This window comes from Enterobacteriaceae bacterium Kacie_13 (assembly GCA_013457415.1).
In the GTDB taxonomy this organism is placed as follows: Bacteria; Pseudomonadota; Gammaproteobacteria; order Enterobacterales; family Enterobacteriaceae; genus Rahnella.
Genome location: CP045665.1, coordinates 173,015 through 288,357, shown reverse-complemented (window position 1 = coordinate 288,357; position 115,343 = coordinate 173,015). Strand labels below are relative to the sequence as shown.

Sequence of the window (115,343 nt, the reverse complement as noted above, 5' to 3'; positions counted from 1 at the left end):
GGGCCGAGCTCCAGAATACGCGCTGCTTCTTCGACGCGGGCGAGGATCTGCGCTTTGCCGAAGCCGCGGATTTTCAGTCCATAGGCCATGTTGTCGAACACAGTCATATGCGGATATAGCGCATAGTTCTGGAATACCATCGCGATGCCGCGATCTTTCGGTTCCAGCTCGGTGACGCGCTGGTCGTTGATGTAGATATCGCCGGAGGTGGTGCGTTCCAGCCCTGCAACCATGCGCAGCAGCGTGGATTTTCCACAGCCGGAAGGCCCGACCATCACGATAAATTCACCGTCAGCGACGTCCAGATCGATACTCTGGATAATCTGGTTTTTGCCGTCGTAAGACTTGGTCACTGCCTGTAATTTCAAATTTGCCATTTCGGTTTACTTCTCACTGTCTACCAGACCGCGCACAAACCAGCGCTGCATCAGGAGCACCACCGCCAGCGGTGGCAATAATGTCAGGATCATGGCCGCCATCACCTGATTCCATTGGGTCGAGCCGTCACCTGAGGAGATCATGCTTTTAATCCCCGCCACCGCCGTGCCCATCGAGGCATCGCTGGTGATCAGAATCGGCCACAGATACTGGTTCCAGCCGTAAATAAAGGTGATGACGAACAGCGCCGCGAGATTAGTTTTCGACAGCGGCAGAACGATGTCCCAGAAAAAGCGCATCGCGCCCGCCCCGTCAATGCGCGCCGCTTCCAGCAGTTCATCCGGCAGGGTCATGAAGAACTGACGAAACAGAAACGTCGCGGTCGCCGAAGCCATCAGCGGCAGCGTCAGGCCGGTGTAGCTGTCGAGCATATGCAGATTAGCGATCACCTGAACGGTCGGGAAAATACGCACTTCCACCGGTAACATTAGCGTCATAAAAATAAGCCAGAAGAACAGGTTACGTAACGGAAAGCGGAAATAGACGATCGCGAATGCCGAGAGCATCGAGACCGAAATTTTGCCGACGGTGATGACGATCGCCATGATGAAGCTGTTGATCAGCAGGCGTCCGAACGCGGGGCTGTTATTACCCACACCCTGTGCCCAGATGGCGCTGATGTTTTCCCATAAATGCGCGCCGGGAATGAGCGTCATCGGCACCTCAAAAATCTGTTTGTTATCCAGAGAGGCAGCGACAAACGCGACGTACAGCGGGAAGAGGATCACCAGCACGCCGAGCAGCAGCATGATGTGGCTGAAAATATCCAGCCCTCTGCGGTTTTCAATCATTGGTAACGCACCTTACGCTCGACGAAGCGGAACTGAATGAACGTCAGGCCAATCACCAGCATCATCAGAATGACGGACTGCGCGGCGGAGCTGGAAAGATCCAGGCCGGAGAAACCTTCGCGGTACACTTTGTAGATAAGCGTAGTCGTCGCCTGTACCGGACCGCCGCCGGTCGCGGCGTCGATCACCGGGAAAGTATCGAAGAAGGCGTACACCAGATTCACGACCAGCAGGAAGAAACTGACCGGCGAAATCAGCGGCAACACCAGATTGAAGAAACGCCGGACCGGGCCTGCACCGTCGATAGCTGCGGCTTCCACCAGAGATTTGGGTATGGACTGCAAGGCCGCAAGAAAGAACAGAAAGTTGTAGCTGATCTGCTTCCAGACCGATGCCAGCACGACCAGAAACATCGCCTGTCCGCTATTTTGCGCGTGGTTCCAGTTGTAGCCGATTGAGGCCAGGAAATGAGAAATCAGGCCGAGGCCGGGGCTGAACAGAAACATCCATAAGACGGCGGCCACGGCGGGTGCGACGGCGTAAGGAAGGATCATCAGCGTCTGATAAATACGGCTGCCACGAATGACGTGATCGACCAGCGCGGCGAAAAACAGCGACACCGCCAGCCCGATAAACGCCACCATAAAGCTGAATTTTAGCGTGGTATAGAAAGACTCAAGGTAGTACGGATCCTGAAACAGCTGCGTAAAATTGCTCATCCCCGCAAACGTACTGGATAACCCGAACGGATCCAGCGTCTGCACCGAATACCACAGCGCCTGACCGGCAGGCCACAGGAAAAATATCGCGGTGATCAGCAACTGCGGCAACACCAGTGCGTAAGGCAACCAGCTGCAACCAAAACCGGGACGGTGTGAACTCATAATAGTTTACTCGTTGATGCGATGACAAAAGGCAGGCTACGCCAGAAGAGGCGTAGCGAGCGAAGCCAGACTGGGTGCGGACAGCGCACAGCTCCCGGAGTGGACACAAAGTCCATGAGGAGAGCGAGCACTGCCCAAACCCAGTCTGGCAAAGCGCAGTAGCCGACTTACTTAGTAGAAGCTTCGAAGCGGCGCAGCAGGACATCCCCGCGCTGTACCGCAGTATCCAGAGCTTCTTTGGCAGACTTCTTGCCGCTCCATACGCTTTCCAGCTCTTCATCCACGATGGTGCGGATCTGTGGCATATTGCCCAGACGCAGGCCTTTGGTGAACGCTAACGGTGGCTTGTTCAGCATCTGGCGCGTTGCGACGTCAGAACCTGGGTTCTTCTCGTAGAAGCCTTCTTTTTTGGTCAGCTCATACGCGGCGGTCGTTACAGGCAGATAGCCCGTTTTCTGGTGCCATTCGGCAGCGATTTCCGGAGTGGTCAGGTATTGCAGGAATTCGGCGACGCCTTTATACGTGTCTTTGTCTTTACCGTTCATCACCCACAGGCTCGCACCGCCGATGATGGCGTTTTGCGGCGCGCCCTTCACATCCGCGTCATAAGGCATCATGCCCACGCCGTAGTTGAATTTGGAATACTGACGGATATCCGCCAGAGAACCGGAAGACGCGGTGGTCATCGCGCAGTCGCCGTTATAGAACTTGGCGGTGGACTCGTCTTTACGACCAAAATAGGTGAAGTCACCTTTCTTGTTCATGTCTTCGAGCATCTGAATATGTTTGATTTGCTCAGGTTTGTTGAATTCCAGAACCGCATCAGTACCGTCGAAACCATTGTTTTTGGTGGCGATCGGCAAAGCGTGCCAGGCGCTGAAGTTCTCAATCTGGATCCAGCCTTGCCAGCCGCTGGCGTAACCACACTTCATCCCCGCTTCACGCAGTTTCTCGGTGTACGCGGCCATGTCCTGCCAGGTTTTTGGTGGCTGATCCGGGTTCAGACCGGCTTTTTTGAAGGCATCTTTGTTGTAATACAATACCGGCGTGGAGCTGTTGAAAGGCTGGGACAGCAGACGGCCTTTGGAATCTGAGTAGTAACCAGACACTGTCGGCACAAACTGAGACACGTCCTGCTTCAGACCCGCATCGCTGAACACTTCGTAGACCGGCTTGATGGCTTTGCTCGCCATCATAGTCGCCGTGCCTACTTCATAAACCTGCAGGATGGCAGGTGCGTTACCGGTGCGGTACGCGGCGATACCCGCGGCCAGACTTTCGTCATATTTACCTTTGTAGACCGGCACGATTTTGACATCAGGGTGTGTCTGGTTAAAACGGTCGGCCAGCGAGTTCACTTCTTTACCTAACTCGCCGTCCATTGAATGCCAGAAAGGAATTTCTGTAACCGCCATCGCCTGGGTGCTGAACGCGAATGCCAGTGCGATGCAAAGTGTCGTTTTTGTAACAGCGTGCTTAAGCATGCTTGTCTCCTGAAGAGGGCTGGTGTGATGTCAGTTGATGTAAGGATTTTCTGATTCGGGAGCTAACATGACACGGCTAAATGACAGAAAAATAACCGTTAAATGACACTGATGTGACAGAGGTATTAACTGGAAGTGACGGATAGATGGCAAAAAAAAGCGCACCGGATAAGCGGTGCGCTTCAGAGAAGGGAATGCGGAGGATTACAGCGCGCGTTTCAGGCGGGCAACGGCTTCGTGCATTTGTTCTTCGGTCGCGGTGGCGAATGACAGACGGAAGGTAGAATGATCCGGGTTATCGGCATAGAAGAATTCGCCCGGCACAAATACCACGCCCTGCTCTAACGTCTTTTTCATCCACTCGGCGCAGTTACGCGGTTCGCGGAAACGTGCCCACAGGAACATCCCGCCTTTCGGATATTCAAAGGTCAGTACATCACCCAGTTCGCGTTCGAGAAGTTCAGCCATCACTTCACATTTCTTTTTGTACGCGGCGCGGATGGTTTCAATTTGCGCAGGCAGACGCCCCCGACCGAGATAACATTCGGCAATCGACTGAGACAGCGCGCTGGCGTGCAAATCCGCCGCCTGTTTGATGATCGCCACTTTATGCAGCAGCCAGTCAGGCATGATCACCCAGCCAAGACGAAGGCCCGGTGCGAGAATTTTGGAGAACGTCGAGGTATAGACGATGTTGTCAGCGTTGCCGAACAGCGCTTTGGACAGCTCAAACAGCGTCGGCTGGCGCTCATCGGTGAAACGCAATTCGCCATACGGATCATCTTCCACAATCAGGAATTCGTATTTTTTCGCCAGTTGTACCAGCTGTTCCCGACGCGCACGGCTGAGAGTCACGCCACTCGGGTTGCCAAACGTCGGCACCAGATACACGCCTTTGATTTTGCGGGTTTTTAGCAGCTCAGCCAGTTCATCGACAATCATGCCGTCGCCGTCAGACCCGACGGAGAGGATTTGCGCTTCGGCCAGTTCCAGCGTCTGCAACGCCGCCAGATAGGTTGGACGTTCCACCACGAAAATATCATTTGGGTTCACGACGGCGCGCATCACCAGATCCAGCGCCTGCTGGGAACCGGCGGTAACCACGATATCGTCCGCACTGGCCATCACGCCGCGCTCTGCACAAAGCTCAGCAATACGCTCACGCAGCGTATGGCTGCCTTCGGTCAGGCCGTACTGGAACGCGTGCTCAGGCTGTTCGGTGATCGCCATCTGCGTCGCTTCACGCAGTCCGTCAAAATCGAAGAGCGCTGAAGAAGGAATACCACCCGCCAGTGAAATAACGCCTTCCATTTTGCTGTGTTTCAGCAGCTCCCGGATGGCCGAACTTTTAAGCCTGACCATACGGGCGGCGAGTAAACCTTCTGTGTTCATGAATTGTTCCTGATGATTTGCCAAGTTATAAGAATGTAAGAGTTGTTAATTTATCGACAAAATAAAAACCGCCAAGCGCCAGCCGTGCGGTTTTGTGATATTACAGCAAATATTTGCGATTTCCGCCGCCGTTACGCGCCAGGATGCGCAAAAAGTACCGCTTCGTTCGCCCGCACCAGATGCAAAGTGTCGTTTTTGTCACAGTCTCCTGCCGAGGGGGGTGTAGTATCGCTGTTGCAAATTTTTTCTGATTCAAAAGCCAAAATGACATGTATAAATGACAAGAAAAAATTCTTATGAACCGGAATGTAGCAGTAAGGTTAAAGACGAAGATTCAAAAACCTGCTTAATTTTTATCTGTTGGCATCCCCTCTGGTTACTTAAATTGAAATCCGCATAGAACCATTAGCCTTAACATATTGACAGGGTTGATGTTGAAAATGGATGTATTTTTTAAAATGATGGAACAAAAAGGAATGTATCGTTATGCAAGATAAGATATGGACCCTTGAAAAATTTAAAGAGGAATCGAATTTAGGATTATTCTACAGAAGGAGCAACCCGTATTTAATAGAGATAGATCGTTTATTGAAGGAGTACGAGGCAATACCAAAAAAGTTAGTGGAAACAGAAGTCAACGCATTACTACTCATTTGCAATGCCTGTAGAATATATATAGACCGAAGACCGGCGAGTCACCGTGGCGGGGCTGTTTTGGCACTTTATACTCAGACCATTCGCCGCGCAAATTTACTCACCACTCAACATATCATCGGCCACAGTCTTGGGCAGGGGTTACAGGGATGGGCAAGAGCCAGAGCGGTAGTGAAGCCTTTGCTTCAGGGTGTGGCAGGTTCAAATGGCAAAGCCCATTATATGTTGGATGAAAATTACTGGCCGGAAATTGCAATAGAAAACCACTTTCCATTATCACGCCCGACATTTTATGGCCCGTCGCCTATGGCATTATGGAAGAATTCCGACACTCACCTGAACTTCATTGACTGGCTGCGTGAATACTATATTCCGCATTTGATTAATCAGGGAAAGGGAGAATTATTATGGGAGAGGCTGAGCCAGGGTGTTTCTTATCTCGACAGCATACAGCGCGCAGATAAATTAATATATATCAGAGACGGCATAGTTTATAACTCTCGCCACGAAAAATTTCACACTGGAAATATGCAAACCAATACCATGGATAAGGGCTGGGCTATATTTGTCATGGCACCCGATAACAAAATTTACGCAAATACTCATAAAATAGATGTTTTTCATCACTCCAGTTTTTTAAGCGGCGGGGCGGTACAGGCCGCAGGTGAAATAGCGGTAGATAATGGCCACGTTGTCGGGATAACGAATAAAAGCGGACATTACAAACCTAATAAAGCCAGTATTGTGCGAATATTATATTGGCTAAAACAACATGGGGTCAGCCTGTCAGGTATTGCAGCCAGCCCCGGGCCGTCGGGCCTCATCCCCCTTTTTTACGATGCACAAGAGGTCTGGTCAAATGGCGGCGTTAACGGAACGCAATGGATGCCGATACCCCATATTTCACCAACAATAAATTAACCCAATACCAAAGCCACCCGGAGGCCACCGGGTGGCTTGATTCAGTGACGTCACGCCCCTAAATAGGCCGCACGCACCGCTTCGTTCGCCAGCAACGCCGCACCGGTGTCTTCCAGCACCACATGACCGTTCTCCAGTACATAACCGCGATCGGCGAGTTTTAGCGCCTGATTGGCATTTTGCTCGACTAGGAAGATAGTCATCCCCTCTTCGCGCAGCTGCTGGATAGTGTCGAAAATCTGCTGGATGATGATTGGCGCAAGCCCAAGAGAAGGTTCATCAAGCAGCAGCAGACGCGGCTGGCTCATCAGTGCACGGCCAATCGCCAGCATCTGTTGCTCGCCGCCGGACATGGTGCCGGAACGCTGTACACGACGCTCTTTCAGGCGCGGAAACAGCTGGAATACACGCTCCAGGCGCGAATGGAACTGATCGCGGGTGGCGAAGAAGCCGCCCATCGCCAGATTTTCTTCCACCGTCATGCGAGAGAACACGCGACGGCCTTCCGGCACAATCGCGATATCGCCGCGCATGATTTTGGCAGTCTGCCACTGCGTGATGTCCTGCCCTTCGAATATTATCGAGCCGTGCGACGCGCGCGGTTCGCCACATAAACTGCCGAGCAGCGTGGTTTTCCCCGCGCCGTTCGCACCGATCAGCGTGACGATTTCGCCTTTATTAATGCTCAGGCTGACTTCATGCAGCGCCTGAATTTTGCCGTAATGGGCGGATACCTGATTGAATGACAACATCGTGTTCTGCCCCTTACCCTTCGCCAAGATACGCACGGATCACATCCGGATTATTACGAATTTCAGCCGGTGTGCCCTGCGCCAGCGGCGTTCCCTGATTCACCACGTAGATGCGGTCGGAAATGCCCATCACCAGTTTCATATCATGCTCAATCAGCAACACCGACACGCTGTGCTGGTTACGCAGTTCGGCGATCAGCTGGTTCAGCTCTTCAGTTTCGCGCGGGTTCAGACCTGCCGCGGGTTCGTCGAGCATCAGGATCTCCGGACGCGTCACCATACAGCGGACGATCTCCAGACGGCGCTGCTGACCGTACGCCAGGTTACCTGCCTGACGGTTCGCCAGCTCGAGTAAACCGACGCGCTCCAGCCAGTCGGCGGCGCGATCCAGAGCGTCAGCTTCTGCACGGCGAAAGCCCGGCGTCTTAAACAGACCTGCCAGCACGCCGCTTTTCAGATGCTGATGCTGGGCGACCAGCAGGTTTTCGATCACTGTCATTTCGCGGAACAGGCGCACATGCTGGAACGTACGCACTACGCCCATCCGGGCAATTTTCTGCCCTGGCAATCCTTCAAGATGCTGTTCACGCAGCCTTATGGTGCCGCCGCTCGGTTTGTAGAAACCGGTCAGGCAGTTGAACACCGTGGTTTTACCGGCACCGTTCGGGCCGATCAGTGAAACGATTTCGCCCTGATTAAGGTTCAGCGCCACGTTATTGACCGCCAGCAGGCCGCCAAAACGCATCGTCAGACCTTCAACGGCTAACAGAGGTTGCGTGCTCATGCCTGTTCCCCCTGATCGGCGATTTGTTTTTTAGACAGTTTCAGTTTCAGCTGCGGGCGCTTCATCGGCAGTAAGCCTTGCGGACGCCAGATCATCATCAGCACCATCAGGGCACCGAGCAGTAACATGCTGTATTCGTTGAGATCACGCATCAACTCCCGGGATACCACCAGCAAGATTGCTGCCAGAATCACCGCAAACTGTGACCCCATCCCGCCGAGCACCACGATAGCCAGCACAAAAGCGGATTCCGCAAAAGTGAAGGATTCCGGGCTGACGAAACCCTGACGCGCAGCGAACAGCGTACCGGCGAAACCGGCAAAGGCGGCGCTGATGGTGAACGCAGTCAGTTTGATACGCGTTGGATTCAGACCCAGCGAACGGCAGGCGATTTCATCTTCACGCAACGCTTCCCACGCGCGCCCCAACGGCATCCGCAGTAAACGGTTGATGATGAACAGCGTGGCGACCACCAACAGCAGGGCGACCATGTACAGGAAGATAATACGGTCGCTCGGGTCATAGGCGACGCCAAAGAAGTTGCTGAACGTATCCCAGCCACCGTCGCGCGGTGTCCGGCTGAATTCCAGACCGAACAGCGTCGGTTTGGGTATCTGGCTTATACCGTTCGGCCCGCCGGTCAGCTCGGTGTTATTGAGCAGCAGAATACGCACGATTTCACCGAAGCCGAGCGTCACGATTGCCAGATAATCACCCCGCAACCGTAGCACCGGGAATCCGAGCAGGAAACCAAACGCCGCTGAAACCAGCCCGGCCAGCGGTAACGCCTCCCAGAAACCGATGCCGTAATAGTGATTGAGCAGCGCGTAGGTGTAAGCGCCGATGGCATAAAAGCCGCCGTAGCCCAGCACCAGAAGACCGGACAGGCCAACGACGACGTTCAGGCCAAGACCCAGCATGATGTAGATGAGCGTCAGCGTGGCGATATCTACCGTGCCGCGCGAGACGATAAATGGCCATGCAACGGCGGCGATGATGAGAACCAGCGCCAGCAGTTTTTGTTTTGGCGTCGAGCCGTCAAAACTCGGCAAAACCCAGCCCGGACCGGAGACTTTTTTCAGGCCGCTGCTGACCATCGGGCGGAAAAGCTGGAAGACGAAGACGATGGCGCAACCAATGGCGATCCACATCCAGCGCACTTCACCCGCGCCGTTGACTACCAGCTTTGTGCCGTCGAGGCTCAGCTGCAATCCCATGATGAACGCAGCCAGTACCAGCAGGACAAACGCGGAGACCAGCGCATTTAACAAATTCAGGCGCTTCATACTTTCTCCACCTCCGGACGTCCGAGAATACCGGTCGGCAGCACCAGCAACACGACGATCAGCAGCGCGAAGGAGACCACGTCTTTGTATTCAGTACTCAGATAGGCGGAAGTCAGCGCTTCGGCCACGCCCAGGATCAGGCCGCCGATCATTGCGCCCGGAATGCTGCCGATACCGCCAAGCACCGCCGCGGTGAAGGCCTTCATCCCGGCCATAAAACCAATATACGGGTTAATCACGCCATAGAACTGACCGAGCAGCACGCCCGCCACCGCCGCCATCAGTGCGCCGATAACAAATGTCAGAGAGATAACACGGTCGGTGCTTATCCCAAGAAGGCTCGCCATTTTGAGGTCTTCAGCACAAGCGCGGCAGGCACGGCCCATGCGCGAATAGCGAATGAACAGCGTCAGTGCCAGCATGGCGATAAAGGTCACGACCCAGATGATCAGTTGCATGGTGCTGATGGTCGCCGCGAAGCCATTGGTTTCGCCGATTGTCCACTGGCCGGTGACCAGGCTCGGTAAGGCGAGATCGCGCGAGCCCTGCGTCAGGCTGACGTAGTTTTGTAAGAATATGGACATCCCGATGGCGGAAATCAGTGCTATCAGACGTTTGGAGTTACGCACCGGCTTATAGGCCACGCGTTCAATACTCCAGCCGTAGGCACTGGAAATCACAATCGCCGCGATAAATCCGGCACCGATCAGCAACCAGCTGGCATCGATACCCATCATCATCAGGGCGGCAATCACGATAAAGGAGACATAGCTGCCGATCATATACACCTCGCCGTGGGCGAAGTTGATCATGCCGATAATGCCGTAAACCATGGTGTAACCAATGGCGATCAGCGCGTAAGTACTGCCCAACGTCACGCCGTTGAACATCTGCTGAGTAAAATAGAGGAACTGCTCTGACATACCCTATCCTTATGAATCAAGGGTTTGATAACTTGTGCTGAGACTGCAACCCGGCGCCGTTTATAACACCAGACGCCGGGCAGAGTAATGCGCTGTTCTGAAACATAATGCCCAAAATCATTCGTGTTGCATCAAGGCGGCAACTGAATGAATCCCCGGGAGCTTACACAGGTAAGTGACCGGGGTGAATGAAGGCGGCCAACGCAGAGGCGGTGCGAAGGATGCCGGGCATTTATTTGATAGGGGTAGACGTGCCGTCTTTATGCCATTCGAAAATACCGAATTCGAATCCTTTCAGATCGCCCTTCTCATCCCAGCTCAGTGGTCCCATGACGGTATCTACTGAGGCTGATTTCAGGTTTTTAGCAATATCCGCCGGTTCCATGCTGCCGCTGCGTTCCATACCGGTGGTCAGCGCCTGCAATGCGGCGTAAGTCGTCCAGACGAACGGACCGGTTGGATCCAGTTTCTTAGCCTTCAGGGAATCGACGATTGGCTGGTTAGCCGGTACCTGATCGTAGCGTTTTGGCAGAGTCACCAGCATCCCTTCAGACGCATCACCGGCGATGTTAGACAGGGAGGAGTTGCCCACGCCTTCCGGCCCCATGAATTTAGCGTTCAGACCAGCCTGTTTGGACTGGCGCAGGATCTGCCCCATTTCCGGGTAATAGCCGCCGAAGTACACGAAGTCAACGTTCTCTTTCTTCAGACGTGCCACCAGGGTGGAGAAATCTTTGTCGCCTGCGGTGACGCCTTCAAACAGCACCACGTTGCCGCCGCCTTTTTTCAGCGCGTCCTGAACGGAGCGTGCCAGGCCTTCGCCGTACTGTTGTTTGTCATGCACAACCGCAATGCGTTTTGGCTTGATAGTGTCGAGGATGTATTTCGCCGCCGTCGGGCCCTGATCGGAATCCAGACCGGTGGTACGCATCACCATTTTGTAACCACGGGTAGTCAGGTCAGCGTTGGTCGCCGCCGGGGTGATCATCAGCACGCCTTCATCTTCATAGATATCGGAAGCAGGCTGAGTAGAAGAAGAACACAGATGGCCGATCACGTAACGGATACCGTCGTTGATCACTTTGTTGGCCACGGCGACTGCTTGTTTCGGGTCACACGCATCGTCGTATTCGACGCCAACCAGTTTGTCGCCTTTCACGCCGCCTTTGGCGTTGATGTCAGCAATCGCCTGTTTCGCGCCCGTGAATTCCATATCGCCATACTGGGCAACCGGCCCGGACATGGCGCCGACGATAGCCACTTTAATATCTTTAGCAAACGCCGCCTGACTCATTGCCAATGCGATACACCCTGCCAGCCAGATCTTACCCTTTGTTACTTTCATCCGATTACCCCGTTGATGTGTGTTGTGGTTTGCTCTTACTTTGCCTGTTCAAAACATCATCACTTAAGAAATTTAGTATAAGTAATAACGAGTTACCGGCTTATTTCGTCTTAATTTCAAATAAGACTTTATAATTCATATCATTAAACAGGAATTTTCTTCTGCAAATCAAATAGCACAATCAGAAATATGAGGTGTAAACAGAATTTTATCTGGGCGAAAAGGCGGTTCTTTTTCAAACAATCAGTGGTTAACGCTGGCATTATTGATTAAAGCCAACATTTATCGCTTATACAGGGATCTGAAAAAAAGTTTTCGACTTGATACTGTACAAAAAAAGTTACGCACCGTTTTTAGTGGATTCCGCTACACTGGTTTTCCCATTTTCTGACCTGTCCGCCTCATGAAATTAACGATCCAAAGACTCACTTCACTTAGCGCACAAGACCTGATTGATCTGGCAAAAATCTGGCCTGAGCAAACCGAAAGCGACTGGCAAACCTGTCTGACGGCTGACCGCGCGTTATTCGCCGCCATATTTAACGAGCGTATTCTGGGCGCGGTGAAAATCCGGTTAGCCGGTACTCACGCTGAACTCAGCGGTCTGCTTGTACGTGAAGTAACACGTCGGCGCGGCGTCGGGTTGTATCTGATAGAAGATGTGCAGGCACAACTGCCTCAGATCAAAAGCTGGGAGATGAAGGCGGAACCGGAAACGGTACTCGATGCATTTATGCGATCGTGTGGGTTTGTCCGTGAAGGGAATGTCTGGAGGAAATAACTTCCCGATTTCAGGTATAAAAAAAGCGACCCGAAGGTCGCTTTTTTAGGTCAGAAACGTGCTTATCAGGCTTCGATCGCCACGCGCAGTTTCTTCATCGCGTTCTTTTCCAGCTGACGAACACGTTCTGCAGAAACGCCGTACTTGTCAGCCAGCTCCTGCAAGGTAGATTTGTTATCGTCATCCAGCCAGCGTGCACGAATGATGTCCTGGCTTCGCTCATCCAGACCTTCCATCGCGGAAGAGAGTTTGTCTGTCGCGTCACGATCCCAGTTATCTTCTTCAATGCTTTCTGCGAAGTCAGAACTCTTGTCTTGCAGATACAGCATCGGCGCCATCGCCGCGCCATCGCGTGGTTCATCATCCGGCGTTGGGTCGAACGTCATGTCCTGCGCGGCCATGCGCGATTCCATTTCCAGCACATCTTTGCTGGTCACACCCAATTCGCGGGCAACATGCTCCACTTCGTCGTGGCTGAACCAGCCCAGACGCTGTTTGTTTTTACGCAGGTTAAAGAACAGCTTACGCTGTGCTTTAGTGGTCGCGACTTTCACAATGCGCCAGTTACGCAGCACATATTCGTGAATTTCTGCTTTGATCCAGTGCACCGCGAAGGACACCAGACGCACACCGACTTCCGGATTAAAACGGCGAACCGCTTTCATCAGGCCGATGTTACCTTCCTGGATAAGGTCTGCCTGCGGCAAACCGTAACCCGAATAGTTGCGGGCAATGTGAGCAACAAAGCGCAGGTGAGACAGGATCAGGTGTTTAGCCGCTTCCAGGTCACCGTCGTAATGCAGCCGTTCAGCCAGCGCCCGTTCTTCCTCTGCGGTGAGCATAGGATAGGCATTGGCCGCCCGAACATAGGCTTCCAGGCTACCTTGGGGTACTAATGCTAAAGCGCGCATTTCTTTGGTCATTCAAGCCTCTCATGTATGACGTAATGCAGGTTTTATACCACGTTGCTGCGGGATGATACCGCCTCGTTGGTGGTCTGCTTTTTATGAAAAAGTGACCACAACAAGCAACGCCGAGCCCTTCATATTCGCTGCTCTTCGACCACGAATTTTACATAAAGTTCAGGTACGGTTTCAACAGTCTGAAGACTCTAAGTGACAGACTGACTATTGGATAGTGAATTTGTGCCATTGCGGGGAAAGCAGGAAAAGATGATGCGAAATGATGTGAAGCAGCTCTCCCCCTGTGACACGATTCTTGAGCAGCAGGGGGAGATTATAGCAAAAAATCGCTACTGTGGTGTAAATCGCCGTAAATGTTGCACCGTCGCCAGCCAGGCTGCGATCCAGCCAATCATTGCTGAAACCAGCAACAGCAGCAGGCTTTCGTCCCAGCCCAGTCCGTGCAGATCAAATGTCGTGCCGAAGACCTGCGCGACCTGTGTCACCACGCTCTCAAGGCGCAGCACCAGTACTTCGGAGAGTACCAACGACAGCAATGCACCGGTGAACCCGAGCATCGCGCCTCCATTGAGGAATGGCCGCAAAATGAAGCCGTCGGTCGCGCCTATCAGCTTCATGACGTTGATAGTGTCGCGGCGGCTGAAGATACTCAGACGCACACTGTTACCAATTACAAGGAATACAGCGATCACCATCAGGATGCCGATCATCGCAGCTATCTGCCCCACCAGACCGGTTAGCGCCGCCAGACGGGCAAACCAGCTATCGTCCATACGCACCTCGTCCACGCCCTGCACAGCCGCCACGCGGTCACGCAGGGTGTTAAGTGTGGCAGAGTCCTGAAAATTCATTTTCGGCGTGATGATAGCCACCGCAGGCAACGGATTTTGCTCAAGCATATCCATCGCGCCGCCAAAGCCAGACCAGTTGCGGAACTCGCCCATTGCTTCCTCACGGGAGAGATAGTTGACTTTATCCACGCCCGCTTCAGTTTTGAGGGTTTTCACCACATTTTCAGCAGCGTTATCATCCAGCGCCTTGTCGAGATACACCGTAAGCTGTGGCGTCGGATACCACTGTTCGGCCGCCGTACTGACGTTTTTCCACACCAGATAACACACGCTCGGCAGGGTCAGGGAAATCGCAATCACCATCACCGTAAGCAGCGTCGCCAGCGGCTGACGCAGCATGTCCGCCAGCGCGTTCATCCACGCATAGCGCCACTGTTCACGCCAGCCACCCTGCAACGCTTTGCTTTTCGCAGCGCGGGCGCTTTTTGCGGTTTTCGCCGGGTTTGGACTGTTCGCCATTAGTACACTCCTCCCGACATCCGCCCCTGACTCAGCGTCAGCGTGCGGTAATTACGACGGGCAATCAGCCCCACGTCATGCGTCGCCATCAGTACAGTGACGCCAACCCGATTAAATTCTTCGAACAAACGCAAGATGCCTTCCGACAGTTCGCCGTCGAGGTTACCGGTCGGTTCATCCGCCAGTAGCACCGCAGGCTTGTTAACCACCGCACGGGCAATGCCTACACGTTGTTGCTCACCACCGGACAGCTGGATCGGCAGATTTTTGGCTTTATCCAATAATCCGACTTTATCCAGCGCGGCCGACACGCGACGACGGATATCTTCCGTGCTCGCACCGGCGATAATCAGCGGCATCGCCACGTTGTCATAGACAGTGCGATCCATCAGCAGATGGTGATCCTGAAAGATCATACCGATCTGACGGCGCAAGAACGGCACTTCACTGGATTTCAGGCGGCTAATGTCATGGCCGCCAAACAAAATCTGCCCGGCGCTCGGACGTTCGATGCCGCAAATCAACTTCAGCAGGGTACTTTTACCCGCACCAGAGTGTCCGGTCAGAAATGCCATTTCCGCTTGCTGGATGTGAAAATTGACGCCCTGAAGCGCCTGTCGTCCGCCCAGATAAGCTTTACTGACCTGTTCAAAGCGAATCATCCGTATTAATCCTCTCGGGCAAAAAGTGCCTCAATAAAATCGTCTGCCTTAAACGGCCTTAAATCTTCGATACCTTCGCCGACCCCGATATAACGAATCGGAATGCTGAATTGATCGGCGATGGCGAATATCACGCCGCCTTTTGCGGTGCCGTCCAGTTTAGTCAACGTTATGCCGGTTAGCCCGACCGCTTCGTTAAACAATTTGGCCTGACTGACCGCATTCTGGCCAGTGCTGGCGTCGAGCGTCAGCATAACCTCATGCGGGGCGTCTTCGTCGAGTTTCTTCATCACGCGGACGATCTTCTTCAGCTCTTCCATCAGATGCGCTTTATTTTGCAGGCGTCCCGCTGTATCGGCGATCAACACGTCGATATTGCGGGCTTTAGCCGCCTGAATCGCATCGAAAATCACGGAAGCCGAATCTGCGCCAGTATGCTGAGCAATTACTGGGATCTTATTGCGCTGACCCCAGACCTGCAATTGTTCCACCGCCGCTGCACGGAACGTATCGCCCGCCGCCAGCATCACCGATTTGCCTTGCGCTTCAAACTGACGCGCCATTTTACCGATGGTGGTGGTTTTACCGACGCCGTTCACACCGACCATCAGAATGACATACGGGGTTTTTCCGCTGACATCCAGTGGCTGTTCGACTTTTGACAGAATTTCGGACATTTCTTCCTTCAGCTTACCGTAAAGCGCATCCGCGTCTTTCAGTTGCTTGCGGGAAGCATGTTCGGTGAGGGAAGTGATGATTTTGCGCGTCGTATCGACGCCAACGTCGGCGATCAGCAGCTGTTCTTCCAGCTCTTCAAACAGATCATCATCAATTTTCTTACCGCGGAACAGGCCGACAAAACCGGAGCCCAGATTCTGTCTGGTTTTCACCAGACTGCGTTTCAAACGGGCAAAAAAACCTTCTTTAGTCGGGCGTTCCTGTTCGGTCTCACCGGCTGGCAGCACAACGATAGGATCCAGCGCAACCGGCAGCGGTTCATCTTCAGCGGTTATGCTGTCATCAATAGCATCAAGAGAATCTTCGCGGGCATCTTCGGCAATTTCAGCGGCGGACTCCACGAATTCGTCTTCTACGATCTGCTCTTCCAGAACCATCGGTTCATCAACGACAGGCGCATCAACAATAATGGGCTCTTCGATTTCCGCTTCAATGACAACAGGTTCTGCCATTGCAGACTCTTCAATTACCTGCTGCGCTGACACCTGTTCGGTGATGTGAACAATTTCTTCTGCCAGTTCCTCAGCGGCCTCTAAACGTGCGGGCTCCTGAACGACTGGTTCTGTAAGAGGTTGAGGCTGGATAACCGGCTCAGGTTTGGTGACCGGTTCCGGCTCAACGGGAACGCCGGGTTCTTCGACAACCGGCAGTTCTTCGCGCGTTTCTTCTTTCTGCTGCTCTTCTTCCTGACGGCCACGGCCGAACCAGGAAAAGAAACCGCGTTTTTTATCTTTGGCCATTTTACAACTTCACTCCTCGCCGCTAATGATTGGCGAACGGATTATTAATAGGGTTATAGTCGGGCAGTCTATCACTTTCCCTTTGCGGCAACACGCCCGCGTGTTGAATTCCGCTGGTTTTTCAATCGCCCATGTTAAACATTTGCCCATTGCCCGCACACCGGTAGAATAGCCCTTCAAACGATATGCAACGAAGCCCGACGGCTTCGGATTACACAAGCGAACTATGGCAAAGAAACCCAACACTCCCGCCGCAGGCCAAATCCGAATTATTGGCGGACTCTGGCGCGGACGCAAACTTCCGGTTCCACACAGTCCGGGACTGCGCCCGACCACCGATCGCGTGCGCGAAACATTGTTTAACTGGCTCGCGCCAGTTTTACAGGGCGCACACTGTCTGGACTGTTTTGCAGGCAGCGGCGCGCTGGGTCTGGAAGCGTTATCACGCTATGCCGCCAGTGCCACTCTGCTGGAGTTTGAACGCCAGGTTGCGCAACAGTTAGAGAAAAACCTGGCCCTGCTAAACGCCAAAGATGCGAAAGTATTTAACGTCAATACATTGAACTGGCTGGCAAAAGCCGGAAGTGCCTTTGACGTGGTTTTCCTCGATCCGCCTTTCCGCAAAGGTATTCTGCAAGACACACTGAATTTGCTGGAGCAAAATCAGTGGCTGGCCGATGAGGCCTGGATTTACGTCGAAACAGAAGCCGAACACGACACACTTGACGTGCCCGCCAGCTGGCGGTTACACCGTGAGAAAGTCGCCGGACAAGTTGCTTATCGTCTTTATCATCGCGATGTGACGCCTGAAACCGGCGCACCTGAACAGGAGCAGTAGGATGTTGATCAATATTGGTCGGTTGTTGATGTTGTGTATTTGGGGGTTTCTGGCGTTTAACCTGATTCATCCATTCCCTAAACCGATCAAGTACTTTCTGGATGTGGCGATTGTGTTCATGTTCTTTATGCACGGTTTGCAGGTGATGTTGCTTAAAGCCACGCAGGGAAAAGAAAAAGATACGATTGGCCCGTGGCTGCAAACGCGCATTTTTCTGTTTGGCGTGTTTGAACTGATGGCATGGCAGAAGAAACAACCGCCGTTGCCCACCAAAAAGTAATCTCTGTTTTTACGGCGCGTCCTGCGCCGTAAAAGCCACAAAACGGCTGCCCTTCACGCTCAACGCCCCCTTTTGGCCTTTCGCCAGCTGGTGATACGTCGCTTCATCCAGCATGAGTTTCAGCTCCGCACCGCCGTTTTGCGGTTTGAAATAGCCTTCATACTTTTTATCTTCGACCGGGATCTGCTCCCGCTGGCGTGAACGTCGGTTGGGCGACAGATACTCACGCTTGGCCACCACTTCCACCTGCATTGTGCGAAGCGGCGCGGCGTCGTTATCGGCCTGAGTGCGTCGTTGCTGGAAATACTGACGAGTGGCGAAAATCGCGATGACCACGATAAACGCAATAAAAATCATCGGAGGTTTAGTCATTGTTTGTTTATGTTCACTGAAGATGAAGGCGGTAATGAATCAGCCTAATTTAACATGTGGGAATTCGCCACACAGCCTGAAACAGGGATTTCTGATTGTCGCAGGCAGCGCCAGTCTCCTACACTGAGATCAAATACGGGAAAACAGGATGCATTTTCCTGCAGGCAGCCTCTAGTACTGGTTTGATATTTTGTTTTGAAATATAAAAGGATAAACAATGAGTTGGCCATTCCTCGCTGTATTTTTCTCCGGCTGGTTGTTCGTTGATGCCAGCTACCGCGGCCTGCGCTGGCAGCGCTGGGTCTTCAAACCTGTCACCCTTTTGCTGCTGCTGTTACTCGCGTGGCAGGCACCGACGCTGAACGTATATAGCTATCTGATCCTGCTGGGTCTGGCGGCGACGCTGGTGGCCGATGGCCTTCTGCTGTTGCCGGAAGAGCGGTTTATGTACGCCCTCGGCGCGTTTTTCCTTTCGCATCTGCTGTATACACTCAGTTTCGCCAGCCAGATGACGATCACCTTTTTCTGGCCGCTGCCGTTGGCGCTACTGGTCATTGGTGCGCTGCTGCTGGCAGTAATCTGGTCAAGGCTGGCCGAGCTGAAATGGGCAGTGACCACTTACATCGCCATGACGCTGCTGATGGTCTGGCTGGCGGGTGAACAGTACTTCGCGCGCAGTACCGACATGGCGTTTTCGCTGTTCTGCGGTGCAGTACTGCTTCTGCTGGGCAATATTATCTGGCTGCTCAGCCGCTATCGCTTTAAATTCCGCGTCGCCGACGGACTGATCGCTGCCTGCTATTTCGGCGGTCATTTCCTGATTGTGCGTTCGCTTTATTTGTAACCGGTATTAAAATCCCTGCGGCGGAACCTTCCGGCTCCGCCCTCTCAAAAATCGCTTGACCTTAGAGTCTACTCCAACGTTTAAACTGCCTGTAATCTCATTCGGTTTCGACCCGGAGGCAGTATGATTCAACTTCAAAAAAATACCGGCTGTACCTGCGGCGGTTGTCAGGGCAAACGTGCGCCCGGACTGCACATCAATAAAATCAGCGCCGTTGCGTCAGCTGGCGCACAGCCTGTCCGCTGTTGCAGTGACAAAGCAACGGCGGTGGCTTCAGCGTGCATCACGACAGACAGCTGCTGCGCGCCTAAAGCAGGTGAGCACTCACACTCTCCAACAGACGGCACATCAGAAGGCTCGCCGGGTGAAGATGATCCCAGCGCGCCGCTTTCCGGCAACCAGCAATACAGCTGGCGTGTCGAAGGGATGGATTGCCCGGCTTGTGCCCGTAAAATCGAAAATGCCGTATCCGGCCTGAGCGGCGTCAGCCGCGCCAAAGTGCTGTTTGCCACCGAAAAGCTGGTAATTGACGCCAGCCACGATATTTCTCAGAACGTCCTGCACGCCGTCACCAGCGCAGGTTTTGCCCTGCAATCCCTCGATAAAACCCAGAATTCCCCGACGCAGGAAGTGTCCCTGCTGAAAGAATATTTGCCGCTGATGGTTCTTTCGGCGCTGATGTTACTGAGCTGGATCCTTGATGTTTTCAATCCGCAGGCCGGTGAAATCGCGTTTATCGCCACCACGCTGGTCGGTCTGTGGCCGGTACTACTGCAGGCCATCCGCCAGACACGTTCCGGTTCGCCTTTCGCCATTGAAACGCTGATGAGCATCGCCGCACTGGGCGCGCTGTTTATCGGCGCCACCGCCGAGGCCGCAATGGTATTGCTGCTGTTTATGGTCGGCGAACGCCTCGAATCCTTTGCCGCCAGCCGCGCGCGCAGCGGCGTGAAAGCGCTGATGGCGCTGATCCCCGACACTGCCGTACGGGTTATTGATGGCAAAACCGAATCCGTACCGGTCGCCAGCCTGCGTCCCGGCGATATTATTGAAATCGCCGCAGGCGGACGTCTGCCTGCTGACGCGATTTTACACAGCGCCGCCAGTTTTGATGAAAGCGCGCTAACCGGCGAATCGGTGCCCGTTGAGCGACAGCCTGGCGAAAAAGTCCCGGCGGGCAGCTTGTGCGTCGATCGTCTGGCACGACTGGAAGTCGCCTCCGCACCCGGCAACAGCGCCATAGACCGTATCCTGCAACTGATCGAAGAAGCCGACGAGCGCCGTGCGCCGATCGAGCGTTTTCTTGATACCTTCAGCCGTTATTACACGCCGATCATCATGCTGCTCTCGCTTCTGGTGATTATCATTCCGCCGCTGGCGATGGGGCTTTCGTGGGAAACGTGGATTTATCGTGGCCTGACGTTACTGCTGATCGGCTGCCCATGCGCGCTGGTGATTTCGACGCCTGCGGCAATCACCTCCGGACTGGCAGCAGCCACACGGCAGGGTGCCTTGATCAAAGGCGGCGCAGCGCTGGAACAGCTTGCGCTGATCGAAACCGTGGCGCTGGATAAAACCGGCACGCTGACCGAAGGTAAACCGGAAGTCACTGATGTATTGGTGCTAAACGGTGCCAGCGAAGGCGAAGTATTAAGCCTCGCGGCTGCGGTCGAAGAAGGTTCACATCACCCGCTGGCGCAGGCGATTTTAGCCCGTGCGAAAGCACATAATCCGTTGCCAATCACCGCACAGGAACGTCGTGCGCTTGCCGGTTCCGGCGTGGAAGGAATTGTCTCTGGCAGAAAGATTCAGGTACTGGCACCGAAGCGCGTGGAAGAAAGTGCGCTGAAGGCGGACGCCTCGGCACAAATTGCCGGGTGGGAATCCACCGGTAAAACCGTGGTCGTCGTCATGCAGGACGCGCAGGCCATCGGTCTGGTGGCGATGCAAGATCGCCTGCGGGATGATGCCGTTGAGGCGTTGCGCAGTCTGAAAGCGCTCGGCGTTTCTGCAGTGATGCTGACCGGCGACAATCCGCGTGCGGCCCAAACCATTGCTGACCGGCTGGGTATCGATTTTCGCGCCGGTTTACTGCCCGCGGATAAAGTGTCTGCCGTCACTGAAATGAACGCCATAAAACCGGTGGCGATGGTCGGCGACGGTATCAACGATGCGCCTGCCATGAAAGCGGCAACGATTGGGATTGCGATGGGCAGCGGCACCGACGTGGCGCTGGAAACCGCCGATGCGGCACTGACGCACAACCGCCTGAGCGGATTGGCGCAGATGATCAGCCTGTCGCGCGCGACGCGGGCGAATATCCGTCAGAACATCACCATCGCGCTTGGGCTGAAAGCTATTTTCCTGGTCACCACCATTATGGGGCTGACCGGCCTGTGGCTCGCGGTGCTGGCGGATTCGGGCGCAACGGCGTTAGTCACCGCCAACGCCCTGAGGTTGTTGCGCAAAAGATCGCGTTGAGAGTTACGGGTGGGTCTCGCTGACCCGCCCTTTACACAGTAGATAACGGTACGGCAGGCTTTCGGTATCAGACGCTAGCAGCGTGTGTTCCATAAAGCGGCAGAAACCTGGAATATCTCGCGTCGTTGCCGGATCATCGGCGATGATCAGCAGTGTTTCGCCATCTTTCATAGTGCGTACCGCTTTGCGAACCATCATTACAGGCTCCGGGCAACGCAGGCCCAGCGCATCAAGGTGATGGTCCGGGTTGATAAAGGGATCGGTCATTTCGTTTCTCAACATCTTAACGCGGCAATGCGCGATGGTACGGTAATGAGCAACAGTTTAACCCGCTGGTTTTCTCACGCAACCAGCGCAAACCGTTGCGCTATAATTAACCACCGGATTTGTTGCGCAAACGGTGCGCAACAGATACTATGCGCGCCGCACCGCAAATACCGGTGTGAAAGAAAAGACACTCTTGGGTTCCCTCACCCCAATTCACTAAAAAGGTCACATCATGTATTCCTTTACTGCTCAACAGCGGTTTTCCGCGTTGATATGGCTTTCGCTTTTCCACATCGCCATCATTACCTCCAGTAACTATCTGGTTCAGCTGCCCGTCTCCATTTTCGGTTTTCACACCACCTGGGGCGCGTTCACGTTTCCATTTATTTTTCTGGCCACCGATCTGACCGTGCGGATTTTTGGCGCACCGCTGGCACGACGGATTATTCTTTCCGTGATGATCCCTGCGCTGGCCATTTCCTACGTGATTTCCGCCCTGTTCTTTGAAGCGCAGTGGCAGGGCGTCAGTGCACTCAGCAGCCTGAACATCATGGTAGCGCGCATCGCCATCGCCAGCTTTATGGCGTATGTGCTGGGGCAAATTCTCGACGTTCACGTCTTCAACCGCCTGCGCCGGAACCGCCGCTGGTGGATAGCACCGGTCGCCTCAATGTTCCTTGGGAATATCAGCGATACGCTGTCGTTCTTCTTCATCGCGTTCTACAAAAGCACCGATGCCTTTATGGCCGAACACTGGGTGGAAATCGCGCTGGTGGATTACACGTTCAAAGTGCTGATCTGTCTGGTGTTCTTCCTGCCGATGTACGGCGTGCTGCTAAACATGCTGCTCAAACGTCTGTCCGCTCAGGGAAATCACACACCGTCAGCCATGCGTGCCCACTAGCCACTAACGAGGGGCTTTTGCCCCTTATCAGATCCGCCTTCACCAAAACACAAATCGCGCCATAATCTGACTTGCATTTGCGGCGTGAATAGGTTGCCATAAGGCCGTTAAGTCAACATCTAAGCCTGATACACAGGCCACTTAAGGAAGACCGATGCGTAACTTCGCTAAAATGATGGGAATGGCAGTACTGGTCGCCGGTCTGGCGGCGTGTGACGGTAAAACGACCGATGCACCGGCTGCGGATAAAGCAGCCGCTGCGGCGACTACCACTGCGCCAGTCAGCCTGCTGGATGGAAAAGTCACCTTCTCGCTGCCTCAGGGAATGAGTGACCAGAGCGGTAAGCTGGGCACTCAGGCAAACAATATGCACGTGTACGCCGACAGCACCGGTCAGAAAGCGGTGATTGTGATCCTCGGGGATAACACCACCGAATCGCTGGAAACGCTGACGGCACGTTTGCAGGATCAGCAAAAAGCCCGCGATACCAATCTGCAGGTCGTGACTAATAAATCGATTCAGGTTAACGGCCAGACGATGCAACAGTACGATAGCGTAATCACCTCTGCCGGTCAGAAAGCGTATTCATCTATCGTGCTGGGTAAAGTGGACAGCCATCTGCTGACGCTGCAAATCACCCTGCCGGCTGACAATCAGCAACAGGCGCAGGCGGATGCCGAAGCTATTATCAATACCCTGAAAGTTCAGTAATTTTTGCTTTCAGCGGCATCCTCAGGCGGAGCTTCGGCTCCGCTTTTTTGTTTGTGATCTATAGGGCTTTACGCTTCATAGTGTTGTCCACAGAGTTGAAATGGATTTTTTCGCTCACATTCGAAGGGAAACGCGCGCGATCACGTTAACTGCCTTGATCACCCGCAGTAGTGTGATCTGCCCTGACATTCCGGCCTCCCACGGTTTCACTTTGTTACTCAATATCGCAAAATCCGCCTCCTCAGTCATAAAACTGTAACAATTATGTCATCTATCACAGTTCATCGCCGCGCTGCCCGTTAGCATGATGTTCGTTTTAGAACATAACGGCACTGCCCTTTGTCAGTGGCTCATGATGAGTCAGACCTGATTTATGCCATCGGAGGCATGTATGCTCAGTATCTTTAAACCCGCGCCACACAAAGCGCCCGTGGATGAAAGCCACGTCGACCCTCTCTACCGCCGTCTCCGCTGGCAAATCTTCATGGGGATTTTCTTCGGCTACGCGGCCTATTATCTTGTGCGCAAAAACTTTGCATTGGCAATGCCCTATCTCATTGATCAGGGATTCTCACGCGGCGACCTGGGCTTTGCGCTGTCCGGTATTTCTATCGCTTACGGTATCTCGAAATTCATTATGGGTTCGGTCTCAGACCGTTCTAATCCGCGCGTCTTTCTGCCTGCGGGCCTGATCCTCGCCGCAGCCGTCATGTTATTTATGGGCTTTGTGCCATGGGCGACATCCAGCATCGCTATCATGTTCGTATTGCTGTTCCTTTGCGGATGGTTTCAGGGCATGGGCTGGCCGCCGTGCGGACGCACCATGGTTCACTGGTGGTCGCAGAAGGAGCGTGGCGGAATTGTATCGGTGTGGAACTGCGCGCATAACGTCGGTGGTGGTATTCCTCCGTTGCTGTTCCTGCTCGGGATGGCGTGGTTTAACGACTGGCATGCGGCACTCTATATGCCAGCTTTCGGTGCGATCCTGCTGGCAGTATTTGCCTTTATGACCATGCGCGACACCCCGCAGTCCTGCGGTCTGCCACCGATCGAAGAATACAAAAATGATTATCCGCCTGACTACGTGAAGGAGTCCGCCGAACAGGAGCTGACGGCGAAGCAGATCTTCATGCAGTACATTCTGCCGAACAAACTGCTGTGGTACATCGCGCAGGCCAACGTGTTTGTTTACCTGTTGCGCTACGGCATTCTCGACTGGTCGCCGACCTACCTCAAAGAAGTGAAACACTTCGCACTGGATAAATCCTCGTGGGCGTATTTCCTGTATGAATATGCGGGCATACCCGGCACGCTGCTGTGCGGCTGGATGTCAGACAAAGTGTTCAAAGGCAACCGCGGCGCAACCGGCGTGTTCTTCATGGTGCTGGTGACTATCGCCACGGTGATTTACTGGCTGAATCCGGTGGGTAATCCGGGCATTGATATGGCCTGTATGATCACCATCGGCTTCCTGATCTACGGCCCGGTGATGCTGATTGGCTTACACGCGCTGGAACTGGCACCGAAGAAGGCGGCGGGTACGGCGGCAGGCTTTACCGGATTATTCGGTTATCTGGGCGGCTCGGTTGCAGCAAGTGCAATCGTTGGTTACACCGTGGATTACTTCGGCTGGGACGGCGGCTTTATTGTGATGATTGCCGGGTGTGTGCTGGCGGTTCTGCTGCTGGTATTAACCATGCTGAGTGAAAATAAACATAAGGCGCAGCTGGCGAAAAATGACTGATTCCAACTGGCATGACGTATAGCAAAAAGGCACCGAACGGTGCCTTTTTCATTTACTGATCAGCAGGTTGTACAGCCAGAATTATTCAGACAGATACATTTTACGCAGGTAATGCGGCACCGCATCGTCGGCGTTAGAACCGATGATTTCCGCATCCGGCATCGCTGCTTTCAGGCGCGGCAGGGAACCGCTCATCAGGCAGCCTTTTCCAGCCATGCTCAGCATTTCGAGGTCATTCAGACCATCGCCAAAGGCGATACAGTCTTTCAGCGTGTAACCCATCAGTTTCGAGACGTATTCCAGCGCGTGGCCTTTCGATACGCCGCCCGCCATGACTTCCAGACAAACCGGCAGCGAGAAGCTGACGTTAACACGATCGCCCCAGCGCGCGTTGATCGCTTCTTCCAGCGGCAGCAGTTTTTCGTGATCTTCGCAGGTAAAATAGACTTTGCAGATGCCGTCCGTTTCCAGCAGGCCCGGTTCATACAGTTTGTATTTGAACACAGATTCGCGGAAGAAGTCGTCCTGATCGGCACGGTCGCGGTTCATGTACCAGTCGTCATTACGGTACACATTGGTCAGAATATCCGGGTTGTTGTGCATGATACCGAACAGATCCCGGGCGATGTCTTCGTCCAGATTGTGGGAGAAAATCAGCTCACCGTCGGTGTTGTGCACGCGCGCACCATTCGAGGTGATCATGTAGGCGCTGATTTCCAGATTGTCACGCATCTGCGCGACATCGATATGGTGACGCCCGGTGGCGAACACGAAATGCACATCGCGCTGCGTGAGCAGCTTGAGCGTCTCTTTCGCGAACGGGCTCAGGGTATGGTCAGGTGATAGCAGTGTGCCATCTAAATCGGAAGCAACAACATGGTACATAGCGTAGGTTCTAACCTCTGATGGAGTTGTGCGCGGCGTACCGCGGATTAATGCTGTCGCGCATAAAAGCGCATGATAGCGTCCAGCGCCTGTGCCCGAAGGTCGTCCCGCTCGAACAGGATCTCATGGCGCGCGCCTTCAATGACCAGCGGTTTATCCCCTTCACAAGGGTGACCCGCAACGGCCATGGCCTGACAAAAAGCAAGATGAGACCGGTTGTCGACCACACGGTCTTCGCTTGCCTGCAATAAAATAACGGGCGTAGTGATTTTCCCGGCTTCTTTCAGGATATGCATCCCGGCGTCGATACCTTCACGTACCCAGTGATACGTTGGCCCGCCGACTTGCAGCTCGGGATAATCGGCGTAGTAGCGCAGATTGCGGCGATAACGTTCGCGGCTGTGGGTCAGACGATTCACCACAAACGGCAGAGGCCGCCAGTGGCCGGTGCCGAGCGCATAACCGTCACGACGTAGCGGACGGTTTTCCGCCCAGTTGAGGATCCGGCGGGATATCCAGCCCGGCATCGGCAAATAAATGCCGGTCATCGGAGCCAGTAATGCTGCCGCGTCAAAACTTTGCGGATTCTTGGCCAGATACAGTGCCAGGATCGCCCCGCCCATAGAGTGTGCCAGCGCGAACTTTTTCGCGTAATGACGGGGCGCAATTTCCAGCTGATAGAAGCGCTCAAAGTCTTCTACATAATCATCAAAGTGCTGGACGTGACCGCAGTGTGGATCATCAAGCATCCTGCCGGAACGTCCCTGCCCGCGATGATCAACGATCATCACATCGTAACCACAGTGGAATAAATCGTAGGCTACTTCAGGGTATTTTACGTAACTTTCAATACGGCCCGGTGACACCATGATGACTTTATCATGATTGGGGGAACAGAACCGGACGTAGCGGATCGGGACATCGTCAACGCCGTTAAATTCACCTTCCTCACGCGAGCGCCAGAAATCAAGCAAAGGCCCGGTCGCAAAGGCGGAAAACTCCTTCTCACGTGTTAACCAGCTTGCGTAATTCGCAGACATTCAATTGATCCAAATTTGTTAGTCGCAGAGGAGAAAAGTGTTATTTGTGAGCTATAGCACAACTATAGACAATGGCGTATTGTGCCATAAAACAACATAAAACGTATTCAGGGAGTCTCGCAATGACACTGGACTGGTGGTTAACCTACCTGCTCACTACTTCTATCTTAAGTCTGTCCCCCGGTTCCGGCGCAATCAATACGATGAGCACTGGTATCAGTCACGGCTATCGCGGCGCGGTGGCATCGATTGCCGGGCTCCAACTGGGATTATCGATCCACATCGTGCTGGTCGGTATCGGTCTGGGTGCACTGATTTCGCAATCGCTGCTGGCGTTTGAGATGCTGAAATGGCTGGGCGCGGCGTATCTAATCTGGCTGGGTATTTGCCAGTGGCGCTCTGCCGGGGCGATTGACCTGAGCGCACTGGCCAGCAGCATGCCGCGCCGTCGTCTGTTCAAACGCGCAATTCTGGTGAATCTCACCAATCCAAAAAGCATCGTCTTTCTGGCGGCGCTGTTCCCACAGTTTATCATTCCTCACCAGCCGCAGGCTGCACAATACGTGGTGTTGGGCGTGACGACGGTGGTGGTCGATATCATCGTGATGATCGGTTACGCCACGCTGGCAACGCGCATCGCGGGCTGGGTGAAAGCGCCGAAACAAATGCAACTGCTGAACCGGATTTTTGGCTCGCTGTTTATGCTGGTCGGGGTATTGCTGGCGAGTGCCAGAAAGATTTAACGACGCAGAATGCAAAAAGGGTTCGGCATATACCGAGCCCTTTTATCTGCCAGGTGAGTGGATTAACGATTCATAATAAGTGCAATACCAAAGCCTGCAAATACCACACCCGCCACGCCATCAATCCATTTGGCTAAACGCTGATATCCGCGACGCATCTTCGGCAGAGCAAAAACCATAGCGACTAAAGAGAACCAGGCCAGGGTTTCGATAACGATCAGCAGAAAGATGGCTGAACGCTCGCCGCCGCTGACGCTGTCGCCCACGAACATCGAGAACACGCTGCCGAAGTAGACGACCGCTTTCGGGTTAGAAAGATTGGTCAGCAGGCCGCGCATAAATGTGCGGCCACGAGCGGGTAATGCAACGGCGACGTCTGGTTCACCTGAACCGGACTGCTTTTTAGAGCGGGCGGATTTCAGCAACTGCCAGCCCATCCAGCAAAGGTACAGGCCACCGCCGACGGTGATGATCTGATGTAACCATGCCATTTTTTGCAGGATCAGATGCAGCCCCATCAGCGCCACGGCGGCCCAGACGGCGACGCCTAGCGTAATACCAATGACACCCATCATCGCTTCTTTGCGCGAGCGGCTGGCCGCCGTTTGCGAAACAAAGAAGAAGTCCGGACCGGGACTCGCCAGTGCGATCATATGCACCATCGCAACCATCAGAAACAGCGTCAGCATGATTAACTCTCTGTGTTATGTGTAGGTATTTGAATCTGTTAGTCGTCGCCGTTATCGATATGATCGCGGATCATCGCCATAAACGGTCGCCCGAATTTCTCCAGCTTACGCTGGCCGACGCCAGTGATATCCAGCAAATCGCTTGGGCTTATCGGCAGATGTTCGGCCATTTCCAGCAGCGTTGTGTCGTTAAAGACCACGTACGGCGGTACGTTATTGTCATCGGCCAGCGACTTACGCAGCTTGCGCAGTTTGGCAAACAGCTTGTGATCGTAATTGCCGCCGTAAGTTTTCTGGCGGGACGAGCTTTTAATCTTCAGCGTCTGAATACGGGGTACCGCCAGCTGCAAAGGAATTTCTCCGCGCAGTACCGGACGCGCCGCTTCGGTCAGCTGTAATGCCGAATGCATGGCAATATTTTGCATAATCAGCCCGAGATGGATCAGCTGGCGTACCACGCTGGTCCAGTGTTCGTTGCTATGTTCTTTACCGATGCCGTAGACGGTCAGTTTGTCATGCCCATATTCGCGTATACGCTGATTATTCGAGCCGCGCAGCACTTCGACCACGTAACCTAAACCAAAGCGTTGTCCGACACGTGCGACCACCGACAGCGCTTTCTGCGCGTCCAGCAGGCCATCGTAGCGTTTTGGCGGATCAAGACAAACGTCGCAGTTACCGCAGGCGTTCTGTTTGCCTTCGCCGAAGTAGTTCAGTAGCACCAGACGGCGACAGGTTTGTGCTTCCGCAAAGGCATTCATTGCGTTCAGTTTGTGACGTTCGACATCCTGTTGCGCGCCTGCTGGCTTTTCTTCCAGACAGCGGCGCAGCCATGCCATATCGGCCGGATCGTACAACAGCACCGCTTCGGCAGGCAGACCATCACGCCCGGCGCGGCCCGTTTCCTGATAGTAGGACTCGATGGTGCGCGGAATATCAAAGTGAACCACGAAACGCACGTTGGGCTTGTTGATGCCCATGCCGAACGCCACGGTGGCGACCACAATTTGCAAATCATCACGCTGGAAACCTTCCTGCACGCGGGCGCGGGTGTCGTTGTCCAGACCGGCGTGATAAGCCCCGACGCTCAGACCACGGCTTTGCAGGCGCGCGGCGGTGTCTTCGACTTTCGCGCGGCTGTTGCAGTAGATGATGCCGCTTTTACCGCGCTGGTCCTGCACGAAGCGAATCAGCTGGTCGAGCGGTTTAAACTTCTCCACCAGCGTGTAACGGATATTGGGACGATCGAAACTGCTGACCTGAATCAGCGGATCGTTAAGCTCGAGCAAACGGACGATGTCGTTGCGGGTGGCTTCGTCGGCGGTCGCGGTCAGCGCGATCACCGGCAGTTGCGGATAACGCAGTTTGAGCTGGCCGAGCGCACGGTATTCCGGTCGGAAATCGTGGCCCCATTGGGAAATACAGTGGGCTTCATCAACGGCAAGCATCACCGGATTCCACTGTTGCAGTTGCTCGAGAAAATCGCCCAACATCAGGCGTTCCGGCGCAATATACAACATTTTGATGCGGCCGGTACGGCAGCCTGCCATCACTTCCTGTTGTTGCTCACGGGTTTGAGTCGAATTCAGGCAACCGGCTTCAACCCCCGCCGCCATCAGTTGATCGACCTGATCTTTCATCAGTGAGATGAGCGGTGAAACCACCAGCGTCAGGCCATCCATCACCAGCGCAGGGATTTGATAGCACAGCGACTTACCGCCGCCGGTCGGCATCACCACCAGACAATCCCGGCCAGAAATGGCGGTATTGATGATTGTTTGCTGACCCGGTCTGAATTGCTGATAGCCGAAGGTATCGCGTAATACCTGATGAGCCAGCTCTTCTCTGTTTATCACTGCCGCCGTAGACACTCAATTCCCCAACTGTTCAAACCACCCGGCTAAGCCCTAAAGCCGCCGGGGCTGCACTGCAACCTGAAGTATGACGGGTATTACATCATATCGTTAAGCATGATACCCACACCGACGCGAGTTTGCTTGTGGTTGTAGTCAATCAATGACTCACCATAGCCACTGAACACCTGCGTGTAGAAGCGTACATGTCTGGAAATCGGGTAGCTCCAGCCAGTGGTCGCGCCGCCGTAGCCGGTGTTCCAGTTGTAACGGCTTTCCACACTGAACACGCTGTCGCCCCACGCATAACCGACTTTCAGACGGTAATAACCCATGTATTTGGTGATGTCGCCGTTATCATCATTTTCATCACTTTCAGGAATGCGATACCACGGTTTGAGATCTACCTGCCAGTTGCCGTGCTGTGCCATAAAACGCGCGTAGACGCGGTTCCAGCTGCGCGACGTCGGGTCTGAACGACCATTGGACTGGTGGTTGACCCCGTATTCCGCTTCGCGAAGCGTCCAGCCCAGGAAATCATAATCCGTTGCCCAGGCCAGGAACAGCTGCGGTTCGTAGTTAGTTTCTCGGAAAGGTGAAGACTGGCCGCTGTTGGAAAGCTGCCAGAAGGATTTCTGCGTATAAGATGCACCCAGCACCGAGTTATCACCGGCAATACCGCGCCACAGCGGGAAGGCCAGGCTCAACTGGAAGGCGACTTCGTCATGGCGCGCTTTATCCGCCCAGTCATAAGACTGGATAGCTTTCTTGTTGATATTGCTGGTATCGGTATAAAGCAGGTAGTTTGATTCATAAGGATAAAGCGTAAACGGGTTATCGTGATCCTGCAACATGCTGGCAACGATGCTGCCCCGCACTGCCGGCTTATCATGCACTTCCTGTACTGTTGCTTCTTCTGCATGTCCTAGCAATGGCAACGCCAACATGGTGGCCCCGACAGCCCAAGTTTTACGCATTTTTCCGCACCCTATAGTGTTAAATGTATTTTTAGAATTGATGGTTTGAAATAGCCAACTTCCGGCCAGCATTCAGAAACAAAGCAGAGCATTTTACACACATATACATTCGCGCAAGAGTAATGAATGCATTTATCATACGCGAGGTAGAATTCACCGCCCTTGGCACATAAAATCAACATTTCGTTAACCAATTGGGCGACTATAACGCTCAGTCGTTTGGATCAGGAAACCTTTCATGTCCGCGTCATCCCTCAGCCACGAGGCTGCCCTGCAGCTGATTGGCAATATTTTCGTTTATGACATGCCTTTTAACCGCGAACTCGGTCTGGAACTTAAACGCCTCGACTGCGACTACGCGGAGCTGAAATTCGCTAATCAAACCAAACTGGTTGGCAACGCAGCACAAAAAATCTTACACGGTGGCGTGATCGCCGCAGTGCTGGACGTCGCTGCCGGACTGGTGTGCGTCACCAGTTCGTTAATCCGCCGCGACAAACCCGATCACCCGTTGCTCGAAGCGGAAATGCGCCAGCGCCTGTCAAAAATGGGCACTGTCGATTTACGGGTCGATTATCTGCGCCCCGGCCGTGGCGAGTATTTTATCGCGTCAGCCAGCCTGATCCGCGCCGGAAACAAAGTCTCCGTCGCCCGCGTCGATCTGCACAATGACACCGGCGTTCATATTGCGACAACGACCGCAACCTACATGGTTGGCTGAGACGTCGAAAAAGAAATCAGGCGACGTAAATCAGTTACACTCGCGACCTTTCATTCTTATTTACTTCAGGTACCCACATGGATGCACAACGTACCCGGCAAGGCGTCATTTTTGCCTTTATCGCCTATTTGATTTGGGGGATCGCTCCGGCGTATTTCAAGCTCATCAAAGAAGTGCCTGCCGATGAAATCCTTACCCATCGGGTCATCTGGTCGTTCTTCTTTATGTTAGTGCTTTTATCCGTCAGTCGCAGCTGGGGTGACGTTCGGCGGGTACTCGCACAACCAAAAAAAGTCGGCATGTTACTCATCACCGCACTGTTTATCGGTGGGAACTGGCTGATTTTTATCTGGGCGATCAACAATAATCACATTCTGGAAGCCAGTCTGGGCTACTTTATCAGCCCGCTGGTGAATGTCGTGCTCGGCATGCTGTTTTTGCGCGAAAGGTTCCGTAGTTTGCAGTGGCTGGCCGTGGTACTGGCGTTCGCCGGTGTACTGATTCAGGTCTGGATGTTTGGTTCAGTGCCAATCATCGGGCTGGGGCTGTCGCTTACGTTTGCCTTTTACGGCCTGCTGCGTAAAAAAATTGGCGTAGATTCCCAGACCGGTATGCTCATCGAAACCCTATGGTTGCTGCCGCTGGCGGGCGTGTATCTGTTCTTTATCGCCAACAGCCCGACCAGCAATCTGTCAGCAAATCCTTGGTCACTGGATTTACTGCTGATGGCCGCGGGGATAATCACCACCATTCCGCTGCTGTTCTTTACCGCAGCGGCGGCGCGGCTGAAGCTCTCGACGCTGGGCTTTTTCCAGTATCTCGGCCCGACACTGATGTTCCTGCTGGCGGTCGTATTCTACGGCGAAACGGTAAATACCTCGCAGCTCATCACCTTCGGCTTTATCTGGGCTGGCCTGCTGTGCTTTATCACCGACGCGCTCTATACGCAGGGCCGTCTGCGTCGCACCAGCATGCCGAACGTCTAAGAGAAGCAAAAAGCCCCGCTCCGGCAAATTCCGGTACGGGGCTTTTTATTGTGTCGGTAAAGCGATTACAGCCAGTTTTTACGTTTGAAATACAGGTATGGTGCCAGCCCGGCGATGATCATCAGACCAATCGCGCCCGGATAACCAAATGCCCATTTCAGCTCAGGCATGAATTCGAAGTTCATCCCGTAGCTCGATGCCACCAGCGTCGGCGGCAGGAACACCACGGAAACGACCGAGAAGATCTTGATGATGCGGTTCTGCTCGATATTGATAAAGCCCATCGCCGCCTGCATCAGGAAGTTCACTTTCTGGAACAGGGATTCATTGTGCGGCAGCAGGGACTCGATATCGCGTAACACTTCGCGCGCCTGCTCCAGCTGGCCTGCCGGTAAGCGGGCTTTGCGTACCAGGAAGTTCAGCGCACGCTGGGTATCCATCAGACACAAACGCACTTTCCAGCCGATATCTTCCAGCTCCGCCAGCGTAGACAGCGCGGCGTCATATTCGTCGCCCTGATGCCCTTCCATGATCACGCGGCTGAGTTTTTCCAGATCGCTGTAGATATTTTCGATTTCATCCGCCAGCTGTTCGATTTTGGTTTCAAACAAATCCAGCAGCAGCTCGTAAGCGTTGCCATCGACCAGCGTCTGGTTTCTGGCGCGCATACGATAAAGACGAAACGCCGGTAACTCCCGCTCGCGCAGGGTGTACAGACGGCCTTCACGCACGGTAAATGCCACGGTGCTGTTACCCGCGTGGTCTTCGGCATCTTCATAATAAAAGAAGGAGTGAATGTGCAGGCCGTCTTCGTCTTCGAAGAAACGCGCAGAGGCTTCGATGTCATCCAGTTCAGGACGCGTCGCCAGGCTTTGCCCTAATTCATGTTGAACGCGCTCGCGCTCTTGCTCATCAGGCTCGACCAAATCAACCCACAATGAGGTTTTGAGATCGTCTGCCTCGTCCAGCTCTAAACGGGATAAGCGGCTGTTTTCTAATTTAAAAGCACTCAGCATGTGCCCGTTCTCCCAAGAATGACAGAAAGTGGACAACGCGTTGAAGCACAGAAAATCACGGGGCGAAAAGAGTCACCGGCGAAATTCAGACCAAATTCAGATCCGACTCACAGCGACAGAACGGGAGTCGCTGACAACCACTAAGGCCATCAGCAAAGAGGAGGGCCTTAGAAGTGGTACCTAACGAACAGGTTATTGAGCCAGTATCTACTGGGTGTGTCCAAGGCGCAGTTCCTCATTGATAATAGTGCGCGCATGTTACGCCGAGAAGAAAAAGACTGTCAACCGCGAACAAATCTATTCCCGCAACATTTATGCATAAAATACAGGCGATGTTGGCAACCTTTGCCCGCTTATGTCCGAACCCTTTTTTGGCTACACTCTGAGGCCTGATCCCTTTTCCAGTTCTGAAGCCAAATATGATTAAGCAGATTACTCAAGACACGCTGTGCGACCTGATCACTCAGGCCGCGCATTCACCGCGACTACGCCAGAATCTGAACATCCACCCGGCACCGGAAGATGACGTACAGCGTCTGGCGATCGCCATGGAGCCGGGCACTTACGTGCGCATTCACCGTCACCCGCACACGTGGGAAATGCTGACCGCGCTGCGTGGCCGTTTTCTTGTACTGACCTACGATGAAAGCGGCAAGGTCACCGAACGTCTGTGGCTCGGCGCAGAAACTAAACTGCTGGAAATCCCTGCCAACACCTGGCATAGCGTATTATCGCTCGATGAAGGTGGCGTGATTTTTGAAGTGAAACACGGCGCTTATCAGCCCGTTCAGGAACAAGATTACCTGCACGGCACACCGCCTGAAGGTGACGAACGCGTGAAAGCCACGCTGGAATGGTATGCGAAAGCGGAAGTGGGCGAAGTTTTTGCCCTTTAATACACCGTTGTGCAAGCGTCAGCGGCACAGCGAGGTTGAGCCCGGCCAGCGCGGACACACCGGAATGGACACGTAGTCCATGAGGATGTCGAGCACTGCCCGGGCTCAAAATCGCAAGTAAGCTAGCTTGCTGCTTCTAACCTTGCGTAGGCGGCGACCAGCCATTTAATCCCTTCTCCAGGGAACGCCACCTGAAGGCGGCTATGCTCGCCGCTGCCTTCCATGTTGACGATGGTGCCTTCGCCAAACTTAGGATGTACAACGCGCTGGCCGAGTTTGAAGCCGGTATCGCTGACGCTGGTCGGCGTACCGACGCTACGGTTGCTCATCGGGCGTGAAACATTGGCGCGCATTCGTACTTCTTCCACGCAGTCTTCCGGCAATTCACCGACGAAACGCGACGGCTTGTGCGAGACTTCTTTGCCATAAAGGCGACGGGTTTCGGCAAAGGTCAGCGTCAGTTTTTGCATCGCCCGCGTCACGCCAACATAGGCCAGACGGCGCTCCTCCTCCAGACGCCCGCTTTCTTCCAGCGACATCTGGCTCGGGAACATGCCCTCTTCCATCCCGACGATAAACACCTGCGGGAATTCCAGGCCTTTGGCCGAGTGCAGCGTCATCAGCTGCGCGGCGTCCTGATTGGCGTCGGCCTGACCTTCGCCCGCTTCCAGCGCGGCATGCGACAGGAATGCCTGGAGCGGCATCAGATCTTCGTCTTCATCCTGATAGCTGAACTGGCGCGTGGCCGTCACCAGTTCCTCTAAGTTTTCGATTCGCGCCTGACCTTTTTCACCTTTTTCCTGCTCATACATGATGAACAGGCCTGAATCTTTGATGACGCGGTCGGTCTGAACGTGCAGCGGCATATCGGCAGTTTCATGCGCCAGCGCATCCACCAGTTCAGTAAAGCGTTGCAACGAAGAGGCCGCGCGCCCCGCCAGCACTTTGTCCTGCAACAGCGCGCGCGTCGCCTGCCACATAGTCAGCTGACGGTCACGGGCCGTGTGACGAACAACGTCCAGCGTGCGGTCACCGATGCCGCGCGTTGGCGTATTCACCACGCGTTCGAAGGCGGCATCGTCATTGCGGTTAGCCATCAAACGCAGATACGCCAGCGCATCTTTAATTTCCTGACGATCGAAGAACCGCTGTCCGCCGTAAATGCGGTAAGGCATCGCCATCTGCAATAACGCTTCTTCCAGCACACGTGACTGGGCGTTGCTGCGGTAAAGAATGGCGCAATCTTTTAGCGCACCGCCGTTGTCCTGCCACGTCTTGATACGGTTCACCACAAAGCGCGATTCATCGAGTTCGTTAAAGGCGCAGTACAGGGAAATTTTTTCGCCCTCACCGTCTTCGGTCCACAGGTTTTTCCCCATACGACCACTGTTGTTCTCGATAAGCGAGTTGGCGGCTTTCAGAATGGTGCTGGTGGAGCGGTAGTTTTGCTCTAAGCGGATGGTTTCCGCGTTCGGGAAATCTTTCAGGAAGCGCTGGATATTCTCGACCTGAGCGCCACGCCAGCCATAGATAGACTGGTCATCGTCGCCGACGATCATCACATTATTATTATCACCCGCCAGCAGGCGGATCCAGGCGTACTGAATGCTGTTGGTATCCTGGAACTCGTCGACCATCAGGTTGGTAAAACGCTCGCGGTAATGTTGCAGGATATGCGGCTTGTTCAGCCACAGCTCGTGCGCACGCAGTAACAGCTCGGCGAAGTCCACCAAACCAGCGCGGTCGCAGGCTTCCTGATACGCCTGATAGATGCGCAGCCACGTGGCTTCAATCGGGTTGTTGTAAGTTTCAACGTGATGCGGGCGAAGACCTTCGTCTTTTTTGCCGTTGATGTACCACATCGCCTGACGCGGCGGCCACTGCTTATCGTCGATGTTCAGCGCTTTGAGCAGACGCTTAATTAAGCGCAGCTGATCGTCGCTGTCGAGGATCTGAAAATCCTGCGGCAGTTTGGCGTCCAGATGGTGCGCACGCAGTAAACGGTGCGCAAGCCCGTGGAAGGTGCCGATCCACATGCCACCCTGACTGGTGCCAATCAGCTGTTCGATACGGTGACGCATTTCCGCCGCCGCTTTGTTGGTAAAGGTCACCGCCATAATGGAATACGGCGAGCAGTTTTCTACCGACAGCAACCAGGCGATGCGATGCACCAGCACGCGGGTTTTGCCACTGCCTGCCCCGGCCAGCACCAACAGATTGCTGCGCGGCGCGGCCACGGCTTCACGTTGTTTTTCATTCAGGCTGTCGAGCAGGTCAGAAACGTCCATAGGCACCGTTTGTCAGGATGAGAAAAGCACTCCGGCGATGAATGCCGCCATGAACGCTTTTCTACTGTGAATTTATACAGAGTAATTGATGAGGGGATTATAGCAATGCTGTCAGCGATGCCAACTGCGAAATCTCAATATGCGGTAACAGGCGGGCATCACGGATGTGCATCAGGTTACCTTCACGCAGGTTTATCCAGCACGCCTGCATCCCGCAGGCTACGGAACCCGCGACGTCAGTAGTGAGATCGTCACCCACGTGCAGGATGTTTTCCAGCGGTATGCCGAGTTTGTTCGACGCCTTTTTATACATGTCGGCATATGGCTTTGCCCGGCCATGATCGCCAGCACGCAAAGTGAACTGGAAATATTGCGCCAGACCACAGGCATGCGGATCAGCATTGCCGTTGGTGACGGCCACCAGCGGCCAGCGTTCGGCGAGGGCGGCCAGCGCATTATGATTTTCTTCCGGCACATAAATCTTACTGCGCCAGTAGACGAAGGTTTCCATAGCGGCCTTCGTGCCCTGCTTTGCATCACTCTCACTCAGCCCGGCGCGGGTCATGGCCAGCAATACTGCCTGACGCCGCCACTCGGTCACGTCGTGATAAATTTCCGCATCTTCTGCCAGCAATTCGGCGCGCATCAGGCGGATGGCATCCGGTGACATCTCCGCCAGCGCCGGGTGGAAACCCTGAATAAACTTCAGCGTTTCGGAATCGGTACGGCGGATGACGTCATAATTGTCATACAGCGTGTCATCTAAATCGAAAGTGATCGCTTCAATGCGTTTCAGCGGACGATAGAACTTCATCAGGATTTGCCTCGTTTTGCGCGGGGATGGGCGGCATCGTACACCGTCGCCAAATGTTGAAAGTCGAGGTGGGTATAGATTTGGGTGGTGGACAAATTGGCGTGACCCAGCAACTCCTGAACCGCGCGCAGATCGCCACTCGACTCCAGAACGTGTGTCGCAAAGGAGTGCCGCAATTTATGTGGATTGATATGGCTGTTCACACCCTGTTTTACGCCCCACTCGGCAAAGCGTTTTTGTACGTTGCGCGCGGAAATGCGCTTGCCCTGACTGGATAAAAACATCGCATCGTCCTGCGGGCCAAACAGCGGTCGTCGCTCCAGCCAGTGTTCCAGCCAGGTCACTGCGGTGCGGCCAATCGGCACCTGACGCTCTTTGCTGCCTTTACCCATGACGCGGACTTCGCCAGAAGCCATATCGACATGTTTACAATCGATACCGACCAGTTCAGATAAACGAATGCCAGCGCCGTACATCACTTCCAGCATCGCACGATCGCGCACAGAAAGCGGATCGTCGAGATTGATTTCCAGCAGTTTATTCACTTCATCGACGTCAAGATTCTTTGGTAAATGCTTCGGCGAACGCGGCGTGGATATGCCTTTGGCAGGATTGGCGCTCAGGACGCCCTGACGCACCAGCCAGTCGAGGAAACTGCGCAGTGAAGACATGCGCAGCGCCAGACTCGCCGGACCTAAGCCCGCGCGTTTGCTGCGCGCAAGAAGCATGCGGACTTTCGGCGCATCGAGCTGTTGCCAGTGGGAAATACCGATTTCAGCGGCCATCGCAATCAGTGCGTCAAGCTGGCGACTGTAGTTGGTCGAAGTCAGCGGACTGAGCTGACGCTCGACGTGCAGATAACGCAGAAACGCCTCGACTGCGGGATACAGGGGCGATTCAGTATGCGTCATACCCGTTCTATCCAGCGTTCCAGTAAACCGGGTAGCATTTTTGCCAGCTGATCGAGTAACACGGTACCCATTCCAGACTGATAGTGCTGCGGGTCGCGGCTGCTGAAAATTAACACGCCCAGTTCACCCTGCTCACCCATAAGCGATAGCGCGACAGAACCGACGGCTTTCGCCTGCGGCAATAGCAGCAGTAATTCAGGGCCGTTCAGGCTGCCCAGATAATGCGGGGTTTCGCCCAAACGCTGAATACGCATGGCTTCAAACGCGCTGCGGCTGACCGCCAGATGGGTGAAATCCGACGGCGCGCCGATGCGCCAGCTTTCACTGAACAGGCGCACATTCGCCCCTGCCAGACCAAGGCTGCGCGCCCAGCGTTGCAGGCGATTGAGCATATCCTGCAAACCACTGGCGGCAGCGAGCGTCGCCTGAAGTTCGATCATGCGTCCAAACAGGGATTCGTTAATCGACGCCTGTTCCATCAGCAGCGTAATTTCTTCTTCAAGCTGAGCAATCTGATGACGCTGACGCCCGAGTTGCCATTCAACCAGCGAAGTGCTGCCTTTCACCGGATGCGGTACGTGCAGTTGCTCGACGCTGCGGGCATTGCGAATAAAGAAATCCGGATTTTGTAGCAGATACTGCATCACGCTGTCGTCGTCGAGTGCTATCACCGGGTCAATCTGGTCATCAAGATTGTTCATAGATGAATAAATCCGTCATAAACATGAGTGGCGGGTCCGGTCATAAACAGCGGATGACCTGGCCCTTGCCAGCGAATTTCGAGGCTGCCTCCCGGCAGTTCCACCTGTACTTCTTCTGCGAGTAAACCTTGCTGAATGCCAATCGCCACCGCCGCACACGCGCCGCTTCCGCACGCCTGTGTTTCGCCTGCACCACGCTCATAAACGCGTAACTTGACGCTATCTGGGCTGACTATCTGCATAAACCCGACGTTCACCCGCTCCGGGAAACGTTCATGGCTTTCGAGAATCGGTCCGAGAATGTCAACTTCGGCAGTCAGCACGTCTTCAACCTGCAACACGCAATGCGGATTGCCCATTGAGACCACACCGCAAAATACTGTGCGCTCTTCGGCGCGCAGAATATAGGTCTTTTCCGGTTTCGCGGCACGGAAAGGCACCTGCTGCGGTTCAAAGACCGGCTCGCCCATATTCACCTGTACATCTTCATCTTCGGTGACCGTCAGCGTCATGCGGCCTGTCTGCGTGCTGACGCGGATATCGCGTTTGTTCGTCAGCCCTTTGATACGGACAAAACGGGCGAAACAGCGCGCGCCGTTGCCGCACTGCGCCACTTCACTGCCGTCGGCGTTGAAGATGCGGTAATGAAAGTCTAACTCAGGATCGTAAGGTGGCTCTACCACCAGCAGCTGGTCAAAACCCACGCCACGATGGCGATCGGACAAACGGCGGATCAATTCAGGAGAGAAATAGACATTTTGAGTAACGGCGTCAACAACCATAAAGTCGTTGCCCAGACCGTGCATTTTGGAGAACTGCATAACTGACTCCGTTTACCGCTGGTCAAATCCAGTCGCGATGATCCCTCAATGATACGGACCCGGCAAAACCCTCCTGCCGGAACCTCAGCCCGGGGGCTGATTAATCTCTGGAATTCGTCGAGAGATCTTCTGGTGATATACCTTTTTGCTGCGATGAACCGTCGTTAGTTGTGCCCGGCACCTGACTGGTTTTCTGCGTGGAAGATTTGTCCGCAGGCGGGAAATACAACGGCCCTTTCAGTCCGCAACCGGAGAGAGAAAATAATATCGTCGCGGCCAAAGACCAGCGTAAAGCGTTTTTCATTTTATGAATGCCTGTAATTCATGCGACCAAGCTCTCTATAATCGCAGGTGGATCATGAAAAGCAACAGGAATCGATAAAACCCGCAGGCACATTTTCAGGAGTGAAAGGGAAGGAAAGCCAGATAATCTGCCGCGCGAAGGCGATGCAGAACCTTTTTCTAATGGAGCTGGAATTGCTGTTTCAGCCGGGAAGGTTCGATCTCGCTTTCGGGTAGCGTGGCGCAGACGGCAGATAACGCATTGCTGCGAAAAGGGATCACCTGAATACGATCATCAAGCGATACAATCTGGTAGAACTGCGGCAGGTTGAAGTTGATGAAGCTTGAGCCGTAGGTGAAGCGGTCATGCGAGGAAGAATAGAAGCGGCTGACGTCGCGCACCAGATCCTCTTTACTGCCTTCGCAATGGTGGTACACCTCAACGCGGTTCGACTCATCGAGAATATAGATGTTAAAACCGATTTCATCCGCGCTGTCTTCAAAGAAGAACTGAATAATCCCTTCGCTGGCGTAGCCGTCAATCACCGCAGGCAGGTGCGCCTGATCGGTCTGCAATTTCACCGACAAACCGTGCAGTTTATTATTGGAAATTGCGCCGTAGAATTCGATAGCATTTTCCAGCTTTTGCACCGATACGCTCAGGCGTTCGAAGAACAGACCCCAGGTTTGTCCGGCAACGCGCACTGCTTTGAAACGACCCGGTTCGAGACGTTTACTCGACAGACGCAGCTCGATGCACTCCGTCACCAGCTGCTGAATACGCGTGCGGATAAGGCCGCGCAAATGCTGGCTGTAACAGAATACCTCCACCGACTCCGGCGGCGCGGCGTCCTGATGCATTTTACCCAGAATGGTTTTCAGTGCTTCCAGCACCGCCTGCTCACCGCTGAAATGCAGCGTACGCACTTCGTTCCACGAGTTGCGATATAGCAGATCGATACTGCCGACCATGCATTCCTGATTCTGCCCGAAGCTGAACACATCCAGCTTACGGAAATCAAAATGCACCACCTGATTACGGAAGGCGGCGGTCGGATCATGTTCGAGGTTGACGATAATCGCCAGATGACGGATCTCACACGGGCTATACAATGCTTTCGGCGTCGGCGCGGCTAAACGCAGCGGGAAGTTGTGCGAGACATCCGCGACCAGTTCGCGCAGTTTGGCGATATCGCACAGGCCGCCACTTTTAATGTGCAGGCGCGTGGTGGAGGTCAGCAAACCGTTGAAATACGCCCACGCCACCAGTTTATTGAGGTAGCGGTTATATTCCAGTGGCTGATGGCTGACGATCGATTCCATCGACGGTGACTGATTATACAAATACCAGCCGGTGCGGTTGGCACGACCAATCGGCACATGAATAAAGGTTAAGTCGTTCTCTGACAGATCAGGCGAGATCTGCGGGTTCACGAGTGTGACTTTGCCCGGCAGCGCTTCAAAAGCGGCGTACAACTTACGGGTCAGCACGCCGATATCCTGCGGGCTGGCGCTGACACTTAAATTGTTGCGACGGGCAAAGCGGATCAGGTTGCGATAGCTTTGCATCATGGCATCGAGCAGTTCGTTATGCGCTTCGCGCACGCGCTCAATTTTCCAGTTTGCACGGTTATCAAGCATCACCAGACGCTCTTCGTCCCAGCCCCATTCGGCTACCAGCTGACTAAGAATTTCACGACGCCAGCCGACTGAGGCACGGGCGCGGGAGAGTTTTTCGCAGACTTTGAGGTAGAAACAGCGGCGGACTAAATCAAGGCGGGTGGTATCTTCAATTTGGGTCAGGTAGCGGGTCACGCGGTCGAGCATCATACAATAGGAGTCCAGACCGAAGTTAACGATCTCGCCCTGATGCAAACGCTGTTTAATGTCCATCGCCAGTAACTGCGTTTTTGGATATTCCCATGAATAGGCTTCCAGCAGCAGTGTTTTGAGCACTGCTTTATATGGCGAGTCGATACTTTTATACAACTGCCACAGGCTGGCGCCGAAATACTCTTCCGCCGACAGCGTACTAAGCCCGCCGAGATCGAGCCATTCGTTTGGCGTCAGCGCGCCCTGGGCATACAAAGAAAGCACATATTCGTCGTAATGCGCTTCTTCTTCGCCCGGCACCATATTCCACAGAATACGCTTGCCGCCCATACGCACGGCTGTACGGTAGAATTCGTCGAGCAATAAGATGTACTGCGTGGATCCGCAATCTTCTCCGCCCAGACTGCCACTTTCGTTGTGACGGAAACGGTTTTCGTCGATGAGGAAGAAGCTGACCTCCACGCCCAGCGAGGCGGCCCATTTTTCCAACAGACTACATTTTTGCTGCAGGCGATTGCGCTCTTCATTATCAAGCCAGGATTGATGACATACCCAGATATCCAGATCCGAACTCTGGCTTTGGCCGATTGACGAAGTGCTGCCCATCGAATAGACGCCGGTGATCGGCAATTCGCCTTTAGCCGTTGGCTCAAGTGCGCTGCCCCATTTGTCTTCGAGGTCGGTCAGATAGGTTTTTTGCGATTCATCAGGCGTGAAGAGGCAGATACCATGCGGAACCTTACCTTCAAGGTATCCCGGTATCAGAGGGTGATGATGATGTAAAAAGACGGGAAGCAACGTGTAGACCTGTTGAAACGCAGGACCCATTGCCGCCAGTGCACGATCGACTCGTAACTGGTTGATCGCATCCAATCTTTGCTTCAGTGTCTCGATGTAGAGGTACAAGACGTTTCGCCTGATTATACAGTGTCTGGAAAGAACCCCGTTCCAAATCCGCCATTTATCGTGATGCTTATGCTTTGAACAACCGCGATTGTGCAAATAGTTGACGAATTATTGCTGGAAACGTGATCAATTTAACACCTTGCTGATTGACCGTAAAGAAAGTAACGCACCACAATTACTCTTCCGCTTCTCTCGATTTTACCGTTTGCTGTCAAACAGAACAAATCTCCTTTACGCCCGTAACCCTTCTTTTGCGAATGGCTTCTTACGCTGACAGCTTTCTATTGTCAGTGGTAGGATGGTCGCAGAGACAGATAAACGGTAACAAACATGTTAGACAAAATCATTCGAATTGCCACCCGCCAGAGCCCGCTGGCTCTGTGGCAGGCACAATATGTTCAAAGCCAGTTAATGGCTTGTCACCCCGGTTTGCAGGTCCAACTGGTTCCGATGGTCACCAAGGGCGATATCATTTTAGATACCCCGCTGGCCAAAGTCGGTGGCAAAGGGTTATTTGTGAAAGAACTTGAGCTGGCGATGCTTGATGGTCGCGCGGATATCGCCGTGCATTCTATGAAAGATGTGCCGGTCGAATTCCCGGAAGGTTTGGGTCTGGTGACGATTTGTGAGCGCGAAGACCCGCGCGACGCGTTCGTCTCCAATCGTTACGCCTCTCTGGCCGAACTACCGCACGGCAGTGTGGTGGGTACATCCAGCCTGCGCCGCCAGTGCCAGTTGCGTCAGCAACGACCTGATCTGCAAATCCGCGATCTGCGCGGCAACGTCGGCACGCGTTTATCCAAACTGGATAACGGTGACTACGATGCAATTATTCTGGCGGTCGCTGGCCTGAAACGTCTGGGGCTCGACAGCCGCATCCGTGCAGCGCTAACCCCGGAAGAGTGCCTGCCCGCGGTCGGGCAAGGTGCCGTCGGCATCGAATGTCGTCTCGACGATCATCACACCCGCGAATTACTCGCCCCGCTGGCGCACCGTGAAACCACACTGCGCGTTAAGGCGGAACGGGCCATGAACATGCGCCTCGAAGGCGGATGTCAGGTGCCAATAGGTAGTTACGCTGAACTTGAAGGCGACCAGCTGTGGCTGCGTGCGCTGGTTGGCGCACCGGACGGCAGTCAGATGGTGTGCGGTGAACGCCGTGGTCCTGCGGCCAGTGCTGAAAGCATGGGCATCAGTCTGGCTGATGAGTTACTGGCAAACGGTGCGCGTGAAATTCTGCAAGAGGTCTATCAGGGGAACGCACCAAAATGACCATTCTGGTTACCCGTCCTTCTCCGGCAGGAGAAACGCTGGTCAGCCGGCTGCGCGCTCTGGGTCGGGTTGCCTTCCATTCCCCGCTGATTGAATTTGCACCGGGGAACCAACTCGCTATGCTGCCGAACCTGCTATCCTCTTTAGATCAGCAGGATCTGGTGTTCATGCTGTCACAACATGCTGTGAACTACGCCGATCGCGCATTACGTCAGTCCGCCACACGCTGGCCAGGCAACGTGAATTATTACGCGATTGGCCGCACCACCGGCCTGTTGTTTCATCGTGCAAGCAGTCTGCCGGTTCTCTATCCACAGGATGGCGAAACCAGCGAGATGTTGCTGAATCTTCCGTCTTTGCTGCGTATTCAGGGCAAGAAAGCACTTATTTTACGCGGCAACGGCGGACGCGAAAAGCTGGCGGAAACGCTGACTGAACGCGGCGTCGAAGTGTCTTACTGCGAATGTTATCAGCGCAGCCCGATCCATTACGACGCCAGCGAGCAAAGTGCCGTATGGCAACGTGCCGGTGTGGATACGCTGGTCGTGACCAGCGGTGAAATGCTACAACAGTTGTATACGTTAGTTCCTGATTACTACCGACATTCATGGTTACTGCGCTGTAGCCTGGTGGTGGTCAGCGAACGTTTGGCAACCCTCGCCCGCCAGCTTGGCTGGAGCGCTATTCGGGTTGCCGAGAATGCAGACAATGATGCGCTGATTCGCGCATTACAATTACCTGACTAAGGGAAGTGCCAAAATGACGGAACAAAAAAATCCTTCCGCTCCGGATGATGAAATTGTTATCGCCCCGGCGGTTGAGAGCCCCCAGCCAGATGCTTTTGAACGGGATCAGGAGCTGAAAACGCTGCGTAAAAAACAGCGCACCGCGCCCGTCTTAGGCGCTATCGCCATTGTGTTAGTGATCGCGCTCGGCGCGGGTCTTTACTATCACGGTCACCAGCAGGCGCTGGCTCAGGCCGCCTCCGATGAATCGCTTTCTGAACAACTCGACAGCCTGCAAAAAAGTCAGCAACAGGATAAACAGCAAATCGCTACCCTGTTGGCTCAGCAGGAGAAAACCCAGCAGGCTGCCGATCGCCAGCAGGCATCGTTTGGGCGTCAGCTCAACGAACTGCAGGATAAAGTTGCCAGTATTTCCGGCAGCGATGCCAAAACGTGGTTACTGGCTCAGGCCGATTATCTGGTGAAACTGGCTGGTCGCAAACTGTGGAGCGATCAGGATGTGACCACCGCTGCGGCACTGCTGAAAAGCGCCGATGCAAGTCTGGCGGACATGAATGATCCAAGCCTGATCGAAGTGCGACGCGCGCTCAATGAAGACGTGAGCAGTCTGTCTGCAGTAACGCAGGTCGATTTCGACGGTATCATTCTCAAGCTGAATCAGCTGTCAAATCAGGTGGATAACCTGCGCCTGGCCGATAACGATACCGACGACTCACCGATGGACAGCGACAGCACCAGCCTGTCTGGCTCACTGACCGAATGGCGGCAGAACCTGACTAAAAGCTGGCATAACTTTATGGATGATTTCATCACCATCCGCCGCCGTGATTCGACAGCAGAACCGCTGCTTGCACCGAATCAGGATGTTTATCTGCGCGAGAATATCCGCTCCCGACTGCTGATCGCCGCGCAGGCCGTTCCGCGTCATCAGGATGAAGTGTACAAACAATCGCTGGAAAGCGTATCCACCTGGGTTCGTGCCTACTTCGATACGACCGATCCCTCGACCAAAGCGTTCCTGGAAGAACTGGATAATCTCAGCCAGCAATCCATTTCGATGGACGTGCCGGATCAGCTGAAAAGCCAGCCGATGCTGGAAAAACTGATGCAAACCCGCGTGCGTAATCTGCTTCAGCAGCCCGCCGCCGCAACGCAGGGGGAATAACACATGTTACGAGTTTTCGTGGTATTCCTGATTGTGTTTGCCGGGATTATCGTCGGCCCGATGCTGGCCGGCCATCAGGGCTATGTTCTGATTCAAACCGACAACTACAACATCGAGACCAGCGTGACCGGCTTAGCGATTATGCTGATCGTGCTGATTCTGGTGCTGTTTTTCATCGAATGGATCCTGCGCCGCGTTCTGCGTACCGGCGCGCGTACCCGTGGCTGGTTTGCCGGGCGTAAAAGCTCCAAAGCACGTAAGCAGACCAAAGAGGCGATGCTAAAGCTGGCAGAAGGCGATCATCGTAAGATGGAAAAACTGCTGGCGCGCAACGCCGACCACGCCGATCAGCCGGTGGTGAACTACCTGCTGGCAGCGGAAGCGGCTCAGCAACGTGGCGACACCATCCGTACCAATCAGTATCTGGAGCGCGCGGCTGAAATCGCCGATACCGACCAGATGCCGGTGGATATCACCCGCGTACGCATCCAGCTGGCGCAGGGCGAAATACACGCCGCCCGTCACGGCGTAGATCGTTTACTCGGCCAGTCGCCGCGTCATCCGGAAATTCTACGTCTGGCAGAGCAGGCTTATCTGCGCACCGGCGCGTACGGCTCACTGCTGGAAATTCTGCCGTCCATGGCGAAAGCAGACATCCATACTGATGATGAAATCCGCGTTCTGCAGGAACAGGCTTACATTGGCATGATGAATCAGCTGATGGCAGAAGAAGGCAGCGATGGGCTGAAACGCTGGTGGAAAGATCAGAATCGTAAAACCCGCCATGAAGTGGCATTGCAGGTAGCGATGGCCACGCATCTGATTGAATGTAACGATCAGGATCTGGCTCAGGAAGTGATCCTCGACGGGCTGAAACGCCAGTACGATGATCGTCTGGTCGCATTGATGCCAAAGCTGCGTTCAGGGGATCCCGAACAGCTGGAAAAAACGCTGCGTCAGCTGATCAAGCAAAACGGCACAACGCCGCTGCTGAGTAGTACGCTCGGTCAGTTGCTGATGAAGCACGGCGAATGGATGCAGGCAAGTGAAGCCTTCCGTGAAGCGCTTAAACAGCGTCCTGACGCGTATGACTATGCGTGGCTGGCTGATGCGTTAGATAAACTGCACAAACCGGCAGAAGCGGCGGAAATGCGCCGTGAAGGGCTGATGTTAACGCTGAACAACTCGCAGCAGCCGTAAAGGCAGCAACGCGCTATCAGAAAGGCTCCTTCGGGAGCCTTTTTTACGTCCTCGAAACTTATACGCCAAATCATTTGAGTCGCAGGAAGGCGGCAAACCCAGAAATCCCGATGAGCTGACATGAGTCAGTGATTCGGGTGACTCAGCGCAGCCAACACATTTGCGGCTCAAAGGATGACGGGTATGGGCAAAAAAAAACACCTGCACAATGTCAGGTGTCTAAAACAATCAGGTCTAGGACAACAGTCAGTGCCTCACTCAACGTTTTGCCATCTGCATGATAGCGCCGGAGCGTTATCGGTCAGGGTGACAATAGGCACTATAAATTGGCTCTGCATCATTCCCAGGTTTATGAAGCCGGAGCAAACATAATGGGTGGAATGAGCATCTACGGCGGGAATATTGCAGGACGCGTGCCACTCTGGCAATACCTGACATCAAATATTTTATCTTAATGATAATAAAGACTTTTATTATTCAGCGCTGACATGAGCATTTTTCAGCCCCCCGCGGATCCCCTGCCAAAGCCAAAGTTCTGTCTCCTGAGAGCGACAGTAGAGCGAGGAGTTGAATTATTAGATATATATCAAAAAGATAAGTGTCTCAAGACAGAGACACTGTTAAGTGCGAATGTCGTGATAAGGAAACAATCCCTTCGGCAAAACTCGAAGGGAATTGAGGAAATTGCGCCATAAACGACAGGCGAAAAAAAACCTGCTTTAAAAAAAGCAGGTTTTTTCGAATTGGTCGGCGAGAGAGGATTACTGGCATCTTCGATGCCCGCCCTGCGGGCCGTTGCTAAAGCAACGTTGTCTCGCTTCGCTCGGCTCAAACCTCCTTCGGAGGTTCTCATCCTCATAAACGACAGGCGAAAAAAAACCTGCTTTAAAAAAGCAGGTTTTTTCGAATTGGTCGGCGAGAGAGGATTCGAACCTCCGACCCACTGGTCCCAAACCAGTTGCGCTACCAAGCTGCGCTACTCGCCGATGTCGTGCATCTTACTACTTCTTGACGCTAACTGCATCATTTAAATGCTTTTTGTGTGTGGTGCGAAGGGAGGGACTCGAACCCTCACATCCAAAGGACACTAACACCTGAAGCTAGCGCGTCTACCAATTCCGCCACCATCGCATGTCACAATCACAAAATCATTTAAAAAATTTGGGGTGGCTAATGGGGCTCGAACCCACGACAACTGGAATCACAATCCAGGGCTCTACCAACTGAGCTATAGCCACCATTTCAAACTCTTCTACATCGTGGACTGTTCAACTTCAAAAAGACCACCGCAACTCTAGCGCAAACTTAATGGTGCGCCCGACAGGATTCGAACCTGAGACCTCTGCCTCCGGAGGGCAGCGCTCTATCCAGCTGAGCTACGGGCGCTTAGCGCCGTTGCGGGTGGGGATACTACGGTTTTAACGACTAGCTGTCTAGTGCTTTTTATCAGAAATATTGCGTTTGATTACGCTTTGTCCAATACGCACTAAAAGTAAGCGCCTTACCTTCCCCACCCATGACTTACGACGTTATTTTGCCTTTTCCGCCGTCAGCGCAGCACGCTTATGCATGCCAAGTCCGAAGTATATCAGGGACACTCCCGCGATGAAAATACCCCCTACCAGCAGAGAAACGCGCGTATCAGGGTTAATTGCCATACCCACCAGCACGCAGGCGAGGAAAATCAGCGTCAGGTAGTTGGTATAAGGGAACAGAATTGATTTGAACGGATGGTTTTTCAGTTTCTCTTTATGCGCTTCACGAAAACGCAGCTGGCTGATGAGCACCACAAACCACGGTACCATGCCCGGCAGAACGCTGGCGCTGTAAACATAAACGAAGACTTTCTCGGGATTCGGGATCAGGTAGTTCAGACATGAACCGACCAGCAGGCACAAAATGGTGATCGCAATGCCATACACCGGTACACCACTTTTTGAGACATTGCTCAAAAATGCGGGTAACTGGCGATTCTTAGACAACGCGTAGAGCATGCGCCCGCAGCTGTACATGCCGCTGTTACAACCGGAAAGCGCCGCCGTCAGCACCACAAAGTTGATGATGCCGGCCGCCGAGGCGATGCCAATCTTCGCAAACGTCAGCACGAACGGGCTGCCGTGCGTCCCCATTTCATTCCACGGGAAGATCGTGATGATGACAAAAATCGCGCCCACGTAAAAAATCAGGATACGCCACAGGATATTATTGATGGCACGCTTGAGTGTCACCTGTGGGTTTTTCGCTTCACCGGCGGTGATGCCCACCAGTTCGACGCCCTGATAAGACGCAACGACGATACACAGCGCAAACAGGAACCCTTTCCAGCCACCGGCGAAGAAACCGCCGTGTGCGGTCAGATTAGCAAAGCCGACCGGTTCACCGTGATTACCAAAACCAAAGAAGATAACGGCCAGGCCAACCACAATCATCACAATGATGGTGGTGATTTTGATTAGCGCAAACCAGAACTCCATCTCACCGTAAAGTTTCACGGCGGCCAGATTGGCGGCAGCGACAATCGCCACGGCCATCAGCGCCGGGATCCACTGTGGTAATTCAGGGAACCAGTACTGCGCGTATACTCCGATGGCGGTGATTTCTGAGATCCCCACCGCTATCCACATAAACCAGTAGCTCCACGCCGTCAGATAGCCATAGTACGGCCCGAGGTATTTGTGCGCATAAACCGCAAATGAACCGGCCACCGGCTCCAGATGCAACATCTCGCCCATCGAGCGCATAATAAAGAAGACGAAAATCCCCGCCAGAATATACGCCAGCAGCACCGAAGGTCCCGCCCACTTCAGCGTACTCGCCGCGCCCATAAATAGCCCGACACCAATAGTGCCGCCCAGCGCGATAAGCTCAATATGCCGGGCTTCCAGCCCGCGGTGTAGCCCACCTTTCTCTTCTTGATTCGCCATAGATCCTCAATTTCTCAGTGTTGGTGTTTGCCTTCCGGAATGACCGGAATGTTATTTTTATTGTGAGATCCCCCGCAGACGGCGGAAAAACGGCGTAATGGTTTCGTATTTTCAAACCAGTTGCAAACCACAATTGAGAAAGATACGCATTGATAGGCAAGACAGACTGCAAATTGCACTGAGGAGAAGAGAGAAATGAGAGGTAACGCGCCGCCCTGAGGGGTAAGCAGGGCAGCGAAGGGAATTACAGACGGCCAGTGTAGTAATAGCGGACGAATTTGAGCAGCTTCAGCTGACGCCGCAGACGGCTCGGTTGCGAAATCAGGCGGTACAACCACTCCAGCCCCATCTTCTGCCAGATTTTTGGGGCGCGTTTCACATGCCCGGTGAAGACGTCGTAAGTGCCACCGATGCCCATATACAATGCATCCGGATGAAAAATACGGCAGTCGCGCATCAGGATTTCCTGCTTCGGTGACCCCATCGCAACGGTCACGATCGTCGCGCCGCTGGCTTTCACCCGCTCAAATAACGCATCGCGCTGATCCGGCGTGAAGTATCCGTTCTGGCTGCCCACAATGTTGACGTTCCACTGGGCGCGCAGCTTATCTTCGGTTTGTTGCAGAATCTCAGGTTTACCGCCAATCAGAAACACCGGCGCGCCTTCTTCGCCTGCTCGCTGCATCAGGCATTCCCACAAATCCGCGCCGGCAATGCGTGACACTTTCGCCTGCGGATATTTTTTGCGGATGGCGCGCACAATGCTAATCCCGTCAGCGTATTTATATTCTGCCTGCCCAATCAGCGCGCTGAGTTCCGGGTTACTTTCGACGGTCAGTACTTTCTCAGCATTCATCGCCACCAGCGCACCGGTTTTCACCTGATGACCGGCAAACAAATAATCGAGAAAATGCGTCATATCGCGAAAGCCCCAGAGGCTTATTCCGCGTATGTCGTAGTGTGGAATGTTATTTTTTTCAGAGTTCATTGGCTTTCCTGACAGCTACCTTCCCGATGAGGTTTTCATTGCGCGGCATTTTGGCACGGATCAGTCCCGCAGCGTCCAGCATCCAGTACAACAATTTGGCCACGACCAGACAGGCACCGAACACGACACAGAAAAACACCACCCGCGAGAAGAAGGAGTCCACGCCTTCACGGGCCAGCACGATGATATTGAAGACTGCGCCGAAGCAGAAACTTTGTAGAATCGCTGCTTTATACTTATTCGCATCAGCTTTGCCTTTCTCATACAGCCAGTCAAACCACTTGATGATCATGCCCACGGCGACGGCACCGAGAGGAATAAACCACACGCCGCCCATCACCACCAGAGAGCCAATCAGCGTCGGGGAGATAGCCAGGCCGGAATGGTTATCCAGCACTTCCCAGGTGAAATAGTTGGCGGAGTTGAGCACCACGCTCGGGCGATCATGCCACAGCCAGCTCGGGATAAAGACGTAGAAGTCGCGCACGATCGGCGCGAGGCCCTGGAAGCTGATCTTGTCGTAGTTCTGCAACAGCAGCCCGAGGTTTTCCCACGGTGAGAAAGTATCGCGCGTCAGGTACAGGAAGGTATAAAACGCTTCCGGGCCGCTGACGTTCAGGCCGTAGCGTTTCAGCGCCAGCCAGAACATCCCGACAATCCCCAGCACGCCCGCGGCCGCCAGCATCCACAACGAGATCCAGCCGCGCACAATGCCGATAAACAAAAACAACGCAAAAGCGATAATGATATTGGCGCGTGTGCCGCCGACAATTACGTAGGTCAGGAAGCCAAACGCCACAGTGCTGGCGAGGAAAAAAAGCCAGCGGCGAACGTCAGGTTTGAGGAAAAATACCACCAGCATGGCCGGAATGAAGAAGTAGAAGAAACGTTTGAGTGCCACACCGGAAACATCGCTGGAGAAAATCTGACTGTAAGACTTCAGCTTGAACAGTAAAAAACCGTTATGCATAAAGAAGATGGATACGGTGACCACTGCAATCAGCGCCAGCAGGATCCATGTCAGATGCGTCTCCACCCGGTTCATGTTGAATATCGCCCGTGAAGGCCCGTCATGCCTGGCTTTTAGCCGCGTTTTGTAACTGACGTAGTAAATGCCGTAGAAACAGGTGGCGGCGAGCATGGCCTGCAACAGGTTTTCCACCGGCACCACTTTGACATCAAACTGGAAAACCAGCACACAGGTCAGTGGAAAACCGAAATAAAATGTCAGCAGGTACAGCAACGAAAACAGGACGTTGAAGTTGAAACGCACACGGCGGAATTCTTTATAGGTCAGCGTCAGGATAAACATTAGCGAGAGCGCGTAAACCAAAGACAAGCCACCTAACTGTGACAGCGTCATGATGCCTCTCCCGCCGCCAGCAGCAGAGCCTGCTGCCAGCCGGTAATGTAATTCGGATTAAAGAAAGCAATGTTCCGCCGGTCGGTATTGAGTAACTGGCGACGCGCCTCGGCCACGGTTTTCGCATCCAGTACGTCACCGTAAAACAACACCGGCAAGTGCTGCTCCGCCAGATCCTGCCAAAACGGATTCTGCCGGCTGACCACAAACGGCACACCGAACTGGATCAGCAAACATTGGGTACCAATCGCCTGCTGTCGATCGAAAATGAAATAGCCCAGCGAGCAGCGACGCAGCACGTTGAGGTAATCCTCAAACGCCATCGCATCGGTCATCAGCTCAACATGGTCAGGAGCAAAAAGCCTCAATGCTTCTGCCCGCACCTGGTCGATATACGGCTGATTATTAGCGGGATATCCCATTGGTATAATCACGCGAATATCGGCTCCGAACTGCTGATGCAAGGATCGCAGCGCTTCGATATGGCGGTTACTGCGATCGCCGGAATTACCGACCAGCACCGTCATCGGCCCTTGCGGCTCCGGCAGGTCTGCCGACTGCGTCAGCGCCGGATCCATACGCGTCGGGAAATAGAGTAAAGATGACGGAACGCGTGAGTGTCGCTGATGGAAATGAATCAGATCGCCGCGCGTGCCAAAAACATGCCCGATGCGTCCCTGAGCCAGACGGCGCAGCATATAGAACAGCCGAAATTTGAGACTACCTGCCGATTCATACAAATCCGCGCCCCAGATATGCCAGCTCACCTGTTGCGATTTGATTTTGCCGGTCAGGATGGCCAGCCAGAGCGTCGGGTTAAACTGCCCGTGGAAGAAAAAGCGGTGCGTCCGCTCTTGTGCGCGGGAGATTACCGCCGCCGCCAGCGATTTTTTATCGGGATAAACGCGGATATCCAAACGCGTGAATTCAGCAAACGCTGAAGCGTCTTTCGCCGCCACCATAAAATGGCAAATCAGCTTTTCAGGCGCGCATTCGGCCAGCACGTCGTTAAAAAAGCGCAGTACGGTGACATTATGGTGGGGGATGTCAGATCCCAAAACGTGAATCAGCGTTGTCATGCTCGTCTACGATAAAGAAGAAATACGGTGCAACACAGCGCGAAATAGACGATATACGTCGCCATATACGCCTGCGCAGCGCCCAGGGAACCGTGAATCGGGATCAGCCAGTGTGAGAATCCGGTGAGTAGCGCGAACTGGCTGATTTCAGTCAGCACGTAAAAACGCAAAGACGCACGGGCGATCACCAGATACCCAAAAACATACGAACCGACTTTCAGCACGTCGCCAACCAGCTGCCAGGCGAACAAATCGCGCATCGCAATAAACTGTTTGGAAAACAGCAACCAGATAGCGAAATCCCGCAGCAGCCAGACCGTAAAACTGACGGCGGCAACAGCGGGAAGCACGAATTTCAGCGACTTGACAATTTCATGGGAAATCGCCTGTTTGTCTTTCAGTCGCGACAGCGTCGGCAGCAGATACACGCTGAAAGATGCGGTGATAAATTGCAGGTAGGCGTCGGAAATACTGCTGACACCCTGCCAGATCCCCACCTCTTTCCAGCTGTAATGTGCTGCCAGCAGATTTCGCATCATCACATACGCCACCGGAATGGTGACGGAGGTGATCACCGCCATCAGCGTAAATTTGCCCAGATGGCCGGCGATAAAACGATCCCAGCCCGGCTTCAGATATGCCAGCGGAAAGAATTTGCGCCGCCACAGCATGCCCGCAGCAGGAATAATCACCAGCGCAGGCACTAACGCCAGACCGGCCAGCGCGCCTTCATAACCGCCGAGTTTGAAACACAGGAGGTAGGCCAGCAATCCAATCAGGCTGCCACCGATGACCGCCAACGCGTTGCCCATCGCATCGCGATAGCCTTTCAGGATCGCCTGAAAATAGTTGGCGTAGGCGATGCCCATCTGAATAAAGGCCACAGCACGAACCACAGCCTGATAGCGATCATGCCCGAACAGCCCGACGCTTACCGGCGCTGCTGCCAGCAGAAACACCGCCGCCAGCAGCGTTGAGAAGCCTAAAATCAGTGATGACGACGTGCCGAGAACCGCTTTGAGCCGCTCAGGGTTTTCGTGGTGCTCCGCGACGTACTTGGTAACGCCGTTGAAAATCCCTGCACCGGACAATACGCCCAGCACCGTGACCATCTGACGGAAATTCCCCGCCTGCCCGACACCCTCTGGTCCGAACGCCACCGCCAGCAGTTTGACGACCAGTAACCCGGCACCAATTTTGATAAGCGTTGAGCCTGCGGTCCAGACAGAGGCTTTTGCCAGCGACATATCAGGCGAAGTATTGCAGCATAGCCGCAATCACCAGGCGCTGGGTGTCGTCGGTCATGTTGTAGAACAACGGCAGACGCACCAGACGTTCGCTTTCCTGCGTGGTAAAGCGGTCAATGCCGTCGAAACGGCCAAAGTTTTCACCCGCCGGGCAGGCATGCAGTGGGATGTAATGGAAGACGGTGAGAATATCCGCAGCTTTCATGTGGCGGATAAAGGCATCACGGTCTTCGATATCCTTCAGGCGCACGTAGAACATGTGGGCGTTCTGCACGCAATCTTGCGGAATTCCCGGCAATTGGATACGACCGGCATCGGCCAGATCCTGCAAGGCTTCGTAATACTCATTCCAGATGCAAAGGCGGCGCTGGTTAATTTTCTCCGCATCGTCCAGATTTCCCCACAGATATGCGGCCTGCAAATCCGACATCAGATAGCTTGAGCCGATATCGCGCCAGGTGTATTTATCCACCTGGCCCCGGAAGAACTGGCTGCGGTTGGTGCCTTTTTCACGAATAATTTCTGCGCGGTCGATAAGTTTTGCGTCATTAATCAGCGTCGCACCACCTTCGCCACCGGCAGTGTAGTTTTTGGTTTCGTGGAAACTGAAACAGCCGATATGGCCGATAGTGCCGAGCGCTTTGCCTTTGTAGGTCGACATCACACCCTGCGCGGCATCTTCTACCACAAACAGTCGATGCTTTTCGGCCAGCGCCATGATGGTGTCCATTTCACAGGCCACACCGGCGTAATGCACGGGCACAATCACTTTGGTTTTGTCAGTGATGGCGGCTTCAATCAGGGTTTCGTCGATATTCATCGTGTCCGGGCGAATATCGACAAACACGATTTTCGCGCCACGCAGCACAAATGCATTGGCGGTGGAAACAAAGGTGAAGCTCGGCATAATAACTTCGTCGCCGGGCTGGATATCGAGCAGCAGGGCAGCCATCTCAAGAGAAGCTGTACAGGACGGCGTCAGCAACACTTTCGGGCAGTGAAAACGTTGCTCGAACCATTGCTGGCAGCGCAGGGTAAAACCGCCGTCGCCGCATAATTTGCCGCTGCTCATCGCCTCACGCATGAAATCAATTTCAGTACCCACGATCGGAGGCGCATTAAAAGGGATCATTGTTTCACCTGTAAAGCCAGTATGCCATGCGGGTGATTTTGCCACCGCTGGCGAGATAAAGGTTTAAGGCCGCGAGATTGCCGGATTGAGTGGCGACATGTAAACGCGACACTCCCTGTTCAGCACACCACTGTTTCGCAGCCGCCATTAATTTCCTGCCCGCTCCCCGCCCCTGATATTCAGGTCTGACGGCAAGCAGGCCAATTCTTGCTTCTTCCGGCGAGAGCCGTCGGAGCGTAACAAAACCCAGTTCGTTGCCCTCTTCATCATCGCCCCACAGGCAGAGATGATCGAAGGTGCCAAGTACAGCTTTCTCCGCCCACATTGCGTAGAAACGCGCGCTGTCCTGCGGGTGATACCAGGGCGCACGAAAACGGCTGAACCGGAATGCCTGTCGGGCGATATTCGCCACATCGGCAATCTCCTCCGGCACGGCCAGACGCCCGGCAGCAAGCCCGGTGTCCTGCGGATTGATCGCCACACAGACGTCGGTTTCACCTTCCGCCAGCCGGAAACCCAGCGTCGAAAGGGCATCCAGCGTATCCATCAGATGGGCGTCCACTTTCGCCTGCACCAGTGCATACGGCGCAAAATCCTGTGGCGTCACTTCAGGCGCGGCGACATCGAGCGTCAGCTTCGCGCTCTGCAACTGGAAGAATTCACTCTCCCAGCGGAGGAAATCAACTTTGCCGCGCAGACTTATCGCCATACACCCTTGGTATCCACGATCCATGACTGCTCAACCTGCGCGGCGGGGATCGCTTTAAAGGGAGCATGATCGACCAGCATCACCAGCAGATCGGCGTTTTTCAGTGCATCATCCAGCGCATGTAACGTCACTTTGTCAGCAAGTGAAGCAGGCAACTGGTGAACGTTAGGCTCGACAGCCCAGGTTTCACCGGCGTGCCAGTCGGCGATAAGATGCGTGACTTCAACCGCCGGACTTTCGCGCAGGTCATCAATATTCTGTTTAAACGCCAGACCAAAGCAGGCGATTTTGACATCGGCAGCGCGTTTGCCGGTCGTGGTCAGGCAATCTGCCAGCGCCGCTTTCACGCGATCGACCACCCAATGCGGCTTACTGTCGTTCACTTCCCGCGCTGTGCGGATAATGCGTGCCAGCTCCGGGTTTTGCGCGACGATAAACCATGGGTCGACGGCGATACAGTGACCTCCTACGCCCGGTCCCGGCTGCAAAATATTCACGCGAGGATGGCGGTTCGCCAGGCTTATCAGCTCCCACACGTTGATGCCCTGCGCATCGCAAATCAGCGACAACTCATTGGCAAACGCTATGTTCACGTCGCGGAAACTGTTCTCGGTCAGCTTGCACATTTCAGCAGTGCGGGAGTTGGTGACGACGCACTCGCCTTTGAGGAAAATGTTGTAAAGCTCGCTCGCACGCTGCGAACACACCGCCGTCATGCCGCCGATGACGCGGTCATTTTTAATCAGCTCGGCCATCACCTGGCCCGGCAAAACGCGCTCCGGGCAGTAAGCGATGTTGATCTCTGCCTGCTCGCCCACCTGCTGCGGGAAGGTCAGATCGGTACGCACTTCTGCCAGCAACGCGGCCATTTTCTCGGTCGCACCAACGGGTGAAGTCGATTCCAGGATGATCAAATCGCCTTTTTTGAGCACCGGCGCCAGAGAAAGTGCGGCGGATTCGACAAATTTCATGTCTGGCAGATGATCGCCTTTGAAGGGCGTGGGTACGGCAATCAGGAAAGCGTCTGCGGGTTCCGGTGTGGTCACGGCGCGCAGGAATCCGTCTTCGACGGCCTGCTTCACCAGCAGATCAAGATCGGGTTCGACAATATGAATTGCCCCGCGGTTAATGGTGTCGACCGCGTGCTGATTGATGTCCACGCCGACCACTTTTTTCTGGTGCGAAGCAAACGCGGCGGCAGTAGGCAGACCGATGTAACCCAGTCCGATAACAGAGATCGTATTAAAACTCATTGTGATACCCAATGATTTTTCAGTGCTTCAAGAATAGAGTGACACGCATGACCGTCACCGTAAGGATTGTGTGCCCGGCTCATGCTGTTGTATTCATTTTCATCCGTCAGAAGGCGGTTCACTTCTTCCACAATTCTGGCGGGATCCGTTCCGACCAGCCTGACCGTTTTGGCCTCGACGGCTTCCGGGCGCTCCGTGGTTTCACGCATCACCAGCACCGGTTTGCCCAGCGACGGCGCTTCTTCCTGCACGCCACCAGAATCGGTGAGGATGAGATAGGCCTTATCCATCAGATAGACAAACGGCAGATAATCCTGTGGATCGATAAGCACAATGTTATCAATACCATGCAGAATACGGTTTACCGGCTCACTGACGTTAGGATTGAGGTGAACCGGATAAACGATTTGTACATCAGGATGCTGGCGGGCGATATCGGCCAGCGCGGAGCAAATCCGCTCAAACCCGCCGCCAAAGCTCTCGCGACGATGGCCGGTAACCAGAATCAGTTTTTTGTCGCCATCGAGGAAGGGGTAATTTGCCGCCAGCTGTTGCGCCAGAGAGGTATCGACGCTAAAGCGATCCCTGACCCACAGTAAAGCATCAATCACCGTATTGCCGGTGACGTAAATTCCTTTAGCAGGAATATTTTCCTTCAGCAAATTCGCGCGGGCATTTTCGGTCGGTGCAAAATGCCACGTAGCCAGATGCCCCGTCAGCAGACGGTTAGCTTCTTCCGGCCACGGCGAGGCAAGATCACCGGTACGTAATCCGGCTTCAACGTGACCGACCGGGATCTGATGATAAAACGCTGCCAGACTGGCTGACAGCGTAGTCGTCGTATCGCCATGAACCAGGACGACGTCCGGTTTGAAATCATCCAGCACGGGTTTCAGCCCGGCCAGAATGCGACAGGTAATTTCAGTCAGACCTTGCCCCGGCTTCATGATGTCGAGGTCATAATCGGGTGAAATTTCAAACAAACGCAGTACCTGATCGAGCATTTCGCGGTGCTGCGCCGTGACACAAACTCTGGATTCAAATGCCGCATCCTGCGACAAAGCATGCACCAGCGGCGCCATTTTTATGGCTTCCGGACGGGTGCCGAAAATCGTCAACACTTTCACAATGTGTTTCTCTTATTTTTACGACGCGTCAGGGCAACGCCCGCCCCGATTAAACCACCGACAACACCCCACATGATCATTAAGAATACGCGGCGCGGGCTGTCACGTTTTACAGGTTCTTCAGGCGTTCTGAGATAACGGTAAGTCTGAAACTTTGCGGTCAGCGTCGGGCCGACATTTAGCGTAGAAAGCATCGCGCGATTCTGATCATACTCCAGATCGTACCCCGGACCGGAAGCTTGTAGCAGTTCCAGACGCGCTTTCAACATCGGGACGCCTAACAGGAACATGTCGGAGTCCGGCAATTCTTCGGCTGGCGTATCCGTCACACTCTTATTGATATTCTGCTGCTGGGCGATTTTAAGCGCCTGCTCGGTATTGTTCGCAGTACGCTTGAAAATAGCCTGAGCAACTTCCTCCTGACGCTTCACCTGCGCTTTCATCGACTGCGTACGCGCAGCCCATGCGCCCTGAAGTTCATCATAGAGATGTTGTGAGGCACGGGCGCTGGCGAAATTCACGTACTGGCGCAATAACTTATTGGCATCGACGGAGTTATCTGCGGTCAGTTTAACGATGTCGTTTGGGACTTTCAGGCCATCACGCGGGGTGAACTGAATGTCGTTAACGAGATCATCAAGCAAGACAGCATCTGCACGCGCATCGCCTTCCTGATGTTGTTTGTAATAGGGCGATTGCAGCCAAAAATCGCGGCGGGTGTCGTAGGCCGCCAGCTGCATCACAAATTCGTTATAGGATTCATCAGAAATCGGCGGGCGGCTGGAGTCCGTCTGCGGCGCATTGCGCATATCCAGATTGCGCAGGAACTGCGCCTGAGAGAAATAGGACGACAAGTTGTTCACCGTCGGACGATCGGTGATCGCGGTGGCACTCCATTCCTGCTTCATCAGATAGGACGAACCGAGCGCCACGAGAGCGAAGAGGATCCCCAGACCCGCAATCCAGAACTTACCGTTCCATAAAGTGCAGCAAAGGCCGCGGATATCGAGTTCATTTTCGATGGCGCGTTCATTCTGGTTACTTGTCATTTCTGATTTATCCACAGCCAGTAAGCCTCGGGTTATAAATATTAGTGAACGGTGGAGCGGCGCAAACGCCTTTTTACCCGTTTAATAAACCGTGCAACCCGCCAGGCGCGTTTAATACACACGCCATAAAGCAGGAACGCGAAGAAAAATAATACTAACATCAGCCATTCAGGCACCAGCGGCAGATGCTCCCCAATGACGCCAATTGCCGCCAGCAACGCCGCGGCGACGGTGATCAAAACAAATGCCTGGCGGGAAGTAAAACCGGCACGCATGATCAAATGATGAATATGCTGTCGGTCAGCCGAGAACGGACTCAGCCCTTTGCGCAGACGACGGTACATAATAGCAATCATATCCATCAGAGGGATGGCGATAAGCCAAAGGGCGGTAACCGGATTCATCGGATGCGACTCACCCTGTGTACTTTGCAACAGGATCCAAATCACCGTGAAGCCAATCAGCGTACTGCCAGCATCGCCCATGAAGACTTTGTAGCGGCGACCAAGAATGCCCAGATTGAGAAGAATATAAGGCAGCGTGGCCGCAATCATTGCGAAGCACCACAGTGCCAGATCCATGTGACCACTGTCGTACATGATGATGCCCATCGCACCGAAGCTCACACAGGAAAGCCCGCCTAACAGGCCGTCAATACCATCAACCATATTGAAAGCATTAATTGCAGCCCAGACGGCGAAAAGCGTGAAGAGATAGCCAAACGGCCCGAGCACCATTTCCCAGGGACCAATCAGGTGACCAAGATTACGCAATGTCAGATTAGCGAAACTCATCATGGCGACGGCAACACCGGCTTGTACCAGTGCGCGAATTTTTACACTGATGTCATAGCGATCATCGAGCGCCCCAACCAGCACCAGTAATCCTGCGCAGATGAGATAAAGTTGACCGTGGGGAATGCGGTAGTCGGTGATGAGAAAGGCATAGCACATTCCGGCGTAAACGGAGATGCCGCCGACCAGCGGTACCAGACCCTGATGGCGCTTGCGGAAATTAGGTTTATCGACCAGACCAATTTTGGTCGCTACCTTTCTTGCAACAAGTAAAAACAGGAATGAAAATAAGAAAACAATGACGAGTTCAGTACTCATAGTGAGTAGGTTCACAGTTAAGAGATCTCTGCAAAAATAAGGTGCGTGGAATTGAGCACAAGAACATCATAAACCTCACAGCCTTACATCTAATCCCAGGGTGACAGTTATGGTTTTGTCTCAGGCAATACCTTATCTGTTGCCCTTTCTTTATGTTATCAGGGAGTCCGTCGACAAAATAAAGAAAGGGCAATGGAAAAGCCATCAGCTATTATCCGAATAAACTGACTGTTTCTCCTAAGTCGCATAATGGTAGCGACCAAAAGCAAAAAACGCCACGGCTTAGCGTGGCGTTAGCTGACTTTTACACCAAATTACGAACGTTTCATCATATCGAAGAAGTCGTCATTGGTTTTGGTCATGGCAAGCTTGTTGATGAGGAATTCCATTGCATCAATCTCACCCATTGGATGGATGATTTTGCGCAGGATCCACATTTTTTGCAGCTCTTCAGACGTGGTCAACAGCTCTTCTTTACGCGTACCAGAACGGTTGTAGTCGATAGCAGGGAATACGCGCTTCTCAGCGATTTTACGCGCCAGATGCAGTTCCATGTTGCCGGTACCTTTAAATTCTTCATAGATAACTTCATCCATTTTAGAACCGGTATCGACCAGCGCGGTCGCGATAATGGTCAGGCTTCCGCCCTCTTCGACGTTACGTGCTGCACCGAAGAAACGTTTTGGACGGTGTAAGGCGTTCGCATCCACACCACCGGTCAGGACTTTACCTGATGCCGGAACCACGGTGTTATAGGCACGTGCCAGACGGGTGATGGAGTCGAGCAGGATGATGACGTCTTTCTTATGCTCAACCAGGCGTTTCGCTTTTTCGATAACCATTTCGGCTACCTGAACGTGGCGGGAAGCCGGTTCGTCAAAGGTGGACGCGATCACTTCGCCTTTCACCAGACGTTGCATCTCAGTCACTTCTTCCGGACGTTCATCAATCAGCAGAACCATCAACACGCAGTCAGGATGGTTGTACGCAATGCTGGTTGCAATATTTTGCAGCAGCATGGTTTTACCGGCTTTCGGCGGTGCCACAATCAGACCACGTTGACCACGGCCAATTGGGGAAGCCAGATCCAGTACGCGAGCGGTCAAATCTTCGGTTGAACCATTACCACGTTCCATGCGCAGACGAGAGTTTGCGTGCAGAGGGGTTAAGTTTTCAAACAGGATTTTGTTGCGGGCGTTTTCAGGTTTGTCGAAGTTAACTTCATTAACTTTCAACAGGGCAAAATAACGTTCACCTTCTTTAGGTGGGCGGATTTTACCGGAGATAGTGTCGCCAGTGCGAAGGTTGAAGCGGCGGATTTGGCTGGGAGATACGTAGATGTCGTCGGGGCCTGCGAGGTAGGAACTGTCTCCGGAGCGGAGGAAACCAAATCCATCCTGCAATATCTCCAGTACGCCATCACCGAAGATGTCTTCTCCGCTTTTAGCATGCTGCTTCAATATTGAAAAGATAATGTCTTGCTTGCGCATGCGGGCCTGGTTTTCCAGTCCCATATTTTCGCCGAGTGCAATCAGGTCAGAGACCGGCGTATTCTTTAATTCGGTAAGATTCATAATGGTGGGTTCTTAAACTCGGGGTATGTCTCGAACATCTGTCGTGAATGGGTATGGCAGGGTCATCCGTGCCTGTTTGTGTAGAACAACACTCAAATAACAGCTTAAAAATCCAGCCGATGGCAGTCGCCAGCGGGCGATTCTAGAGGGGCAAACTGATATTGAGGTGTCTTAAAGCCGATTTTTTCAAAACCGTTAGATGGTCAAGTACAGTGCCAGTTCAATATAATTTTTATTCAAAGAAACTATCAGGCAGATGTTTTTGACACAACAGAGTAAAACGTAAGAATCAAACTACAGGTAAGCTCTATTTGCAGTAAGCGTAAACTTAGCACGCTTCGTGACAGGCGTCTAGCGGACATTGTGAAAAACACGGCAGCCCGCTAAACACCTGGTCTGGGTCATCCCGACCGCTTACAGATTAGCTGTTAAGAACTCTTTCAGCTGACCTTTCGAGAGTGCGCCAACTTTAGTTGCTGCGACTTCGCCGCCTTTAAATAACAGCAGGGTAGGAATACCACGGATGCCGTATTTAGGTGCAGTACCTGGGTTTTCATCAATGTTCAACTTCGCGATGGTCAGCTTGCCTTCGAACTCTGTGGCAATTTCATCGAGAATCGGAGCGATCATCTTGCAAGGACCACACCACTCTGCCCAGAAATCGACCAGCACCAGCCCTTCGGCTTTCAATACGTCGTTGTCGAAACTGTCATCGGTCAGGTGAATAATTTTATCGCTCATGTTCTACTCCAAAGGATTATCTTTACCTTGTTGATGTAGCATTAACCAACATTAGGTTGACTTTATTTCACCGGATACGCTTTCGTAAAGCAATAGTTAGCTGATATTCTACCACACTATGAGCAAAACACACTTGACCGAAAAGAAGTTTTCCGACTTCGCCCTGCACCCGCTTGCAGTAGAAGCCCTTGAAAAGAAAGGGTTCCATTACTGCACACCTATCCAGGCATTAGCTTTGCCAATCACGCTCGCTGGGCGTGATGTTGCAGGTCAGGCGCAAACCGGTACCGGCAAGACGCTGGCTTTTCTAGCGTCTACTTTCCATTATCTGCTTTCTCACCCCGCTGCGGAAGGTCGTAAGACCAACCAACCGCGTGCCTTGATCATGGCACCGACGCGTGAACTGGCTGTGCAGATCCACTCTGATGCCGAAGCATTGTCCGAGTCTACCGGCCTGAAATTAGGTCTGGCATACGGCGGCGATGGTTACGACAAACAGCTTAAAGTGCTGGAAAGCGGCGTGGATATCCTCATTGGAACCACTGGCCGTTTAATCGATTATGCAAAACAGAACCACATCGACCTGGGCGCGATTCAGGTGGTGGTACTGGATGAAGCAGACCGCATGTTCGATCTGGGCTTCATAAAAGATATCCGTTGGATTTTCCGCCGGATGCCGCCTGCAACTCAACGCCTGAACATGCTGTTCTCGGCAACACTTTCCTGGCGTGTCAAAGAGCTGGCGTTCGAAAACATGAATAATGCCGAGTCGATTGAGATCGAACCGGAACAAAAAACCGGTCACCGTATTCAGGAAGAGCTGTTTTACCCTTCCAATGAAGAAAAGATGCGCCTGTTACAGACGCTGATTGAAGAAGAATGGCCAGACCGCTGCATCATTTTCGCTAACACCAAGCACCGCTGTGAAGACGTCTGGGGCCACCTGGCTGCCGACGGACATCGCGTAGGTCTGCTGACCGGAGACGTTCCTCAGAAAAAACGCCTGCGCGTTCTGGAAGACTTCACAAAAGGCACGTTGGATATTCTGGTAGCGACTGACGTAGCGGCACGCGGCTTGCACATTCCTGCCGTGACACACGTTTTCAACTATGACTTACCTGACGATTGTGAAGACTACGTTCACCGTATTGGCCGTACTGGCCGTGCTGGCCTGAGCGGTCACTCCATCAGTCTGGCGTGTGAAGAATATGCGCTGAACCTGACGGCAATCGAGACCTATACCGGCCACAGTATTCCGGTCAGCAAATACAGCAGCGAAGCACTGTTAACCGATTTGCCTGCTCCGAAACGTCTGGCACGTGCACGTACCGGCAACGGTCCGCGCCGTAACAGCAATTCGTCTTCGCGTCGCAGCAGCGCACCGCGTAGCAACCGTAAACGTCCGGGCTGATACCTTATGCTAAGCTCCACCTCACTCTACGCAGCAATCGATCTGGGCTCTAACAGCTTTCATATGCTGGTTGTTCGTGAGGTGGCAGGCAGTATCCAGACCCTCGCCAGAATAAAGCGCAAAGTGCGGCTGGCAGCAGGTTTGGATAAGCAAAACCTGCTTTCTCAGGAAGCGATGCAACGCGGCTGGCAATGTCTGAAATTGTTCTCTGAACGATTGCAGGATATCCCGCGGGAACAAATCCGTGTGGTAGCGACAGCCACCCTACGGCTTGCCAGCAACGCCGAGGAGTTTCTCGGTAAAGCGCAGGACATTCTTGGCTGCCCGATTCAGGTCATCGCCGGTGAAGAAGAAGCCCGTCTGATTTATCACGGTGTCGCCCATACCACGGGTGGCCCGGATAAGCGTCTGGTGGTCGATATTGGCGGCGGCAGTACCGAGTTAGTGACTGGCGTTGGCGCACAGGCGACCACGCTGTTCAGTTTGCCGATGGGCTGCGTCACGTGGCTTGAGCGATATTTTAGCGATCGTAATCTGGCGAAGGAAAACTTCGATCAGGCCGAACAGGCCGCGATCGACATGATTCTGCCCGTGGCGCCGGATCTTATCGCTAAAGGCTGGCAGATTTGTGTCGGCGCATCCGGTACGGTACAGGCATTGCAGGAAATCATGGTGGCGCAGGGTATGGACGAGCGCATCACGTTGCCGAAACTTCAGCAGCTGAAACAGCGCGCGATTCAGTGCGGCAAACTGGAAGAGCTGGAAATTGAAGGTCTGACGCTTGAACGTGCGCTGGTTTTTCCAAGCGGACTGTCGATTCTCATCGCCATCTTCAAAACCCTGAATATTGAAACCATGACACTGGCCGGTGGCGCACTGCGCGAAGGTCTGGTGTACGGGATGCTGCATCTGCCGATCGAACAGGATATCCGTCAGCGCACATTGCGTAATCTGCAACGCCGCTATTTGCTGGATAACGAACAGGCGCAACGGGTGGCACAGCTGGCCGAGAACTTCTCGATACAGGTGTCACAGGAATGGAAGCTGGATGCACGTGCCCGTGAGTTGCTTAACAGCGCCTGTTTGATTCACGAAATTGGTTTGAGTGTCGATTTCAAAAAAGCCCCGCAACACGCAGCCTATCTGATCCGTCATCTGGATTTACCAGGTTTCACGCCGGCACAGAAAAAACTGCTGGCGACGCTGTTGCAGAATCAAAATGGCACGCTTGATTTACCTCTGCTCAATGAGCAAAACGCCCTGCCGCCGCGTCTGGCGCAGCGCCTTTGCCGTATTCTGCGACTGGCGATTATTTTCGCCAGCCGTCGCCGTGACGACACATTGCCCGCCGTGCGTTTACGTGCGAATGATGATGAACTGAGTGTGATTGTGCCACAGGGCTGGCTGGAACAGCATCCGCTGCGCGCCGAAGAGTTAGAGCAGGAAAGCCACTGGCAAAGTTATGTGCACTGGCCACTGTTTGTGGAAGAACAGGTCTGATTTCCCTAAGGAATCAGTCAGTTATTAAGGCAGGGTTGATCCCCTGCCTTTTTTACATCGTAATCTTTCAGTTTCCGCCTTTGGCTTTCGCAAGCTGTTCGCGGATTTTCTCCAGATGGCTCTGCCCTTTCACCATCCTCTCCTGCGCACTCACTACCTTACGCTCGCTTTCCCATGCCAGATCGTCCTGCGGTAACTCCATCAGAAAACGACTCGGCTCGGGGCGAATTAACTCTCCGTACTGGCGACGTTCGCGGCACAGCGTGAAAGTCAGCTCTTTCTGCGCACGGGTAATGCCCACGTACGCAAGACGCCGCTCTTCATCCACATTATCTTCATCAATGCTGCTCTGGTGCGGCAATAAACCTTCTTCCATGCCAACCAGATAGACATACGGGAATTCCAGCCCCTTCGAGGCATGCAGCGTCATCAGCTGAACCTGATCCAGCTCTTCATCATTTTCCCCGCGCTCCATCATGTCGCGCAGGGTAAAGCGCGTGACCACTTGTGTGAGCGTCATCGGCTCATCCAGATCGGTGCCTTCAAGCATTTCGGTCATCCAGCTGAACAACTGATTGACGTTTTTCATGCGCATTTCCGCCGCTTTCGGGCTGGGGGAGGTTTCGAACAACCAGCTTTCATAATCGACGCCGTGAATCAAATCCCGCACGGCGGCTACCGGCTCGCGTTCGGCCAGATCGGAAATCGTGCCCATCCAGTGCGTGAAGCGTTGTAAGGATTCAAGCCCACGCCCAGTCAGCGACTGGCTCAGCCCCATATCGAAACTGGCTTTAAACAGTCCTTTGTTGCGTTGATTCGCCCACTCGCCGAGCTTCTGCAAGGTCGCTGCACCGATTTCGCGACGTGGCGTGTTGACGATGCGCAGGAACGCGCTGTCGTCGTCAGGGTTGGTTAAAACGCGCAGATAGGCGAGCAGATCTTTAATCTCTGGGCGAGAGAAGAACGATGTGCCGCCGGAAATCCGGTACGGGATACGGTTCTGCATTAGCATTTTTTCAAACAGGCGCGACTGATGGTTACCCCGGTACAAGATAGCGTAATCGCCATACTGCGTTTTGTTGATGAAGTGATGGGCAATCAGCTCGCCGACCACGCGCTCGGCTTCATGATCTTCATTATTGGCCGTTACCACTTTCAGCGATTCCCCGTAGGCCAGTTCAGAGAACAGACGCTTCTCGAAAACGTGCGGGTTATTGGCGATGAGGATATTGGCGGCTTTCAGAATGCGCTGCGTCGAGCGGTAGTTTTGCTCGAGTTTAACGACCTGTAATTGCGGGAAATCTTCTTTCAGCAGCACCAGATTTTGGGGGCGTGCACCGCGCCAGGAGTAGATTGACTGATCGTCATCGCCCACGACAGTAAACCGCGCACGGTTACCGACCAGCAGTTTCACCATCATGTACTGACTGGTATTGGTGTCCTGATATTCATCCACCAGCAGATAGCGCAGTTTGTTCTGCCAGCGTTCGCGCACTTCTTCATTTTTCTGCAACAGCAGCGTCGGCAGCAGGATGAGGTCATCGAAATCGAGGATGTTACAGGCGCGCATGTGGTCATGATAAAGGCTATAACAGTGTGCGAAGATCTGATCGCGTTCAGATCGCGCAAGACCGGCGGCATGAGACGGATCCACCAGATCGTTTTTCCAGTTTGAGATCGTCGAAACCAGCTGTTGTAGCAAGGTTTTGTCGTTTTCCAGCCACTTTTCGCTCAGCTCTTTGAGCAGCGCAAGCTGATCCTGATCGTCGAACAGGGAGAAATTAGACTTCATGCCCAACGCGGCGAATTCGCGCTTGATGATTTCAAGCCCTAGCGTATGGAACGTGGCAATCAATAAGCCGCGCGCTTCTTTGCGCCCCAGGGTTTGCCCAATACGCTCTTTCATTTCGCGCGCGGCTTTATTGGTGAAAGTGACTGCCGCAATATGGCGGGCCTGATAGCCACATTCGCGGATCAGGTGCGCGATTTTATTGGTAATTACCCTGGTTTTACCGGAGCCAGCACCCGCCAGAACCAGGCAGGGTCCGGTGACGAATTCGACGGCGTGTTGTTGGCTGGGGTTTAATCGCATGGCGTATTTTTGCTCACCTGGTAGACAAGGACGGCGATTGTAGCAGAAAGGTCGCCTGAGATTGACTGGCTTTACAGCGCAATTTCTCATCCCGGAACGCAGGCCGGATTCCACTCAGGTGGTTGCAGATGTTACATTACCCGTCTGGAAACACTCTCGCAAAAAAGGTCTTATCATGGCAAAAACTGCCGCAGCAATGCATATCCTGGTAAAGGAAGAAGCACAGGCACTTGATCTTCTGGAACAACTGAAGAACGGTGGCGATTTTGAGAAACTGGCTAAGAAGCACTCTACCTGCCCGTCAGGTAAGAAAGGCGGCCATTTAGGTGAATTCAAGCAAGGCGCAATGGTGCCGGCTTTCGATAAAGTGGTTTTCTCTGCGCCGCTGATCGAGCCACAAGGCCCGCTGCACACTCAGTTCGGTTATCACATCATTAAGATTTTGTACCGCAACTAAGTTCTGCCTCTGCCAGAACAAAAGAAAGGGCACCGCATTTTCATGCAGTGCCCTTTTTGATTCTATTTCAAGCCCAGCGGGTTTAGCTAATTAGCTGGCAACCGCGATACGTTTCATATCAGTCATGTAGCCACGCAGGGTGCGACCGATTGACTCGATTGGGTGGTTGCGGATAGCTTCGTTAACGTCACGCAACTGCGCATTATCAACCTGCGTTTCGGCAACAGATTTACCCAAATCACCCGCCTGCAGGGTGGTCATGAATTCTTTCAGCAACGGTACTGCGGCGTTAGCAAACAGGTAGTTACCGTATTCTGCGGTATCAGAGATAACCACGTTCATTTCGTACAGACGCTTACGCGCAACGGTGTTGGCGATCAACGGCAGTTCGTGCAGTGATTCATAGTAAGCAGATTCTTCAATGATGCCGGACGCCACCATAGTTTCGAAGGCCAGCTCAACGCCCGCTTTCACCATCGCAATCATCACAACACCGTGGTCGAAGTACTCCTGCTCGGAAATTTTACCGTCGAACTGTGGTGCGTTTTCGAACGCGGTTGCGCCCGTTTCTTCACGCCAGGTCAGCAGGTTTTTGTCATCATTCGCCCAGTCAGCCATCATGCCGCTGGAGAATTCACCAGAGATGATGTCGTCCATGTGTTTCTGGAACAGCGGCGCCATGATCTCTTTCAATTGTTCGGACAATGCATAAGCACGCAGTTTCGCCGGGTTAGACAGTCTGTCCATCATCAGCGTGATGCCGCCTTGTTTCAGTGCTTCGGTGATGGTTTCCCAGCCGAACTGCAGCAGTTTTTCTGCGTAAGCTTCATCAACGCCGTCAGCGACCAGTTTGTCGAAGCACAGCAGAGAACCGGCCTGCAACATACCGCACAGGATCGTCTGCTCGCCCATCAGGTCAGATTTTACTTCAGCAACGAAGGAAGATTGCAGAACGCCGGCACGATGGCCGCCGGTAGCCGCAGCCCAGGCTTTAGCAATCGCCATGCCTTCGCCTTTTGGATCGTTTTCCGGGTGAACGGCGATAAGCGTTGGAACACCGAAACCACGTTTGTATTCTTCGCGTACTTCAGTACCCGGACATTTCGGAGCAACCATCACAACGGTGATGTCTTTACGAATTTGCTCGCCTACTTCAACGATGTTGAAGCCATGAGAGTAACCCAGCGTCGCGCCGTCTTTCATCAGAGGTTGAACTGCTTTAACCACCGCGCTGTGTTGTTTGTCTGGGGTCAGGTTAACAACCAGATCCGCCTGCGGGATCAGTTCTTCGTAAGTGCCGACTTTAAAGCCGTTTTCTGTCGCTTTACGCCAAGAAGCACGCTTCTCAGCAATCGCTTCTGCACGCAGGGTGTATGACACATCCAGACCAGAATCACGCATATTCAGACCCTGGTTCAAACCTTGTGCGCCACAGCCCACAATCACCACTTTTTTACCTTTGAGGTAGCTGGCTTCGTCAGCGAATTCGTCGCGACCCATGAAGCGGCATTTGCCCAGTTGTGCCAGCTGCTGACGCAGGTTCAGTGTGTTGAAATAGTTAGCCATGTCTTGCTCCGTTCTTTCGAGGTAAGTGCTGTTATTTTTTGTTTCACCGTTAAACCGGTGAACGCCGTGAATTCACTATATGTCATGCGACACATTGCTTAAATTGATATATTACGAAGATGACATTGCAGAATCTGCAATACTCTTGTTTTGTCATCTGTGAAACCAAAGAGCCGGGTAATCTTTATGGACTTACGTGATCTGAAACTGTTTTTGCATCTGGCGGAAAGCCGCCATTTTGGCCGTTCGTCGAAGGCGATGCATGTCAGCCCGTCAACGCTGTCGCGCCAGATCCAACGGCTGGAGGAAGAACTTGGCCAGCCGCTATTTCAGCGTGACAACCGCACCGTGCAACTGACCAGCGCGGGCGAACAACTCAAAAACTTCGCCCAGCAGACGCTGCTGCACTACCAACAACTGCGCAACGGGCTGGATCAGCATGGTCCGACGCTGAGCGGCGAACTGCGTTTGTTCTGCTCGGTAACCGCGGCGTACAGCCATCTGCCGCCAATTCTTGACCGTTTTCGGGCGCAGCATCCGCTGGTCGAGATCAAACTGACCACCGGTGATGCCGCTGATGCGGTCGAAAAAGTACAATCCACCGAAGCGGATTTAGGCATCGCCGGTCATCCGGAAACATTGCCGGGCAGCGTCGATTTCACAAAAATCGGTGAAATCCCGATGATCCTGATTTCGCCTTCCCTACCCTGTGCGGTACGCACCCAGGCCAGCGAACCGCATCCCGACTGGTCGCAAATTCCGTTCATTCTTCCGGAACACGGTCCGGCGCGAAAACGCATCGACATTTGGTTCAAACGCAACCGCCTGAGCAACCCGCTGATTTACGCCACCGTTTCCGGGCATGAGGCGATTGTCTCGATGGTGGCGCTCGGCTGCGGCATCGCGCTTATCCCGTCGGTCGTCGTCGATAACAGTCCGGAATCCATTCGCAACCGCATTACGATTCTGGATAACGTCACGGTCGGCGCACCGCTGGAGCTGGGGGTCTGCGTGCAGAAAAAACGCCTGAACGAACCGCTGATCGATGCTTTCTGGCAGCTGCTCTGAATATTTCAGGTAATAAAAAACGGGACGCTTTTCAGGGTCCCGTTATATTTATTAACCCGCTAAGAAGAAGCGGAACGCCGGATTATCACTTTCGTTATGGCAGTCATAGCCCAACGCCTTCAGGTTCTGTTCGAACTCTGGCTCCTGTTCATTCAGCTCAAACGCGGCCAGCACCCGACCGAAATCGGTGCCGTGGCTGCGGTAATGGAACAACGAAATATTCCAGTGCGTGCCCAGCGTGTGCAGGAATTTCAGCAAAGCGCCCGGTGATTCGGGGAACTCAAAGCTGTAAAGCCGCTCGCGCAGAGGTTTGGTTGGACGCCCGCCCACCATATACCGCACATGAAGTTTCGCCATTTCATCATCAGAGAGATCCACTACCTGATAACCATCGCGGTTTAGCTCATCGATGATTTCCAGCCGCTCCGCGTGACCGCGCGTCAGACGTACGCCCACGAAGATGCAGGCGTTATCCGCATCAGCATAGCGGTAGTTGAACTCGGTCACCGAACGCCCACCCAGCAGCTGACAGAATTTCAGGAAGCTGCCTTTGCGTTCAGGAATGGTGACTGCCAGCAGTGCTTCACGCTGTTCGCCCAGCTCGCAACGTTCAGACACGTAACGTAAACCGTGGAAGTTGACGTTAGCGCCCGAAAGCACGTGCGCCAGACGTTCGCCCTGAATGTTGTGCTGCTGCACATACTTCTTCAGTCCGGCCAGCGCCAGCGCCCCGGAAGGCTCGGCAATAGCACGCACGTCTTCGAACAAATCTTTAACCGCAGCGCAAATGGCATCGCTGTCGACGGTGATCACGTCATCAAGATATTCACGGCACAGGCGGAAGGTTTCGTTACCGATACGCTTTACCGCCACACCTTCAGCGAACAGCCCTACGCGCGCCAGATCGACAGGTTCACCGGCGTCCAGCGCTGCACGCAGGCAGGCAGAATCTTCGGCTTCGACGCCAATCACTTTGATCTGCGGCATGAGCTGCTTAATCAATACCGCGACGCCCGCCGCCAGACCGCCGCCGCCTACCGGCACGAATACACGGTCGAGATGCGCATCCTGTTGCAGCAGCTCCATCGCCAGCGTGCCCTGCCCGGCGATCACCGCCGGATGGTCAAACGGCGGCACAAACGTCATTCCCTGCTGCTGCGAAAGCTCGATGGCTTTGCCTTTGGCCTCGTCGAAATTCGCACCAAACAGCAACACTTCACCACCGAAATTGCGCACCGCATCGACTTTGATATCCGCGGTCGCCACCGGCATCACAATAAGAGATTTAATGCCTTTTTTTGTGGCCGACAGGGCAACACCCTGGGCGTGGTTACCGGCCGAGGCCGTAATCACACCGCGGGCAGCCTGCTCTTCGGTCAGACTGGCTATCATGGAATACGCGCCGCGCAGTTTAAAACTGTGAACAGCCTGGCGGTCCTCCCTCTTTACCAAAATGGTATTACCCAGCCGGGAAGAGATCTTTTCCATGACCTGTAAAGGGGTCACCTGTGCGACTTCATATACCGGCGCACGCAGCACGGCGCGCAGATATTCAGCGCCGCACGGCTGGTCGGGCAAAGGTTGAGATACCGCCATGGCCTTTAGCCTCCCAGCTTAGACTTGTCGCGAACGGCGCCTTTATCGGCACTTGTCGCCAGCATGGCGTAAGCACGCAGCGCATAGGAGACTTCACGCACACGGTTCTTCGGCGTCCACGCCTGATCGCCACGAGCCTCTTCTGCGGCATGACGTGCTGCCAGTTCAGCTGCCGGAACGTCCAGCACCATGCTGCGATTTGGAATGTCGATGTCGATGAAGTCGCCATCCTCAACCAGCGCAATCATACCGCCGCTGCCTGCTTCAGGAGAAACGTGGCCGATTGACAGACCGGACGTGCCGCCAGAGAAACGACCGTCGGTTATCAGCGCGCACTCTTTGCCAAGCCCCATGGATTTCAGATAGGTAGTCGGATACAGCATTTCCTGCATCCCCGGCCCGCCTTTTGGCCCTTCGTAGCGGATAACCACGACGTCGCCCGAAACGACTTTGCCACCGAGGATCGCGCTCACGGCGTCGTCCTGACTTTCGTACACTTTGGCTGGACCGCGGAAGGTCAGGTTGGATTTATCCACGCCTGCGGTTTTCACGATACTGCCAGCCTCGGCGATATTGCCATACAGCACAGCCAGACCGCCTTCCAGACTAAAAGCATTTTCCAGCGAACGGATACAGCCTTCGGCGCGGTCATCATCCAGCGTGTCCCAGCGGCAATCCTGTGAGAATGCCTGCGTGGTGCGGATACCGGCCGGACCGGCGCGGAACATTTTCTTCACTGCTTCATCTTTGGTCAGCATGATGTCGTACTGATTCAGCGTTTCCGTCAGGGTCAGGCCAAGGATGTTTTTAACGTCGCGATTAAGCAGGTTCGCACGATCCAGTTCGCCCAGAATCGCCAGTACGCCACCGGCGCGGTGAACGTCTTCCATATGATATTTCGGCGTGCTCGGTGCCACTTTACACAGATGGGGTACAAGGCGTGACAGGCGATCGATATCGATCATATCGAATTCGATTCCGCCTTCCTGCGCGGCAGCAAGCAGATGCAGAACGGTGTTAGTCGAACCGCCCATCGCAATATCGAGCGTCATGGCATTTTCGAAAGCTGCTTTGCTGGCGATGTTACGTGGCAATGCGGTTTCGTCATCTTTTTCGTAATAACGCTTAGTCAGCTCAACAATGCGGCGACCGGCGTTCAGGAACAGCTCGCGGCGGTCGGCGTGCGTTGCCAGCAATGAACCGTTACCCGGCTGCGAAAGACCCAGCGCTTCGGTCAGACAGTTCATGGAGTTAGCAGTAAACATACCGGAACAAGAGCCGCAAGTCGGACAGGCAGAACGTTCGATCTGCTCGCTGTCGGCGTCGCTGACATTCGGGTTTGCGCCCTGGATCATGGCATCGACCAGGTCGAGCTTGATGATTTTGTCAGAAAGCTTGGTTTTACCAGCTTCCATCGGGCCGCCGGAAACGAAGATCACCGGGATATTCAGGCGCAATGAGGCCATCAGCATTCCCGGGGTGATTTTATCGCAGTTGGAAATACAGACCATGGCATCGGCGCAGTGCGCGTTCACCATATATTCCACAGAATCGGCGATCAGTTCGCGTGAAGGCAATGAATACAGCATGCCGCCGTGACCCATCGCGATACCATCATCCACGGCGATGGTGTTGAATTCTTTTGCCACGCCGCCTGACGCTTCGATTTGCTCAGCAACCAGTTTACCCAGATCGCGCAAGTGCACGTGGCCTGGTACGAACTGGGTAAAGGAGTTAACGACGGCAATAATGGGCTTACCGAAATCGTCATCGGTCATGCCGGTGGCCCGCCATAATGCGCGGGCGCCAGCCATGTTACGGCCATGAGTGGTGGTATGGGAACGGTACTTAGGCATGCTCAGTTCACTCCAAATCATTTCTGTTTAGCAGGCAGCAACATCGCCACCTGCATAATTCTTGTTCTTTAGATTACTGTGGGTTAATAGGATCTAACCATCCCCACTTGTCTTCGGTTTTGCCAGTGAACAGGCCGAAGAACGCATCCTGAATTTGTTTCGTGACCGGACCGCGTTTGCCGATACCGACCTGAATGCCGTCAACGCTGCGCACCGGAGTGATTTCAGCCGCAGTCCCGGACATGAAGACTTCATCAGCCAGATACAGAGATTCACGGGACAGAACCTGCTCGCGAACTTCCAGACCCATGTCTTTCGCCAGTTTAATGATTGCATCGCGGGTAATGCCCGGCAGTGCGGAAGAGGTAAACGGCGGAGTGAACAAGATACCTTCTTTCACTTCGAACAGGTTCTCGCCCGCGCCTTCAGAGACATAGCCGTGAATGTCCAGCGCGATCCCTTCCTGATAACCGTGGCGGCGCGCTTCGCTGCCGACCAGTAATGAGGACAGGTAGTTACCACCCGCTTTTGCGGCGGTAGGAATGGTATTGGCTGCAACACGGTTCCATGAGGAGACCATTGCGTCGATCCCCTGCTCCAGCGCTTCTTCGCCCAGATATGCGCCCCACGGGAAGGCGGCGATGATGACGTCAGTTTTGTAGCCATCCGGCGGGTTCACGCCCATACCGACATCACCCACGAAGACCAGCGGGCGGATATACGCGCTAACCAGATTATTTTTGCGCAGCGTTTCGCGGCAGGCTTCCATCAGCTCATCAACGCTCTGAGAAACCGGCATACGGTAGATTTTTGCGGAATCACGCAGACGCTGCATGTGTTCACGGTGGCGGAATACGACCGGGCCTTTATGGGAGTCGTAGCAACGCACACCTTCGAAAACAGAGGTGCCATAATGCAACGCATGTGACATCACGTGAACCTTGGCTTCAGCCCACGGAACCATCTCGCCATTGAACCAAATGTAATCAGCTTTCTTCGTCATTCTATTCGTCCCTATTACTCACGCATTCGCGCGTATTTGTTGTGATGTGTGTTGCTGGATCTCGACACAGGCGACATCCATAAGTTTGCGTAACTGTGAAGACAGTAAATCTACCGGCCGCTGGCTGGCAACGGTCAATTCGATATTTATATTTTCCGCATTGACCATCGGAGTCATGTTCATCGCACAGACCTGAAAACCACGGTGACGAACAACGCGTAATACACGCTCCAACATTTCGGGGCGGAAGCGGGCCTGGATTGAGACGTTATGCTGCATCATGACATTTTCTCCAACATGGTTTCGTTGCCTGCGCCTGGTGGCACCAGAGGCCAGACATTTTCATTTTCGTCGATGGAGACATGAAGCAAATAGGGGCCTTTGCTATTGAAAAAGGCATCCAGTGCGGCATCGACTTGGTCTTTACGGCTGATACGTTGGCCGGGAATATTGAATGCGCTGGCCAGCGTCACAAAATCGGGGTTATCAGAGAGGTTGGTTTCACTAAAGCGTCCATCGAAGAACAATTCCTGCCACTGTCGAACCATCCCTAACCGCTGGTTATCCAGCAGCAGGATTTTTACGGGCAACTGTTTTCGCTTAATGGTGCCCAGCTCCTGCACGTTCATCATGAACGAGCCATCGCCCGAAACGCAGATCACCATGTCATCAGGACGTGCAACCTGCGCACCTACGGCAGCAGGTACGCCGAAGCCCATCGTGCCCAGACCGCTGGAGGTGATGAAGTTTTCAGGACGCGTGAACTGCATGTGCTGCGCAGTCCACATCTGGTGCTGGCCGACATCGGTGGTCACCACGGTATTGGCATCTTTGCGATCGGAGATTTGTTTCAGCAGCAGCGGCGCGTAGATGGCTTCGCCCGGATGATCGTAGCGCCATTCACCCTGTGCTTTCAGCGTCATGACTTCGTCACGCCATGCGTTGATACTCAGCGGCTGTTGCAGCGCAAGTAACAACGCATTCAAATCTCCCTGCAACGCAACGTGTGCCTGACGCAGTTTGTTCAGCTCAGCCGGGTCGATATCCATATGGATAACGGCGGCGTGCGGTGCGAAGGTATTCAGCTTGCCGGTCACGCGGTCATCGAAACGCGCACCGACGGCGATCAGCAAGTCGGAAGACTGCACAGCCAGATTAGCCGCTTTGGTGCCGTGCATGCCCAGCATACCCAGATAACAGGGGTCGGTGGCATCTGGTGCACCCAGACCTTTCAGCGTAGCCACCGCTGGAATACCGGTGGTCGAGATGAATTCGCGTAATGCCGGAACCGCCTGGGCCATGCCAACGCCGCCGCCGATGTAGAGCATCGGTTTTTGCGCAGCGGCAATCATTGCGCGGGCTTGTTCCAGTTCAGCCACAGGATGTGGAAAGGATTCTTCGACGGCCAGCAGGTGTGGCGGCAATTCGCCGGTCGCCAGCTGGATGTCTTTCGGAATGTCGATCAGTACCGGGCCCGGACGGCCAGAGCTGGCAATGGCGAAGGCCTCAGCCATGATTTCCGGCAGCGCATCCAGTGATTCAACCAGGAAGCTATGCTTGGTACAGGCCAGAGATAAACCTAAAACGTCGATTTCCTGAAAGGCGTCAGTGCCGATAAACGCGGAACCGACCTGACCGGTGATTGCCACCAGCGGCACGGAATCCAGCAGCGCGTCAGCCAGACCGGTAATCAGGTTGGTAGCGCCGGGACCGGAAGTGGCGATACACACGCCGACTTTTCCAGTTGAACGGGCATAGCCGATGGCGGCCATTGCGGCACCTTGCTCGTGCCGGCACAACAGGTGTTCCACGCCGCCGTCATACAGTGCATCGTATACCGGCATGATTGCCCCGCCGGGATAACCAAACACCATATCTACCCCCTGCGCACGCAACGCTTGTACTACCCACTGTGCTCCGTTCATCCTTATTCTCCTGCCTTTTTGCGACAAGTGCAGAACATTATGCTGTTGCTCATTTTCCGACCTCGCTTCATTGTTCACTGAAATCACCGAACCAAAAAAAAACCCCGGACCTTTCGGTGCGGGGTTTCTTTTCAGGTTCAGGCTTGTTTAATAAGCCTTTCTTCGTCCAAGTGCAGCCCCGCACGGTGGGATAATAATCACCACCACGCGAATCACGACTAGGCTAACAACGAGGAGAAGGGCTTTCATTTTTCGGTTTCTATAATTCATATTGCGAACGATTGCCTACAGAGTTATCACAGTAATGCATTTAATGACAACATTTTTCTTGCGTTATTATTTGCGCACTGTTGCACAATCCGCCAAAAAAAATCTGGAAAATCAAACCTTAGCAGGTTGATCCGTCGCCTGATTATTTATTGCGCCTGTTATGGCTTTTCCGCGTGTATCCCGCCCAAACGCAACCAGTATAGAAATCACGATCGCCACCGTCCCGGCAACAATCGCCATCGCCAGACCGTAGTTATGTCCGTGACTTTCGGCGATGCTCGCCTGTAAAGTCGCGTTGACCGACGCCAGCAGGTTCCCAAGCTGATAAACGAATCCGGGCAGCACGGCACGAGTATTCGCAGGCACCAGTTCGGTTAAGTACGACGGCACCACGCCCCACGCGCCCTGCACCATAAACTGCATCAGGAATGCGCCCAGACCGATAGTCCAGGTTCCGCTGGAGAAGGCCCACAACGGGATCACCGGCAAAGAAAGCAACGCTGCGATAATAATGGCTTTTTTGCGCCCGATTTTCTCAGACAGCGTACCAAAGAAGATGCCGCCAATGATTGAAGCGATGGTGTAACCGATCGCAATCAGGCTGACCGTATGGGCATCAAAACCGTGCTGAACTTTCAGGAATGAAGGGTAAAGATCTTGCGTTCCGTGGCTGAAGAAATTGAATGCTGCCATCAGCACCACCAGATAGACACAGAGCTTCCAGTGCGATTTCAGCACCGGCAGCAACGCAGTGCTTTCCTTGCGTTCGCGGGCGGCGAGCCAGACTGGCGATTCCTGCACTTTGAACCAGATGAATGGCAACAGGAAAACGGGAACCGCGCCGATCACAAACATTCCGCGCCAGCCGACCAGTTCAGAGAACAGGCCGTAAACTACTGCTGCCAGCAGGTAACCAAACGGATAACCGGCCTGGAAAATCCCGGACATCATCCCGCGGGAACGGTCTGGAATGGTTTCCATCGCCAGTGATGACGCCACGCCCCAGACACCTCCCATCGCCACGCCGTATATCACACGCAGGATCAGGAAAACAGTCAGTGAAGGCGCAGCCGCCGTACATAATTCGAAAATGGAAAAGCAGGCAATGTTCACCATCAGCACCGGCTTACGTCCATATTTTTCCGCTGCCCGCCCGAATAACAATGCCCCTATTGGCCGTACCGCCAGTGTCAGCAAAATCGCCAGCGTCACCTCTTTGATATCGACCTGAAACGCCGTTGCTATATCACTGAGCAAAAAAACTAAAATGAAAAAATCGAAGGCGTCGAGGGTCCAGCTCAAGAAACTGGCAATAGCAACGTTTCGCTGCCGAGAAGTCCATCCAAACATGGGTGTATCCCTATTCCGGAAACATGTAGGCAATGCGCTCACGAGCCGATCCGGAAAATCCTCGGTGAGGCAGAGAGATGTTAATTAATAATGGGTGTTTGTTTATTTATTGTTAAATACAGCCAAATTAAACACCCCTGCCTCGCAAACCGGCAACTTAATTAGCCAGCTAATTTGTTTCCAGACACCTCAGGCTGTTAAAGAATGTTGCTGACTTTGCGAGTCATCGCACAGGTTTTTGATTTCACGGCGTAAATTTTAAAAATTTTTTACGCGATGCTGCGCAAGCTTATGATCTTTTTTCCGCTGCGATTGTGCATTCCGGCATGCTGGTGGCAGGAATTTTCATAGCAAAGGAAAAAGCATGTCATTAGCCGTGGTGTATACGCGCGCATCGCTCGGTGTTCAGGCACCCGAGGTTTCTGTCGAAGTGCATATCAGCAACGGTTTACCAGCACTGACGCTGGTCGGATTGCCAGAAACGACCGTCAAAGAGGCCAGAGATCGCGTGCGCAGCGCTATCATCAATTGCGGATTCGCCTTTCCTGCAAAGCGGATCACCGTCAATCTCGCCCCGGCAGATTTACCCAAAGAAGGCGGGAGATATGATTTGTCGATCGCGCTGGCGATTCTGGTGGCTTCTGAGCAGTTGCAGGGCGATAAGCTGGAGGCTTATGAGTTTTTGGGTGAGCTCGGGCTTTCTGGTGCGTTACGCAGCGTTAATGGCGCGATCCCGGCAGCACTTGAGGCGCAGAAAGAGGGACGGATACTGATTCTGCCGCAAAACAATCAGATGGAAATGACACTGCTCGATCCGGGGGTTGCGCAGATCGCCGGGCACCTGCTACAGGTTTGCGCTTTCCTGCAAGGCGAGGACAGCCTGCCGCTCATCGGCTATCCCGCAGAGCCGCCCGCACCTGTGCATCAGCCCGACATCGCGGAGATCATTGGTCAGGAGCAGTCCAAGCGTGCGCTGGAGGTCGCTGCAGCGGGCGGACATAACCTGCTGCTGATCGGTCCGCCGGGAACGGGGAAAACCATGCTCGCCAGCCGGTTGCCTGGATTGCTACCTCCCCTAAGCAATGAGGAAAAGCTGGAAACGGCTGCCATCGCCAGTCTGGTTTATAACCCGGAGGAAGACGGTGAATTTTCTCGCGTGCGGCCCTTTCGCGCACCACATCACAGTACGTCGATGAGCGCGCTGGTTGGCGGCGGCTCGTTGCCCAGACCGGGGGAGATTTCGCTGGCACACAACGGCGTGCTTTTTCTTGATGAACTGCCGGAGTTTCAGCGGCAGGTGTTAGATGCGCTGCGCCAGCCGATGGAGTCCGGCGAAATCACCATTTCCCGCGCCAGAGCGAAAGTGCGCTACCCGGCAAGAGCACAGCTGATCGCCGCCATGAATCCAAGCCCGACCGGGCATTATCAGGGCATCCATAACCGCACTCCGCCTCAGCAGGTTCTGCGTTATCTGGGCAGACTATCAGGCCCTTTTCTGGACAGATTCGATTTATCGATTGAAGTGCCACTTTTGCCTCCGGGGATCCTCAGCCAGCAAAACCATACGCCTGCCATCAGGGAGAGCAGTGCAACCGTGCGGGAACGGGTGCTGATTGCCAGAGACGTTCAGTTAAAACGCGCAGGAAAAATCAATGCGCATATGAACAGCAGTGAGGTGGAAACGTACTGTGTCTTATCAAAAGCAGATGCGGAATTTCTCGAAGAGGTACTGCATAAACTGGGATTATCGGTGAGAGCCTGGCACCGCATTCTGAAAGTCGCGAGAACGCTGGCCGATCTGGGGGGCAGTGAAGCCATTGAACGCAAACATATTGCGGAGGCGCTGAGCTATCGCAGCATGGATAGGCTATTGTTAACTCTGCATAAGAGTCTGGCATAAAAAACGGGGCATCGCCCCGTTTTATTAGTCGTCGCTTTCCGTGTAGTCTTCTACAGCGTCTGCCTGCGGTTTACCGCCGGACAACGTGTGGAATTTCTTCGGACGACGGGTGCGGATGATGTACTTGTTCCACACTTTTTCAGCTTCCGTTACCGGTTCGCGCGTTCCGCGGCAAACCTCAAGGAACAGCTTTTCTTCATCGTTTGCTGGCTCGCGTTTTCCCAAATCCAGTTCGTTAAAGGCAAAGCCGTAACGTTCTAGCATTTGCGCTTCTTTAATGGTGAAATCGCCATGCCGGGAGAACCCGCGAGGGTAATGTTTATTATCAAAAAAACGACTTGTCGTGGTGAAGCTTTCCGCCATCTGACACGCTCCTAATTCTCTCATGGTCGTGCTGTTATGGCGCGGAGTATTAGTTAGGCTTGACATTGTGTAAAACAAAACATTTAAATCTTAACGACAAAAATAATTGGAGATGGTTTTGGACACGGAATTACTGAAAACCTTTTTGGAGGTCAGTAGAACTCGCCACTTTGGTCGGGCAGCGGAATCGCTTTATCTGACGCAATCCGCTGTTAGCTTTCGTATCCGGCAACTGGAAACCCAACTTGGCGCAAATTTGTTCACCCGCCATCGAAATAATATCCGCTTAACGCCCGCAGGAGAGCGTCTGCTGCCTTACGCCGAGAATCTGATGTCTACCTGGCAATTGGCCAAAAAAGAGGTGATACGCTCGTTACAGCACACAGAATTGTCGATTGGTGCCACGGCCTCGCTATGGGAAGCGTATTTGACGCCGTGGATGCAGTCGCTCTACGTGCAACGTGATACCTTGCGGCTGGAAGCTCGCATCGCGCTGCGCCAGTCGCTGGTAAAGCAATTGCATGAAAGACAACTGGATTTGCTGATCACCACAGAGCCGCCAAAAATGGATGAGCTCTCAAGTCAGCTCCTGGGTAATTTCTCGTTACGACTTTTTTCATCGAAGAAAACAGTCAGAGGGGAACAATCGCCTTACGTGAAACTGGAATGGGGCGCCGATTTTCCTCAGCAGGAAAAGTTGCAAAACAGCGATCAGGAACCCGTTCTGACCACCACGTCAGCGCATCTGACGCGACAATTGCTGGAGCAGACGGGTGGCTGCGCTTTCTTGCCGTCACACTGGGCAAAAGAATATCCCCAGTTGGCAGCTCATGAAGAGATTCCACCGGTTATCCGCCCGCTGTACGCCGTGTGGTTGCAAAATAGCGATCAGCAGGTTCTGATCCGTCAGTTACTTAAAACGCCGCTGATCACCCATATTTGAGCCTTCCGGTTATCAGGTCGGCTCAGGGCGAGGATGCCGTGCTCTTCTGGCGGTCCAGAATGACCCCATGCCCTTCTGCAGGCCGATAAAGACAAACAGCAGAATACCCATGACAATTTTGGTCCACCACGAACTGAGTGTACCGTCGAAGGTGATGTAGGTTTGGATCAGGCCCTGAATCAGCACGCCGAAGAGGCTTCCAAGTACAGTCCCTATGCCGCCGCTCAGCAGCGTCCCCCCGATGACGACAGAAGCAATAGCATCCAGTTCTACACCACTGGCTGCCAGCGCGTATCCGGCTGAGGTATAGAGTGAAAACACGATGCCGGAAAGGACTGCCAGCGTGCTCGACAGCATGTAAATGTAAATCGTGGTGCGTCTCACCGGAACGCCCATCAGCGCCGCCGATAAGTTGCTGCCACCAACTGCATAGACGTTGTTCCCAAAGCGTGTCCGGTGCGCCAAAATAATCCCCACGAAAACGACCAGCAGCATGATTAACGCCAGCAGCGTGAAACGTCCCCCACCCGGTATTTTCCATGCGTAATTGGCCAGGAAATCATAAACCGGATGATTAATGGGCAGTGATTCTTCGGACACAATAAAACTCATCCCCCGAACGAAAAACATCCCCGCCAGCGTGATGATAAATGCCGGAAGTTTAAGCGTATCGATGATCCACCCCATCAGTGCACCGAACATCGCCCCCATCAGCAGGACAATCACAAAGGCATAGCCGGGCGCAACGCCGTAATCACCAATCAGTTTCGCCAGTAAAACGCCGGTAAAAGCAATGACTGAGCCTACCGACAAATCGATCCCGCCTGAGAGGATCACGAAGGTCATCCCGACGGCTACGATGCCGAGAAAGGCGTTATCTGTCAGTAAATCAAAGAAGACGCGCGTGGAGGCGAATCCGGGAAACTGGGTGAAGCAATAGCCATATCCGGCCAGAAACACCACGATAGTAATCAGCAGGGGCAGATTTCTTTTGAGCATTATCCCTTCCTCCGGAACAGATTACTGAGCGATACACGTGGCGACTGCACCACCAGTACGGCCAGTACCACCAACGCTTTGAGTACCAGATTAAACTCAGGTTTAAAACCGGAGAGCAGAATACCAGTATTCATGCCCTGAATGATGAGCGCACCGATAACCGAAAGAAGCAGATTAAACCGCCCTCCGAGCAATGAACCTCCACCAATGACAACCGCAAGAATCGCATCCAGTTCCAGCCATAAACCGGCGTTATTGGCATCAGCGCCACGAATATCCGCCGTGACGATTACACCCGCAACAGCCGCGCAGATCCCGCAAATCACGTAAGTAGAAATCAGCACCAGACGCGCATTCACGCCGGCATTGTAGGCCGAGCGGATATTGATCCCTACGGATTCAATAAACAGCCCCAGCGCAGTTTTACGTGTCAGAGCCCACACCATAACCAACATTACGACCACAATGATCACCGGCATCGGCAGATAAAACAGGGAACCGCTGCCAAACTGCGATAAACCATTATGTTCGAACGTGACGATTTGTCCTTCGGTGATGAGCTGAGCGATACCGCGACCGGCGACCATCAGCATCAGCGTCGCGACGATCGGTTGAATCTGCAGCACGGCGACCAGAAAACCATTCCACAGGCCGCAAACCGCACCTACACCGACGGAAGCCAGCAGCACCATCGCCAACGGATAACCCTGCACCGTCATGGTGGCCGCCGTTGCTCCGGCAATTGCCATCACGGCGCCAACCGAGAGATCAATACCGCCGGTCGCAATGACCAGCGTCATGCCCAGAGCCAGCAAAGCCACCGGCGCGCCACGGTTAAAGATATCCACCAGACTGCCAAATAGCCGGCCATCCTGAATATGAATTGAGAAAAAGCCCGGCGCGACCAGGCTATCGATCAGTAAAATGGCAATGAATGCCCCGATTTGCGTAGCACCCTTCGGAAAAACCCATCGAACTTTGCGCGGTGATCCTGTCATCGGCAGACTCCTGTTACTCATCGATATCCCCTCATTGTGCCGCGATGGCTTTCATAATGGCTGGCACGGAGATTTCAGCCTGCTCAATTTCGGCAACATGACGGCGATCGCGTAACACCACGATACGGTCGGCATAACCCGATAGCTCTTCCAGTTCAGACGAAATCACCAGCAAAGCCAGCCCTTCATCGCACAGTTTTTCAATCAGACGAATGATTTCAGCATGCGCGCCAACATCAATGCCGCGGGTCGGTTCATCAAGGATGAGAAAGCGAGGATTGGTGGCCAGCCAGCGTGATAACAGGACTTTTTGCTGATTCCCACCGGAAAGATATTGGATTTCCTGCTCGGTGCCGGGTGTGCGGATGCCGAGGAGTTTGATAAATTTTTCTGAGATTTGATGCTGCTCTTTCATCGGCAGAGGCCGTAACCAGCCGCGCTGTGCCTGAAGGGCCAGAATGATGTTCTCACGGACGGTGGCGGCACCGATAATTCCATCGGTCTTGCGATCCTCAGGACAGTAACCAAATCCAAGTTTAGCCGCTTTACGCGGCGTCCTGATGATCTCTTCCTTGCCATCAACCCGTGCTTTGCCACTGTCATGACCTTTGATGCCGAAAATCAACTGCGCGGTTTCAGTACGTCCCGAACCCAACAATCCGGCCAGCCCGACAATTTCACCACGGCGGACTTTCAGGTCGAAATTCTCGACCACGCCACGGCGACCATAATCCTTAAAATCTACCAGCGGTTCACCACTGACATTTCGGTGTTCGGTACGTTTAAGCAGACTCTCATCAAAGCTGTGTCCCAGCATCATCGGCACAAGATCGATACGTGGCAAATCTACTGTGCACTCTGAACCCACTCGTTTGCCGTTTCGCAGCACCGTAATGCGGTCGCTGATGCGGTAGACCTGATCGAGGAAATGGGTCACGAAAATCATCCCAACGCCTTTGTTACGTAGCTGCACGAGAATATCCAGCAGCATACTGACTTCTTTAGCATCGAGACTGGCGGTAGGTTCGTCGAGGATTAATACCTGGGCAGAAAGGTCGACGGCTCGAGCAATCGCCACGATTTGCTGGATGGCAATGGAATAGGTTGAAAGCGGCTGGCTGACATCGAGATGTAATCCGTAGCCTCGCAGAAGCAAATCTGCCTGTTTTTCCATTTTTCGCTGATTCACCAGACCAAAACGAGTAGGTTCGCGTCCTATAAAGAGATTAGCCGCAACGGAAATATTGGGCAGGAGATTCACTTCCTGATAAACCGTACCAATCCCCAGCGACTGTGCATGAGCCGTATTGACGGGCTCGATGGGATTACCATTCAAAAATACCTGCCCGGCAGAGCGTTTATATACCCCGGTCAGGGCTTTAATCATTGTGGACTTACCGGCACCGTTCTCGCCTAAAAGAGCCACGATCTCACCACGTTCGAGGGTAAAATCGACATTTTCCAGCGCCTTAACGCCGGGGAATTCTACTGAGAGGCCGCGCACATCAAGCAGCACTGATGAACCTGGATTATCCGTCACGTCACTACTCCTGCTGCATCCGCTACCGGCGGAATGGGAATAATTTTCACCGGCCTGCCTGTGAGACAGGCCGGTAAAATCGGCTTAATAACCCATGTCTTTTTTCATGTCATATTCTTTCTGAGCCATGTCCGGCAGGATCAGCGCAGACTGTGTCTGAATAAATTTCTTCGGCTGAGTTCCGTCTTTTTTCATGGCAATCAACGCATCAAATGCCGGGCCAGCCATATTCGGCGTCAGCTCAACGGAAGCATTCGCTTCACCATTCAGCATGGCTTTGTAGATGTCGGGGACCCCATCAATTGAAACGATTTTTATCTGCGAACCCGGTTTCAGACCGGCTTCTTTGATAGCCTGAATAGCACCGATCGCCATATCATCGTTATGTGCGTAGACGGCACAAATGTTCTTACCGTTTTGCTCAGCCTTGATGAAACTCTCCATGACCTCCTTACCTTTACTGCGGGTAAAGTCACCGGATTGTGAACGAATGATTTTGACATTTGGCGCTGCTTTCAGGGCGTCAGCAAAACCTTTTTTTCGGTTTAACGCGACGCTCGCGCCAACGGTTCCCTGAAGTTCGACTACGTTACAAGGCTTGCCGGCCACATCTTTCACCAGCCAGTCACCGGCAACTTTACCTTCATACACGCTGTCAGATGCCACAGCTGCGGTATAGAGGGATGGATCGCTGACTTCAATAGTGCGGTCTAACAGGAATACAGGGATCTTCGCCTCTTTGGCTTCGGTCAGAACGGGAGCCCAACCGGTTGCGACAACCGGCGCAATAAAGATGGCGTCGACACCTTGCGCAATGAATGAACGGATAGCTTTGATTTGGTTCTCTTGTTTTTGCTGAGCATCGGCAATTTTTAGTGTGATCCCGCGTTTTTCAGCCTCAGATTTAGACACCTTAGTCTCTGCTGAACGCCAACCAGACTCTGAGCCGATCTGAGAAAAACCCACAACTAGCGGAGCTGCCTGAGCCGCGCCACAAAGTGCTGTTGCCACTGCTGCTGCCACAAATAAACGTTTGTACATATTTCTTTCCTCGCGTGTAGTCTGAGCTACTTTTTGTTATGACTCGTAGGGTACGGCCAGAACATTCACCGGACATACGTCTTCGCCCATCACGATAATGACGTCGCAAAAAGAGCGAAAAAAGTAATGCCCGGTTCTGGTTGTCGTCATAGGACGATGATTAGGTTTAGTACACAGAGAAAAAGGGAGCATGAGCGGGGTCACATACGGGAATAACAATCATTTAGTGCATGTATTTAGCCAAAATATAACCAGAAATAACCCGGAAAATAGAAAGAATGGAGCTGGAATGATGAAAAAAGAAGCAGGGAAAGGATCAGTGGTGACGATTAATTGCGCTAAGGAGAGAGAATTACAGGATCTAAAAATAAAAAAAAGCCCCTCGCTTTCGCGAAGGGCTCTTAAAATGGCAGGGGCGGAGAGACTCGAACTCGCGACACCCGGTTTTGGAGACCGGTGCTCTACCAACTGAGCTACGCCCCTAAATTACGCTTAATATTATGCCTGCTAAAATTAGCAGGCATAATATTTAATAATTGGCGGAACGGACGGGGCTCGAACCCGCGACCCCCTGCGTGACAGGCAGGTATTCTAACCAACTGAACTACCGCTCCACCGGTTCTTTCACTCGCGTCAGAAAACGTCTGATACAAGTTTGTTCCTGTTATTTTCCTTGTCAGGGGAAAAGGAACTAATTTGATGCCTGGCAGTTCCCTACTCTCGCATGGGGAGACCCCACACTACCATCGGCGCTACGGCGTTTCACTTCTGAGTTCGGCATGGGGTCAGGTGGGACCACCGCGCTACTGCCGCCAGGCAAATTCTGTTTCATCCATACCGCATTGTGCTATACACACCCCGCCGTACGAACCAATCTCGGAACATTCGCTGAAAATCTACTTCTCCACGCTCGCGCGCAGCTGAGTCTCTCTAAAAACACCTTTGGTGTTGTAAGGTTAAGCCTCTCGGGTCATTAGTACTGGTTAGCTCAATGCATCGCTGCACTTACACACCCAGCCTATCAACGTCTTAGTCTTAAACGTCCCTTCAGGTGGCTTAAAGCCACAGGGAAGACTCATCTCGAGGCAAGTTTCGCGCTTAGATGCTTTCAGCGCTTATCTTTTCCGCATTTAGCTACCGGGCAATGCCATTGGCATGACAACCCGAACACCAGTGATGCGTCCACTCCGGTCCTCTCGTACTAGGAGCAGCCCCTCTCAATCTTCCAACGCCCACGGCAGATAGGGACCGAACTGTCTCACGACGTTCTAAACCCAGCTCGCGTACCACTTTAAACGGCGAACAGCCGTACCCTTGGGACCTACTTCAGCCCCAGGATGTGATGAGCCGACATCGAGGTGCCAAACACCGCCGTCGATATGAACTCTTGGGCGGTATCAGCCTGTTATCCCCGGAGTACCTTTTATCCGTTGAGCGATGGCCCTTCCATTCAGAACCACCGGATCACTATGACCTACTTTCGTACCTGCTCGAGCCGTCACTCTCGCAGTCAAGCTAGCTTATGCCATTGCACTAACCTCACGATGTCCGACCGTGATTAGCTAACCTTCGTGCTCCTCCGTTACTCTTTAGGAGGAGACCGCCCCAGTCAAACTACCCACCAGACACTGTCCTCACCCCGGATTACGGGGCCGAGTTAGAACATCAAACATTAAAGGGTGGTATTTCAAGGTTGGCTCCACGCAGACTGGCGTCCACGCTTCAAAGCCTCCCACCTATCCTACACATCAAGGCTCAATGTTCAGTGTCAAGCTATAGTAAAGGTTCACGGGGTCTTTCCGTCTTGCCGCGGGTACACTGCATCTTCACAGCGAGTTCAATTTCACTGAGTCTCGGGTGGAGACAGCCTGGCCATCATTACGCCATTCGTGCAGGTCGGAACTTACCCGACAAGGAATTTCGCTACCTTAGGACCGTTATAGTTACGGCCGCCGTTTACCGGGGCTTCGATCAAGAGCTTCGCATTGCTGCTAACCCCATCAATTAACCTTCCGGCACCGGGCAGGCGTCACACCGTATACGTCCACTTTCGTGTTTGCACAGTGCTGTGTTTTTATTAAACAGTTGCAGCCAGCTGGTATCTGCGACTGGCTTCGGCTCCGAGAGCAAGTCTCTTCACCTACGTGCCAGCGTGCCTTCTCCCGAAGTTACGGCACCATTTTGCCTAGTTCCTTCACCCGAGTTCTCTCAAGCGCCTGAGTATTCTCTACCTGACCACCTGTGTCGGTTTGGGGTACGATTTCGTGTTACCTGGAGCTTAGAGGCTTTTCCTGGAAGCATGGCATCAACTACTTCACCACCGTAGTGGCTCGTTATCACGCCTCAGGGTTAATATGCAACCGGATTTACCAAGTCACACCCCCTACACGCTTGAACCGGGACAACCGTCGCCCGGCTAGCCTAGCCTTCTCCGTCCCCCCTTCGCAGTAACACCAAGTGCTGGAATATTAACCAGCTTCCCATCGACTACGCTTTTCAGCCTCGCCTTAGGGGTCGACTCACCCTGCCCCGATTAACGTTGGACAGGAACCCTTGGTCTTCCGGCGTGCGGGTTTTTCACCCGCATTATCGTTACTTATGTCAGCATTCGCACTTCTGATACCTCCAGCAACCCTCACAGGTCACCTTCGACGGCTTACAGAACGCTCCCCTACCCAACAACGCCTAAGCGTCGCTGCCGCAGCTTCGGTGCATGGTTTAGCCCCGTTACATCTTCCGCGCAGGCCGACTCGACCAGTGAGCTATTACGCTTTCTTTAAATGATGGCTGCTTCTAAGCCAACATCCTGGCTGTCTATGCCTTCCCACATCGTTTCCCACTTAACCATGACTTTGGGACCTTAGCTGGCGGTCTGGGTTGTTTCCCTCTTCACGACGGACGTTAGCACCCGCCGTGTGTCTCCCGTGATAACATTCTTCGGTATTCGGAGTTTGCATCGAGTTGGTAAGCCGGGATGGCCCCCTAGTCGAAACAGTGCTCTACCCCCGAAGATGAGTTCACGAGGCGCTACCTAAATAGCTTTCGGGGAGAACCAGCTATCTCCCGGTTTGATTGGCCTTTCACCCCCAGCCACAAGTCATCCGCTAATTTTTCAACATTAGTCGGTTCGGTCCTCCAGTTAGTGTTACCCAACCTTCAACCTGCCCATGGCTAGATCACCGGGTTTCGGGTCTATACCTTGCAACTTGACGCCCAGTTAAGACTCGGTTTCCCTACGGCTCCCCTATTCGGTTAACCTTGCTACAAAATATAAGTCGCTGACCCATTATACAAAAGGTACGCAGTCACCCAACAAAGTAGGCTCCCACTGCTTGTACGTACACGGTTTCAGGTTCTATTTCACTCCCCTCGCCGGGGTTCTTTTCGCCTTTCCCTCACGGTACTGGTTCACTATCGGTCAGTCAGGAGTATTTAGCCTTGGAGGATGGTCCCCCCATATTCAGACAGGATGTCACGTGTCCCGCCCTACTCATCGAACTCACAACAAGTGCATTTTTGTGTACGGGACTATCACCCTATACTGTGCGACTTTCCAGACGCTTCCACTAATGCACAAACTGATTCAGGTTCTGGGCTCTTCCCCGTTCGCTCGCCGCTACTGGGGGAATCTCGGTTGATTTCTTTTCCTCGGGGTACTTAGATGTTTCAGTTCCCCCGGTTCGCCTTGCATGGCTATGTATTCACCATGCAATAGTGTGTCGAAACACACTGGGTTTCCCCATTCGGGTATCGTCGGTTATAACGGTTCATATCACCTTACCGACGCTTTTCGCAGATTAGCACGCCCTTCATCGCCTCTGACTGCCTAGGCATCCACCGTGTACGCTTAGTCGCTTAACCTCACAACCCGAAGGTGTCTTAAAGACATCATCGCGCTGCGATTATTTGAGAGACTCTATTACAGACAAAAGCACCACTCAGTACTTCTACGGAGAGTGATGTTCAGCTGTAATCTTTCAATTTTCAGCTTGTTCCAGATTGTTAAAGAGCAATATCTTAAACACGACTCGTTAAAGTCATCTTTAAGATATTCAGGTGATAATGTCTTTCACACATTATCGGAGTGGCGTCCCCAAGGGGATTCGAACCCCTGTTACAGCCGTGAAAGGGCAGTGTCCTAGGCCTCTAGACGATGGGGACACGAAAAATCCGCACCAGACCCCGTAAAGGGCTTGGCACTTTTCGCATCAGCGTAAGGTCTCCCTTACCGCATCAACAGGTGCTCTTGCTCATTAATTTCATCAGACAATCTGTGTGGACACTGCACAATGCGTATCTTTAGGTAAGGAGGTGATCCAACCGCAGGTTCCCCTACGGTTACCTTGTTACGACTTCACCCCAGTCATGAATCACAAAGTGGTAAGCGCCCTCCCGAAGGTTAAGCTACCTACTTCTTTTGCAACCCACTCCCATGGTGTGACGGGCGGTGTGTACAAGGCCCGGGAACGTATTCACCGTAGCATTCTGATCTACGATTACTAGCGATTCCGACTTCATGGAGTCGAGTTGCAGACTCCAATCCGGACTACGACATACTTTATGAGGTCCGCTTGCTCTCGCGAGTTTGCTTCTCTTTGTATATGCCATTGTAGCACGTGTGTAGCCCTACTCGTAAGGGCCATGATGACTTGACGTCATCCCCACCTTCCTCCGGTTTATCACCGGCAGTCTCCTTTGAGTTCCCGACATGACTCGCTGGCAACAAAGGATAAGGGTTGCGCTCGTTGCGGGACTTAACCCAACATTTCACAACACGAGCTGACGACAGCCATGCAGCACCTGTCTCACGGTTCCCGAAGGCACTAAGCTATCTCTAGCGAATTCCGTGGATGTCAAGAGTAGGTAAGGTTCTTCGCGTTGCATCGAATTAAACCACATGCTCCACCGCTTGTGCGGGCCCCCGTCAATTCATTTGAGTTTTAACCTTGCGGCCGTACTCCCCAGGCGGTCGACTTAACGCGTTAGCTCCGGAAGCCACGCCTCAAGGGCACAACCTCCAAGTCGACATCGTTTACAGCGTGGACTACCAGGGTATCTAATCCTGTTTGCTCCCCACGCTTTCGCACCTGAGCGTCAGTCTTTGTCCAGGGGGCCGCCTTCGCCACCGGTATTCCTCCAGATCTCTACGCATTTCACCGCTACACCTGGAATTCTACCCCCCTCTACAAGACTCTAGCTTGCCAGTTTCAAATGCAGTTCCCAAGTTAAGCTCGGGGATTTCACATCTGACTTAACAAACCGCCTGCGTGCGCTTTACGCCCAGTAATTCCGATTAACGCTTGCACCCTCCGTATTACCGCGGCTGCTGGCACGGAGTTAGCCGGTGCTTCTTCTGCGAGTAACGTCAATCGCTGCAGCTATTAACTACAGCGCCTTCCTCCTCGCTGAAAGTGCTTTACAACCCTAAGGCCTTCTTCACACACGCGGCATGGCTGCATCAGGCTTGCGCCCATTGTGCAATATTCCCCACTGCTGCCTCCCGTAGGAGTCTGGACCGTGTCTCAGTTCCAGTGTGGCTGGTCATCCTCTCAGACCAGCTAGGGATCGTCGCCTAGGTGAGCCATTACCCCACCTACTAGCTAATCCCATCTGGGCACATCCGATGGCGTGAGGCCCGAAGGTCCCCCACTTTGCTCTTGCGAGGTCATGCGGTATTAGCTACCGTTTCCAGTAGTTATCCCCCTCCATCAGGCAGTTTCCCAGACATTACTCACCCGTCCGCCGCTCGTCACCCAGAGAGCAAGCTCTCCCGTGCTACCGCTCGACTTGCATGTGTTAGGCCTGCCGCCAGCGTTCAATCTGAGCCATGATCAAACTCTTCAATTAAAAGTTCGATTTGCTTAAACACGTTAAGCGGTGCTCAAAGATTACTTCGTAATAATTCAACTAAATGAATTACTGCTTGGTCACTCTAAGACTTGATATTTTTTGCCACCGAGGTGGCTGATATCGTCTTGTGAGTGCCCACACAGATTGTCTGATAAATTGTTAAAGAGCAGTGAGTTACGCGCTTTCGCTTGGCAACTCGAGGTGGCGTATATTACGCCTTCCTCATTCAGTGTCAACCGTTTATTTCGCCGGATGCCGCTGTTTTTAATCTTTCCCGACCCGGTTACTTCGTGATGTTGTTCACGTTGTTCCCTGTCGATGGAGCGGCATTATAGGGAGTTCTGAGCAGGCCGCAAGGGGTAATTTTAAGAAAAATCACTGTTTGCTGCATTACACAGCAACCACACAGCTTATACCGTGTTTTACACAGTTTTATCCACAAAGGGACAGGAATCTCAAATTTTGCGAGCGTCGCGCAATCGTTTTCGCTACAATTTCGCGCGTCAGTTTTCGCCGCCCTTCATGGGTTGTAAATGAAAAGTCAGTCGCCGAGGGGAAGTTATCTGAGCGCGATCCCACGTTTTTCTGCAAATCCCTCTATATAGAGAGAAGAAAAACGTCATTGAATTCAGATAACGCTCTTTATTGCGACTCCAAAGCCAAGGATACAACCACCATGCAACAATCTCGTCCAATCCGCCGCGCCCTGCTCAGTGTTTCTGACAAAGCCGGTATCGTAGAATTTGCCCAGGCACTCTCACAGCGTGGCGTCGAGTTACTTTCCACTGGCGGCACCGCCAGCCTGCTGGCTAAAGCCGGTCTGCCCGTCACCGAAGTATCTGACTACACGGGTTTCCCGGAAATGATGGATGGACGTGTCAAAACCCTGCACCCAAAAGTTCACGGTGGGATTCTGGGGCGTCGCGGGAAAGATGATGAAATTATGGCGCAGCACGCTATCGCGCCAATCGACATGGTGGTCGTTAATCTTTATCCGTTCGCACAAACCGTCGCACGCCCGGACTGTTCGCTGGAGGATGCTGTAGAAAACATTGATATTGGCGGGCCGACCATGGTCCGCTCAGCCGCTAAGAACCACAAAGACGTGGCGATTGTGGTTAAGAGCAGTGACTACACAGCTGTGATTGAAGAGATGGATGCCAACGACAGCTCGCTGACTCTGGCGACCCGTTTTAATTTGGCAATTAAAGCCTTCGAGCACACCGCTTTTTACGACGGCATGATTGCCAACTACTTCGGCACGATGGTTCCGGCTTACCACGGCGATACCGAAACCGCCTCCGGCCAGTTCCCCCGCACGCTCAATCTCAGCTATATAAAGAAACAAGATATGCGTTATGGCGAGAATAGCCATCAGAACGCCGCCTTCTATATAGAAGAGAACGTCAGCGAAGCTTCTGTTGCAACATCTACCCAGCTTCAGGGCAAAGCGCTTTCCTATAACAACATCGCCGATACCGACGCAGCGCTGGAATGTGTGAAAGAGTTTGCAGAACCGGCCTGCGTGATCGTCAAACACGCTAACCCTTGCGGTGTGGCCATCGGCGACAGCATCCTGACCGCTTACGAGCGCGCTTATCAGACTGACCCAACGTCCGCTTTCGGCGGCATCATCGCTTTTAACCGTGAACTGGATGCTGACACCGCCAAAGCGATCATCAGCCGTCAGTTTGTTGAGGTGATCATTGCCCCTTCCGTCAGCGAAGAAGCACTGGCTTTGACTGCAGCTAAACAAAACGTCCGCGTGCTGATCTGTGGTCAGTGGCAGGGTCGTCAGACTGCGCTGGATTTCAAACGCGTGAACGGCGGGCTGCTGGTTCAGGATCGCGATTTAGGAATGGTAGATGCCCATGACCTGCGCGTCGTTTCTGAGCGCCAGCCAACGGAGCAAGAACTGACAGATGCTCTGTTCTGCTGGAAAGTGGCAAAATTCGTTAAATCTAATGCCATTGTTTATGCACGCGACAAAATGACCATCGGCATTGGCGCAGGCCAGATGAGCCGCGTTTACTCTGCCAAAATTGCAGGGATCAAAGCGGCGGACGAAGGTCTGGAAGTGGCAGGTTCCGTAATGGCCTCTGACGCCTTCTTCCCGTTCCGCGACGGCATTGATGCCGCTGCTGCGGTAGGCATTACTTGTGTTATCCAGCCAGGTGGTTCAATCCGTGATGATGAAGTGATTAAAGCCGCCAACGAACACGGTATTGCAATGCTCTTCACCGATATGCGTCACTTCCGTCATTAATTTCTTTCAGCGGGTGCGATGCGCCCGCTCATCCGGAGTCTTCGAATGAATATTTTAATTATCGGTAACGGCGGGCGTGAACATGCGCTGGCATGGAAGGCATCGCAGTCACCTCTGGCTGATAAAGTCTTTGTCGCGCCGGGCAATGCCGGCACCGCGCTGGAACCTTTGCTGGAAAACGTCGATATCGCCGCCACTGACGTAGCCGGATTGCTGGCATTTGCCAAAAGTAACGATATCGGCCTGACCATTGTCGGCCCTGAAGCACCGTTAGTAATTGGCGTGGTAGATGCTTTCCGCGCTGCAGGGTTGAAGATCTTTGGCCCTACGCAGGAAGCCGCACAACTGGAAGGTTCCAAAGCTTTCACCAAAGATTTCCTCGCCCGTCACAATATTCCCAGTGCGGACTACCAGAACTTTACCGAGATTGAACCTGCGCTGGCATATCTGCGCAGCAAAGGTGCGCCTATTGTCATTAAGGCTGACGGTCTGGCAGCAGGTAAAGGCGTCATTGTAGCGATGACGCTGAAAGAAGCGGAAGACGCCGTTCACGACATGCTGGCTGGAAATGCTTTCGGCGATGCCGGTCACCGCATCGTGATTGAAGAGTTCCTGGATGGCGAAGAAGCCAGTTTCATCGTGATGGTCGATGGCAATAACGTGCTGCCGATGGCGACCAGCCAAGATCACAAACGCGTAGGCGATGGTGACAGCGGCCCGAATACCGGTGGAATGGGCGCTTATTCTCCGGCCCCCGTCGTAACTGATGAAATTCACCAGCGCGTGATGGATCAGGTAATCTGGCCTACCGTGCGCGGCATGGCGGCTGAAAACAATACTTACACCGGTTTCCTGTATGCGGGTCTGATGATCTCCGCTGACGGCCAGCCGAAAGTGATCGAGTTCAACTGCCGCTTCGGCGACCCGGAAACCCAACCAATCATGCTGCGCATGCGCTCAGATCTGGTGGACCTTTGTCTGGCGGGCGCAGAAGGTCGTCTGGGCGATAAAACGTCCGAATGGGATCCGCGCCCTTCGCTGGGCGTTGTGCTGGCTGCCGGCGGTTATCCGGGCGACTATCAGAACGGTGAAGTCATTCATGGCTTACCACTCGAAGAAGTACCAGATGGTAAAGTGTTCCACGCGGGCACCCGTTTACAGGATGAACGAGTGGTCACCAACGGGGGACGCGTGTTGTGTGTGACTGCGCTGGGTAAAACCGTGGAAGCCGCTCAGCTACGTGCCTACGATTTAGCGAAAGATATCTATTGGGAAGGCAGCTTCTGCCGCAAAGACATTGGTTATCGCGCGATTGACCGCGAGCGCAATCAGTAAATCTGGCTTACCGGCTGACGATCAAAAAAGGCACGCTTGAGCGTGCCTTTTCTTTTGTCGCGGAGAATCAGAGATCGGACTCTTTAGGTTCCCAGCGACAGAAATCTTCATTGGCGACCAACAGCAATTCATTGCCTTCCGGCGCAGTCAGCCAGGCCAAACCGAGTTGATCGTTACTGCGAGTGGCTCGTTTTGCCAGCCAGACCTGCGAACGTACCGTAAGATTTGGCGTTACCTGCTCGCCCGCGCAGGTCGTTATTACCCCCTGCCGCCAGCGAGCCTGAATCAGCCGGACATTCCCGGCCTGCAGCGCGCTGCTCACATCGAGGATCTTCGACGCTTCGTATTTATAACGCTCGATGTCGTCTGAGGATAATTTTTCCCGTCGCTCAGGCAGCTGCCTCTGCATAAAGCTGACATTGCCGCCCTCATCGAAACGCAACATCACGCCCAAATCTGTTTTGGTCGCATGGGTTTCTTTCACAAGGTGAACCTGCCCATCCTGGAATTCGTATCGCGTAATGACCGTATCGCCACCAAAGTAGGGGCTGTATACGTTGAGAATAGTTTGAGGTTGGTTCTGCGTATTGTTTTCGCGCCACAAACGGTTGATGCCCTGATCGGCAACGTAACCACTGGCGAAGAACTGCGGGGTGGTATTTTTTGAACTGCAACCCACCAGACCAAGCACCAGTAAACCTGCTACCAGTCTGGGGGTGATAAACTGAAGGGGCTTAAAGGCCCCTCCGCTTATTCTTTTCACTGCAAGCAATTACTTAACAGCGTCTTTCAGAGCTTTACCAGAAACGAACGCAGGCACGTTGGCAGCTGCGATTTTGATTTCTTTACCAGTCTGTGGGTTACGACCAGTACGCTCGTTACGATGATTTACCTTGAAAGTCCCGAAACCAACTAATTGTACAGCATCACCTTCTTTCAGAGACTCGGTAATAGCAGACAGAGTAGATTCAAGAGCAACTTTGGCCTGTGCTTTGGAAAGATCAGCTTTGTCCGCAATTACATCAATCAGTTGAGTCTTGTTCATAAGTTATCCTTTACAGTGTGTTTATCGTTTGCAAAGCATCGAGTGCGACGGATATGCCGATTGACAGCACCCTCCTGCATACACGCACCGATAGCCACTTTTTTTACGCACCCCAAATGTAGACCAGACAGGGTGCGGATGTGAAGCCTTAAGGCACGACAAATCAGGCGTTAAATCACGTTTTCTTGCCTTATTGCGCTAAATTTATGCCAATGTTACTGACAGCGGCTTCACGCAGGTCAGAACGTAACCCTTTTATTAATTCCAGGTCACGCTCCTCACAGTCAGCCAACAGGCGAAAAATCTCCCATTGGATGTCCCATTCTTCTTCGACAGCTGGGATCACTTTCAGCTCTTCATCGGTCATTTCTTTACCGGCCTGCGTCATCTCGAGCATTGCGACGGTACGAATCGATGTTTCGCTTACCGCAACGGCGTGAGAGAGAGTTTCACCGCTCAGACGCGAATGAATCAGTTCGCCTAACGCGATACAGGCATCAATGGCCGGGTAAACCCCGTAGAGGTCGTAATCATCGGAAGAAGGCACAGCCTCCTCCAGCTTTTCGAGCTGTGAGTCAAAATTGACCTTGGCGTCTTTTACTACCAGCGTTTCCCAGATGAGATCCAGGATGCGGCGGTAAACCTGTGGTTCGCCAAACCCGGTTTCCAGGCAGAAGGCCTGATAGTTCGGGTACATGCGTTCACACAAGCTCGCCATAAACGTCACGTGTTGCCAGCTTTCCAGCTTTTCGAGACGTAAATGAATTGGATTACGTAACATGAGTTGATCTCGTTAACTTTTCTGCGCGGGAGTTTACCTGAAATAAATCAATATCCCTATTCCTTGATTCCTAAAGATCATCACTCAACCGTTGCCAGCGTTGAAACGCGGCCCGATTTGACGCGACGGCATCTGCCCAGCGCGTTGGCTCCGGCAAACGATATTGCCGCATGCAATGTTCGACCCAATACAGTGCCGATTCCATACTGATGCGATTACCCGGCGAGATGAACAATGGATTACAGCGTAGCTTACTGCGCCACACCCAGCCAATCTGTTCATCACCCTCGTACAATGCCTGCTGACTATGCAGCGCCTCATTGAGAGGTAAAAACTGGCCGCATAACCGGCTTTTTGCCACGCCGATGGTCGGCACGTCGATCATCAGACCAAAATGACTGGCGACGCCCAGACGGCGCGGATGTGCAATCCCCTGCCCGTCGACCAGCACTAAATCAGGGCGCGACGTGAGTTGCTGCCAGGCCTGCAAGAGCGCGGGAAGTTCGCGAAAGGAGAGGAAACCAGGAATATAGGGCATCACAGTAGGTACGCGGGCAATCTGGTATTCCAACAGCTCAAGCGAGGGATAGCTCAGAACCGCCACAGCGGCGCGCGTGACGTCGCCGCCCTGCTCAAAGCCAACGTCCACACCGGCGATCAACGTTGGAGTGGTGAAATCAGGCGGATCCTGCAATATTATTCGATCTGCAAGGATCCGCTGCTCTTCCCGTAACACGCGCGTGTCGATCATCTTTTAGTCTTACTCGTGATACTGGCGAGACAGGCTGTGCACCGCTTCCACGAAGGCACCGGCATTTTCTGGCGGCACATCCTGATGGATGCCATGACCGAGATTAAATACATGGCCGTTGCCTTTACCGAAGCCTGCCAATATGGTTTCGACTTCCTGCTCAATGCGCACCGGAGAGGCGTACAGCATGGAGGGATCCATATTGCCCTGAATCGCCACTTTATCGCCAACGCGACGACGCGCATCAGCAATGTCAGTCGTCCAGTCGAGACCCAGTGCATCACAACCTGTCGCGGCCATCGCTTCCAGCCACTGACCGCCGCCTTTGGTGAACAGCGTCACGGGCACGCGACGACCTTCGTTTTCACGGATCAGACCATCGACGATTTTATGCATGTAGTTCAGGGAGAATTCACGGTAATCGCGTGGCGTCAGCACACCGCCCCAGGTGTCGAAAATCATCACAGATTGCGCGCCCGCTTTAATTTGTGCGTTGAGATACAGGATCACGCTGTCGGCGACTTTATCCAACAACAGATGCATGGTTGCCGGTTCGGCATACATCATCTTTTTGATTTTAGTGAATGCTTTACTGCTACCACCTTCAACCATATAGGTTGCCAGCGTCCACGGGCTCCCGGAGAAACCGATAAGCGGCACTTCACCTTTCAGGTTTTTACGGATAGTGCGAACCGCGTTCATCACATAACCCAGTTCCATTTCCGGATCGGGAATCGGCAGTTTTTCGACGTCAGCGCGGTTAATCAGCGGAGAAGAAAAACGAGGACCTTCACCCGCTTCAAAATACAACCCCAGCCCCATCGCATCCGGAATAGTCAGGATATCAGAGAACAAAATCGCGGCATCCAGCGGATAGCGGCGCAGAGGCTGGAGCGTCACTTCGCAGGCCAGTTCAGCATTCTTGCACAGCGACATAAAATCACCGGCCACGGCGCGGGTTTCTTTGTACTCCGGTAGATAGCGGCCAGCCTGACGCATCATCCACACCGGCGTGATATCCACTGGCTGACGTAACAGGGCGCGCAGGTAACGGTCGTTTTTCAACTCATTCATTCTGGGTCTTTCCTTCAATATTCGGGCGGCACGGCAATAATCTGACGGTATTCTATCACGCAACACTTGCGCTACACGTCGTCTTCATCGCTCGCGGCGCGGCAGAGCGCCACAGTGTCTTCGATCAGTCGACGCGCGATGGTGCCCGGCGGCGGTAACATAGGGAGCGCGTCGTAGCGATACCAGCCCGCATTCAGCAGTTCTTTTGGATCGTGACGGATATCACCGCTGTCATAGTCAGCCATAAAAGCCATCATCAGCGAATTCGGGAAAGGCCATGGCTGCGAGCTGACGTAGCGCACGTTTTTCACACGAACGTTGCTCTCTTCCATCACTTCCCGTGCCACAGTTTCTTCCAGCGTTTCACCTACTTCGACAAAACCGGCCAGCACTGTGTGAATACCGTTGCGGTGGCGGACATGCTGCGCCAGCAAAATTTCGTCTCCGCGGCGGATAGCGACGATAATGCACGGCGCAATCTGGGGATAATAACGTTCCCGACAATGTCCGCAGAGCGCCGCCCATTCGGTTTTGCTTACCTGCATTTCATGTCCGCAATAACCGCAGAATTTGTGAGAACGATAAAATTCAGCCAGTTGCACACCGCGACCGACCAGCTGGAATAACCCGCGATCCTGATCGAGTAACTGACGCGCCGAGACCATATGGTTGTGCATTGCCTGACGCACCAGCCAGACGGGTTCGCCCTGCCACTCACCAATCTGACGTGCGGTTTTACCGGTCAGAGAGAACTGTATCGCACTGCCAAATGGCAGTTCACCTTCAGGCAGCCACAGCTTGCCTTCATGGCTGATAACCCACCAGCCGTTATGTTGCTCTGTGATCTGTAATTCCATAATTGTTGTTGCATAACCTCGTTGAGACTGACAATCTGAGACAGATATTTACATATTAGTAACCCTTAAAAACGGATTACTTTTTTACCGCTCACGGAGTCAACCATGCTAAATCGTCTGGAAAGACTGACCCAACGCGTTGGTGGCAGTAATGAGTTAGTAGACCAATGGCTGCACGCGCGCAAAGAATTGCTGGTTTCATACTGCACACTGGTCGGCCTGAAACCCAATAAAGAAAAACATACTCCTCTGAATGAAAAAGCGCTGGATAACTTTTGCCATAACCTGGTGGACTACCTCTCTGCCGGCCATTTCCATCTTTATCAACGGATAATCGATGAAGTCGCCAGCGCAGATAACTCAGTCAAATCTCAGGCGTCCAAAATATACCCCGCTCTGGAGCTCAATACTGAAGCTATCATGGCTTTCCATGACAGTTACACAGAAAATGATATTGATGATGACAATGCGTTTGCCTTTCATTATGCATTATCCGATATAGGTGAAGCGTTGGATGCGCGTTTTCAACTGGAAGATCAACTGATTATTCTGGCCTTTGATCCTGTTAATGGCGCGCCGTTACCGCCCGCCAATGATGAACATCTCGCCAGACCGGCGTAAGCGGTCTCAGGGATAAACCCTGCACCGGGTGTAGTTTTAGTTGTAGTTTTCAAAACGGCCTCCTATATTGAGGCTTCTTGTCGGAGTGCCTAGAGCATAATTTCTCACGATATTACGCCAGGCTGAGACCGTTAATTCGGGATCCGCGGAACCTGATCGGGTTAGTACCCGCGAAGGGAACAAGAGTAATGTTATGCGTTTAGCGCACTTTGGCATCAGCCTGAAAACGGCCGCCTGCGCTAAACCGCCCATTTTTACTCCTGCCGTAAACCTCCAGACAAGCAATTTTCCATCACGTTTTTTCTATTCGTAAAACACGAGGAATTTGCTATGTCGAGTACCCAAAAATCCGTTACCTCTGAAAAGAAACCCACCAACCGCCGTGAACAACGCGCACAGGCTCAGTCATTTATCGACAGTCTGCAGGGCGAAGCATTTCCCAACTCCCGCCGAATTTATCTGCAAGGCGACCGCGCAGATATCCGCGTTCCCATGCGTGAAATCCAGCTCAGCCCGACACTGGTCGGCGGTGGTAAAGACAATCCACAATATGAAGAAAACGAAGCGATTCCGGTTTATGAAACAGCCGGGCCTTACGGCGACCCTGAAGCATCCATTGACGTCCATGCGGGTCTGGCAAAATGCCGCGCCAGCTGGATAGCCGAACGGGCAGATACCGAAGAACTTCCGCAGGTCAGCTCCGGTTTTACCCAGCAACGTCTCGCCGACGAAGGTTTAGATCATTTGCGCTTCGAGCTTCTGCCGCGCCCGCGAAAAGCAAAAACCGGAAAAAACGTCACGCAGTTGCACTACGCCCGCAAAGGCATTATCACGCCTGAAATGGACTTCATCGCCATCCGCGAAAATATGGGACGCGAACGGATCCGGGGCGAAGTGCTGCGCCAGCAACATCCCGGTGAAAGCTTCGGCGCACATCTGCCCGCCAATATCACTGCTGAATTCGTGCGTCAGGAAGTTGCCGCCGGCCGCGCTATTATCCCCGCTAATATCAACCATCCGGAATCAGAGCCGATGATCATCGGGCGGAACTTTCTGGTAAAAGTGAACGCCAATATCGGTAATTCAGCGGTAACGTCGTCCATCGAAGAAGAAGTTGAGAAGCTGGTCTGGTCAACTCGCTGGGGCGCGGACACGGTAATGGATCTCTCCACTGGCCGCTATATCCATGAAACCCGCGAATGGATCCTGCGCAACAGTCCGGTACCTATTGGTACGGTGCCGATTTATCAGGCGCTGGAAAAAGTGAACGGCGTGGCTGAAGACCTCAATTGGGAAATGTTTCGCGATACGCTGCTGGAGCAGGCCGAGCAGGGCGTTGATTACTTCACCATTCACGCCGGTGTGTTGCTGCGTTATGTGCCGATGACCGCCAAACGTCTGACCGGGATTGTCTCCCGCGGTGGTTCAATCATGGCGAAATGGTGCCTGTCGCACCATCGCGAAAGTTTCCTCTACGAGAATTTCCGCGAGATTTGTGAAATTTGCGCCGCCTATGACGTATCGCTTTCGCTGGGCGACGGCTTGCGTCCGGGTTCGATTCAGGATGCCAACGACGAAGCTCAATTTGCGGAACTGCATACACTGGGCGAACTGACCAAAATCGCCTGGGAATATGACGTGCAGGTCATGATCGAGGGGCCGGGGCATGTACCGATGCAGATGATCCGTCGCAATATGACAGAAGAACTCGAGCACTGCCACGAAGCGCCTTTCTATACGCTGGGGCCGCTGACCACCGATATCGCGCCGGGTTATGACCATTTCACCTCAGGAATTGGTGCTGCCATGATCGGCTGGTTCGGCTGCGCCATGCTGTGTTATGTCACGCCAAAAGAGCATCTCGGCCTGCCGAACAAGGAAGACGTTAAACAAGGGCTCATCACCTATAAAATTGCAGCGCACGCAGCGGATTTAGCCAAAGGGCATCCGGGCGCACAAATCCGCGATAACGCCATGTCGAAAGCGCGTTTTGAATTTCGCTGGGAAGACCAGTTCAATCTGGCGCTCGATCCGGCCACCGCACGCGCCTACCACGATGAAACGCTGCCACAAGAATCAGGTAAGGTCGCACACTTCTGCTCTATGTGCGGACCGAAATTCTGCTCGATGAAAATCACTCAGGAAGTCCGCGATTACGCCGCCGCACTGGAAGCCAAAGCGCAGCCAGTTGAAATCGTGGAATCCGGTATGGCTCAGATGTCTGCCGAATTCCGTTCGCGGGGCAGCGAGCTTTATCATCCGGCAGATCTGAGCACAGAGGTGGGAAAATGATGACGTCAGCACAAAAATTTCCGTCAGTTCCCTTCAATCTCGGTTTATATCCGGTCGTCGATACTGTTGAATGGATTGCCCTTCTGCTGGAGGCGGGCGTTAAAACGCTGCAACTTCGTGTGAAGGATTTACCTGATGCCGACGTCGAACCCGCCATTATTGAAGCCATTACGCTGGGGAGGCACTATCAGGCGCGTTTGTTCATCAACGATTACTGGCGTCTGGCGGTAAAACATCAGGCTTACGGCGTGCATCTGGGTCAGGAAGATCTGGACACCGCCGACCTTCATGCAATTTATCAGGCCGGTTTGCGGCTGGGTATTTCGACGCATGACAATGCAGAGCTGGCGCGCGCCGTAGCGGTCAATCCTTCTTATATCGCACTCGGGCATATCTTCCCGACGCAGACCAAAGATATGCCGTCGGCACCACAGGGTTTGACAGAATTGACCCGACATATAAAGCAGCTGAACGACAGTTTTCCGACGGTAGCCATCGGTGGGATCAGCATTGAACGCGCGCCGTCAGTTCTCGACTGCGGCGTCGGCAGTATTGCGGTCGTCAGTGCGATCACGCAGGCACCCGACTGGCGTGCCGCCACCGCCGAACTGCTGGCTCTGTGCGCCAGTAAGGTGCCGGAAGATGCTTAACGATGCGGCCTTTATGCGCTATAGCCGCCAACTGATGCTGGAAGAGTTTGGCTCTCAGGCGCAGGAGAAATTAGCGGCAGCGAAAGTGCTTATCGTCGGGCTCGGTGGTCTGGGTTCACCGGCGGCCCTGTATCTGGCGGCGGCCGGTGTCGGCACGTTGCTGCTGGCCGACGACGACAAACTTCATCTCACCAATCTTCAGCGGCAGATCCTCTACCGAACCGGCGATCTGGATCAACCTAAAGCGACGGTGGCAAAGCGCGAATTACTGCGCCTGAATCCGTTATGTGAAATCGTCGCGCTCATGGAAAGACTGGCCGGCGAGGAGTTGCGTAATGCTATCGCCAGTGTCGATCTCGTTTTAGATTGCAGCGATAACATGGATACGCGTCACTCCGTCAATCAGGCATGCGTTACAGCGGGCAAAACGTTAATCAGCGGAAGTGCCGTGGGATTTAGCGGGCAGTTACTCGTTATCGAAGCGCCCTACGCACACGGCTGCTACGCCTGCCTGTACCCCGATCAAGAAATCGCGCAGCGCAACTGCCGCACATCCGGCGTACTGGGGCCAGTTGTCGGTACTGTCGGCACGCTTCAGGCGTTAGAAGCCCTGAAAATACTGGCGGGTTTATCCAGCACGCTGAGCGGAAAGCTGCGGCTGTTCGACGGAAAAACACAAAACTGGCGTTCATTGCAACTCACCCGCTCGGCCTCCTGCACAGTCTGCGGAGGCCATGCGTGAATATTCAGGTTAACGACGAACCGCACCGTTTTACTGAACCGCTGACGCCGCTCGACCTGCTCAATTTGCTGGCACTCAGTGCTGAAGGCAGCGCGCTGGCTGTCAATCAGGTCATTATTCCCCGGGATAACTGGCCTTCTCACTTACTGAAAGACGGCGATCAGATTTTGCTCTTTCAGGCGATAGCCGGAGGATGACATGTTAAAAATTGCTGATACGACCTTCACCTCACACCTGTTCACCGGAACAGGAAAATTCGCCAGTGCAGTCCTGATGCAGCAGGCACTGGCTGCATCCGGCTCACAGCTGGTGACGATGGCAATGAAACGCGTCGATCTGCGTCGCGGCGGAGATGACATTCTCGCGCCGCTGCAACAGCTTGGTGTCCGTTTGCTGCCCAATACTTCCGGGGCCAAAACGGCAGAGGAGGCCGTATTTGCCGCGCAACTGGCAAGAGAAGCCCTAGGGACGAACTGGATAAAACTCGAAATCCATCCGGACGTAAAATACTTACTGCCAGATGCAGTGGAGACGCTCAGGGCAGCAGAAATTTTGGTGAAACAGGGATTCGTGGTATTGCCGTATTGCAGCGCGGACCCGGTGCTGTGTAAACGGCTGGAAGAAGCCGGGTGTGCCGCAGTGATGCCGCTGGGCGCGCCGATTGGTTCTAATCAGGGGCTGCAAACCCGCGAGTTTCTGCACATCATCATCGAACAGGCGCGGGTGCCGGTTGTCGTGGATGCGGGGATCGGCGCACCAAGTCAGGCGGCCGAAGCGCTGGAAATCGGTGCGGACGCCGTACTGGTGAATACGGCGATTGCGGTTGCTGGCGATCCGGTGGCCATGGCGACAGCGTTTCGTCTGGCGGTTGAGGCAGGCGTGATCGCCAGACAAAGCGGTTTAGGTGGCAGACAGCGACACGCCAGCGCATCCAGCCCGCTGACCGGTTTTCTGACTTCATCGCTGGTAGCCTCATGAACCATTTTACTGATGTCTGGGCCACGCTCGACTGGGATGACATTTCACTGCGCATCAACAGTAAAAGCGCCAGCGATGTCGAACGGGCGCTGAGCCGCAATAAAGTCACGCGCGAAGATTTTATGGCGCTGATTTCCCCTGCGGCACTGCCGTATCTCGAACAGATGGCGCAGCGGGCACAGCAGCTCACGCGCCAGCGTTTTGGCAATACGGTAAATTTCTTCGCGCCGCTATATCTTTCTAATCTGTGCGCGAACGAATGTACCTATTGCGGCTTTTCGATGAGTAATAAGATCAAGCGTAAAACGCTGGATGAAGAAGAAATTGGCAGAGAATGCGAAGCGCTGAACGCTTTGGGATTCAAACATTTGCTGCTGGTCACCGGCGAGCATAAAACAAAAGTCGGCATGGACTATTTCCGCCGTCACTTTCCGGCCATTCGCAGCCATTTTGATTCCCTGATGATCGAAGTTCAGCCGTTGCCGCAGGAAGACTACGCCGAATTGAAAACGCTGGGGCTCGATGGCGTGCTGGTTTACCAGGAAACCTATCATGCACCGACTTACGCGCTGCATCATCTGCGTGGCCAGAAACAGGATTTTTTCTGGCGGTTAGAAACACCGGACAGGCTTGGACGCGCGGGGATCGACAAGATCGGGTTAGGTGCGCTGTTCGGGCTTTCCGGCAACTGGCGAACCGACAGCTACATGGTGGCCGAACATTTGCTGTATCTGCAACAAAACTACTGGCAAAGCCGCTACTCGGTGGCGTTTCCACGGTTGCGACCTTGCACCGGCGGGATAGAACCGGCGTCTCTGCTGAATGAAAACCAGCTGGTGCAGCTGATATGCGCATTCCGGATGCTGGCTCCTGACGTCGAGCTTTCTCTATCGACGCGCGAGTCGCCCTACTTTCGCGATCATGTTATCCCTCTGGCGATCAACACTGTCAGCGCCGGATCCAAAACACAACCTGGCGGGTATGCGGACGATCACCCCGAGCTGGAGCAATTCGCGCCACATGACAACCGTTCACCGCAGCGGGTTGCCTCAGCCTTAATGCAGGCAGGACTTCAACCGGTGTGGAAAGACTGGGACAGCTTTTTGGGGCGTGCCTCGCAGGAAAATGTCGACGGAAAGCAAACCGATAAACTCTCAGGAATGCAGATTCCATAACTGAATTTTGCCTCTCGCGCATCATTAGCGGCCGTATTACTGTGCGTTTGCCGCTGCACATTCGCAACCGGCCGGCGCCATTCATCCCGGCGCTGCTTCCAAAACAGCCGGAACGGGTATCGTCCAGTACCTTGTTCCGGCTCCTCCAATTCCTTCAGTTCTCACACTCACTCACAAAATTCAGACAAAAAAAAACCGCTCCAGAAGGAGCGGCTTTATACGTTTCGACAGAAGACGATTACTCGTCGTTGCTGTTACCGAAACCTGCGTTCAGAAGTTCAGCCAGGTTAGCCGTTGCTTCATCCGCGCTCACCTGCGGAACAACTGGTACTTCGCCCTGAGCTTTACGACGAGCACGTTCCTGATGGTAAGAGTAACCGGTACCGGCTGGGATCAGACGACCCACGATAACGTTCTCTTTCAGGCCACGCAGTTCATCACGCTTACCGGCAACTGCCGCTTCGGTAAGAACGCGCGTGGTTTCCTGGAACGACGCAGCGGAGATGAAGGATTCGGTCGCCAAAGAGGCTTTGGTGATACCGAGCAGGTCACGGCTAAATGTTGCCGTGATTTTGCCTTCAGCTTCCAACTTACGGTTAGCGATTTTAACGCGAGACATTTCTGCCTGCTCGCCTTCCAGGAAGTCTGTGCCACCAGCGCTAACGATGGTGCCTTTACGCAACATCTGACGAACGATAACTTCGATGTGTTTATCGTTAATCTTAACGCCTTGCAGACGGTAAACTTCCTGCACTTCGTTGGTGATGTAGCGGGTAACCGCATGAACACCACGAAGACGCAGAATGTCGTGCGGAGACTCAGGGCCGTCGGATACGACGTCACCACGTTCCACAATTTCGCCTTCGAACACGTTCAGCTGGCGCCATTTAGGGATCATTTCTTCGTAAGCATCGCTGCCATCCAACGGAGAAATTACCAGACGACGTTTGCCTTTGGTTTCTTTACCGAAGGAGATGATCCCGCTGATTTCAGCAAGGATTGCAGGCTCTTTCGGACGACGTGCTTCGAACAGGTCAGCAACGCGTGGCAGACCACCGGTGATGTCCTTGGTACCGCCGGATTCCTGAGGAATACGCGCCAGGGTGTCACCAGAGTGGATCTGCGTACCATCTTCCAGCTGAACAATCGCTTTACCTGGCAGGAAGTATTGAGCAGGCATATCTGTACCTGGGATCAATACGTCGTCGCCTTTAGCATCAACGATTTTCAGTGCCGGACGCAGGTCTTTACCGCTACCAGTACGCTCTGCAGAATCCAGAACCACCAGAGAAGACAAACCGGTCAGGTCATCTGTCTGACGTGTAATGGTCTGAGTATCAACCATATCGGCAAAGCGAATGAAACCACTCACTTCACTGATAACTGGCATTGTATGTGGATCCCAGTTAGCTACGGTCTCGCCGCCGTTAACAGATGCGCCATCACCTTTGCCCATCACGGAACCGTAAGGCACTTTATAGCTTTCTTTGGTACGACCGAATTCGTCGATCAATTTCAGCTCAGTGTTACGCGACGTGATAACCAGTTTGCCGTTAGAGTTGCTAACATGCTTGTGGTTGCTCAGTTTAATCGTACCAGTGTTCTTAACCTGAATACTTGATTCTGCTGCCGCACGAGATGCCGCACCACCGATGTGGAACGTACGCATCGTCAGCTGGGTACCCGGCTCACCGATGGACTGTGCTGCAATAACACCGATCGCTTCACCTTTGTTGATGATGTGACCACGTGCCAGGTCGCGACCGTAGCAGTTTGCACACACACCAAAGTCAGTTTCGCAACTTACGACTGAACGTACTTTCACGCTGTCGACGGAGTTCTCTTCTAACAGATCACACGTCTTCTCATGAAGCAGGGTGTTACGTGGAACCAGGATATCCGCCGTACCCGGCTTGAGGATATCTTCTGCAGTCACACGACCCAGTACACGTTCACGCAGTGGTTCTTTAACGTCGCCACCTTCGATGACCGGAGTCATCATGATGCCTTCGTGAGTTCCACAGTCGTCTTCGGTCACAACCAGATCCTGCGCCACGTCAACCAGACGACGGGTCAGATAACCGGAGTTAGCCGTTTTCAGTGCGGTATCCGCCAAGCCTTTACGCGCACCGTGAGTGGAGATGAAGTACTGGAGTACGTTCAGACCTTCACGGAAGTTCGCTGTGATTGGCGTTTCAATGATGGAACCATCCGGCTTAGCCATCAGGCCACGCATACCGGCCAGCTGACGAATCTGTGCTGCTGAACCACGCGCACCGGAGTCGGCCATCATAAAGATACTGTTGAAGGAAACCTGCTGTTCAACAACACCGTCACGGTTGACGACGTCTTCCACAGACAAGTTTTCCATCATTGCTTTAGCAACACGTTCGTTCGCTGCAGCCCAGATATCGATCACTTTGTTGTAGCGTTCGCCCGCGGTCACCAAACCAGACTGGAACTGCTCCTGGATTTCAGCAACTTCGGTTTCTGCTTCTTCGATGATCTCTGCTTTCTTAGCAGGGATTACCATGTCATCGATACCTACTGACGCACCTGAACGAGCAGCGTAAGCAAAACCGGTGTACATGATCTGGTCAGCAAAAATAACGGTCGGCTTCAGGCCCAAAATGCGGTAACAAGTGTTCAGCATTTTGGAGATAGCTTTTTTACCCAGAGGCTGGTTGACGATAGAGAACGGCAGACCTTTTGGTACGATCATCCAAAGGATGGCGCGACCTACAGTCGTGTCGATAATCGACGTCTTGTGCGTAACTTCGCCTTCGGTATTTTTGATCTCTTCGGTAATACGCACTTTGACACGCGCATGCAGAGAGGCCAGACCGCCGCGATAAATACGCTCAGCTTCTTTAGGACCGGTCAGAACCATGCCTTCGCCTTTGGCGTTAACACAGTCACGAGTCATGTAGTACAGACCCAATACAACGTCCTGAGAAGGAACGATGATTGGCTCGCCGTTCGCAGGTGACAGGATGTTGTTGGTAGACATCATCAACGCACGTGCTTCCAGCTGGGCTTCCAGCGTCAGCGGTACGTGAACAGCCATCTGGTCACCATCGAAGTCGGCGTTATATGCCGCACAAACCAGCGGATGCAGCTGAATTGCTTTACCTTCGATCAGAACCGGTTCAAACGCCTGGATACCCAAACGGTGCAGGGTTGGTGCACGGTTCAGCAGTACCGGGTGTTCGCGGATAACTTCGTCCAGGATATCCCAAACGACAGCTTCTTCACGCTCAACCATTTTCTTAGCGGCTTTGATGGTGGTGGCGAGGCCACGCAGCTCCAATTTGCCGTAGATGAACGGTTTGAACAGTTCCAGTGCCATTTTCTTCGGCAGACCACACTGGTGCAGACGCAGGTATGGACCTACGGTGATAACGGAACGACCAGAGTAGTCGACACGTTTACCCAGCAAGTTCTGACGGAAACGACCCTGTTTACCTTTAATCATGTCTGCCAGAGATTTCAGCGGACGCTTGTTAGAGCCGGTAATTGCACGACCGCGACGGCCGTTATCCAGCAAAGCATCTACCGCTTCTTGCAGCATACGTTTTTCGTTACGTACGATGATATCTGGCGCAGCCAGATCCAGCAGGCGTTTCAGACGGTTGTTACGGTTGATTACGCGACGATACAGATCGTTCAGATCCGACGTTGCAAAACGGCCGCCGTCCAACGGAACCAATGGACGCAAGTCTGGCGGCAGTACCGGCAGCACAGTCAGGATCATCCACTCTGGTTTGTTACCAGACTGAACGAACGCTTCCAGCAGCTTGATACGCTTGGTCAGCTTTTTACGTTTGGTTTCGGAGTTGGTTTCATTCAACTCTTCACGCAGTTGCTCGCACTCTGCTTCCAGATCCATGTTTTTCAACAGGGCCTGGATAGCTTCTGCACCCATCTTCGCGTCGAATTCATCACCAAACTCTTCCAACGCATCCAGATACTGCTCTTCAGTCAGGATCTGGCGTTTTTCGAGGTTAGTCATGCCGCCTTCGATAACCACATAGGATTCGAAGTACAGAACACGTTCGATGTCACGCAGTGGCATATCCAACAGCAAACCGATGCGCGATGGCAGCGATTTCAGGAACCAGATATGTGCAGTCGGGGAAGCCAGTTCGATGTGGCCCATACGCTCACGGCGTACTTTAGTCTGGGTCACTTCAACGCCGCACTTCTCGCAGATCACGCCGCGATGTTTTAAACGCTTGTACTTACCGCACAGGCATTCGTAGTCTTTTACTGGTCCGAAAATACGGGCGCAGAAAAGGCCGTCACGTTCTGGTTTGAACGTACGGTAGTTAATGGTTTCTGGCTTCTTAACTTCACCAAAAGACCAAGAACGGATCATGTCTGGCGATGCCAGAGCAATTTTGATCGCATCAAACTCTTCGGTTTTAGTTTGCGCTTTCAGAAACTTTAGTAAGTCTTTCACGGATTAGCTCCCGTCGGGTTAGACCTGTTAGGCACCTGATGTTTATTGCTAAACAGACAGGTGCCCCTGTGATCAGTGCGAATTCGAGTACTTACTCGTCTTCCAGCTCGATGTTGATACCCAGAGAGCGGATCTCTTTCAACAATACGTTGAAGGATTCCGGCATGCCTGGTTCCATCCGGTGATCGCCATCCACGATGTTTTTATACATCTTGGTACGGCCGTTCACGTCATCGGACTTAACAGTCAGCATTTCCTGCAGGGTATAAGCGGCACCGTATGCTTCCAGTGCCCACACTTCCATCTCACCGAAGCGCTGACCACCGAACTGTGCTTTACCACCCAGCGGCTGCTGAGTAACAAGGCTGTAAGAACCGGTAGAACGCGCATGCATCTTATCGTCAACCAGGTGGTTCAGTTTCAGCATGTACATGTAGCCGACGGTAACCTGACGCTCAAATTGCTCGCCGGTACGGCCGTCAAACAGTGTGATCTGGCCAGAGGTTGGGACGCCGCCCATTTCAAGCAGTTGCTTGATCTCTGTCTCTTTCGCACCGTCGAAGACTGGTGTTGCAATTGGCATACCCTTTTTCAGGTTTTCAGCCAGACGCAATACTTCATCATCGGTGAAGGTGGTCAGATCAACTTTCTGACGTACGTCGTCGCCCAGATCATAGGCACGCTGGATGAACTCGCGCAGCTTAGAAACTTCTTCATGTTTCTTAAGCATGGCATTGATTTTTTCACCAATACCTTTCGCGGCCATACCCAGGTGGGTTTCTAAAATCTGACCAATGTTCATACGTGATGGAACGCCCAGCGGGTTCAGTACGATATCAACAGGAGTCCCGTTTTCATCGTAAGGCATATCTTCGATCGGGTTGATCTTGGAGATAACACCTTTGTTACCGTGGCGGCCTGCCATTTTATCACCAGGTTGGATCTGACGCTTAACGGCCAGATACACTTTAACGATTTTCAGCACACCTGGTGCCAGGTCATCGCCCTGAGTGATTTTACGACGTTTAGCTTCGAGTTTTTTCTCAAACTCGGATTTCAGTTCGTCGTACTGTTCAGCAAGCTGTTCCAACTGATTCTGTTTGTCTTCGTCAGTCAATGACAGTTCGAGCCAACGATCGCGAGGCAATTTGCCCAGCTTATCGGCTTCAACACCGCCAGCAACCAGCGCAGACTGGATACGTGCAAACAGACCTGCTTCCAGAATCTGCAGCTCTTCAGTCAGGTCTTTCTTAGCCTGCTTCAGCTGCATTTCTTCGATTTCTAACGCACGTTTATCTTTTTCCACGCCATCGCGGGTGAAGACTTGCACGTCAATAATCGTACCGGAAACACCGTTTGGTACACGCAGAGAAGAGTCTTTAACGTCAGACGCTTTCTCACCGAAGATCGCACGCAGCAGTTTCTCTTCTGGCGTCAGCTGAGTTTCGCCTTTAGGCGTTACTTTACCGACAAGAATGTCACCACCGGTCACTTCAGCACCGATATACACGATACCGGACTCATCCAGTTTGGAGAGCGCAGCTTCACCCACGTTAGGGATATCAGCGGTGATCTCTTCAGGCCCTAACTTGGTGTCGCGGGACACACATGCCAGTTCCTGGATATGGATGGTCGTGAAGCGATCTTCCTGCACAACACGTTCGGAGACCAGAATGGAGTCTTCGAAGTTGTAACCGTTCCAAGGCATGAACGCGACACGCATGTTCTGACCCAGTGCCAGTTCGCCCAGATCTGTCGACGGACCATCTGCCAGCACGTCGCCGCGCTCGATTGGTTCGCCCAGATTCACACACGGCATCTGGTTGATGCAGGTGTTCTGGTTAGAACGGGTGTACTTAGTCAGGTTATAAATGTCGATACCTGCTTCGCCAGGATTCATCTCTTCTTCGTTAACACGAATAACGATACGGGATGCATCCACGTACTGAACAGTACCACCACGTTTGGCAACGGCAGTAACACCGGAGTCAACCGCAACAGCACGTTCCATACCAGTACCTACCAGCGGCTTATCAGCACGCAGAGTTGGAACTGCCTGACGTTGCATGTTCGCACCCATCAATGCACGGTTGGCGTCATCGTGTTCCAGGAATGGAATCAGTGAAGCACCAACGGATACGATCTGCTGGGTAGAAACGTCCATGTAGTCAACCTGGTCGCGGCTGAAGAGGCTTGATTCGCCTTTGCTACGACAAGTGACTAAATCTTCCAGGAAGTGGCCTTCGTCATCCAGGTTGGAGTTCGCCTGAGCGATAACAAAGTTGCCTTCTTC

97 protein-coding genes, 7 tRNA genes, 3 rRNA genes, 1 other RNA gene and 1 riboswitch (2 of these 109 running past the window's edge) are annotated in these 115,343 nt (G+C 53.3%); of the genes, 33 read left to right on the top strand and 75 right to left on the bottom strand.

Annotation, left to right across the window (positions count from 1 at the left end):
- The 5 genes from ugpC to GE278_01315 all read right to left on the bottom strand — a co-directional run.
- Nucleotides 1-377: the start of a sn-glycerol-3-phosphate ABC transporter ATP-binding protein UgpC gene (gene ugpC / locus GE278_01335; protein ID QLK59501.1), read on the bottom strand. It extends 697 nt beyond the left edge of the window; the window shows 377 of its 1,074 coding nt (coding positions 1-377); the start codon lies at nt 375-377; its stop codon lies off the left edge, out of view.
- Nucleotides 378-383: 6 nt separating this feature from the next.
- A complete protein-coding gene (gene ugpE, locus GE278_01330) occupies nt 384-1,229 on the bottom strand; it encodes a sn-glycerol-3-phosphate ABC transporter permease UgpE (protein QLK59500.1) in 846 nt (281 codons plus the stop codon).
- Complete coding sequence (ugpA, locus tag GE278_01325) at nt 1,226-2,113, bottom strand: sn-glycerol-3-phosphate ABC transporter permease UgpA (GenBank protein ID QLK59499.1); 888 nt, start codon at nt 2,111-2,113, stop codon at nt 1,226-1,228. The genes ugpE and ugpA overlap by 4 nt, the downstream gene beginning before the upstream one ends.
- A gap of 167 nt (nt 2,114-2,280) precedes the next feature.
- Nucleotides 2,281-3,597 carry a sn-glycerol-3-phosphate ABC transporter substrate-binding protein UgpB gene (ugpB, locus tag GE278_01320; protein ID QLK59498.1) on the bottom strand — a complete coding sequence of 439 codons (1,317 nt, stop codon included), beginning with the start codon at nt 3,595-3,597 and terminating at the stop codon, nt 2,281-2,283.
- Nucleotides 3,598-3,801: 204 nt separating this feature from the next.
- Nucleotides 3,802-4,989 carry an aminotransferase class I/II-fold pyridoxal phosphate-dependent enzyme gene (locus GE278_01315; protein QLK59497.1) on the bottom strand — a complete coding sequence of 396 codons (1,188 nt, stop codon included), beginning with the start codon at nt 4,987-4,989 and terminating at the stop codon, nt 3,802-3,804.
- A gap of 486 nt (nt 4,990-5,475) precedes the next feature.
- Between GE278_01315 and GE278_01310 the strand changes: the two genes are divergently transcribed.
- Nucleotides 5,476-6,564 carry a hypothetical protein gene (locus GE278_01310; GenBank protein ID QLK59496.1) on the top strand — a complete coding sequence of 363 codons (1,089 nt, stop codon included), beginning with the start codon at nt 5,476-5,478 and terminating at the stop codon, nt 6,562-6,564.
- Between the two features lie 50 nt (nt 6,565-6,614).
- On the opposite strand, the gene livF is transcribed toward GE278_01310, so the two are convergent.
- The 5 genes from livF to GE278_01285 all read right to left on the bottom strand — a co-directional run bounded on the left by livF (nt 6,615) and on the right by GE278_01285 (nt 11,654).
- Nucleotides 6,615-7,316: a high-affinity branched-chain amino acid ABC transporter ATP-binding protein LivF gene (gene livF / locus GE278_01305; protein QLK59495.1), complete on the bottom strand. Its 702-nt coding sequence runs from the start codon at nt 7,314-7,316 to the stop codon at nt 6,615-6,617.
- Between the two features lie 13 nt (nt 7,317-7,329).
- Nucleotides 7,330-8,100, bottom strand: coding sequence for a high-affinity branched-chain amino acid ABC transporter ATP-binding protein LivG (gene livG, locus GE278_01300; GenBank protein ID QLK59494.1), 771 nt, complete (start codon nt 8,098-8,100; stop codon nt 7,330-7,332).
- A complete protein-coding gene (gene livM, locus GE278_01295; GenBank protein QLK59493.1) occupies nt 8,097-9,386 on the bottom strand; it encodes a high-affinity branched-chain amino acid ABC transporter permease LivM in 1,290 nt (429 codons plus the stop codon). Before livM ends, livG begins: the two co-directional genes overlap by 4 nt.
- A complete protein-coding gene (gene livH / locus GE278_01290; protein ID QLK59492.1) occupies nt 9,383-10,309 on the bottom strand; it encodes a high-affinity branched-chain amino acid ABC transporter permease LivH in 927 nt (308 codons plus the stop codon). Before livH ends, livM begins: the two co-directional genes overlap by 4 nt.
- Nucleotides 10,310-10,541: 232 nt before the next feature.
- Nucleotides 10,542-11,654, bottom strand: a complete 1,113-nt coding sequence (locus tag GE278_01285; protein ID QLK59491.1) for a high-affinity branched-chain amino acid ABC transporter substrate-binding protein — start codon at nt 11,652-11,654, stop codon at nt 10,542-10,544.
- Between the two features lie 403 nt (nt 11,655-12,057).
- On the opposite strand from GE278_01285, the gene panM reads away from it, so the two are divergent.
- On the top strand, nt 12,058-12,435 hold the full coding sequence (gene panM, locus GE278_01280) for an aspartate 1-decarboxylase autocleavage activator PanM (protein QLK59490.1): 378 nt from the start codon (nt 12,058-12,060) through the stop codon (nt 12,433-12,435).
- 65 nt (nt 12,436-12,500) lie between these two features.
- Here panM and rpoH read toward each other — a convergent pair whose 3' ends face one another.
- The 4 genes from rpoH to ftsY form a co-directional block, all read right to left on the bottom strand.
- Nucleotides 12,501-13,358 carry an RNA polymerase sigma factor RpoH gene (gene rpoH / locus GE278_01275; protein QLK59489.1) on the bottom strand — a complete coding sequence of 286 codons (858 nt, stop codon included), beginning with the start codon at nt 13,356-13,358 and terminating at the stop codon, nt 12,501-12,503.
- A 329-nt stretch (nt 13,359-13,687) separates the two neighbouring features.
- Nucleotides 13,688-14,668, bottom strand: coding sequence for a cell division protein FtsX (gene ftsX / locus GE278_01270; GenBank protein ID QLK59488.1), 981 nt, complete (start codon nt 14,666-14,668; stop codon nt 13,688-13,690).
- On the bottom strand, nt 14,668-15,330 hold the full coding sequence (gene ftsE, locus GE278_01265; GenBank protein QLK59487.1) for a cell division ATP-binding protein FtsE: 663 nt from the start codon (nt 15,328-15,330) through the stop codon (nt 14,668-14,670). Before ftsE ends, ftsX begins: the two co-directional genes overlap by 1 nt.
- Before the next feature lie 5 nt (nt 15,331-15,335).
- Nucleotides 15,336-16,808 carry a signal recognition particle-docking protein FtsY gene (ftsY, locus tag GE278_01260; GenBank protein ID QLK59486.1) on the bottom strand — a complete coding sequence of 491 codons (1,473 nt, stop codon included), beginning with the start codon at nt 16,806-16,808 and terminating at the stop codon, nt 15,336-15,338.
- Between the two features lie 226 nt (nt 16,809-17,034).
- Between ftsY and rsmD the strand changes: the two genes are divergently transcribed.
- Complete coding sequence (gene rsmD, locus GE278_01255) at nt 17,035-17,646, top strand: 16S rRNA (guanine(966)-N(2))-methyltransferase (GenBank protein QLK59485.1); 612 nt, start codon at nt 17,035-17,037, stop codon at nt 17,644-17,646.
- A 1-nt stretch (nt 17,647) separates the two neighbouring features.
- Nucleotides 17,648-17,926 carry a DUF1145 family protein gene (locus GE278_01250; protein QLK59484.1) on the top strand — a complete coding sequence of 93 codons (279 nt, stop codon included), beginning with the start codon at nt 17,648-17,650 and terminating at the stop codon, nt 17,924-17,926.
- A 9-nt stretch (nt 17,927-17,935) separates the two neighbouring features.
- Here the strand turns inward: GE278_01250 and GE278_01245 are convergent, their stop codons facing one another.
- On the bottom strand, nt 17,936-18,298 hold the full coding sequence (locus GE278_01245) for a DUF2500 family protein (protein ID QLK59483.1): 363 nt from the start codon (nt 18,296-18,298) through the stop codon (nt 17,936-17,938).
- A 217-nt stretch (nt 18,299-18,515) separates the two neighbouring features.
- On the opposite strand from GE278_01245, the gene GE278_01240 reads away from it, so the two are divergent.
- Complete coding sequence (locus tag GE278_01240) at nt 18,516-19,142, top strand: lysoplasmalogenase (GenBank protein QLK59482.1); 627 nt, start codon at nt 18,516-18,518, stop codon at nt 19,140-19,142.
- Nucleotides 19,143-19,265: 123 nt separating this feature from the next.
- Nucleotides 19,266-21,623, top strand: coding sequence for a zinc/cadmium/mercury/lead-transporting ATPase (locus tag GE278_01235; GenBank protein QLK59481.1), 2,358 nt, complete (start codon nt 19,266-19,268; stop codon nt 21,621-21,623).
- Between the two features lie 3 nt (nt 21,624-21,626).
- Here GE278_01235 and tusA read toward each other — a convergent pair whose 3' ends face one another.
- Complete coding sequence (gene tusA, locus GE278_01230; protein ID QLK59480.1) at nt 21,627-21,890, bottom strand: sulfurtransferase TusA; 264 nt, start codon at nt 21,888-21,890, stop codon at nt 21,627-21,629.
- Nucleotides 21,891-22,122: 232 nt separating this feature from the next.
- Between tusA and GE278_01225 the strand changes: the two genes are divergently transcribed.
- From GE278_01225 to glpT, 3 genes are all read left to right on the top strand, one after another.
- On the top strand, nt 22,123-22,794 hold the full coding sequence (locus GE278_01225; protein QLK59479.1) for a 7-cyano-7-deazaguanine/7-aminomethyl-7-deazaguanine transporter: 672 nt from the start codon (nt 22,123-22,125) through the stop codon (nt 22,792-22,794).
- A gap of 154 nt (nt 22,795-22,948) precedes the next feature.
- On the top strand, nt 22,949-23,506 hold the full coding sequence (locus GE278_01220) for a DUF1795 domain-containing protein (GenBank protein QLK59478.1): 558 nt from the start codon (nt 22,949-22,951) through the stop codon (nt 23,504-23,506).
- A 391-nt stretch (nt 23,507-23,897) separates the two neighbouring features.
- Entirely contained in the window at nt 23,898-25,250 is a 1,353-nt protein-coding gene (gene glpT, locus GE278_01215; GenBank protein QLK59477.1) for a glycerol-3-phosphate transporter, read from the top strand.
- 81 nt (nt 25,251-25,331) lie between these two features.
- Here glpT and yigL read toward each other — a convergent pair whose 3' ends face one another.
- Together yigL and pldB are read right to left on the bottom strand one after the other, a co-directional pair.
- The gene (gene yigL, locus GE278_01210; GenBank protein ID QLK59476.1) at nt 25,332-26,135 is read right to left on the bottom strand and encodes a sugar/pyridoxal phosphate phosphatase YigL; all 804 of its coding nucleotides are present in this window, start codon (nt 26,133-26,135) and stop codon (nt 25,332-25,334) included.
- A 47-nt stretch (nt 26,136-26,182) separates the two neighbouring features.
- Nucleotides 26,183-27,175 (bottom strand): lysophospholipase L2, encoded by a 993-nt coding sequence (gene pldB / locus GE278_01205; protein ID QLK59475.1) that lies wholly within the window; start codon nt 27,173-27,175, stop codon nt 26,183-26,185.
- Between the two features lie 122 nt (nt 27,176-27,297).
- On the opposite strand from pldB, the gene rhtB reads away from it, so the two are divergent.
- Complete coding sequence (gene rhtB / locus GE278_01200; protein ID QLK59474.1) at nt 27,298-27,918, top strand: homoserine/homoserine lactone efflux protein; 621 nt, start codon at nt 27,298-27,300, stop codon at nt 27,916-27,918.
- Nucleotides 27,919-27,980: 62 nt separating this feature from the next.
- Here rhtB and rhtC read toward each other — a convergent pair whose 3' ends face one another.
- The 3 genes from rhtC to pldA all read right to left on the bottom strand — a co-directional run bounded on the left by rhtC (nt 27,981) and on the right by pldA (nt 31,437).
- Nucleotides 27,981-28,607 carry a threonine export protein RhtC gene (gene rhtC / locus GE278_01195; protein QLK59473.1) on the bottom strand — a complete coding sequence of 209 codons (627 nt, stop codon included), beginning with the start codon at nt 28,605-28,607 and terminating at the stop codon, nt 27,981-27,983.
- A 38-nt stretch (nt 28,608-28,645) separates the two neighbouring features.
- Complete coding sequence (recQ, locus tag GE278_01190; GenBank protein QLK59472.1) at nt 28,646-30,478, bottom strand: ATP-dependent DNA helicase RecQ; 1,833 nt, start codon at nt 30,476-30,478, stop codon at nt 28,646-28,648.
- A gap of 80 nt (nt 30,479-30,558) precedes the next feature.
- On the bottom strand, nt 30,559-31,437 hold the full coding sequence (pldA, locus tag GE278_01185; GenBank protein ID QLK59471.1) for a phospholipase A: 879 nt from the start codon (nt 31,435-31,437) through the stop codon (nt 30,559-30,561).
- Nucleotides 31,438-31,675: 238 nt separating this feature from the next.
- On the opposite strand from pldA, the gene GE278_01180 reads away from it, so the two are divergent.
- Both GE278_01180 and rarD read left to right on the top strand, forming a co-directional pair.
- Complete coding sequence (locus tag GE278_01180) at nt 31,676-32,158, top strand: thioesterase family protein (protein QLK59470.1); 483 nt, start codon at nt 31,676-31,678, stop codon at nt 32,156-32,158.
- A 77-nt stretch (nt 32,159-32,235) separates the two neighbouring features.
- Nucleotides 32,236-33,144, top strand: coding sequence for an EamA family transporter RarD (gene rarD, locus GE278_01175; protein ID QLK59469.1), 909 nt, complete (start codon nt 32,236-32,238; stop codon nt 33,142-33,144).
- 65 nt (nt 33,145-33,209) lie between these two features.
- Here rarD and corA read toward each other — a convergent pair whose 3' ends face one another.
- Nucleotides 33,210-34,160, bottom strand: coding sequence for a magnesium/cobalt transporter CorA (corA, locus tag GE278_01170; GenBank protein ID QLK59468.1), 951 nt, complete (start codon nt 34,158-34,160; stop codon nt 33,210-33,212).
- Between the two features lie 195 nt (nt 34,161-34,355).
- Between corA and GE278_01165 the strand changes: the two genes are divergently transcribed.
- Together GE278_01165 and GE278_01160 are read left to right on the top strand one after the other, a co-directional pair.
- Nucleotides 34,356-34,553, top strand: coding sequence for a hypothetical protein (locus GE278_01165; protein ID QLK59467.1), 198 nt, complete (start codon nt 34,356-34,358; stop codon nt 34,551-34,553).
- A 26-nt stretch (nt 34,554-34,579) separates the two neighbouring features.
- On the top strand, nt 34,580-35,056 hold the full coding sequence (locus GE278_01160) for a cupin fold metalloprotein, WbuC family (protein ID QLK59466.1): 477 nt from the start codon (nt 34,580-34,582) through the stop codon (nt 35,054-35,056).
- A 122-nt stretch (nt 35,057-35,178) separates the two neighbouring features.
- Here GE278_01160 and uvrD read toward each other — a convergent pair whose 3' ends face one another.
- The 7 genes from uvrD to GE278_01125 all read right to left on the bottom strand — a co-directional run bounded on the left by uvrD (nt 35,179) and on the right by GE278_01125 (nt 43,612).
- Nucleotides 35,179-37,344, bottom strand: a complete 2,166-nt coding sequence (uvrD, locus tag GE278_01155; GenBank protein ID QLK59465.1) for a DNA helicase II — start codon at nt 37,342-37,344, stop codon at nt 35,179-35,181.
- Between the two features lie 97 nt (nt 37,345-37,441).
- A complete protein-coding gene (yigB, locus tag GE278_01150; protein ID QLK59464.1) occupies nt 37,442-38,158 on the bottom strand; it encodes a 5-amino-6-(5-phospho-D-ribitylamino)uracil phosphatase YigB in 717 nt (238 codons plus the stop codon).
- Entirely contained in the window at nt 38,158-39,069 is a 912-nt protein-coding gene (gene xerC / locus GE278_01145; GenBank protein QLK59463.1) for a tyrosine recombinase XerC, read from the bottom strand. The genes yigB and xerC overlap by 1 nt, the downstream gene beginning before the upstream one ends.
- Nucleotides 39,066-39,770, bottom strand: coding sequence for a DUF484 family protein (locus GE278_01140; GenBank protein ID QLK59462.1), 705 nt, complete (start codon nt 39,768-39,770; stop codon nt 39,066-39,068). The genes xerC and GE278_01140 overlap by 4 nt, the downstream gene beginning before the upstream one ends.
- Nucleotides 39,767-40,591 (bottom strand): diaminopimelate epimerase, encoded by an 825-nt coding sequence (gene dapF / locus GE278_01135; GenBank protein ID QLK59461.1) that lies wholly within the window; start codon nt 40,589-40,591, stop codon nt 39,767-39,769. Before dapF ends, GE278_01140 begins: the two co-directional genes overlap by 4 nt.
- Before the next feature lie 100 nt (nt 40,592-40,691).
- Complete coding sequence (locus GE278_01130) at nt 40,692-40,895, bottom strand: hypothetical protein (GenBank protein QLK59460.1); 204 nt, start codon at nt 40,893-40,895, stop codon at nt 40,692-40,694.
- A 158-nt stretch (nt 40,896-41,053) separates the two neighbouring features.
- A complete protein-coding gene (locus tag GE278_01125) occupies nt 41,054-43,612 on the bottom strand; it encodes a class I adenylate cyclase (protein ID QLK59459.1) in 2,559 nt (852 codons plus the stop codon).
- A gap of 330 nt (nt 43,613-43,942) precedes the next feature.
- On the opposite strand from GE278_01125, the gene hemC reads away from it, so the two are divergent.
- From hemC to hemY, 4 genes are read left to right on the top strand one after another with little or no spacing between them, the layout of a single operon-like run.
- A complete protein-coding gene (gene hemC, locus GE278_01120) occupies nt 43,943-44,884 on the top strand; it encodes a hydroxymethylbilane synthase (protein QLK59458.1) in 942 nt (313 codons plus the stop codon).
- On the top strand, nt 44,881-45,630 hold the full coding sequence (gene hemD / locus GE278_01115) for a uroporphyrinogen-III synthase (GenBank protein ID QLK59457.1): 750 nt from the start codon (nt 44,881-44,883) through the stop codon (nt 45,628-45,630). Before hemC ends, hemD begins: the two co-directional genes overlap by 4 nt.
- A gap of 13 nt (nt 45,631-45,643) precedes the next feature.
- Nucleotides 45,644-46,795, top strand: a complete 1,152-nt coding sequence (gene hemX / locus GE278_01110; protein ID QLK59456.1) for a uroporphyrinogen-III C-methyltransferase — start codon at nt 45,644-45,646, stop codon at nt 46,793-46,795.
- Between the two features lie 3 nt (nt 46,796-46,798).
- Nucleotides 46,799-47,995, top strand: coding sequence for a protoheme IX biogenesis protein HemY (gene hemY, locus GE278_01105; GenBank protein ID QLK59455.1), 1,197 nt, complete (start codon nt 46,799-46,801; stop codon nt 47,993-47,995).
- Nucleotides 47,996-48,739: 744 nt separating this feature from the next.
- On the opposite strand, the gene GE278_01100 is transcribed toward hemY, so the two are convergent.
- The 18 genes from GE278_01100 to trxA all read right to left on the bottom strand — a co-directional run bounded on the left by GE278_01100 (nt 48,740) and on the right by trxA (nt 64,293).
- Nucleotides 48,740-48,868: non-coding RNA, RtT sRNA (locus GE278_01100), on the bottom strand.
- Nucleotides 48,869-48,904: 36 nt separating this feature from the next.
- Nucleotides 48,905-48,981: transfer RNA gene (locus GE278_01095), tRNA-Pro, on the bottom strand.
- A gap of 59 nt (nt 48,982-49,040) precedes the next feature.
- Nucleotides 49,041-49,126: transfer RNA gene (locus GE278_01090), tRNA-Leu, on the bottom strand.
- A 31-nt stretch (nt 49,127-49,157) separates the two neighbouring features.
- A tRNA-His gene (locus GE278_01085) sits at nt 49,158-49,233 on the bottom strand.
- A 71-nt stretch (nt 49,234-49,304) separates the two neighbouring features.
- Nucleotides 49,305-49,381 (bottom strand) — tRNA-Arg (locus GE278_01080).
- Nucleotides 49,382-49,524: 143 nt separating this feature from the next.
- On the bottom strand, nt 49,525-50,919 hold the full coding sequence (locus GE278_01075) for an amino acid permease (protein ID QLK59454.1): 1,395 nt from the start codon (nt 50,917-50,919) through the stop codon (nt 49,525-49,527).
- Nucleotides 50,920-51,163: 244 nt separating this feature from the next.
- Complete coding sequence (rffM, locus tag GE278_01070) at nt 51,164-51,907, bottom strand: lipopolysaccharide N-acetylmannosaminouronosyltransferase (protein QLK59453.1); 744 nt, start codon at nt 51,905-51,907, stop codon at nt 51,164-51,166.
- The gene (gene wzyE / locus GE278_01065) at nt 51,897-53,270 is read right to left on the bottom strand and encodes an O-antigen assembly polymerase (GenBank protein ID QLK59452.1); all 1,374 of its coding nucleotides are present in this window, start codon (nt 53,268-53,270) and stop codon (nt 51,897-51,899) included. The genes rffM and wzyE overlap by 11 nt, the downstream gene beginning before the upstream one ends.
- Nucleotides 53,267-54,349 (bottom strand): TDP-N-acetylfucosamine:lipid II N-acetylfucosaminyltransferase, encoded by a 1,083-nt coding sequence (locus tag GE278_01060; protein QLK59451.1) that lies wholly within the window; start codon nt 54,347-54,349, stop codon nt 53,267-53,269. The genes wzyE and GE278_01060 overlap by 4 nt, the downstream gene beginning before the upstream one ends.
- Complete coding sequence (wzxE, locus tag GE278_01055; protein QLK59450.1) at nt 54,346-55,596, bottom strand: lipid III flippase WzxE; 1,251 nt, start codon at nt 55,594-55,596, stop codon at nt 54,346-54,348. Before wzxE ends, GE278_01060 begins: the two co-directional genes overlap by 4 nt.
- 1 nt (nt 55,597) lies before the next feature.
- Complete coding sequence (gene rffA, locus GE278_01050) at nt 55,598-56,728, bottom strand: dTDP-4-amino-4,6-dideoxygalactose transaminase (GenBank protein QLK59449.1); 1,131 nt, start codon at nt 56,726-56,728, stop codon at nt 55,598-55,600.
- Between the two features lie 4 nt (nt 56,729-56,732).
- A complete protein-coding gene (rffC, locus tag GE278_01045; GenBank protein QLK59448.1) occupies nt 56,733-57,461 on the bottom strand; it encodes a dTDP-4-amino-4,6-dideoxy-D-galactose acyltransferase in 729 nt (242 codons plus the stop codon).
- A complete protein-coding gene (gene wecC / locus GE278_01040; GenBank protein ID QLK59447.1) occupies nt 57,428-58,690 on the bottom strand; it encodes a UDP-N-acetyl-D-mannosamine dehydrogenase in 1,263 nt (420 codons plus the stop codon). Before wecC ends, rffC begins: the two co-directional genes overlap by 34 nt.
- Nucleotides 58,687-59,817 (bottom strand): UDP-N-acetylglucosamine 2-epimerase (non-hydrolyzing), encoded by a 1,131-nt coding sequence (locus GE278_01035; protein QLK59446.1) that lies wholly within the window; start codon nt 59,815-59,817, stop codon nt 58,687-58,689. Before GE278_01035 ends, wecC begins: the two co-directional genes overlap by 4 nt.
- A complete protein-coding gene (gene wzzE / locus GE278_01030; GenBank protein ID QLK59445.1) occupies nt 59,814-60,866 on the bottom strand; it encodes an ECA polysaccharide chain length modulation protein in 1,053 nt (350 codons plus the stop codon). The genes GE278_01035 and wzzE overlap by 4 nt, the downstream gene beginning before the upstream one ends.
- A 41-nt stretch (nt 60,867-60,907) precedes the next feature.
- Nucleotides 60,908-61,993, bottom strand: a complete 1,086-nt coding sequence (gene wecA, locus GE278_01025) for a UDP-N-acetylglucosamine--undecaprenyl-phosphate N-acetylglucosaminephosphotransferase (protein ID QLK59444.1) — start codon at nt 61,991-61,993, stop codon at nt 60,908-60,910.
- Nucleotides 61,994-62,292: 299 nt separating this feature from the next.
- Complete coding sequence (gene rho / locus GE278_01020; GenBank protein ID QLK59443.1) at nt 62,293-63,552, bottom strand: transcription termination factor Rho; 1,260 nt, start codon at nt 63,550-63,552, stop codon at nt 62,293-62,295.
- A 414-nt stretch (nt 63,553-63,966) separates the two neighbouring features.
- Entirely contained in the window at nt 63,967-64,293 is a 327-nt protein-coding gene (trxA, locus tag GE278_01015; GenBank protein ID QLK59442.1) for a thioredoxin TrxA, read from the bottom strand.
- A gap of 118 nt (nt 64,294-64,411) precedes the next feature.
- On the opposite strand from trxA, the gene rhlB reads away from it, so the two are divergent.
- Nucleotides 64,412-65,704 carry an ATP-dependent RNA helicase RhlB gene (gene rhlB, locus GE278_01010; protein ID QLK59441.1) on the top strand — a complete coding sequence of 431 codons (1,293 nt, stop codon included), beginning with the start codon at nt 64,412-64,414 and terminating at the stop codon, nt 65,702-65,704.
- A 6-nt stretch (nt 65,705-65,710) separates the two neighbouring features.
- Nucleotides 65,711-67,204, top strand: coding sequence for a guanosine-5'-triphosphate,3'-diphosphate diphosphatase (gppA, locus tag GE278_01005; protein QLK59440.1), 1,494 nt, complete (start codon nt 65,711-65,713; stop codon nt 67,202-67,204).
- Nucleotides 67,205-67,271: 67 nt separating this feature from the next.
- Here the strand turns inward: gppA and rep are convergent, their stop codons facing one another.
- Nucleotides 67,272-69,296, bottom strand: a complete 2,025-nt coding sequence (gene rep, locus GE278_01000) for a DNA helicase Rep (protein QLK59439.1) — start codon at nt 69,294-69,296, stop codon at nt 67,272-67,274.
- Between the two features lie 175 nt (nt 69,297-69,471).
- On the opposite strand from rep, the gene GE278_00995 reads away from it, so the two are divergent.
- Nucleotides 69,472-69,753, top strand: a complete 282-nt coding sequence (locus tag GE278_00995; GenBank protein ID QLK59438.1) for a peptidylprolyl isomerase C — start codon at nt 69,472-69,474, stop codon at nt 69,751-69,753.
- A gap of 90 nt (nt 69,754-69,843) precedes the next feature.
- On the opposite strand, the gene ilvC is transcribed toward GE278_00995, so the two are convergent.
- Nucleotides 69,844-71,319 (bottom strand): ketol-acid reductoisomerase, encoded by a 1,476-nt coding sequence (gene ilvC / locus GE278_00990; GenBank protein QLK59437.1) that lies wholly within the window; start codon nt 71,317-71,319, stop codon nt 69,844-69,846.
- A 186-nt stretch (nt 71,320-71,505) separates the two neighbouring features.
- Between ilvC and ilvY the strand changes: the two genes are divergently transcribed.
- Nucleotides 71,506-72,387: an HTH-type transcriptional activator IlvY gene (gene ilvY / locus GE278_00985; GenBank protein QLK59436.1), complete on the top strand. Its 882-nt coding sequence runs from the start codon at nt 71,506-71,508 to the stop codon at nt 72,385-72,387.
- 51 nt (nt 72,388-72,438) lie between these two features.
- Here the strand turns inward: ilvY and ilvA are convergent, their stop codons facing one another.
- The 7 genes from ilvA to GE278_00950 all read right to left on the bottom strand — a co-directional run bounded on the left by ilvA (nt 72,439) and on the right by GE278_00950 (nt 80,387).
- On the bottom strand, nt 72,439-73,983 hold the full coding sequence (gene ilvA, locus GE278_00980) for a threonine ammonia-lyase, biosynthetic (GenBank protein ID QLK59435.1): 1,545 nt from the start codon (nt 73,981-73,983) through the stop codon (nt 72,439-72,441).
- Nucleotides 73,984-73,988: 5 nt separating this feature from the next.
- A complete protein-coding gene (gene ilvD / locus GE278_00975) occupies nt 73,989-75,839 on the bottom strand; it encodes a dihydroxy-acid dehydratase (protein QLK59434.1) in 1,851 nt (616 codons plus the stop codon).
- Between the two features lie 73 nt (nt 75,840-75,912).
- On the bottom strand, nt 75,913-76,842 hold the full coding sequence (locus GE278_00970; GenBank protein ID QLK59433.1) for a branched-chain amino acid transaminase: 930 nt from the start codon (nt 76,840-76,842) through the stop codon (nt 75,913-75,915).
- Nucleotides 76,843-76,860: 18 nt separating this feature from the next.
- Nucleotides 76,861-77,124 carry an acetolactate synthase 2 small subunit gene (gene ilvM, locus GE278_00965; GenBank protein QLK59432.1) on the bottom strand — a complete coding sequence of 88 codons (264 nt, stop codon included), beginning with the start codon at nt 77,122-77,124 and terminating at the stop codon, nt 76,861-76,863.
- Complete coding sequence (locus tag GE278_00960) at nt 77,121-78,767, bottom strand: acetolactate synthase 2 catalytic subunit (GenBank protein QLK59431.1); 1,647 nt, start codon at nt 78,765-78,767, stop codon at nt 77,121-77,123. Before GE278_00960 ends, ilvM begins: the two co-directional genes overlap by 4 nt.
- Before the next feature lie 147 nt (nt 78,768-78,914).
- A complete protein-coding gene (ilvL, locus tag GE278_00955) occupies nt 78,915-79,016 on the bottom strand; it encodes an ilv operon leader peptide (protein QLK59430.1) in 102 nt (33 codons plus the stop codon).
- A 132-nt stretch (nt 79,017-79,148) separates the two neighbouring features.
- Nucleotides 79,149-80,387: an MFS transporter gene (locus tag GE278_00950; GenBank protein QLK59429.1), complete on the bottom strand. Its 1,239-nt coding sequence runs from the start codon at nt 80,385-80,387 to the stop codon at nt 79,149-79,151.
- A gap of 364 nt (nt 80,388-80,751) precedes the next feature.
- Between GE278_00950 and GE278_00945 the strand changes: the two genes are divergently transcribed.
- A complete protein-coding gene (locus GE278_00945; protein ID QLK59428.1) occupies nt 80,752-82,287 on the top strand; it encodes a YifB family Mg chelatase-like AAA ATPase in 1,536 nt (511 codons plus the stop codon).
- 24 nt (nt 82,288-82,311) lie between these two features.
- On the opposite strand, the gene GE278_00940 is transcribed toward GE278_00945, so the two are convergent.
- On the bottom strand, nt 82,312-82,650 hold the full coding sequence (locus GE278_00940; protein ID QLK63156.1) for a DUF413 domain-containing protein: 339 nt from the start codon (nt 82,648-82,650) through the stop codon (nt 82,312-82,314).
- 118 nt (nt 82,651-82,768) lie between these two features.
- Between GE278_00940 and hdfR the strand changes: the two genes are divergently transcribed.
- Nucleotides 82,769-83,593 carry an HTH-type transcriptional regulator HdfR gene (gene hdfR, locus GE278_00935; protein QLK59427.1) on the top strand — a complete coding sequence of 275 codons (825 nt, stop codon included), beginning with the start codon at nt 82,769-82,771 and terminating at the stop codon, nt 83,591-83,593.
- 12 nt (nt 83,594-83,605) lie between these two features.
- Here the strand turns inward: hdfR and yjfF are convergent, their stop codons facing one another.
- The 10 genes from yjfF to GE278_00885 all read right to left on the bottom strand — a co-directional run bounded on the left by yjfF (nt 83,606) and on the right by GE278_00885 (nt 94,019).
- Nucleotides 83,606-84,592, bottom strand: coding sequence for a sugar ABC transporter permease YjfF (gene yjfF / locus GE278_00930; protein QLK59426.1), 987 nt, complete (start codon nt 84,590-84,592; stop codon nt 83,606-83,608).
- On the bottom strand, nt 84,592-85,611 hold the full coding sequence (locus GE278_00925; GenBank protein ID QLK59425.1) for an ABC transporter permease: 1,020 nt from the start codon (nt 85,609-85,611) through the stop codon (nt 84,592-84,594). Before GE278_00925 ends, yjfF begins: the two co-directional genes overlap by 1 nt.
- A gap of 10 nt (nt 85,612-85,621) precedes the next feature.
- On the bottom strand, nt 85,622-87,130 hold the full coding sequence (locus tag GE278_00920) for an ATP-binding cassette domain-containing protein (protein QLK59424.1): 1,509 nt from the start codon (nt 87,128-87,130) through the stop codon (nt 85,622-85,624).
- A gap of 84 nt (nt 87,131-87,214) precedes the next feature.
- Nucleotides 87,215-88,171 carry a substrate-binding domain-containing protein gene (locus GE278_00915; GenBank protein QLK59423.1) on the bottom strand — a complete coding sequence of 319 codons (957 nt, stop codon included), beginning with the start codon at nt 88,169-88,171 and terminating at the stop codon, nt 87,215-87,217.
- Nucleotides 88,172-88,578: 407 nt separating this feature from the next.
- Nucleotides 88,579-88,654 (bottom strand) — tRNA-Trp (locus GE278_00910).
- 54 nt (nt 88,655-88,708) lie between these two features.
- Nucleotides 88,709-88,785 (bottom strand) — tRNA-Asp (locus GE278_00905).
- A gap of 87 nt (nt 88,786-88,872) precedes the next feature.
- Nucleotides 88,873-88,988: ribosomal RNA gene (rrf, locus tag GE278_00900) — 5S ribosomal RNA — on the bottom strand.
- A gap of 117 nt (nt 88,989-89,105) precedes the next feature.
- A 23S ribosomal RNA gene (locus GE278_00895) occupies nt 89,106-92,041 on the bottom strand.
- 215 nt (nt 92,042-92,256) lie between these two features.
- Nucleotides 92,257-92,332: transfer RNA gene (locus GE278_00890), tRNA-Glu, on the bottom strand.
- Between the two features lie 135 nt (nt 92,333-92,467).
- Nucleotides 92,468-94,019, bottom strand: a 16S ribosomal RNA gene (locus tag GE278_00885).
- Together the 16S, 23S and 5S rRNA genes with 3 tRNA genes alongside form the textbook arrangement of a ribosomal RNA operon.
- 678 nt (nt 94,020-94,697) lie before the next feature.
- Here GE278_00885 and purH point away from each other — a divergent pair.
- Both purH and purD read left to right on the top strand, forming a co-directional pair.
- Nucleotides 94,698-96,287, top strand: a complete 1,590-nt coding sequence (gene purH, locus GE278_00880) for a bifunctional phosphoribosylaminoimidazolecarboxamide formyltransferase/IMP cyclohydrolase (GenBank protein ID QLK59422.1) — start codon at nt 94,698-94,700, stop codon at nt 96,285-96,287.
- A gap of 45 nt (nt 96,288-96,332) precedes the next feature.
- Nucleotides 96,333-97,622, top strand: a complete 1,290-nt coding sequence (gene purD / locus GE278_00875) for a phosphoribosylamine--glycine ligase (GenBank protein ID QLK59421.1) — start codon at nt 96,333-96,335, stop codon at nt 97,620-97,622.
- A gap of 67 nt (nt 97,623-97,689) precedes the next feature.
- On the opposite strand, the gene GE278_00870 is transcribed toward purD, so the two are convergent.
- From GE278_00870 to nudC, 6 genes are all read right to left on the bottom strand, one after another.
- Nucleotides 97,690-98,385, bottom strand: a complete 696-nt coding sequence (locus tag GE278_00870; protein ID QLK59420.1) for a DUF1481 domain-containing protein — start codon at nt 98,383-98,385, stop codon at nt 97,690-97,692.
- Between the two features lie 9 nt (nt 98,386-98,394).
- A complete protein-coding gene (gene hupA / locus GE278_00865) occupies nt 98,395-98,667 on the bottom strand; it encodes a DNA-binding protein HU-alpha (GenBank protein ID QLK59419.1) in 273 nt (90 codons plus the stop codon).
- A 190-nt stretch (nt 98,668-98,857) separates the two neighbouring features.
- Nucleotides 98,858-99,448 (bottom strand): DUF416 family protein, encoded by a 591-nt coding sequence (locus GE278_00860; protein QLK59418.1) that lies wholly within the window; start codon nt 99,446-99,448, stop codon nt 98,858-98,860.
- Nucleotides 99,449-99,518: 70 nt separating this feature from the next.
- A complete protein-coding gene (locus GE278_00855) occupies nt 99,519-100,199 on the bottom strand; it encodes a deoxyribonuclease V (GenBank protein ID QLK59417.1) in 681 nt (226 codons plus the stop codon).
- Nucleotides 100,200-100,208: 9 nt separating this feature from the next.
- Nucleotides 100,209-101,273, bottom strand: coding sequence for a uroporphyrinogen decarboxylase (gene hemE / locus GE278_00850; GenBank protein QLK59416.1), 1,065 nt, complete (start codon nt 101,271-101,273; stop codon nt 100,209-100,211).
- A gap of 71 nt (nt 101,274-101,344) precedes the next feature.
- The gene (nudC, locus tag GE278_00845) at nt 101,345-102,130 is read right to left on the bottom strand and encodes an NAD(+) diphosphatase (GenBank protein ID QLK59415.1); all 786 of its coding nucleotides are present in this window, start codon (nt 102,128-102,130) and stop codon (nt 101,345-101,347) included.
- A gap of 105 nt (nt 102,131-102,235) precedes the next feature.
- Here nudC and GE278_00840 point away from each other — a divergent pair, with 105 nt between their 5' ends.
- The 7 genes from GE278_00840 to thiH all read left to right on the top strand — a co-directional run bounded on the left by GE278_00840 (nt 102,236) and on the right by thiH (nt 108,588).
- Nucleotides 102,236-102,751 (top strand): sigma D regulator, encoded by a 516-nt coding sequence (locus GE278_00840; protein QLK59414.1) that lies wholly within the window; start codon nt 102,236-102,238, stop codon nt 102,749-102,751.
- Between the two features lie 71 nt (nt 102,752-102,822).
- A riboswitch (TPP riboswitch) is annotated at nt 102,823-102,947 on the top strand.
- Nucleotides 102,948-103,081: 134 nt separating this feature from the next.
- Nucleotides 103,082-105,043: a phosphomethylpyrimidine synthase ThiC gene (gene thiC / locus GE278_00835; protein ID QLK59413.1), complete on the top strand. Its 1,962-nt coding sequence runs from the start codon at nt 103,082-103,084 to the stop codon at nt 105,041-105,043.
- Nucleotides 105,040-105,693, top strand: coding sequence for a thiamine phosphate synthase (gene thiE / locus GE278_00830; GenBank protein ID QLK59412.1), 654 nt, complete (start codon nt 105,040-105,042; stop codon nt 105,691-105,693). The genes thiC and thiE overlap by 4 nt, the downstream gene beginning before the upstream one ends.
- On the top strand, nt 105,686-106,435 hold the full coding sequence (gene moeB / locus GE278_00825; GenBank protein QLK59411.1) for a molybdopterin-synthase adenylyltransferase MoeB: 750 nt from the start codon (nt 105,686-105,688) through the stop codon (nt 106,433-106,435). The genes thiE and moeB overlap by 8 nt, the downstream gene beginning before the upstream one ends.
- Nucleotides 106,432-106,632 (top strand): sulfur carrier protein ThiS, encoded by a 201-nt coding sequence (gene thiS, locus GE278_00820; GenBank protein ID QLK59410.1) that lies wholly within the window; start codon nt 106,432-106,434, stop codon nt 106,630-106,632. The genes moeB and thiS overlap by 4 nt, the downstream gene beginning before the upstream one ends.
- 1 nt (nt 106,633) lies before the next feature.
- A complete protein-coding gene (locus tag GE278_00815; protein ID QLK59409.1) occupies nt 106,634-107,413 on the top strand; it encodes a thiazole synthase in 780 nt (259 codons plus the stop codon).
- Complete coding sequence (gene thiH, locus GE278_00810; GenBank protein ID QLK59408.1) at nt 107,410-108,588, top strand: 2-iminoacetate synthase ThiH; 1,179 nt, start codon at nt 107,410-107,412, stop codon at nt 108,586-108,588. The genes GE278_00815 and thiH overlap by 4 nt, the downstream gene beginning before the upstream one ends.
- Nucleotides 108,589-108,826: 238 nt before the next feature.
- Here the strand turns inward: thiH and rpoC are convergent, their stop codons facing one another.
- The gene (gene rpoC, locus GE278_00805; protein ID QLK59407.1) at nt 108,827-113,050 is read right to left on the bottom strand and encodes a DNA-directed RNA polymerase subunit beta'; all 4,224 of its coding nucleotides are present in this window, start codon (nt 113,048-113,050) and stop codon (nt 108,827-108,829) included.
- A gap of 91 nt (nt 113,051-113,141) precedes the next feature.
- Nucleotides 113,142-115,343, bottom strand: partial view of a DNA-directed RNA polymerase subunit beta gene (gene rpoB / locus GE278_00800; protein ID QLK59406.1) — the 3' portion only. The gene runs 1,827 nt beyond the window's last position; 2,202 of the gene's 4,029 nt are visible here — the last part of the coding sequence; its start codon lies off the right edge, out of view; the stop codon is at nt 113,142-113,144.

Coding starts and splice junctions, on each gene's coding strand:
- rhtC (QLK59473.1), bottom strand. CDS start 28,607: ATGCTGACGCTGTTTCTGATGGTTGCGATGGTGCATATGATCGCACTG.
- dapF (QLK59461.1), bottom strand. CDS start 40,591: ATGCAGTTCTCCAAAATGCACGGTCTGGGCAACGACTTTATGGTTGTT.
- ilvL (QLK59430.1), bottom strand. CDS start 79,016: ATGAAAGCCCTTCTCCTCGTTGTTAGCCTAGTCGTGATTCGCGTGGTG.
- rhtB (QLK59474.1), top strand. CDS start 27,298: ATGACACTGGACTGGTGGTTAACCTACCTGCTCACTACTTCTATCTTA.
- livF (QLK59495.1), bottom strand. CDS start 7,316: ATGTTGTCATTCAATCAGGTATCCGCCCATTACGGCAAAATTCAGGCG.
- rpoH (QLK59489.1), bottom strand. CDS start 13,358: ATGACCAAAGAAATGCGCGCTTTAGCATTAGTACCCCAAGGTAGCCTG.
- yigB (QLK59464.1), bottom strand. CDS start 38,158: ATGAAGTTCTATCGTCCGCTGAAACGCATTGAAGCGATCACTTTCGAT.
- GE278_00960 (QLK59431.1), bottom strand. CDS start 78,767: ATGAACGGAGCACAGTGGGTAGTACAAGCGTTGCGTGCGCAGGGGGTA.
- GE278_01225 (QLK59479.1), top strand. CDS start 22,123: ATGTATTCCTTTACTGCTCAACAGCGGTTTTCCGCGTTGATATGGCTT.
- GE278_00950 (QLK59429.1), bottom strand. CDS start 80,387: ATGTTTGGATGGACTTCTCGGCAGCGAAACGTTGCTATTGCCAGTTTC.
- purD (QLK59421.1), top strand. CDS start 96,333: ATGAATATTTTAATTATCGGTAACGGCGGGCGTGAACATGCGCTGGCA.
- GE278_01075 (QLK59454.1), bottom strand. CDS start 50,919: ATGGCGAATCAAGAAGAGAAAGGTGGGCTACACCGCGGGCTGGAAGCC.
- ilvM (QLK59432.1), bottom strand. CDS start 77,124: ATGATGCAGCATAACGTCTCAATCCAGGCCCGCTTCCGCCCCGAAATG.
- GE278_01315 (QLK59497.1), bottom strand. CDS start 4,989: ATGAACACAGAAGGTTTACTCGCCGCCCGTATGGTCAGGCTTAAAAGT.
- glpT (QLK59477.1), top strand. CDS start 23,898: ATGCTCAGTATCTTTAAACCCGCGCCACACAAAGCGCCCGTGGATGAA.
- GE278_00840 (QLK59414.1), top strand. CDS start 102,236: ATGCTAAATCGTCTGGAAAGACTGACCCAACGCGTTGGTGGCAGTAAT.
- rep (QLK59439.1), bottom strand. CDS start 69,296: ATGCGATTAAACCCCAGCCAACAACACGCCGTCGAATTCGTCACCGGA.
- nudC (QLK59415.1), bottom strand. CDS start 102,130: ATGGAATTACAGATCACAGAGCAACATAACGGCTGGTGGGTTATCAGC.
- GE278_00925 (QLK59425.1), bottom strand. CDS start 85,611: ATGAGTAACAGGAGTCTGCCGATGACAGGATCACCGCGCAAAGTTCGA.
- ftsX (QLK59488.1), bottom strand. CDS start 14,668: ATGGCGAACAGTCCAAACCCGGCGAAAACCGCAAAAAGCGCCCGCGCT.
- ugpB (QLK59498.1), bottom strand. CDS start 3,597: ATGCTTAAGCACGCTGTTACAAAAACGACACTTTGCATCGCACTGGCA.
- GE278_00945 (QLK59428.1), top strand. CDS start 80,752: ATGTCATTAGCCGTGGTGTATACGCGCGCATCGCTCGGTGTTCAGGCA.
- tusA (QLK59480.1), bottom strand. CDS start 21,890: ATGACCGATCCCTTTATCAACCCGGACCATCACCTTGATGCGCTGGGC.
- livG (QLK59494.1), bottom strand. CDS start 8,100: ATGAGCACGCAACCTCTGTTAGCCGTTGAAGGTCTGACGATGCGTTTT.
- ugpA (QLK59499.1), bottom strand. CDS start 2,113: ATGAGTTCACACCGTCCCGGTTTTGGTTGCAGCTGGTTGCCTTACGCA.
- GE278_01310 (QLK59496.1), top strand. CDS start 5,476: ATGCAAGATAAGATATGGACCCTTGAAAAATTTAAAGAGGAATCGAAT.
- GE278_01285 (QLK59491.1), bottom strand. CDS start 11,654: ATGAAAGTAACAAAGGGTAAGATCTGGCTGGCAGGGTGTATCGCATTG.
- wzxE (QLK59450.1), bottom strand. CDS start 55,596: ATGTCGCTGGCAAAAGCCTCTGTCTGGACCGCAGGCTCAACGCTTATC.
- ugpE (QLK59500.1), bottom strand. CDS start 1,229: ATGATTGAAAACCGCAGAGGGCTGGATATTTTCAGCCACATCATGCTG.
- ilvD (QLK59434.1), bottom strand. CDS start 75,839: ATGCCTAAGTACCGTTCCCATACCACCACTCATGGCCGTAACATGGCT.
- gppA (QLK59440.1), top strand. CDS start 65,711: ATGCTAAGCTCCACCTCACTCTACGCAGCAATCGATCTGGGCTCTAAC.
- hemC (QLK59458.1), top strand. CDS start 43,943: ATGTTAGACAAAATCATTCGAATTGCCACCCGCCAGAGCCCGCTGGCT.
- GE278_01140 (QLK59462.1), bottom strand. CDS start 39,770: ATGAACAATCTTGATGACCAGATTGACCCGGTGATAGCACTCGACGAC.
- thiC (QLK59413.1), top strand. CDS start 103,082: ATGTCGAGTACCCAAAAATCCGTTACCTCTGAAAAGAAACCCACCAAC.
- xerC (QLK59463.1), bottom strand. CDS start 39,069: ATGACGCATACTGAATCGCCCCTGTATCCCGCAGTCGAGGCGTTTCTG.
- livM (QLK59493.1), bottom strand. CDS start 9,386: ATGAAGCGCCTGAATTTGTTAAATGCGCTGGTCTCCGCGTTTGTCCTG.
- GE278_00915 (QLK59423.1), bottom strand. CDS start 88,171: ATGTACAAACGTTTATTTGTGGCAGCAGCAGTGGCAACAGCACTTTGT.
- uvrD (QLK59465.1), bottom strand. CDS start 37,344: ATGGACGTTTCTGACCTGCTCGACAGCCTGAATGAAAAACAACGTGAA.
- GE278_01235 (QLK59481.1), top strand. CDS start 19,266: ATGATTCAACTTCAAAAAAATACCGGCTGTACCTGCGGCGGTTGTCAG.
- GE278_01160 (QLK59466.1), top strand. CDS start 34,580: ATGATTAAGCAGATTACTCAAGACACGCTGTGCGACCTGATCACTCAG.
- rarD (QLK59469.1), top strand. CDS start 32,236: ATGGATGCACAACGTACCCGGCAAGGCGTCATTTTTGCCTTTATCGCC.
- yjfF (QLK59426.1), bottom strand. CDS start 84,592: ATGCTCAAAAGAAATCTGCCCCTGCTGATTACTATCGTGGTGTTTCTG.
- rffM (QLK59453.1), bottom strand. CDS start 51,907: ATGAACTCTGAAAAAAATAACATTCCACACTACGACATACGCGGAATA.
- rsmD (QLK59485.1), top strand. CDS start 17,035: ATGGCAAAGAAACCCAACACTCCCGCCGCAGGCCAAATCCGAATTATT.
- rffA (QLK59449.1), bottom strand. CDS start 56,728: ATGATCCCTTTTAATGCGCCTCCGATCGTGGGTACTGAAATTGATTTC.
- pldB (QLK59475.1), bottom strand. CDS start 27,175: ATGTCTGCGAATTACGCAAGCTGGTTAACACGTGAGAAGGAGTTTTCC.
- GE278_00860 (QLK59418.1), bottom strand. CDS start 99,448: ATGTTACGTAATCCAATTCATTTACGTCTCGAAAAGCTGGAAAGCTGG.
- ftsE (QLK59487.1), bottom strand. CDS start 15,330: ATGATTCGCTTTGAACAGGTCAGTAAAGCTTATCTGGGCGGACGACAG.
- panM (QLK59490.1), top strand. CDS start 12,058: ATGAAATTAACGATCCAAAGACTCACTTCACTTAGCGCACAAGACCTG.
- GE278_00970 (QLK59433.1), bottom strand. CDS start 76,842: ATGACGAAGAAAGCTGATTACATTTGGTTCAATGGCGAGATGGTTCCG.
- ilvY (QLK59436.1), top strand. CDS start 71,506: ATGGACTTACGTGATCTGAAACTGTTTTTGCATCTGGCGGAAAGCCGC.
- hupA (QLK59419.1), bottom strand. CDS start 98,667: ATGAACAAGACTCAACTGATTGATGTAATTGCGGACAAAGCTGATCTT.
- hemD (QLK59457.1), top strand. CDS start 44,881: ATGACCATTCTGGTTACCCGTCCTTCTCCGGCAGGAGAAACGCTGGTC.
- GE278_01060 (QLK59451.1), bottom strand. CDS start 54,349: ATGACAACGCTGATTCACGTTTTGGGATCTGACATCCCCCACCATAAT.
- yigL (QLK59476.1), bottom strand. CDS start 26,135: ATGTACCATGTTGTTGCTTCCGATTTAGATGGCACACTGCTATCACCT.
- hemE (QLK59416.1), bottom strand. CDS start 101,273: ATGAATGAGTTGAAAAACGACCGTTACCTGCGCGCCCTGTTACGTCAG.
- hemY (QLK59455.1), top strand. CDS start 46,799: ATGTTACGAGTTTTCGTGGTATTCCTGATTGTGTTTGCCGGGATTATC.
- rhlB (QLK59441.1), top strand. CDS start 64,412: ATGAGCAAAACACACTTGACCGAAAAGAAGTTTTCCGACTTCGCCCTG.
- thiE (QLK59412.1), top strand. CDS start 105,040: ATGATGACGTCAGCACAAAAATTTCCGTCAGTTCCCTTCAATCTCGGT.
- GE278_00855 (QLK59417.1), bottom strand. CDS start 100,199: ATGATCGACACGCGCGTGTTACGGGAAGAGCAGCGGATCCTTGCAGAT.
- GE278_00995 (QLK59438.1), top strand. CDS start 69,472: ATGGCAAAAACTGCCGCAGCAATGCATATCCTGGTAAAGGAAGAAGCA.
- moeB (QLK59411.1), top strand. CDS start 105,686: ATGCTTAACGATGCGGCCTTTATGCGCTATAGCCGCCAACTGATGCTG.
- purH (QLK59422.1), top strand. CDS start 94,698: ATGCAACAATCTCGTCCAATCCGCCGCGCCCTGCTCAGTGTTTCTGAC.
- pldA (QLK59471.1), bottom strand. CDS start 31,437: ATGCGTAAAACTTGGGCTGTCGGGGCCACCATGTTGGCGTTGCCATTG.
- ftsY (QLK59486.1), bottom strand. CDS start 16,808: ATGGCCAAAGATAAAAAACGCGGTTTCTTTTCCTGGTTCGGCCGTGGC.
- thiH (QLK59408.1), top strand. CDS start 107,410: ATGAACCATTTTACTGATGTCTGGGCCACGCTCGACTGGGATGACATT.
- rho (QLK59443.1), bottom strand. CDS start 63,552: ATGAATCTTACCGAATTAAAGAATACGCCGGTCTCTGACCTGATTGCA.
- GE278_01180 (QLK59470.1), top strand. CDS start 31,676: ATGTCCGCGTCATCCCTCAGCCACGAGGCTGCCCTGCAGCTGATTGGC.
- GE278_01240 (QLK59482.1), top strand. CDS start 18,516: ATGAGTTGGCCATTCCTCGCTGTATTTTTCTCCGGCTGGTTGTTCGTT.
- wzzE (QLK59445.1), bottom strand. CDS start 60,866: ATGACAAGTAACCAGAATGAACGCGCCATCGAAAATGAACTCGATATC.
- hemX (QLK59456.1), top strand. CDS start 45,644: ATGACGGAACAAAAAAATCCTTCCGCTCCGGATGATGAAATTGTTATC.
- wzyE (QLK59452.1), bottom strand. CDS start 53,270: ATGACGCTGTCACAGTTAGGTGGCTTGTCTTTGGTTTACGCGCTCTCG.
- wecC (QLK59447.1), bottom strand. CDS start 58,690: ATGAGTTTTAATACGATCTCTGTTATCGGACTGGGTTACATCGGTCTG.
- trxA (QLK59442.1), bottom strand. CDS start 64,293: ATGAGCGATAAAATTATTCACCTGACCGATGACAGTTTCGACAACGAC.
- GE278_00940 (QLK63156.1), bottom strand. CDS start 82,650: ATGGCGGAAAGCTTCACCACGACAAGTCGTTTTTTTGATAATAAACAT.
- ilvA (QLK59435.1), bottom strand. CDS start 73,983: ATGGCGGTATCTCAACCTTTGCCCGACCAGCCGTGCGGCGCTGAATAT.
- rffC (QLK59448.1), bottom strand. CDS start 57,461: ATGGATCGTGGATACCAAGGGTGTATGGCGATAAGTCTGCGCGGCAAA.
- corA (QLK59468.1), bottom strand. CDS start 34,160: ATGCTGAGTGCTTTTAAATTAGAAAACAGCCGCTTATCCCGTTTAGAG.
- GE278_01250 (QLK59484.1), top strand. CDS start 17,648: ATGTTGATCAATATTGGTCGGTTGTTGATGTTGTGTATTTGGGGGTTT.
- GE278_01130 (QLK59460.1), bottom strand. CDS start 40,895: ATGAAAAACGCTTTACGCTGGTCTTTGGCCGCGACGATATTATTTTCT.
- GE278_00815 (QLK59409.1), top strand. CDS start 106,634: ATGTTAAAAATTGCTGATACGACCTTCACCTCACACCTGTTCACCGGA.
- GE278_01220 (QLK59478.1), top strand. CDS start 22,949: ATGCGTAACTTCGCTAAAATGATGGGAATGGCAGTACTGGTCGCCGGT.
- livH (QLK59492.1), bottom strand. CDS start 10,309: ATGTCAGAGCAGTTCCTCTATTTTACTCAGCAGATGTTCAACGGCGTG.
- GE278_01245 (QLK59483.1), bottom strand. CDS start 18,298: ATGACTAAACCTCCGATGATTTTTATTGCGTTTATCGTGGTCATCGCG.
- ilvC (QLK59437.1), bottom strand. CDS start 71,319: ATGGCTAACTATTTCAACACACTGAACCTGCGTCAGCAGCTGGCACAA.